This window comes from Lichenifustis flavocetrariae (assembly GCF_026130545.1).
Classification (GTDB): Bacteria; Pseudomonadota; Alphaproteobacteria; order Rhizobiales; family Beijerinckiaceae; genus Lichenihabitans; species Lichenihabitans flavocetrariae.
Window position 1 is genome coordinate 170,473 of the sequence record NZ_JAMOIM010000008.1, and the last position, 98,004, is coordinate 268,476.

A 98,004-nucleotide genomic window follows, 5' to 3' on the forward strand; every position below is an offset into this window, starting at 1 on the left:
TGGCGTGGGCGTCGGCGTAGGTAGGCTTGAGCGCCAGGGCTTCATCATAGGCGGCCAACGCTTCAGGGAGACGCTTCAGGTGCTTGAGGACGTTGCCCCGCATGTTGTGGGCCTCGGCATAGCCGGGGGAAGCCGCAAGGGCCGCATCACATGCTGCCAGAGCCTCGTCAAACCTCGCCACATCGATCAGCACGTCGGCGCGGTTGATGTGACCGTCGACATAGTCGGGTTGAAGCGTCAGCGCCGCGTCGTAGCTGGCCAGGGCCCGATCCAGATGGCCCAGGTCTCTCAACGCATTGCCGCGATTGTTGAGGGCGCTGACATAAGTCGGGCTGATCGCCAGGGCCTGGTCGTAGCTGGCCAGAGCCGCACCGGTGCGGCGCATCGCCTTGAGAACATTCCCCCGATTGTTGTGGGCCGCGGCCAGTCCAGGCTGGCAGGCGATCGCGGCATCGAAGGCGCCGAGAGCTTCCTCGAACCGCTTCAGCCCGGTCAGCAGATTGCCGCGATTGTTATGCGCTTCGGCGAAGATCGCGTTGCGCAGGATCGCTCGACCAAAGGCCTCCAGGGCCTCATCGACGCGGCCCAAGATCGCGAGGGTGTTGCCATGGTCGTTGTGCAACTCGGCCCAGTCGGGCCGCGCCGCAAGAGCTTGCTCGAAGGCATGCAGTGCGGCGTGAGATTGTCCGAGCTTTGAGCGTACAAGCCCTGAAACCCGCAAAGCCGCCGCATCGCCGGGCCGGAGCTCCAGGCAGGCATCAAGCTGGGTGAGCGCTGCCTCATATCGTCCTTGCTCCATCAACACCGCGCCCAGGAGATAGCGGCTGTCGAAATGGACCGGGTCTTCAAGGAGAACCTGGCCATACAGAGCCTCGGCATCTGAAAGGCGACGGGCTTGATGACTGGCGACGGCACGTTGGAAAGTCCTGGAGGACGCGCCCTTCAGCTTCGGCCTCATGGCATTGCGACCGCTTGAGAGTGCGCCGAGGCGATGTCCGATCTCCGCCTCACGGGATCGCAACTCGGGCATCCGGAGGGAGCGGAAATGCCCGGTTCCATTCCGCACGTTTTTCCCGGTAGAGGGCTTCGTAGTCGGCCTGACTCATCCCTTGAGCCGTCTCGATGTCCATGTTCAGCGCGATCTGATGATACACGTCGAGGTTGGTCAGGTCCGGAGGCGGCAATGTGCCGGCTTCATACATCGCCCACATGTCCTGGAAGGCCCGCTCCAGATGCGACACGAGACGCGGCGTGTCGAACAGCAGGCAGGTGTCACGCCCATCACGCAACCGCTCCTTGAGGCTTGCCAGTAGATCGCGATCCTGACCGAGTTCGACCGCACGGGCCACATAGGTCTCCGTGCTCTCACAGACGAGATCGGGCATCCCCGCCGCGGTGACCAGACTTGCGCAGACCCGGGACGCAAAACCGCGTCCCGGATGGGTCAGCACCGGGACCCCCATCCACAAGGCATCCGCCGCCGTCGTATGGGCGCCATAAGGGCTGTTGTCGAGAAACAGATCCGCGAGCTGGTAGCGGGCCACGTGCTGCGGGTTGGTCGTCTTTTGCGCGAAGACCAGGCGGTCAGGCGCAATGCCGCGTGCGTTCGCCCAATCGCGCAGGCGACCTTGTGTCTCCGGCGTGCCACCGAGCAGCCAGAGCACGCTGTGAGGCACTTGTTCGAGGATCTTCATCCACAGTGTGAATGTCGCTTCCGTCAATTTCTGCAGACCGTTCAGGCAGCAATAGACGATCGCATCGTCGGGCAAGTGCTCGTTCTGCCGTGACGGCGACTGGCTCGCCACGACCCGCTTGCGGTCGTTGGGCTGGTAACACGGCAGACGTAGGACGGTTTCCGAGAAGTAGCGTTCATGGCCGTCCGGGACCGTCTGGGAATCGGCCAGGATGAAGTGGTGATAAGGGCTTCCCATGGTGGCAGGAAACCCGAACCAATTCACAGCGATCGGCGCCGGCCGCAAGGCGAATACCCGCGTTCGCGCGTCCTTGGTGTAGCCGTTGAGGTCGATCAGAATGTCGATGCCGTCGTCGCGGATTTTCTGCGCCGCCGCTTCGTCAGACAGCCCGCTGATGTCCGTCCAGTGATCGACCGCCGCCTTGGTCCGCGCCTTGGTCGGGTCGTCGCGTGAAATACCGCAATAATAGGCATGGATGACGAAGCGGTTCCGATCGTGCAGTTCGAGCGTCTCGACGATCGAGAAGCCGACAGCATGTTCGCGCATGTCGGAGGATACGTAGCCGACTCGCAACCGTGTTTTCGACCCGGGCACCGGAGGGGGCGGAGGTTCCATCGGGGTGACCCGGCCCACCAGAGCCTTGTTGTAGTGGCAGGCGTTGGCGAGCTGGAACAGCGGATCGTCGACCAGCGTCGCGAGCGACAGGGGCGAGATCCCGGCCAGGAGATCGCGCCGCGTGATCCGGTCGAAGGGTGTCAGCACCGGCCAGCGGCATTGCCGCATACGGAGCGCGATCCAGTGCTGGATCACCTTGTCGTCGCGCGCGAGTTCGAGGCGCCGTCTGAGCGCATCCTCGGCCGGGCCATCCTGGTCAAGCCCTTCAAGGACCCGGCCCGTGTTTTCGAGTGCCATGATCTTATGAGTCAGGCTCTCGGCATTGACGGCCACAAGATCTTCCGCGACGGCGAGCCAGTGCCTGATGGCCGGCCCGTTCTGGCCGGTTTTTTCGAGTGCGAGCCCAAGACTCAGCTGGGCTTGGTGAAAATCCGGCTTGAGCCGGGCCGATTCCCGGAACGCGATGATGGCGCCGGCCGTGTCCGGCGCCTCGTTCAGCGATGTCCCATAGTTGAAATAAGCGGCGTAGAGGAGCGGATCGTCCTCGTGGCAGGCGATCCACATCTTGTAGAGGTCGATGACCGCCGATGGTTGCCCGGATCGCTTCGTGATCTCGGCCAAACCGAACAATTCACCGATCGAGAGGTTTTGGAAGGCTCCAACGTCCATCTACGAGTCCGATTTCGCAGCGGCCGCGCGACCTCCACGTCTACGACAGGTCCCCTGCATTCTACGAGGCGGCCTCGCTCAATGCGGCCAGTTGTGCGGCAGTCATGACGGCGGTTTGTGTGGTTGTGAGGGCGGCGATCTGGACCCCGTTCAAGGCCTCGATTTCGGTCACTGTCAGGTTGGAGATCGTGGTCGTGCTGAGCGTCGACACCTGGGTCGTGGTCAGGCCGCTGAGCTGTACGGCACTCAGCTGTGCGAGCGTCGTCGCGCCGAGATTGCTGAGCTGCAGCGTCGACAGGCCGCTGATCTGCGTCGGCGTCAAGGCGCTGAAAAGCGTCGAGGTCAGGCCGGAGAGTTCCGTCGTCGTCAGGTTGACCATCTGCGTGGTCGTCAGCGATGCGATCTGGCTCGCCGACAAAGCGTTGAGCTGACTGGTCGACAAGGCGCGAAGCTGATCGCGCGCCAGCCCTGTCAGCTGGCTGGCGGTGAGCCCGGCCACCTGCGTGGTGCTCAGGGCCGCCACGTCGGCCGACGAGAAGGCCTGCAGCTGGACCGCCGTGAGCCCCGCGAACTGGGTCGACGTGAGTGCCGCGAGCGCCGTCGGGGCCAGGCCCGCGATGGCCGCGCTGGAGATCCCGCCGATCTGGGTCGCGGAGAGCACCGCGAATTGCGTCGTGGTCAAGGAAGCGATCTCGGTGGCCGACAGGCCGCTCATCTCGGTCGCCGACAGAAGACCGATCTGTGTCGTGTTCAGGCTCGCGAACTGGGTCGCGGTCAGTGCCGAGATGGCGGAGGCCGAGAGGCTGCTGAACTGCGTCGAAGAGAGGGCGGCGATCTGTGTCGTGGTAAGCTCGGAGACGGCCGTAGTCGAGAGGGCGGACATCTGCGTCGCGGTCAGCGCACTCACCTGGGTCGACGACAAGGAGGCGAGCTGGCTCTGGCTCAGGCCCGCGACACCCGTGGTGGAGAGCGCCGCGATCTGGGTCGCGCTAAGCGCCGCGAGATCGTCCTCGGAGAGCGTCGCGATCTCGGCCGAGGTGAAGCCGCTCATCTCGGTGGCCGTCAGAAGCCCGAGTTGTGTCGTGGTCAGCGCTGCGAACTGGGTCGACGTGAGCGCGCCGATTTCCGTCGAATTGAAGCCTTGCAACTGCGTGGTGGTGAGCGCCCCGATCTCGGCGAGCGTCAGGCCCGCGATGGCGGTCGTCGGCAACCAGGAGAGCTGGGTGGAGCTCAAGGCGCCGAGCTGATTTGGCGACAGGGCGCCGAGCTGGGTCGATGTGAGCCCGCTGAGACCTGTGGTCACGAGTGCCCCAATCTGCGTCGCGTTCAGGGTCGCGAGTTGCGTCGGCGTCAGTGCCCCGACCTGCGTTGCCGTCAAGCCGCCCATCTCGGTGGTCGACAGAAGCGCGATCTGGCTTGTCGTAAGACCGGCGAATTGCGTGGACGACAGGGCCGCAATGCCGGTCGCCGAGAGACTGGCGAACTGTGTCGTCGTCAGCGCGGCGAGTTCGGCGTTGCTGAGACCACTGAGCGCAGTGGTCGATAGCCCCGCGATCTGTGTCGACGTAATGGCCCCGAGTTGCGTCGTCGACAGCAGCCCGATCTCGGTGGAGGTCAAGCCGCCGACCGCCGTCGTGCTGAGGGCTCGCAGAGCCGTCGTCGTCAGGGCCGCGACTTGCGCGGCGCTGAGGTCCGACACTTGCGTGGCGGTCAGACCCTGGGCCTGCGTGGTCGTGAGGGCGGCGATCTCCGAGGCCGTAAAGGCGTCCATCTGCACCGTTGAGAGCGCACCGATCTGCGTGGAACTCAAGGCGCCAAGCTGATCCGGCGTGAGGGCGGCGATCTGGCTGGTTGTGATGCCGCTGACGCCAGCCGTGGACAAGGCTGCAAGCTGCGTCGTTGTGAGGGCGTTGAATTGGCTGGCGGTCAGCGCGGAAGCCTGGGTTTGCGTCAGCCCCGCGATGCCGCGAGTCGTGAAGGCGCCAAGCTGTGTCGTGGTCAGCGCCGCGACGACCTGACTGCTGAGCGCGCCAACCTGAGTCGACGTGAGGCCACGGATTTGCAGGATCGTCAGGCCGGTCGCTTCGCTCGTCGTCAGGGCCGCGATGGCTGTGGTGGAGAGGCCCGAGATCTGCGTTGAGGAGAACGCACCGAACTGGCCCGCGCTCAAGCCGACGATCTGCTGGTCGTTGAGCGCCGACATCTGCGTCGCCGTAAGGGCCTGAACCTGTGTGATCGTCAGGGCCGCGAGTTCCGTGGTCGTCAAGCCGCTCACGGCCGAGGTGGAGAGCGCCGCCACCTGGGTGTCGGCAAGCGCGCCGATTTGCGTCAGTGTAAGTGCTGCCGCCTGCGCATTCGTGAGGCCGCCGAGTTCGGCCGAATTCATGGCCGCGACTTGCGTGGCCGTGAAGGCCGAGATTGCGGTCGTGCCGATCGCGCCCAACAAGGTGGGCGTCAGGCCGCGCACCTGGGTTGTGCTGAGCGCGGCGAGTTCGGTCGTCGTCAGCCCCGTGATGGCGCCGGGATCGATCGCCGCGATCTGCGTCGACGACAGGGCGGCGAGTTGGCCGATCGTCAAGGCGCCAAGTTGGGTGTCGGCGAGCGCATCCATCTGTGTGGTGCCGAGCGCCGCGATCTGGGTACTGGTCAAAGCTGCGATATCAGAGATCGACAGCCCGCCAAGGCCGGTCGTCGACAAGCCGGCGATTTGGCTTGCGGCGAGCGCGGCCAGCTGGCCTGTGCTCAAGGCGGCGACCTGGGTATCGACCAGCGCGGCCACCTGCGTGCTGCCTAGGGCCCCGAGCTGTGTTGCGCTCAAACCCGCGAGTTCGCTCGACGTGAACCCGGAGACAGCCGCCGCCGACAAGGACGAGATCTGGGTCGTCGCCAGGGTCGAGAGCTGAGCGGTAGTCAGCGCCGCGACCTGGGTCTGGTTGAGACCGCCCATCGCGGTCCGGGTCAGAGCCTGAATTTGTGCCGTACTGAGGGCGGCGATCTGCGTGTTGGCGAGTGTGCCAATCTCGGTGACGGTCAGGTTTGCGATTTGCGTGGAGGTCAGCGCCGCAATGGTGGTGGTCGTGAGGCCGCTGACGCCGGTCGTCGACAGGGCAGCCGCCTGCGCGGCCGTCAATGCGCCCACTTGCGTGGCTGTCATGGCCGAGATCTGCGTGTCCGTGAGGGCACCGATCTGCGTCGTTGTCAGGGCGCCGATCTGCGTCAGCGTCAGCGCCGCGATATCGGTGCTGGTTAGGCCGCCGATGCCGGCGGTCGAAATGCGCGCGACCTGCGTGGACGTCAGGTTGCCGAGCTGCGTCGTCGAGAGCTGGGAAATGAGGGTCTGGGTCAGCCCCGAGATCGCGGAGGTGCTGAGGGCGGCGATCTGCGCCGCGCTCAGGGCGGCAAGCTGAGTCCCGGCAAATGCGCTCGCCTCAACCGCGGTCAGGGCCGAGACTTGCGTGGTCGTCAGGCCCGAAATTTGGGTCGCCGTCAGTCCGCTGAGGCCGGTGGCCGAAAGGGCGGCGATCTGCTGCGTCGAGAGCTGCCCCAATTGCGTCGCCGAGAGGCTGCCGATCTGTGTATCCGTCAAGGCTGTGATCTGGCTTGGCGTCAACGCCGCGAGTTGCGTCGTGTTCAGGGCCTGCATGGCGGACGTGCTGAGCCCGGGAAGGCTATTGGTGGAAAGGGCTGTGGCCTGTCCGGTCGTGAGGGCTGCGATCTGGCTCGTCGTCAACTGGCCGAGTTCGGTGGGGGTGAGGGCCGTCGCCGCCGTGGTGGTGAGGGCCGCGACCTGGGTCGTCGAAAGAGCGGCCAATTGCGTCCCGCTGAGAGCCGCCGCTTCGGTCGCGGTCAGAGCGCCGACCTGGGTCGTGCTGAGGCTCGTGACCTGGGTCGCCGTGAGACCGCTGATTCCGGTCGTCGAGAGCGAGGCGACCTGGCCCGGCGAAAGATTGGCGATCTGGCTCGTCGACAAAGCGGCGACCTGCGTGTCCACAAGGGCGTTGGCCTGCGCGCTCCCGAGGACGGCCACCTGGGTCGTCGCCATTGCGGCGATCTGGCTCGTCGTCAATCCGCCAAGACCCGTCGACGAGAGGGCCGCGATCTGGGTGATCAGGAGCGCGGCGATCTGGGAGGTGCCGAGAGCCGCCACTTGGGTGCCGAGCAGCGCTTTGATCTGGGTCGCTCGCAGCGCCGTCAGCTGGCTCGTCGTCAGGTTCATCAGATCGGATGAAGAAAGGCCTTGCAGGCCGGCGACCGAGAGCGCCCCGACCTGTGTCGTGGTGAGGGCCGCCATTTGAGCCGAGGTCAGGGCCGTGACCTGCGTCTGGTTCAGTCCACCGACCGCCGTCTGGCTGAGCGACGGGATCTGCGTGGTGGTGAGCGACTGGATCTGGGTGCCCGCAAAACCGCCGAGCTCAATGGCGGTCAGTTGGGCCACCTGTGTCGTGGTGAGGGCCGCGATCGTGCTGGTCGCGAAGCCACCCACGCCGGTGGCCGACAGTGCCGCGAATTGGGCCGCCGACAGCACGCCGATCTGTGTCGCCGTCAGGGCCGCCACCTGGGTCGCCCCCAGGGCGCCGACCTGCGCGGGTGTGAGGGCGTTCAGCTGGGTCGAGGTCAGAGCGCCGATCTGTGTGGCGGTCAAGCCGGTCACGCCGCTGCTCGACAGCCTCGCGATCTGCGTCGTGGCGAGATTGCCGAGCTGGGTGATCGTCAGATCAGCGACCAGGCTCGCCGTCAGTCCCGAAATCCCGGAAGTTGTCAGCGCGCCGATCTGAGCCGGGCTCATGGCCTCGATCTGCGTATCGGCAAGCTGACCGACTTCCGTGGCCGTCAGGGCCGCGACCTGTGTGGTCGTCAAAGCGCCGATCTGCGTCACGGCCAAGCCGCTGAGGCCGGTCGAGGTGAGAGCCGCGATCTGCTGCGCCGAGAGTTGGCCGAGTTGGGCCGGCGACAGACTGGCGATCTGGGTGTCCGCCAGGGCTTTCACCTGCGTGGCGGTGAGGGCGGAGATCTGCTGGGTGCTGAGGGCCGCGACCGCGCCTGTGCTGAGGGCCGCGACGGCGGTGGTTGACAAAGCCGCGACCTGGCGCGTCGTCAACGCGCCGAGCTGTGTGGTGCTGAGAGCCGACACCGCCGTCGTGGCGAACCCGCCCACCGCCCGGGTGCCGAGTGAAGCCACCTGCGTGGTGCTCAAGCTCGCGATCTGGGTTTGGCCCAGCGCTTGACCCTCAGTCGTCGTCAGCGCCGCAAGTTGGGTCGTGCTGAGGGCGCCCATCAAGGTTTCGGTCAGGCCGCTGAGGCCGGTCGTCGACAAGGCCGCGATCTGCGTCGTCGACAGCACGCCGAGTTGCGTCGTCGACAGCGCGCCGACCTGGGTGTCATCGAGACTATTGACCTGGGTGCTGGTCAGCGCACCGAGTTGCGTGCCGCCAAGTGCCGCGATAGCGCTGGAATCCAGGCCGTTGATGCCGGTCGTCGACAGGGCTGAAACCTGGCTTTGATAAAGCGACGTCAGCTGGCTGGTGCTCAGGGACGCCACCTGGGTGTCGACCAATGCCGTGATCTGGACCGTTCGCAGGGCGGCGAGTTGCGTTGCCGCGAGGGCGGCAAGTTCGGTCGAGGTCAGGCCCGCGATCGCCGTTGTGGTGAGGGCCGCGATCTGGGTGGCCGCGAGAGCCGCCACTTGGGTGGTGGTCAACGTGGCGATCTGACTTTGGCTCAATCCGGCGAGTGCCGAGCGGGTCAATGCCGCGATTTGCGTCGGCGTCAGAGCGTTGATCTGTGTCAGCGCGAAGGCGGTAAGTCCGGTCGAGGTCAGCGCGCCGACCTGTGAGGTCGTCAGTGCCGAAACCGTGTCGGTGGTCAGGCCAGCGATCCCGGAGGTCGACAGTGACGAAACCTGAACGGTGGTCAGTGCTGCGGTCTGCGTGGCCGTCAGGGCGCCAATCTGGGTCGCCGTGAGGGCGGCAACCTGTGTGCTGCTCAGGGCGCCGAGTTGCGTCAGCGCCAACGCCGAAAGCTGGGTATCGGACAGACCGCTCAGTCCCGTCGCGGTCAATTTGGCGATCTGGGCTGTCCCTAGGCTCGCAAGCTGAGCGGTGCTGAGATCGGACACGAGCGACGTCGTGAGGCCTGAGATTCCGGACGTGCTGAGGGCGCCGATCTGCGTCGCGCTCATCGCCTGGATCTGTGTATCCGCGAGTTGGCTCGCCTCGGTCATGGTCAGAGCCGAGACCTGGGTCGTCGTCAGAGCCGCCACCTGGGTCACGGCAAGTCCGCTGAGGCCGGTCGACGACAGGGCGGCGATCTGCTGAATGGAGAGCTGCGCGAGCTGTGTTTGCGAAAGGTTGGCGATCTGCGTGTCGACCAGCGTCCGCATCTGCGTGGTCGTCAGAGCGCCGATCTGCTGCGTGCTCAAGGCCGCAAGGGCGGACGGCGTGAGCGCCGTGATGCCGGTCACCGACAGTCCGGTGATCTGCTGGGTCGTGAGCGCGCCGATCTGCGTCGCGCTGAGTGAGGTCAGGGCTGTCGTGGCCAGGCCGCTGGCCGCCGTCGTGCTGATCGCGGCCACTTGCGTCGTGCTGAGGGCCGCGAGTTGCGTTTGGGTCAGTGCGCCGATGCTTGCCGAGGTCAGGGCGCCCAATTGTGTCGTGTTGAGCGCTGCCAGTAATGAAACCGTAAGGCCCGTGACGCCGGTGGTGGACAGCCCCGCGATCTGGGTGACGTTCAGGCTACTCAGTTGCGTGATGCTGAACGCGCCGATCTGGGTATCCACCAGACCGCTGACGGCGCTTCGCGTCAGTCCGCTGAGTTGGACATTGGTCAGCGCGGCGATCTGGTCGCTGGTGAGCGCCGACGATTCCGTGCTGGTCAACCCCGACATCTGGGTGACGCTGAGCTGCCCGATCTGATCGAGGGTCAAACCGCCGATCTGCGTTGTCGTCATCGCGCCGATTTCGGCCGAGGTCAGCGATGCGAATTGCGTCAACGACAGATTGCCGAGCGAGGTCGCGCTCAGGTTTGCGACCTGGGTCGCCGAAAGAGACTGGACCGCCAGGGCCTGGATCGTGGCCTGGCTCATATCCGTCAACTGCGTGGCCGTGAACCCGCGGATCTGCGCGCCCGTCAAACCGGTCAATTGGGCGGTCGTCAGCTCGGCGAGGGCGGTATCGCTCATCCCTGAGATCTGAGTGGCGGTGAGGCCGGCCAGTTGGGTCGTCGTGAAGGACTGGACCTGAGTGGCCGCCAGTCCGTTCAACACCGTGGTGCTCATGGCGGCGATTTGCGAGGCCGTGAGTGCCGAGAGCTGGCTTGCCGCGAAGGCGCCGATGCTGTCCGTGCCCAGGCCGGCGATCTGGCTGGTGGCGAGCCGGGATGCCGTCAGAGCCTGGAGCGACGTCGTCGACATATCGGCCAGCTGAACCGTCGAGAAACCGGCCATCTGGGCCGCCGTCAGCGCCGCGAGTTGCGTCGTCGTCAGTTCGGCGATCGTCGTGTCGCTGAGCCCGGCGAGCTGCAGGGCTTGCAGGCCCGCCACTTGCGTGGTCGTCATGGCCTGGATCGCGGCGGCCGAGAGGTTGCTGAGAGACGTGGTTGAGAGGGCGCCGACCTGCGTTGACGTCAGGGCCGCCAACTGGGCATCGGAGAGGTTCGCCAGGGCCGTGGCGCTCAGATTGGCGACCTGTGTTGTCGATAGGAATGAAGCCGGCAAAGCGTTGAGCGAGGACGGAGCCATGTCACTCAGCTGGGTTGACGTCAGCCCCTGTACTTGAGGCGCTGTCAGCCCGGACAGGAGTGTCGTCGTCAAAAGACCTAGCGTCGTATCGGTCATGTTGCCGAGTTGGCGCGGCGCCAGTCCGGCCGCCTGCGTGGTGGTCAGAGCCTGGATCTCGGTCGGCGTCAGATTGTTCAAGACGTCGCTGCTCAAAGCGCCGATCTGCGCCGCGGACAGCGACGTGACCTGGTCACTCGTGAGATTGGCGACCGCCGTCGTGCTGAGGGAAGCGACCTGGATTGTGCTCAGCGATCCGACCGTGAGAGCCTGGATCATCTCGGCTGGCAAGTCGGTCAACTGGGTCGCGGTCAATCCTCGGATCTGGCCGGTCGTGAAGGCCGCGATCTGGGCCGGCGTGAAGGCGGCCAGTGTGGCGTCGGTCAGGCCAGAGATCTGGGTTGAGGTGAGCGCCCCGGTCTGCGTGCTGGTCAGCGCTTGCACTTCGTCCGTTTGCAGCGCGTTGAGGGAAGGAATCGAGAGGGCCTGGACTTGTGCGGCCGACAAGCCGGCGATCTGCGTCGCCGAAAGGTTGGCGAAGGCCGTCGACGACAATTGCCCGATCTGCGTTGCCGAGAATGTTGCGACCGGAATCGCCTGCATGGCGGCGGTCGACAACCCCGAGAGCTGGTTCGGCGTCAGCCCACGCACTTGCTGGGTCGTCAGCGCGGCCATCTGGGTCGTCGTCAGTTCGGCAAGGCTCGTGCTGGTGAGACCTGTGATTTGGCTCGCTGTGATCCCGGCTTCCTGCGTGGCGGTGAGCGCCTGCATTTCATCCTGCGACAGCGCATTGAGACCGGAAACCGACAAGGCCCCGACCTGGGTCGCGGCCAGCGAGGCGACCTGCGTGGAGGAGAGGTTCTGGACCTCTGTCGCGTTGAGACCCGACATTTGCGATGCGGTCAGATTGGCGGGATCGAGCGCCAGGATCTGGTTCAGGAGCAGGCTGTTGAGTTGTGCGGTCGACAGGGTACCGACCTGCGTGGCGTTCAACTGGCCGAATTGCGTGGCCGTCAAATTCGACAGGGTCGTCGTGGACAGGCCGGCGATCTGGGGTCTGATCAACGCACTGAGTTGCTGGACACTGAGGGATTGAACTTCTCCCGGATCGAGCGAATTCAGTTCCTGCGCCGACAACGCCGACATCTGGCTCGACGTGAAGGCCGAGAGATCGCTGGCGGCGAGCGCGTTGAAGGACGCCAGTGAGAGCCCGGAGAGAGCCGAGGGCGAGATGCCGCTCACCTGGTTTGCCGAAAGTGCTTCGAGATTGGTGGTGCTGAATTCGATCAGTTCGACCGAGGTCAGCGCCGCGACTTCCGTGGTTTCGAAGCTTTCGACGTCGCTGGTCGTGAATTGCTGGATGGTGGTCGCACTCAGCCGCGCGATCTGCGCTGCCGTCATCGACGAAAGGATCGATGTCATGGCCCGCTCGCTTCCACCGTCTCAGACATTGTCGCCTCCGGTCACAACGTTACGAAACGTAAGTCGCCAGATGGCATCCCGTTTTCCTTTAGCGTCCCGGCATTGCGCGAAGCTGTCCTGCGCCTCGCGATGAGCCCAAAAGACGAAGCACGACCGAAGCGGTGCAGAACCGAATCGCGCGGCCACTATCGCGACGCTCTCGCCGTCCAACAATACCCGGATTCTTCGAGCCGCAATCTTGTGCCGTTTGTCGCGGACACAACACGCTGCGGCCAATGCGATGGCCCCGGGGGAGTTCCTGCCATCAACGATTGCAGCGCCGGACCGAGAGATTGAGCGCGCCTGTAACGGCGACCCAGGCCAAGTGCGGCGGGAACAGGGTCGCGGCCAAGCTGACGATGCGATATCAGATCGGCATGGGCCTCGATCTCAAAAGTCGCGATTTCCTGTGGGACGTCGAAGAAGCGTGTTCAAACGCTTTCCCGGCGGCCCGCGAAATCATCCTCGAAGGATGGCTTCTGCGTGCCGCGGGCGGGCGCACGCGGCGGACCAATTCCGTCAATCCGCTGCGTTTCGGGCCGCGCGATCCGACCGGCATCGTGCCCGAAGCCGAGGCGATCTACGCGTCACTCGACCGTCCGGCTTTGTTTCGCGTTCCGTCGCTCGTACCAGACATGGACATCGCTCTGCGGCGGCTCGGCTACGAGGCACAGGGTGAGGTCTGCACGCTCTTCGCCGACCTTACGGGGTTCGTTCCCGGCGAAGGCGCCGACTTCGCCCTCGCGTCGACACCTCACACGGGATGGTACGAGGCTTGGGCGGAGCTCGGCGAGAATCCATCACCGGCGATCGTTGCGGATTATCGGCGGTCGGTCGACACGCTGCTCTTGCCGAAGGCTTTCGCGTGCCGCCACGTCGACGGCACCCCCGTCGCGGTGGCCTATGCTGCCTTGTTTCGCGGGCTCGTAGTTCTGGAATCGGTGCTGACCCATCCGCTGCACCGGCAGCAAGGGCATGGGGGCGCGATCGTCCGGCGCCTCATGGCCTGGGCCAAGGAGAAGGGGGCCCAAGGCGTCTGTCTCCAAGTCACGGCCGACAATGGTCCGGCCCGTCAGCTCTACGCCCGGGCGGGCTTTACGACGGAACTCTACCGCTACCATTACCTGAGAGCGGGGACCACCTCTCACCAGTCGTAGCCGCCACTATTCGGGGGTGGAGTACCTACAAAATCGCAGTTGGATCATCAAGCTGCTCTTTCGCAGCTGCGAGATCGGGCTTATATTATGGGCGACCTCTAAAGGGAGGTTGGCCGACGTTTGACGCGGCCCGCCGGGACAGCCCACGGTCCGAAAGGGACCATGACGAGGCGCCGGCCGACGGACGTTCTCTCCCATGTTTGATCCTGATACTATGAGCGCCGCAGCGATGACGCATGCGTTGGCGCTAGGGCTTGTCTTCCTTTTGGCCCTCCTTGTGCTGAGGGTCGCGTTCGCGGCCTTCGTCTACATTCCAAACACTCACTTCGGGGTGATAGAACGAAAATGGTGCGCCCAACGCTCACCCGAGCCGTTTGGCCCTATGGCTCTGCGCGGCAACGCCGGCTTCCTGCCGGACGTCATCCGCGGCGGCTGGCATGTTCTCGTGCCGTTTCAATACCGGGTCTACAAGCAGCCGCTGATCAACGTCGATCAGATCGGCTACCTCGTGGCGCGTGTCGGCCGCACGCTCGAACCCGGTCAAGCCCTGGGTGAATGGCCGGCCGAGGTGCAGGTCGACGATGCCCGCGGCTTCCTGGAACAGGGAGGTCAGGCCGGACCGCAGCGCCGCATCCTCCGCTCGGGCACCTATGCGATCAACACGGCTCTGTTCGCGGTGATCGGGGACGACACGATCCACCATCTGGTCGAGGCCAAGAAGGATGACGCACAATTCCAAGCCCTGTTGCAAGAGCGCGGCGGCTTCACGCCGATCGTCATCAAGGACGACAAGATCGGTATCGTGACGGTCCAAGACGGGCCGGCCCTGCAGCACGGCGAGATCATCGCGCCGACTGTCGGCACCGATGCCAACAACCCGGCCCATTTTCACAATTCGTTTCAGGACATCGGCCGCTTTTTGGCGGCTGGTGGGCGGCGCGGGCGGCAGGAGCAGGTGCTGGTTGAAGGCACCTATTTCCTCAATCGCCTGTTCGCGACCGTCGAAGTCACGGGCAAGCGTCGCATCGAGATCGGCACCGTTGGCGTGATCAACTCCTTTGTCGGACGCGAAACCGAGGAGGCCATCACGGCCGAAAATGGACGCGGCCGCACAGTCGAGGTCGGCCAGCGCGGTATCTGGCGACGGCCGCTCGAACCCGGCAAATATGCCGTCAACCCTTATGCGGCCGAGGTGATCGACGTGCCGACCACGAACTTTCAGCTGCGCTGGATCGCGGGGGTCGTCAGCGCCGCGGCCCTGCCGAACGGCAAGAGCTATGACAACGACCTCAAGGAGATCCCGGTGATCACGCGTGATGCCTTCGAGATCCTGGTGCCGTTGTCGATCGTGGCTCATATCGCGCCCGTCAACGCGCCGCATGTGATCCAGCGCTTCAGCCAGATCGAGCGGCTGGTGAACCAAACACTCGATCCATTCGTGTCCTCCTATTTCAAGGATACGGCTCAGCGGAACACGTTGCTCGACTTCATCGAGAAGCGTGTCGAGATCGGCAAGGAGGCCCTGAAGGCCATGAAGGAGCGACTGGCCGAGCATCGGATCGAGATCGAGGAGGTGATGATCGGCACCCCGAAACCCACGCCCGGCGACACCCGCATGGAAGCGATGCTCGAACAGCTCCGAGCGCGACAACTCGCCAAGGAGGAACAGAAGACCTTCGTCGACCAGCAGGAGGCCGCGACGAAGCGCAAGGCTCTCAATGAGCAGCTGGCCTTGGCGGATCAGCAGGCCGGCATCACCAAGTCGGAACTGTCCATCCGCATTGCCGAGAACGAGGGGGCGGCCGAAACGGCCCGCAAACGTAAGGCGGCCGACGGCATCCGGATCATGGCCGAAGCGGAAGGCTCGGCCGAAACCGCGCGCAAAAGCCGTGCGGCCGAGGGCATCCGGGTGATGGCGGAAGCCGAGGCCTTCGCGGCCAAGGCCAAGGCCGAGTCGATTGGCGGCACCGACAACCTGATCCGTCAAGCTGTGATCAGTGCGCTGGTCGAGATTGCACGGGAGACGAAGATGCCGCTCGTGCCTTCAGTGGTGGTCGGCGGCGAGACTGCGAATGGCATCGGCGGTCTTCCCGGACTGTTGCTTGCGATGGCGGGCAGAGACCTGCTGCCGTCGACCGACTCATTGGCGGAGAGCCGAAGCCGCTGAATGGCATTTTGGCCGGTCCCGCCAAAGGACCGGCCAAAAGCAGTTTCGTTCCGAGGCGGCGAAGCCAAGCCCGAAACCGGTGTGCGACGGTTTTGGACGCCGATGTTTTCGGGTCAAGCTTCGCTGGGTTGTTTCGCGGGGCAAGAACGCCACTTCTCCCACGTTTCTATGTTGAGGCAACAACGCCTGCGTCGATTGGCGGTCTCCTGAGCCGCGTCTCGACTTCGAATGTAAGGAACTTGCCGATGCCGATCCGTGTCGTCGTTTGGAATGAATTCATCCACGAGCGTGAGAACGAGGCCGTCAAGTCGATCTACCCTGACGGCATTCATGCCGCCATCGCAGCGGCCTTGGGCGGCGGCGACCTGCAGGTTTCGACCGCGACCCTCGATGAACCCGAGCACGGTTTGCCTCAGGGACGGCTCGATGACACCGACGTTCTTCTCTGGTGGGGCCACAAGGCCCATGGGCAAGTGTCCGATGAGGTGGTCGAACGTGTCGCCCAACGTGTCTATGAGGGCATGGGCCTGATCGTCCTCCACTCCGGCCATTTCTCCAAGATCTTCAAGCGGCTCATGGGCACGCCCTGTTCGTTGCGGTGGCGCGAGGCGGGTGAGCGCGAGAGGATGTGGGTGATCAACCCGAGCCACCCCATCACCCAGGGGCTCGGCGCGCAGATCGAGATTCCGAATTCGGAAATGTACGGCGAGCCCTTCCTGGTTCCCGAGCCTCTGGAGACTATCTTCGTCTCCTGGTACCAGGGCGGTGAAATTTTCCGCTCGGGCCTCACCTACAAGCGGGGCGCCGGGAACATCTTCTATTTCGGCGCGGGCCACGAAACCTACCCGATCTACCACAATCCGGAGGTCCAGACGGTGCTGCGCAACGCCGTACGCTGGGCCTATAATCCAGTGCCACGCTGGGCCGATGTCGAGAAGGCGCCGAATCGGCCGATCGATCAGGCCCTGGAGAAAATCGAGGCGCGGGGTCTTTCGCTCCATACGGCTGGCCAGGAGGGATTCCGGTGAGCCAAGCGCAACGCATCCTGATCCTTGGGACGGGCCACATCGCGCACAAGCATGCCGAGCAATTCGGCTCCAATCCCGGATGTACACTCGTCGCGGCCGTTGATGCGAATGGGGAACGAGCCCGCGCCTATGCGTCCAGCTATGGCATTCCGCACGTCTTCGAGGATCTCGAGGCGGCGATCCGCTGGAATGGCTTCGATGCCGCCGTCAATGCGACGCCCGATGCGGTCCACAAGCCGACCAGCCTCCGGTTGATCGCGGCCGGGAAATCCGTGTTCTGCGAAAAGCCGCTCGCGCTCACCGAGGTGGATGCCTTCGAGATGACCGAGGCGGCCGAAGCGGCCGGCATCATCGCCATGGTCAATCTCACTTACCGCAATGCCCATGCCATCCAGCGGGCGCGGCAGATGATCGATGCGGGTGAGATCGGCATCGTACGCCACATCGAAGCGAGTTATTTGCAGAGCTGGCTCACCGCCAGCCATTGGGGCGATTGGCGGACCGAGGAGCGTTGGTTGTGGCGCCTGTCCACTGCTCATGGCTCCAACGGCGTGCTCGGCGACATCGGCATTCATCTCGTCGACTTCGTGACGTTCGGGACGGGTCTTGACGTCGCGACGTTGCAGGCGCGTCTGAAAACCTTCGACAAGGCGGAGGGCGGACGCATCGGCGCCTACCGGCTCGACGCCAACGATTCCGTCGCCGTGACGGCCGAAATGAGCAATGGCGCGCTGGCTTCCATCCACATGACGCGCTTCGCCACCGGCAAGCTCAACGACCTCAACCTCGCCATCTACGGCACGGGAGGCGCGCTGAAAGTCTGGGCCAACCACCTCGAATCGCGTCTCGACGCCTGCCTGGGCGCGGACATGGAAACGCAAAGTTGGCGGACTCTCCCTTGCCCGGAGACGCCGCGCAACGAGGCGCGTTTCGTGACGGCGCTACAAGCTGGTCGGAATGGTGACCCTACCTTTCGGCGCGCGGCCGAGATGCAACGTCTGCTCGACCTTTGCCTGGTATCCGGCAAGACCGGTCACCTGATCGCGGTCCGGGACACGATCCAGGGCTAGGGTGACCAAAAAGCGGCTGCCGACGTCATTCGCTCCTCCCGCGCAGCTGACACGCCCGCCGTGGCGGGCGGCGATCTGCCGGACGAGCGAGAGACCGAGACCCCAGCCGCCGCCCTGTTCGCTACGCCCCAGCGGGCGATAGAACGGCTCGAAGACCCGCTCCCGTTCCTCGGGCGGAATACCGACGCCCTGATCCGAGACGACGATCTGGGCTTCCGCACCAAGATCGGAGACGGCTACATGGACTGGAGCCTTGCCGTGACGGAGGGCATTTTCCAGGAGATTGCGCAGGAGGCGTCGCAGCAGGGCGGCATTGCCGGCGATCTCGACCGCATCGCCGCCCACACTCGCCCCCACCCGCGTCGCCTCTTCCGCCGCCAAGCCGAGTAGGTCGACGCGCTCCGTGAGCCCCACGAATGAACTGGGATGGTCGAGCCGGCTGGAAAGCAGGATTTCGTCCACGAGGACGTCGACTTCCGCCAGGTTGCGCACGATCTCGGCGTGGGTCGCAGGAATTGGATCCTGCAGCCAGAGTTCCATTCCGATTCGGAGGCGGGCGAGCGGCGAGCGAAGCTCGTGGCTGGCATTGGCCAGCAAGGCCTTCTGCGATGTCAGAAGCAGATCGAGCCGCTCGGCCGCGCTGTTGAATGTGCGCGCCACGAGGGCGACCTCGTCGCTCCCGCTTTCGTCCACGCGCGCCGCGGTCTCCCCCGCCCCCCACCGCGCCATACCGGATCGGAGCGCTTCGAGGCGGCGCGTGAGGCGGGCCGTCACCGGAAAGGCCGCGAGGCCGACACCCCCGGCGACCACAATCACGACGGTCAGGATCCGCAATCCGGGGTCCTGCAGGGGCGGCCGTAAGCGGGCCACGACAGCCCGCCCGTCCGGCAGGTCGATCCGCATCACGCGGTGAAACTCGTGCTGGGCGGCGCCGTCTCGCAGAAACACCGGGCGTCCTTCCGCAACGATCAGGTGGCCATCCCTGGCATAAACCGAAACATCCGCTCCGATCTCGTTGCTCAGGTGCCGGACCGCCTGTGCGATCGTTCCGCTCGGGGTGTCCTGGTCCGGGATCAGTTCGTTGGTGACACGAATCCGGAACGCCCCCAGGCGTTCCTGGGTCGTCTGGCCGAGCATCCACCAGATGGCTCCCATCGAGACAGCCACGACAACGAGGCTGGCCAGCAGTGTGAGATAAACCTTCCAGAAGAGGCTGCGATGCAGCGCGATCATGGATCGCCGTCCTGTTTCTTGGCGAATACATAGCCGCTGCCGCGAACCGTGATGACGCGGCGTGGGCGCTTTGGATCGTCCTCGATCGCCGAGCGGATGCGCGAGATATGTACGTCGATCGAGCGGTCGAACGCCTCCAGCTCCTCACCCTTGACGAGATCGAGGATGCGCTCGCGGTTGAGTACCCGCCCGGCATTCTGCGCCAGGGCGACAAGAAGATCGAATTGGTAGCTCGTGAGCAGTCGGTCCTCGCCGTCGATCCTGACCCCGCGTGATCCTCGATCGATCTGCAGGCGGCCAAACGACAGGACCGTATCGGCCACGGCCTGGGTGCCGCGATTGCGCCGCAGGATGGCACGCAACCGGGCGAGAAGTTCGCGCGGGTTGAACGGTTTGGGCAGATAATCGTCGGCCCCGATCTCCAATCCGACGATCCTGTCCGTGTCGTCGCCCCGAGCGGTCAGCATCAGGATCGGGATATCCGAGCGCATCCGGATCTGGCGGCACACTTCGAAGCCGTCGAGATCGGGCAGCATGATGTCCAGGATGATCGCTTGGAAGTCCGTGCGGCCGATGACGTCCAGGGCGCCGCGGCCGGTGAGGCTGCGGTCGACCCTGTATCCGGCAGCCGAGAGATATTCCGACACCATGCCGGCCAGACGCGCATCATCATCGACCAGAAGCAGATGCTCAGTCATCGGCGCGGGTGTCCGAAATGACGATCAGCCCGGGTTGCGGTCGGCGCCGTGATCCGGATCGGCATGATCCTGATCCTCCGGGCCATGACGATGCATGCCGCCTTCCATATTGCCCCCATCGTCCCGTCCCTCCCGGTGCCACGGGCCCATGCCGCGAGCCATCATGGCTTCGGCGCGATCCGCGAGCGCCGCGCGCTGATCGGGCGTGAGCTGATCGGCCGAGTCGAGTACCATGCCGACGATGGTTTTGCTCTTCGCATCGAATTTGGCCACTTGTTCGGCACGAAGCTTTTCGACGGCGGCGCGATCGATGGTCGGCGCCCGCAGGAGGTCGAGCACCTGCTTGCGCATGGCCATGCGGTCTGGGCCGTCCTCGGTCATGCTGCCGAAGCCGGTTGCGATGATGTCGTGAACCTTGTCTTCCTGGACCGTCGTGGCTCCGACAGAGTCCAGGGCACCGTGCACCATGCGCTGGATGTGCTCGAGACGGTGGCCTGCCCCCCAGACGACATGTCCGGTCACGGTCGCCGCATAGGCAAAGCCACCGGCTCCCAGCCCCAATCCGCTGACGAGCGCGCCCGCGAGCAGAACCGGGCGCTGCCATCTGGGTCGGCGCGCCGACGCGACATCGCGGGAGCCTGATGCTTCAGGTCCACTTGGTTGATGTTCGAGTGCCTCACTCATGTTACTCTCCTGGCATTGGCATCGTCTCGGTGCCTGACGCCAAGTTAAAGGTCCGCGGTTTCCGCCTTCCGGCCGCAATGTAAAGTTCCATGAAGCGATTGTGGTGCGCGACGGCCGTGAGCCGAAGGCTCTTCAACGCCTGTCGCATCGGTTGCAACCTTCAGGCCGTGCGGCCCGGTCGAGCCGCGACCCAGATCATGTGGCGCGCGCCCTTCTTGCCGTGCGCGCGGACAGTGTGTTCTGCCACTATAAACCCTGCTCTGGCGAGCAATTGACTAAAGGCGCGATCGGGGAAAGCCGACCACACCGCGAGGGCTCCGCCGGGCGCAAGCGCTGTCCAGGCGGCGCGCAGTCCGGCCAGGCTGTAGAGCGCTTCGTTACCGTCTCGAGTCAGACCTTGAGGTCCATTGTCAACGTCGAGCAGGATCGCGTCATAGATGCCGCGCGCGGCCCGGATCGGCTGGGCGACATCGGCCTGATGGACCCGGACACGGGGGTCCGCAAGCGCGTCACCCGACAGATGAGCCAAGGGGCCTCGGACCCATCCCACGACGGCCGTGACGAGCTCGGCCACCTCCACCGAAGCGGCGGGGCCAAGCAGGTCCAGAGCGGCGCGAAGCGTGAAGCCCATGCCCAGACCGCCGATGAGGAGACGAAAGCTGGTTCCGCGCGTCAGCGCATCCGCGCATCCCAATCGCGCCAGCGCTTCCTCCGAACCACGCATGCGGCTCCCCATCAGCAATTCGCGTCCGAGATTGATGGCGAATTCGGTGCCCCGCTGCATCAATCGGAGTTCCTCCGTGCTGCCGGGGATCGGGGCCGCTTCGATCAAGGTCCAATACTGCACGCGCGCTCCTGGTGTCCGCTGCCGGCAAAGCCCATGACATCCTGAGGGGCCGACGTCCAACTCAGGGCAGGGCAGCCCGCAAGGCGCGAATCGCGTCGAAGCTCGTCGCGAAACATCGATCACCGGCAAAGCCCCAGCGGACGATGTCCGGCGGCGGCAAGGCGACGACCTTGCCGGAGGCATGCACCTCCGCGACGCCGGTGCGGTGGACGAGAGCCGTCAGGTTCTCCGGACGTATGCCGCCGCCGGCCATGATGGCGATGCGCCCCCGCGCTTGAATGACCAGCGCCGCAAGGCCATCGCTGCCCGATGGGGCATCGGATGCGCCGCCTGAGGTGAGGATCCGCTCGAAGCCGAGTGCGACGGCAAGCTCCAGCGCTACGCTCTTGCTCGGCGTGAGATCGAATGCGCGGTGCAGCGTCCGTCCGAGCGTGCCGGCCTCGGCGCACAAATCGGCGAGGGTCTGCTCATCGAGCGAATGGTTGGGCCGCGAGGCACCGATCACCACGCCGGCGAGGCCAGCCCGACGAACGGCCGTGATGTCGGCACGCATCGCGGCAAGATCTTGCGTGCCGTAGACGAAGTCGCCCTGTCGCGGGCGGATCATGGCGTAGACCGGCACGGGCGAGTCGCTTGCCAGCGCAATCAGGCCGGGGGACGGCGTCAATCCGCCGACATCGAGGCTCGAACACAGTTCGATGCGGTCGGCCCCGGCCGCGATGGCGATCGCCAGACCGTCCGGCGTGTCGACGCAGATTTCCAAACGCGTTCGAGACGAAGGGGGGACGGGAATCATGTGACTTCATGCAAGCCGGCGCGGAAAACCAGCATCGAGACATCCATTGCGGCATCCTTGACATGACATTCAAGGGGAAGGACCACAAGCGAACAAAGATCCGTGTGCATGGTTGCGTCAGTCAGGGCGACCGCCCTCCAGCGCACCCGACCTGCGAGCGACATGAGCGGACCCGAATCCATTCCCGCGCGGCCGGTTGGTTCGGCCTCTCTCCAGCCCCGGTTGGGCTTCTGCGCCGATGTCGGCGGTTCCTTCATCAAATTCGCTTCCGTGCAACCGGACGGAACCTGTGTCGAGATGGAGAAATGCCCGACCCCGTCGAAGGATTGGGCGGAGTTCTGCGCCGTTTTGCAGACGCTCTGCGCGGGGCGTGACCCACGCCTCGCCCTCTCGCTGTCGATCGCCGGTGTGGTCGATCCCGACGCCGGTCTCGCCTTGAGCGCCAATATCCCGTGTATCAGCGGCCATCGGCTGGGCGCGGAACTCACTGCCGCGCTCGGACGCCCCGTGCTGGTCGCCAATGACGCGGATTGCTTCGTCTTGGCCGAGGCCCTGCGCGGGGCGGGGGCGGGCCGACGCATCGTGTTCGGGATCATTCTCGGGACAGGTGTCGGTGGCGGGCTGGTCGTCGAAGGTCGAATCATCGAGGGGGAGGGCGGCATTACAGGGGAGTGGGGGCACGGCCCGATCCTCGGCTCGCTCCGGGTTGGCGCGGCTGAACTCCCGTCCATGCCGTGCGGATGCGGCCAAAGCGGTTGTCTCGATACGCTGGGAAGCGCGCGGGGCTTGGAAAGGATCGACACATTCCTGCACGGCGGATCCCGCGACAGTCTTCGCATCATCGAAGCCTGGGAGCGTGCAGAAGCCGCGGCCAGCCAGACGGTGAGCACGTGGCTCGGCGTCGTGGCCGGCCCCCTCGCCATGGTGCTCAACCTGACGGGCGCCTCGATCGTGCCGGTCGGCGGCGGCTTGTCGAACAGCCGTGCGCTGGTCGACGCGCTTGACGCTGCCGTTCGGGCTTGCGTTCTGCGGCGCTCCGAGACGGCGATCGTGGTTCCGTCGGAGCTTGGCGCCGATGCCGGCCTGCTCGGCGCGGCCTTGCGGCTTGTGGATCGTGCTTCGACGCTTTGAACGTCGTTCAGGTCGTCGGGCGGTTCAGATCTTTGTCGTCACGGCGCAGTTCGTCATGCACCCACGTCAGGATCGTCTCGATGGCCAACGGCCTGCTTGTGTCGACGTCGAAGACCGGCGCCCGGCCTGTCGGGGTGGCGCAGCCGTTCAGCACGATCAGTTCGGGGATGTAGGCTTCTCCCGGGTGTCCAGGACTGCGATCTCCCAGGCGCGAGCGGTAGCGCTCGGCCACCACCGAGTCCGGCGCATGGCACCAGATCTCGATGACGCGGCCGATGCCGGCCGCCGCGAGATGGCGATCGAGAACTTCGAGCGGCTGAAAGCCGAACCAGGCATCGATCACGACCGTTGTCTTGTCGGGCCAATCCCCGATGGCGTTGAAGATGATCGCATAGCTGGCGCGTCCGAGCTTGCGATTGTGCTCCCGATCTCCCGTTCCGAAATGCTCGAACAGAGGATCCTTGACGGTATCGAGCGTCATCAGCGGGCATCCCAGTCGATCCGCGATGCCGTGCGCCACGGTGCTCTTGCCGGACGCCGGTACGCCATTGACCAGAATGGCCGTCTTCACCGCCGCGCCTCGGGGAGCGTTCGAGCCACGAGGCCGGTCGGCTCGGGTTCGATCATATGCTCGATCAGTGCCGAGACCGCGCCGCCGATGACGCCGGCATCGTCGCCGAGCTGTGCAGCCGCGATCGGACACTGATACCAGGGCGACAAAGCCGGGGCTCGCGCCAGGGCGCGAAGCGCGGCGCTTCCCAAGCCGCCGCCCAGCAAAACGAGTTCGGGATCGACCGCGGCCACCATGCTGTCGATCGCGGCCCTGAGTGGAAACACCCAGGCGTCGAGAAGTTGCCCGACCAGGACATCGCCAGCCGCATCACGCTCGAACAACGTGTCGGCCCGCGTCCCTTTCGGCAAGCCGGCTTCCGCGATCAGGCGGCCGAGCGCCGTGCCCGAACTCGTCGTTTCGACACAGCCGCGGCGCCCGCAAGCGCAGGGGAGCCCATCGTGCCGGACCGTGATATGGCCAAGTTGCCCGGCGGTCTCGCGCCCCCGCACGATCTTGCCATCGAGAACCACGGCACCGCCGATGCCCGTGCCGATCGTGAACATGACCACGTCGTCGGCACCCTGCGCCGCCCCGGTCGCCATCTCGGCCACGAGGGCCATGTTGCAATCATTGTCGATCACGACCGGCTTCTCGATTGCCTGTTCGATCTGTTCGGCCAGGCGCGCCCCCGCAAGATCGAGATAGCCACCCGACAGAACGGTGCGGGTCCGTGCGTCGACGCGACCCGGCACACCGATGCCGATGCCGGCGACGGTCGCATCGTCGAGCTGCCGACACAAGGCAACGATGCGGCTCAAAACCAGGGCAGGATCCCGTGCGATCGGCTCGGCGTGCCAGTCGAGGATCTCGCCAGAGCTCGAGACCCGCCCGGCCCGGAGATTGGTGCCGCCGATGTCGATGCCGATCGCCGTTGCGGTGGTGCGCATGGCGGCCTCCTTGATGTAATGCCGGCCGTCAGGCTGCGGCGCGGCCCTGGGAGGAACGGCAGCGCTCCACCACGGATTGAATCTGGCGCAGGCGCGGCACGGCGATCTTGGTCAGACGCTCCCGTGTTACCGCGCGGTCGAGCGAGATGCAGTCCTTCCAGAGCGCGCGGCCCGCAATGACTCCGGAGGCGCCGTTTTGCATCGCGATCTCGACCTGGCCCACGAAGGTCTCATGGTCGACGCCGGCCGACAGAACGGCCCATGGCACCTCACCGCACATGGCGGAAATTCGGGCGCAGGTTTCTGCGTTGCCGGGGTAGGGCAGCTTAAGGACCTTGGAGCCGAGATCGAGGCAGATCTTCGTACCGTCTTCGATGAGCTTCGGGAAGGCTGCGAGATAGTCGGCCTTGCTTTCTCCCGGCAGCTCGTAGGTGAGGAATTCGACCACGAGCAGAAGGTCCTCGCGGCCGAAATCCTCGATGCAACGGCGCAGGATCTCGATGTTGGCGGAATTCGCGTCCGGACGGTCCGAGCGGAGGTAGACCATGATCTTGCCGCCGGTGCCGCCCAATGCCCGCACGCGCCGTGCATCGATGCCCGGCACGAGCTTGGACAATCGATAACCCTCCGGCGTCGTGTCGAAGCCAGAGGCATCGAGCCCGATCAGCAGAGCCGTATCGCGGGCCAGCACGCCCGTATCCACCACGCCCGGCACCGCGCAGACCGGATCGAGGAGGATGCAGGATGCTTGGCTGGCCAGGAAGCGCGTCAGGTCGGCCTTGGTTTCGCCGAGCATCGCTTCGGTAATCTTGCTTTCGTCGGCCGGGCTGGCCGCCATGATCTTGCGCATGCCGCCGCGCTGGTCGGCCGCGATCACCATCATGGCCCCGTCGCGGCCGCAGATCTGCTGATAGCCGCGGAATTCGGCTGTGGTCATCTTGGTCATGAGATCATCCAGAGTTCGCCCGGCCCGAGGTCCGGGTCAAGGAGGGGTCAGCCGCCGATCATCAGCTTCACGACCTCGTCGTGATTGGTGTCCTGGATCCGGCGTTCACCCGCGAGGCTGCCACGCAGAAGGACGATGATGCGGTCCGAGACGGCAAAAATGTCTTGCAGATTGTGTGAGATGAAAATGACGCCGCGCCCTTGGTCCTTGAGCATTTTGATCAGGGAGATCACCTTGCGCTGCTCGGGCACGCCAAGCGCGGCGGTCGGCTCGTCCATCAGGATCACGCGCGCGTTCCAGTAGATGGCGCGCCCGATCGCGACGGCCTGACGCTGCCCGCCCGAGAACCGCCCGACCGGCGCGTCGAGCCGGTCGACGTGAAAGTCGAGCGTCGCCATCGTCTCCTTGGCGGCGACCGCCATGGCCCGTCTGTCAAGCACCGGCAGGAACCCAAAGGCACGCCGCATCGGCTCGCGGCCGAGGAAGATGTTGGCGCCGATCGACAGATTGTCGGCCAGGGCGAGGTCTTGATAGATCGTCTCGATCCCCTCGCGCCGTGCAGCCTCCGGGGTTGCAAACGAGACCGGCTTTCCGTCGAGCCGGATCTCGCCGCCATCGGCGGCATAGACGCCGGAGATCATCTTGGTGAGGGTCGATTTGCCGGCGCCATTGTCGCCCGCGAGCGCCACCACTTCACCGGGATGGAGCTGCAGGGAGACGCCCTTGAGTGCCTCGACGCCACCGAACCGCTTGGACACGCTACGCACGTCCAAGATGGGCTGGCTGGATGCTGACACGGCGCTCATCAGCGGTCTCCTCCGAATTTACGCTGTGTCTGGTCCACCAGGACCGAGATGATGATGACGATGCCGACCGCCACGAATTGCCAGAAGGGTTCGACGTCGATGAAGACGAGACCGTACTGGATCACCGCGATGACCAGCGAGCCCGCGACAGTGCCCAGGATGGTGCCCGAGCCGCCGAAGAGGCTGGCGCCGCCGATCACCACGGCGGCGATCGAGTCGAGCAGGAGCGGCTCACCTGCCTGCGCCGCACCCGCCGTGAAACGGGCCGTATACAGAACCCCACCGAGCCCGGCGCAGAGCGCCGACAGGAGATAGAGTTTGCGGGTGTGACGCCCGACGCCGATGCCGGCCCGGACCGCCGCCTGCTCGCTCGCACCCAGCGCATAGGTGTGCTGGCCGAAGCGCGTCTGACCGAGCAGGTAGTGCATGACGAGAACGAACAAGGCCGCGATGATCACGATCACCGGGAAGCCGAGAAAGCGCCCATTGCCGAGGGCCGCGAACCAACTGTTCGAAACCGGCACCGTGGTGCCGCTCGCCAGGATGAAGGCCGCCCCGCGTGCCACGCCGAACATGCCGAGCGTGCCGATGAAGGGAGGCACCTTCAGTTTAGAGATCAGCCAGCCGTTGACGGCGCCCGGCACAAGGGAAACCCCAAGCCCGGCCGCGATGCCGGCCAGCATGGCCGGAAACGGCGGCAACACGGCGCCCGCCTTGTTGGTGACGAGCGCCGCGATAACGGCGGACAGCCCCATGATGAAGCCAACCGAGAGGTCGATGCCGCCCGCGATGATCACGAAAGTCTCGCCCAAGGCCAGCAGCAGAGGTGCCACGGCGAAGATAGTGATGGACTGGGCGTTGTAGCTCGACAGAACGAAGGTTGTGCCGTAGCTGAGGCGCGACCAGATCTCGAAGACAATCAGCAGGAGCGCCAGGAATAGCCAGGCCCGCATAGCCGCGACCCAAAGGATCCAGCGTTTCGCGGGTGTCCCGGGCTTGCGTGGGACGAGAACTTTTGAAGACATTTGGGCGACCATGCGCCACTCCGCTGAGAACGGGAGGGGTTCCATTGTATTGCAATGGAACGATACTGAGGATTTACTTCATGCTCACAGCGCGGACTGGTCGCGCCGTGTCGTCAGGGCTCCGTCGGCCTTAAGAGGGTGGGGTCCTTCACTGAACTCCTGTCCTCAGAACCTCGGGCGGTTTGCCACATAATTCGTCATAGCCCCGGCCTGAGCCTTCTTCCCCTCCCCCAAGAGGGAGAGGGGAAACCCGGTGTTTGGCCAGATCAGCGAACGCGGTCGTGGCTTGCGGGGCGAAGGAGAACCGGCTTCGATTTACTAGAAACGAACCGGCCCGTACTGCGAAAAGGCAGTCTACGCTCGCCAAGGTAACTTATTAATCTTTGTAGATGAACTTCGCCACGTCGGGCTGGTCGATATTCTCCTTGTCCATGACCGTGAATCCGGTCCCGATGGTGGTCGGAATGGATTGGCCGGTCAGGTGTGCATAGGCAGAGATCACGCCGTAATAGCCAATCTCGGCCGGATGCTGTGCGATAGCGCCGTCGATCAGGCCCGATTTGATGTTGCCCACGATGGTGGTCGGTGCATCGAAGGCGATGACCTTGACTTTGCCGGCCTGCCCGGCCTGCTGCACGCCATTGGCAGCGCCGAGTGCCGAGAACAGATTGGCGCCGAACACGCCCGCGAGATCCGAGTTGCGCGCATAAACGGATTGCAATTGCGAGGCCGCCTTGTTGGCGTCGTCGTCGTTAAACTGCGTCTGCAGCACCGTGATGCCGGGATGGGCCTTCATCTCTTCCTTGAAGCCTTCCTCGCGCTGATCCGTCGTCGAGACGCCAGGCTTCACGTTCGACACATAGACCTTGCCCTTGTCGCCAATGGCCTTGGCCAAGGCCCGGGCAGCCATCTTGCCGCCCATCACATTGTCCGAGGCGATGTAGGCCAACGGGAAGTCCGCGTCGCCGCTGCCTGTCTGGTAATTGCCGGTGCCGATGAACGTGTCGACGGTGATGACCGGGATGCCGGCATCGGCCGCCTTCTTGAGCGGCTGCACAAGCTGGGTCTTATCGGTCGGTGCGATCAAGATCGCGTCGGGGTGGCGGGCAATCACGGCATCCAGAACCGGCGCCTGCTGCACCGGGTTGAACTCAGGTGCGCCCTGAAACACGAGATCCGCGCCGACCGCCTTGGCGGCAGCCTCGGCTCCCTTGCGCATCGTGATGTAGAACGCATCCGTAGTCAGCCCCGGAACCAAGGCGATGGTAAACTTTTTCTTGTCTTGTGCTTGCGCGCTGCCGAGAACCGCAGATGCGCTAAAGACTACGGCAGCCAGCGCCGTCATGGTTTTCTTCAATGTACCCTCCCAATACTGGTTCGACCTGTGATCGCCCAACCGCTCAATTCGAGCTTGTTATTGCAGGTCCAAGCTAGATTGGCAGATCGCTCGCGTCAATCCAAAAGTTGACGCGCGCAAAGTTTTGCCGCATGCCTGACGCCGACGAGAGAACTGAGGATGTACGAATTGGTCGAGAGACAGGCCATCGTTTCGCTGGGGCCGCGGGTGAGCGGTGCGCCTTGTCCGTGAACGACCAAGCGGTTCGGAACATGGTCGAGTTCTCGCAACTCAGCGGGATTTCGCGGCCGACCTTGTCCAAATATTTCAACGATCCCACGAGCGTCCGACCCTCGACCCGTGCGCAGATCGAAAAGGCTCTGCAGCGCTACGACTATCGTCCCAACCTCTTTGCGGTAAATCTCAATAAGCGCCGGCCCAAGATCATCGGCATGATCGTGCCCGATCTCACTGATCCGTTTTTCTCTCAGATGGTTCAGCACATCGAGGGGCGCTGCAAAGCGCTGGGCCTGTTCCTTCTCGTGCTCAGTTCACGCGGCGACGCCAAACTCGAAGCGAGGGCGATCGAGACCCTCCTGTCGCTCAAGATTGCGGGGGCCGTGATGGCGCCCCTCGGACAGGCTTCGAAAGTCTCCCTGATCCATAGCCTGCAGGCCCGTATCCCGATCGTGTTTCTGGATTCGCGGCTCGACGAAACGACGCCATTCGTCGGCACCAACAATTATCAGAGCGTGCCGCTGATCACCGAATATCTGTGCCGGACGGGCGAGCGGCCGACCTTCTTCGAAATGCCGGCCGTGAACCATAATGCCTCCGAACGCCGAGATGCCTATCTGAAGACGATGGAGCGCCTCGGCCTTCAACCGGAATTCATCACGGTGCCGCCCCGCCGCGACTGGCGCTTCGAAGATGTCGGCTATACCGAAGCCTTGCGGGTCATCGACAGCAAGGGTGGGCTGCCCAGCCGGACGCTGCTCTGCGCGAATGACCGGATCGCGATGGGCGTGGTGGCCGCAGCCTTCCAGCGCGGTCTCAAGGTCGGCCGTGAGCCCGATTGCCATCTCCGTATCGCGGGACATGACGATCAGCCTTCGAGCCGCTACCTCTGCCCGCCTCTGACCACCGTCGCCCAGGAGTTCGACCGCCTCGGGCAGGTGTCGCTCGATCTTCTGATGACGCGGATCGATGCTGGCGAGAACCGCTCGACCCTTCCTGAGCAGATCCGCCTCGACGCGCGGCTGGTGATGCGCGCTTCGGCCTGATCGCGCCGGACTGTCCCGGGCAGTGACTTCTGCTATGGGAGTGGGATGACGTTCAGTGAGACTTCCCCGTCCCTCGGCCAAGATTCGGAGCCCGGTTCGAGTGCCCTTCCGGCGGCCCGGCAGAACCGGCTGCTGGAGCTTCTGCGGCAGCGCGGGCAGGCCACGGTCGCTGAACTTGTCGCCTTGCTCGATGTCTCGCGCGATACGATCCGGCGCGACCTCGACCTGATGGAACGGCGCGGGCTCTTGGTGCGGACCCATGGGGGGGCGATCGATAAAACCCGTATGGTCCGGGTCGACACGAGCCTGCGCAGCCGCATGGATGAGCATGCCGACGCCAAGCAGCGCATCGGACGTGCCGCGGCGGGCCTCGTCCGCGATAGCGAAACCCTGATTCTGAATGGCGGATCGACCACATGCGCCTTCGCGGCAGCCCTGACGGAGCGCCGCAACCTGACGGTGGTGACCAACAATCTCCGCGTCCCTCCCGTGACGCCGGAAGGCGCGGTGCGTGCCGTCTATGTCATGGGAGGGACCTACTGGGCCGTCTCCCAGGTCACCATCGGGCCGATCGGTCTGCCCGGCATTGCCGGATTCGGCGCCGACACGGCTGTGATCGGTGTCACGGGGATCACGGCCGCCGGCATCACGATGGGGCGGCTCGAGGAAGCGACTGAAACGGCCGGAATGATCGAGGTGGCCAAGCGAAGCATCGTTCTTGTCGACCGCAGCAAATTTGGCGTCACGGCCTTCGCGCAGATCGCGCCCCTGGACAGGATCGAGCATCTCGTCACCGACGCCGAGCCGCCCCCCGATGTGGCGGCGGCGCTGGAAGCCGCCGGCGTGCAGGTGCTGGTCTGCCGTTAGGCCGACATTCTGTGCCGTTCGGTCGATGCTCGCTTCAGGCCGCGCGTTCCTCTCCGGGAAACAACGACAGGAGGCCGGCTTCTGAGGCGGCGCAGACGCCGCGCTCGGTGATCAGACCTGTCACAAGCCGGGCCGGCGTCACGTCGAAGCCGTAGTTGAGGGCAGGGCTGTTCTTCGGGGTGACACGGATCGTGGCGATGTCCCCTTCCGCGGTCTCGCCTGACATGTGGGTGACTTCCGTCGCCTCGCGTTCTTCGATCGGGATCTCCTTGACACCGTCGCGCATGCGCCAATCGATCGTCGAGGCCGGCAGGGCGACATAGAACGGTACGCCATTGTCGTGCGCCGCGAGCGCCTTGAGATAGGTGCCGACCTTGTTGCAAACGTCGCCGGTCCGCGTCGTGCGATCGGTGCCGACGATGCACAGATCCACCATCCCATGCTGCATGAGATGGCCGCCGACATTGTCGACCACGACCGTATGCGGCACGCCCTCGCTGCCGAGCTCGTAGGCCGTCAGGCTGGCGCCTTGGTTGCGGGGCCGGGTCTCGTCCACCCAGACATGCACAGGCACGCCGGCGCGGTGGGCCTTGTAGACGGGGGCAAGCGCGGTGCCCCAATCGACTGTTGCGAGCCAACCGGCGTTACAATGGGTCAGCACGTTCACGGGCTGGCTGCGGCCCGTCCGGCGCCAGGCCGCAGCGATCAGTTCGGCGCCATGCTGGCCGAGCGCGGAGCAGACTGCGACATCCTCGTCGGCGATTGCGGCCGCCTCGGCATAGGCGGCGTTGCGACGCCGATCCGGAGCGATCGGGCCGAGATGACCACGCATGCGTTCGAGCGCCCAACGCAGGTTGACGGCCGTCGGGCGCGCCACCAGGAGCTGGTCGAAGGCACTCTGCAAATGGGCATCAGAGGGATCTTGGTTCATCGCAAGCGCGAGACCGTAGGCGCCCGCGGCGCCGATCAGCGGCGCCCCTCGGACGGTCATGTCGCGGATCGCGAGAGCCGCGTCCGTCGCGGAGTGCAGGGTCTTTATCGCGAACCTGTGCGGCAGGACCGTCTGATCGATGACGTTGACCACGCGCGAGTCCCCATCACACCAAATGGTCCGGAATGCCGAGTCGCCGATCTTCATGTAAGCCTGTTCGGAAATGTGCGGCTCACATGCCGCGGTTTGCGCTGCAACCTAGCGAAAGCCTGTCGGGACGGAAAGCACCTGCCAGCTCAGGCCGCCAACGGCGTCCGCAACTTAAGCGCGATATCCCGCGCCTTTGGAATAAAAACCACCGGAATGGCCTCGTTCAAACCGCGGACCTCCCGCTGTTCCGTGTGGAAGTCCGTGACATCGAGGCCAGCACAGGCGGCGACTTCCGCCGACAAGGCGATCTGCACACCGGCAGCCTTGGCCATGGCTTCGAGCCGGCTCGCGACGTTCATGGCGAGTCCGATCACCGACAGGGATTGCGATTCGCGATAGCCGACCCGGCCCATCACGTGCGGTCCGGCGTGCAATCCCATGGCGATGCCGATGGGTGACTGCAGCTCATCGGCGATTTCTGCATTCAGGCTGGCGACCGCTTCGTCAATGCGCGAGGCCGCGAGCAGCGCAGCCCGGCATGCCGCGTCGAGACCGGATTCGCCCGAGAAAAGGGCGATCATGCCGTCGCCGGCATAATTGGAGATCCATCCGCCCATGTCATAGACGGGCTGCCCCACTGTGGCGAAGAACCGGTTGAGGATGAATACGACATCAAAGGGAAGCTTGCGCTCCGTAAGCGCCGTGAACCCGCGCATGTCGACAAACAGGACCGCAAGATCCTGCTCCACGCCGGAGGAGTCATCATGGGTAAGCTGTTGCGTGAGGGGATGTACGGGGTTCGGCGCGGCGCCGACGCGGAGAAGCGGCATGACGGTGACGTCGACCAGTGGCCGCGCCTGACAAGCCAGCCGAATGCCGGGGCCGGCCTTGATGGCTCGCAAAGTCGCCAACTCGGCCGGACCGGGTGGGCTCAATCCGCTCTGTGCCGTCATCACCAGCACGCGGCAGGTGGAGCAGCGCCCCCGTCCACCGCACACTGACATGTGGGGAATGCCGTTCGCACGGCTGATCTCAAGCAGTGTCGGTCCGGCCTGGGTCTTGACCTGAGGGCCTGCCACATAGCGGACCAGCAGGTTTCGAGCCCGGCGCTGGAGCAGAAGGCGCAAAGCGATGCCGGCAAGGATGACCAAGATCAGCGCGAGTGTCGCGATCTGCGCGCGGTCACGCAATGTGGTGATGCGCGTCTGCGTCGCCGGATCGGGCCATTTGGTGTCGGCCTTGAAGGCCGCAAAGGATTTTGGCTCCGCAATGGCGGAACTGATGGCTCGCCCCTGGACCGAAATCCCCGTGAAAGCCGCGAAAGGCAGGAGAACCGCGAGCGCGAGAAGAACGGGCGTCGTGCGCTGATAAAAGGATGAGAGCCGAAGCCAGAAATGGACGCCGATGCATCCGTGAATCCAGACGACCAACATGAGAACCGTCTGAATGTCGATGGCCGATGGCCAGATGCGCAGGAGTTCGTACGGATAGGTTGTGTTGATGCCGAAGAGAACCGCCGAGACACGCGTGTTGACGATGTGCGGGACGAGAAGCACCGGGATCATGAGGCCGAGAGCGATTTGACCGGCCTCCCAGGCCGGCATCCTCAGCGTTCGGCGTCGCGATAATTTCATGATGGACAGGATCATGTGAGCGAGGAAAGCCGCGAGCAGAACGAGTGTACCGGGCACTGAACGGATCACCGCGACGCGCCAGCCATCGAACGCGATCATGGCGTCGAGGCTGACAAGACCAAGCGCGTGGTTGAGAAAATGAGTGGCGGCAAACACGAACAGGATCAGGCCGGACGCGAGCCGGATCCGTTGCGTCGTGGAGCCGCGCCAAAGCACCTTCATCTGCGACCCCGCTTCATTCATCGTGGTGATGGTCTACATCCTTGCCGACGGCCGGGCGAGGATCGGTTCTGCGTTGGGCGAATCGAGCGATCCGCGCCTAAAGAGCTCAAAAACAAGGCAGGCAAACCGACAATTCCGCACAACGTCTCGGCTTGACAAGAACCATTCCAAACTGAAAACTTGACCGTACGGTCAGATTTCGGCCGTGAGGACCGGAGGGGTGCGATGGCTTATGCCTCGGACGGGATCGCCAGCCACCGGCTGCCGCCCGACGACTATGTCAGGAATTTTGCCGACCTGACGCCCCCTCTTTCCCGACACGAAGCAACCGTTGCGGCCGACCGCTGCTACTTCTGCTACGATGCGCCTTGCGCCCAGGCGTGCCCGACCCACATCGACATTCCGCTGTTCATCCGGCAGATCACCACCGCGAACCCGCATGGCGCGGCCGAGACCATTCTCGGCGCCAATATCATGGGCGGCATGTGCGCCCGCGTCTGTCCGGTGGAGCAACTCTGCGAAGAGGCCTGCGTGCGTGAGCATGCCGAAGGCAAGCCGGTGCAGATCGGGCTCCTCCAGCGCTACGCGACCGACACGCTGATGGCCGAGCGTGAGGGGCAGCCCTTCGTCCGGCAACCTGACACCGGAAAAAGGATCGCTGTCGTTGGAGCAGGCCCGGCGGGTCTCTCCTGCGCGCACCGGCTCGCGATGCTCGGCCACGGTGTGACCGTGTTCGACGCCAAGCCGAAGGCGGGCGGCCTCAATGAATACGGCATCGCCACCTACAAGACCACGAACGACTTTGCCCAGCGCGAGGTCGACTTCATCCTGTCGATCGGGGGCATCTCGGTCGAAACCGGCAAGGCGCTCGGACGCGACGTCACTCTCACCCAATTGCAGGCCGATTACGATGCCGTTTTCCTCGGCATGGGCCTCGCGGGCTTCAACAGCCTGAGCGGGATGCCGGAATTCGCGCAGGTCACCGATGCGGTGCCGTTCATCGAGGAGCTGCGGCAGGCGTCCGACAAGGCCACCGTTCCCGTTGGCCGTAAGGTGGTGGTGATCGGGGGCGGCATGACGGCCATCGATGCCGCCGTGCAGGCCAAGAAGCTTGGAGCCGAAGAGGTCACCATCGCGTACCGGCGTGGACCGGAGCACATGAAGGCGAGCCAGTTCGAGCAGGATTTAGCCAAGACGAGTGGGGTCACGATCCGGCATTGGGCCGTCCCCAAAAGTTTTGATGGCACCGATGGCCGGTTGACGACGGTCCTGTTCGATCATGCCCCACCCGGCCTGAACGGCCCGCCCGAGACCGTCGCGATCCAGGCCGACATGGTCTTGGCTGCGATCGGTCAGAGCCTGTTCGACGAACCGCTCGGGCGAACGGTGGCGCTCTCTGGGGGCCGTATCGTGGTCGACGCGGAGCGGCGCACCTCGCATACGGGCGTTTGGGCGGGCGGCGACTGCGTGTTCGGCGGCCAGGACCTCACGGTCGCGGCAGTCGAGGACGGCAAACAGGCGGCTCTGTCGATCGATCGGTTCCTGCGCGGCGCGCAGGCTCTTCCTCAAGCGGCGGAGTGACGCCCATGGCCGACCTGTCGACCAATTTCCTTGGCATCAAATCCCCGAACCCGTTCTGGCTCGCCTCGGCGCCGCCGACCGACCGCTACGTCAATGTGACCCGCGCCTTCAAGGCCGGATGGGGCGGCGTCGTCTGGAAGACGCTCGGCGAGGACCCGCCAGTCGTCAATGTGTCGGGCCCCCGCTATGGCGCGATCCATGGAGCAGATCGACGTTTGATCGGGCTGAACAATATCGAATTGATCACCGACCGGCCGCTCGCGATCAACCTGCAGGAGATCAAGCAGGTGAAGCGGGAGTTCCCCGACCGGGCCATGGTGGTCTCGATCATGGTGCCCTGCGAGGAAAAGAGCTGGGCGCACATCCTGCCGATGATCGAGGAGACGGGCGCCGACGGCATCGAGCTGAACTTCGGCTGTCCGCATGGGATGTCCGAGCGAGGGATGGGATCGGCCGTGGGTCAGGTCCCCGAATATATCGAGATGGTGGCGCGCTGGTGCAAGCACTACACCCGCATGCCCGTGATCGTGAAGCTGACCCCGAACATCACCGACATCCGCCGACCGGCCCGTGCCGCCAAGGCGGGCGGCGCCGATGCGGTGTCGCTGATCAATACCATCAATTCCGTGATGGGTGTCGACCTCGACCGCATGTGCCCGAGCCCGCATGTCGACGGCAAGGGCACGCACGGCGGCTATTGCGGCCCGGCCGTGAAGCCGATCGCGCTCAGCATGGTCAGCGAAATCGCGCGCGACGCCGAGACACAGGGACTACCGATCTCGGCCATCGGTGGGATCACAACTTGGCGCGACGCGGCCGAGTTCATCGCCATGGGCGCAGGCACCGTCCAGGTCTGCACCGCTGCGATGACCTACGGCTTCAAGATCGTCGAGGAGATGATCACCGGGCTCAAGAGTTGGATGGATGCCAAGGGCTACGCCTCTCTTGATGAGTTTCGGGGCAGGGCGGTCGGCAACACCACCGACTGGCAATACCTGAACCTGAACTATGTCGTGAAGGCCCGCATCGATCAGGATCTCTGCATCAAATGTGGGCGATGCCATATCGTCTGCGAGGATACCTCGCATCAGGCGATCTGGCCCATCGTCGACGGGGTGCGCAAATTCGTGGTGAACGACGCGGAATGCGTCGGCTGCAATCTCTGCGCGGATGTTTGCCCGGTCGAAGGCTGCATCACCATGGAGCACCAGACCGAGGGCACCGACCCGCGCACCGGCCTGCGGTATGACCGGCCCTACGCCAACTGGACCACCCATCCCAACAATCCGGCCTCGACGGTGAAGATCGCGGCGGAGTAAGGCCCGTTCCCCGTGCGAAATCGTGATGGCCGCGCCTGTCGCGGTCACGCGCGCCTCGGAGATCAACCGAACGGGCGTCGCCCAGGCTGCGTGGATGCCCGGCTCAAGGCCGGGCATCACAACTGGAGAGGGCGGGATGTCAGTGCTCTTTCGGCAGAACTTCGATCTTCAGCGTTTGGGTTGCCGCGTCGCTGATTTCGACGGTGGCCGGGCCAACCTTCAGATCAAAGCGCACACTTTTGTGGATGGCTTTGCACGTATGGCTGCCCGTGAACCCGACCTGTTTCACGATCTTGCCATCCTGAACGACATCGACCCAGGCATCATCCGATAACGTGACCTGGTAGGTGTCGGCCGAAGCGATGGGCGGCAGCGCGAACGTGCCCGCATAGGCGGGATCGTGCTTCGGATGATGGGTGGGAGCCACCGGAAAAGCGACGCCATCCTGCTTGCCGAGTTGCAGGTTCGCGGCTTCCATGAGACCAGGCAGCGGTGTCCCGTTGACGACGGTCGGGAGCCCTTCCGCCGCGAAAGCCGTGGTTTCCCGTGTCAGCGGCCACTTAAAATCAGAGCAATCGGTCTGCTGCGCGGCGGCCGGCAAGGTCGTGATCAGAGCAAGCGCGACAGCGACGCCGGCTCGGAGAGAAGTCAATTGCATCAGTCCACCGCAACCATGACGTCCGACGCCTTGATGACCGCATAGGCATCCTGGCCCGGTTTCAACCCGAGGTCGTCGACGGCCTCATTGGTGATCGAGGCCGTCACGATCGTCCCACCGACATCGATGCGAACGTGCGACGTTGTCTGCCCCTTGGTGACCTCAACGACCTTTCCCTTGAGCTGATTGCGGGCACTGAGACGCATGTATTTTCCTCACTCACGATGGGCTTGTCGCTCGACTTCCGTCGCGCGCGCCCGGCAAGCTTAACAGGCGCTTCGGATGATGGGAATGTCTCACCCCTTCGGGCCAGGACGCAGCACGCCGGCAGTGATGAGCTCGACCACCTGACGTTTCGCTGTGTTGAAATCTTCGTCACTCAAGGGATCGCCACCGTTCAACGTCGTGATCTGGTGCGCGAAATCGGCGTAATGCTGCGTCGTCGCCCAGATCATATACAACAGCGTCTTCGGCTCGATCGGCTTCAGTGCCCCGGCCGCGATCCACTTTTGCACGATGCTGCCGCGGGACTCGACCCATTGCCGGAGCGTGGTGTCCAGGAAGTCCTGGATCTCCGGCGCACCGCGCAGAATCTCGCTGGCGAAGATGCGGGAGCCCTGGGGCCGCTGCCGCGCGAGATCCATCTTGGCCGCGATGTAGCGACCGAGGGCTTCGGCCGGATCACTGCTGCTCTCGAATGTACCGGCCGCCGACAGCCACGCATTGAGCACGCCGGCGAGCACACGCCGGTAAAGCTCGGCTTTGGTCGCGAAATAATAATGCAGGTTCGCCTTCGGCAGTCCTGCGCGGGCCGCGATCTCGGCCATGGTGGCGCCATCGAAACCGCGTTCGGCAAACACCGCCTCGGCAGCGAGAAGAATGCTGTCTTCATGTGCGGCCCGGATCGATGAAGACACTCGCACCTTGCCCATAATTTCTGCGGTCGACCCTTGGCCATGATGCGGAAAACAGCCGAGCGACAGTTTGACCAAGCGGTCAGAAAGACGCTAGTTTTTGCTGCCATCGCATCATCGCGACGAGCCCACAAGAGGCCTTGATGTCCGACCTCTCCAACATCCGTATCGACGGCGCTCGGCTATGGGACAGCCTGATGGAGATGGCCAAGATCGGCGGCACCGAGAGGGGTGGCTGCCGGCGCCTCACGCTCACGGACGTGGATAAACAGGGACGCGAGCTCTTCGCTCGGTGGTGCGAGGAGGCGGGCCTGGCGCTGGCGGTCGACGACATGGGCAACATGTTCGCGCGGCGGCCCGGCGAAGACGACAGCGTCGCCCCCGTGATGATGGGGAGCCATCTCGATACCCAGCCGACCGGCGGCAAATTCGACGGCGTTCTCGGCGTGCTGGGGGCCCTCGAAGTGGTCCGGTCCCTGAACGACCTCAAGATCAAAACCAAGCGCCCGATCGAGATCGCCAATTGGACGAATGAAGAAGGATCCCGTTACGCGCCCGCGATGGTCTCTTCGGGCGTCTTTGCAGGGGCCTATACCAAAGACTTCGCCTATAATCTCACCGATGCCGAAGGGCTGAAGTTTGGCGACGAACTCGAGCGCATCGGCTTCAAGGGAAGCGAGCCTGTGGGCCAGCGTCCGATCCACGCTTTTTTCGAGCTGCATATCGAACAAGGCCCCATTCTGGAGGACGAAGCGATCGATGTCGGCATCGTCACGCACGGGCAGGGGCAGCGCTGGTTCGAAGTGACGCTGACGGGCTTCGAGAGCCATGCGGGCTCCACACCGATGCCGCGTCGCAAGGATGCGCTGCTCGGCGCCGCGCGGGTGGTCGAGCTCGTGAACGGTCTCGGTCTCGCGCATCCGCCGCTCGCCATGGCGACGTGCGGCATGCTCAATCCGTACCCGAACAGCCGCAACGTCATCCCCGGTCAAGTCTTCCTGACCTGCGAGTTTCGCCACCCCGATGCCTCTGTCCTCGATGCGATGGACCATGCACTGCGGGAAGGCATCGCCCGGATCGCCAAGGAGATCGGCCTCGAAGTCGACCTCAAGAAGGTGTTCGACTACCCGCCCGTGCCCTTCGACGCGAGCTGCATCGCCGCGGTGCGGCGGGGCGCGGAAAAGTTCTGCTACAGTCATCGCGACATCGTGTCGGGTGCCGGGCACGATGCCTGTTACATTTCCCGCGTGGCACCCACCTCGATGATCTTCACGCCTTGCGTCGACGGTGTCAGCCACAACGAATTGGAAGACATCAAGCCCGAATGGGCAACGGCAGGCACGCAGGTGCTGATGCATGCCGTGCTGGAGAAAGCCGAGATCGTCGGCTGAACGGCAACCTGCGGAACAACGGAGTTATCCATGTCGCTGGTCATCAAGGGAGGCACGGTCGTGACGGCCGACAGGACGTTCGCGGCCGATGTGCTGATCGAGGGCGAGACCATCGCGGCCGTGGGCTCGGGTCTCAGCGGCGACACGGTGGTGGATGCCGCCGGCTGTTTCGTCATGCCGGGCGGCATCGACCCGCACACCCATCTCGAAATGCCTTTCATGGGCACGACCACGGTCGATGATTACGAGACCGGTACCAAGGCGGCGCTATCTGGCGGCACCACAATGGTGGTGGATTTCTGCATCCCCAACCACGGCCAGTCCTTGATGGATGCGATGGCGGACTGGGACCGGCGCGGCGAGGGTGCGGCGGCCGACTACTCTTTCCACATGGCGATTTCCGAGTGGAACGAGCGCGTCAACGAAGAGATGACCAAGGTGGTGGCGCGTGGCGTGACGACCTTCAAATATTTCATGGCCTACAAGGGCGCCCTCATGGTCGATGACGCGCAGATGTTCGCGTCGTTCCAACGCTGTGCCGAACTCGGCGCCATGCCGCTCGTCCATGCCGAGAATGGCGATGTCGTTGCGGCGCTGCAGCAGCATTACATGGCGATCGGCATCACCGGCCCCGAGGCGCACGCCTATTCGCGGCCGCCGGATGTGGAGGGTGAGGCGGCGAACCGTGCCATCATGCTGGCCGATCAGGCCGGCGTGCCGCTCTACATCGTCCACACCTCCTGCATCCCTGCTCACGAGGCGATCAAGCGGGCGCGGGCGCTTGGCAAACGCGTCTATGGTGAGCCCCTGATCCAGCATCTGACCCTCGACGAGAGCGAGTATTTCCACCCTGATTGGGACCATGCCGCCCGCCGGGTGATGTCGCCACCCTTCCGGGCCAAGCATCATCAGGACGACCTCTGGGCTGGCCTGCAATCGGGCTCCTTGCAGGTCGTTGCGACCGACCATTGCGCCTTCATGACGGACCAGAAGCGCTTCGGGCGCGAGGATTTCACCAAGATTCCCAACGGGACCGGCGGGTTGGAAGACCGCATGCCGGTGCTCTGGACAAAGGGCGTGAACACCGGTCGCCTGACCATGCAGGAATTCGTGGCGGTCTCCTCGACCAACATTGCCAAAATCCTGAACCTCTATCCGCGAAAGGGCGCCATTGCGGTCGGCGCCGATGCCGACATCGTGGTCTGGGACCCGAAGGCGACCAAGACCATCTCGGCCAAAACACAGAAATCGGCCATCGACTACAACGTCTTTGAGGGAATCTCCTGCGAAGGGCTGCCGCGTGTGACGCTGTCGCGGGGTGAGATCGCCTACAAGGAGGGCGAGGTGCTGGCCAAGCGGGGCAGGGGCAAATTCATCGCCCGCGAGCCCTTCCCGGCGGTCGCCAAGGCGATCAAGCGGTGGAAACAGGAAACGGCGCCCAAGAAGATCGCGCGGTAGCACGGCAGGGGATACGGTGACCGACGAAACAGGTTTGATGCTCCGCTGAGGCCGGGTTATCGTTCGGCGCCCTTAAGTCGAACACCTCTGTGGAAAGCCGCATCGCCTTGTCAGTCCTCGAAGCCCTGATCCTCGGCTATCTTCTCGGCTCCATCCCGTTCGGCCTGATCTTGACCCGCCTCGCGGGCACACGCGACATCCGTTCCATCGGATCCGGGAATATCGGGGCCACCAACGTTCTCCGCACGGGCCGCAAGGATCTGGCGGCCGCGACGCTGCTGCTCGATGGATTGAAGGGCACAGCCGCAGTCCTCCTCGCAGGTTACCTTTGGGGCATCGACGGTGCTGTGGCGGCGGCTTGCGGCGCCTTTGTGGGGCACGTGTTCCCGGTGTGGCTCGGGTTTCGGGGAGGCAAGGGCGTCGCGACTTATCTCGGCTGCCTGTTGGGCATCTATTGGCCGGCCGGGCTGATCTTCGCCGTGGCGTGGCTCGTGATTGCCTTTTCGACGCGCTATTCATCGCTGTCGGCGCTGGTCGCGAGCCTTGTCAGCCCCGCCGCGCTGCTGCTTGCCGGGCAAACGGAAGCCGCTGCCGTGTTCATCGTGTTGACGGTCGCGCTCTGGCTCACGCACCGCGCCAATATCGGGCGCCTGCTCGGCCGCACGGAGGGCAAGATCGGCCAGGCTTCGTGACGCCCGTTTTCGGGCCGCTCGACGAACCGGAGCGCATCGCTTGGCTGCGGTTGAGCCGGTCCGACGGGATCGGCCCGCTGACCTTCATGGGACTGCTGCAACGGTTTGGGACCGCGACGGAGGCGCTCGCGGCCCTGCCAAATCTCAGCCGGCAGGCGGGGCGGGCCGTGCGGGTAGCCGATCGTGACGTCGTAATGCGGGAGATCGAGCAGGCGACGAAGCGAGGACTTCGCTTTGTGGCCTGGGGCGAACCGGACTATCCATCGGCCTTGCGGGCGATCGAGGCCGCCCCACCTGTTCTCTGTGTTCGCGGCGACCTTGCGGTTCTGAAACGCCCGATGGTCGCGGTGGTCGGCTCGCGCAACGCATCGGCGGCCGGGCTGCTATTCACTGAGAGACTGGCGCACGGCATCGGCACCGCGGGCTATGTCGTCGTGTCCGGCCTTGCGCGCGGGGTTGACGGCAAAGCGCATCGGGCGGCTCTGATGACCGGCACGGTCGCGGTGCTGGCCGGCGGGCATGCGCGAATATACCCGCCCGAGCATGAGGGATTGGCGCGGGAGATATCGGAGGCTGGGGCAGTTCTCAGCGAAATGCCGTTGGCCTGGGAACCGCGCGGTCGCGATTTCCCCCGCCGCAACCGGATCGTCTCCGGGCTCAGTCTTGGGACAGTGGTCGTGGAGGCGGCTCGCCGGTCTGGTTCGCTCATCACGGCCCGGCTCGCCAACGAGCAGGGCCGGGAAGTGTTCGCGGTTCCGGGTTCGCCGCTCGATCCGCGCGCGGAGGGCACCAACGATCTGATCCGGCAGGGCGCTACATTGTGCACCCGGCCCGAGGATGTGGTCGAAGCGCTCAGCCCGGGCGCCGCTGCGCCGCTGATGCAACACACACCACATCGGCTGCGGGATGACCCTGGCTTCGACTTTCGCGCATTGATCGAGGACACCGATGACGAGGCGGATGGCGCCGGCGATACGGAGTCGACTCCGCCAGGGAATTTCCGAGCGGCGCACCTGGATGCCGAAGCACGTGTGATGCAATTGCTCGGCCCGGCACCGACCACCATCGATGATCTTGTCAGACTGTCCGGTCTCAGTGCCGCCGAAATCCGCACCGTCTTGATGGATCTGGAACTCACGGGCGTGCTGGATCGGCGAAACGATGCCTTTGTGTCCAAGGCTCGCGGCTGATCCGCTCGATCCCATGCGGTCCATTGCTTGACCGTGCCGTTTCAGGCAGAACAGCCGCGCCCAAGCCGCCGCCAGAGCGGTCGAATCGACGGATCACTCATGCCTTCCCTTTTGCGCGTCGGACTTGCAGGACTTGGCACAGTCGGGGCCTCCGTGCTCAACCGGATCCGTCTGCAACAGGCGGCTCTTGAAGAGACCACGCACCGGCGCATCGTGGTAACCGGGGTGTCGGCACGCAGCAAAGCTAAGGCAGCGTCTCTCGATCTCGGCGAGGCGACATGGTTTGACGATCCAATCGAGCTCGCTCGCTCCGGCGACATCGATCTTTTCGTCGAACTTATGGGAGGGTCAGGCGACCCCGCGCTCACAGCCGTGCGCCACGCGTTGAGCAGCGGCAAAGCCGTCGTGACAGCCAACAAAGCCCTTCTGGCAGCTCATGGGATGGAACTCGCGACCCTCGCTGAGGAACGCCGCGTGCCGCTCGGCTTCGAGGCGTCTGTGGCGGGAGGCATCCCGGTGGTGAAGACGCTGCGCGAAGGGCTCGCCGGCAACGTCATCGACCGCGTCTACGGTATCCTGAACGGGACCTGCAACTACATCCTGTCCCGCATGGAACTGGAAGGTCTCGGGTTCGAACAATGTCTCGCCGAGGCCCAACGGCTCGGTTACGCCGAGGCTGACCCAACCTTCGATATCGACGGGTTCGACACCGCACACAAGCTGGCGATCCTATCGACGCTCGCCTTCGGGACAGCCATCGCGGCTGATGCCATTCACGTCGAAGGCATTCGCACCATCAGTCTGGCGGATATCCGGGCGGCGGACGAACTGGGCTTTAGGATCAAGCTTCTCGGTGTGGCGCAGCGGGTTGCAGGTGGCATCGAAAGCCGCGTGCATCCGACCATGGTGCCGAAATCGTCCGCCATCGCTCAGGTCATGGGCGTGACCAATGCCGTGACGGTCGATGCCGACGCGGTGCGGGAACTCACACTCATCGGCCCCGGCGCGGGTGGAGAAGCGACGGCTTCGGCGGTCGTGGCCGATATCGCGGATATTGCCCGCGGCGTGCGCTCGGCCCCATTCGGCCGGCCCGTCGCGGCGCTTGTCCCTACGGCGCCTGTGCCGCTGCAGCGGCATGAGGGCGGCTACTACATCCGGCTCAATGTCGAAGATCGTCCTGGCGCAGTCGCGGCCATCGCGGCCCGCATGGCCGAACGCGGCATCTCGTTCGAAAGCATCGTGCAGCGCCAGCCCTTCGGCAAGGCGGCGGATATCACTCCGGTGCGCGCGGTTCCCGTGGTGTTGATTACCTATGCGACCACCGAGGAGGTGATCCGGCAGGCGATCGAGGCCATCATGCAAGACGGCTGGGTCACCGGCCGACCGCAATCGATCCGCATCGAGCGAGAATAACAACCGCGAGCCGTGAGGAAAGCATGACCGATCTCGTCATCCAACAACAGGATATCATCGAGCGTATTCTCACGCTCGAACTCGTGCGCGTCACCGAACGGGCGGCTGTGTCCTCGGCGCGCTGGCGGGGGCGCGGCGATGAGAAAGCCGCCGACCAAGCGGCTGTCGACGCAATGCGGCGGGAGCTCAATCGCTTGCCGATCGACGGCACGATCGTGATCGGCGAAGGCGAGCGCGATGAGGCTCCCATGCTGTTCATCGGCGAGCGGGTTGGCACCCGGACTGGTCCCAAGGTCGATATCGCGGTCGATCCGCTGGAAGGAACGACGCTCTGCGCCAAGGATATGCCCGGCTCGATCGCCGTGATGGCGATGGCCCAGGCGGGGTCGCTCCTGAATGCGCCCGATGTCTATATGGAAAAGGTCGCGATCGGGCCGGGCTATCCGAAAGGCATCGTCGATCTCGACATGTCACCCGAGGAGAACATCCGGGCACTGGCCAAGGCCAAGGGGGTACGCCCCAACGACATCACGGTCTGCGTTTTGGACCGGCCGCGGCATGAAGCTCTGATTGAGTCCTGCCGCCGGGCCGGGGCCTCCCTTCGCCTATTGACCGATGGCGACGTCGCGGGTGTGATCCTGACGGCTCAACCCGATGAGACGGGTATCGACCTGTACCTCGGCACAGGCGGTGCGCCTGAAGGCGTGCTGGCGGCAGGTGCCCTGCGCTGTGTGGGCGGCCAGATGCAGGGACGGCTGATTCTCGATACGCCGGAAAAGGTCGAGCGCGCCAAGAAGATGGGCATCTCGGATCCCAAGAAGACCTATGACATGAAAGAACTCGCGTCTGGCGATGTGGTCGTGGCCGCCACGGGCGTCACCGATGGCGGGCTGCTCTCGGGCGTTAGATTCAAGCAGCACACGATCGAGACCGAGACGCTCATCTACCGCTCGGTGACCGGGACGGTCCGGCGCATCCGGGCCGAGCACCGCGAACTTGGAAAGTTCCGGCTCGATTGAGGAATGGTCTTCGTCTGATGCGGAACGATGGTCGTGAAGCGCCGGCTCGTGACACCCGGGTTGCTGATCTGTGAGCCTTTCAGATCTCGGGAGTTCCGCGCTCGCGCTGGTTCGTGAGCATCATGCCTGGGCCGGGCCGATCTGCTTTGTCCTCGCATTCCTCGAGTCTCTGGCGTTCGTTTCGCTGATCGTGCCCTCGGCCGTGCTGCTCATCGGCATCGGCGGTCTCGTGCCTTTGTCGAACATCTCCTTCGTGGAGATCTGGGGTGGAACGGCGCTGGGCGCGATCCTGGGTGATTGGCTGTCCTATTGGATCGGTCATCGCTTCGAGCATAGGATCAGCGGCCTGTGGCCCTTCACGCGCTATCCGGAGATGCTGGAAAAGACGCACCGGTTTTTTGAGCGCTGGGGCGTCCTGGGTGTTTTCGGCGGCCGTTTTCTTGGGCCACTTCGCGCCACGATCCCGCTCGTGGCCGGGATGGGCGGCATGCCGATGTTAAGGTTTCAAATCGCCAATGTGACGTCAGCTCTGCTCTGGGCGGCCGGATTGCTGTTTCCGGGCGCATTCGGCGTGGCCTGGCTCAAAGGCGAATGACCTGAAGCTGACCGGCCGGCAGTCGGTCGGTTGATCCTGAGCTTCAGGTGGCACCAACTGTCGCGAGAACCACTTATGGCGGCCACGTCGAACCGCCGACAACTCACGCGTTTGCCGAACCTTCTTCCACATTGAAGGTGACGCCCTGCGCGAGCGGCAAGGTGCGCCCATAGTTGATCGCATTCGTTTGCCGCCGCATATAGGCTTTCCAAGCGTCGGAGCCGCTTTCGCGACCCCCGCCCGTCTCCTTCTCGCCACCGAAGGCACCGCCGATTTCGGCTCCCGATGGTCCCATATTGACGTTGGCGATGCCGCAGTCCGAACCCTGGGCCGAGAGGAAGAGTTCGATCTCGCGCAGATCATTGCCGAAAATGGAGGACGACAGACCCTGGGGCACGCCGTTCTGCAATGCGATCGCTTCCTCGATCTGCCGATACTTTAGAATGTAGAGGATAGGCGCGAAGGTCTCCTCGACGACAGGGCCCACCTGCTGCGGCATCTCCACGACGGCAGGGCGCGCGTAGAACGATCGCTCGCCGTTGACGTCGACCCGCTCGCCACCGTGGACGGTGCCGCCCGCTGCGCGAGCCTTGCTGAGGGCCGCCTGCATAGCCGCGAGGGCGTCGCCGTCGACCAGGGGGCCGACCAGTGAGTCACCCGCGACAGGACTGCCCACCGAGATCGTCCGCGCCACCCGGGCGAGCTTCGGCACAAGGGTTTCATAGACGCTTTCATGCACGATCAGTCGCCGCAAGGTCGTGCATCGCTGGCCGGCCGTGCCCATCGCCGCGAAGGCGACCGCCCGCAAGGTCAGGTCGAGGTCTGCCGACGGGGTGACGATCGAGGCGTTGTTGCCGCCGAGTTCGAGGATGCTGCGCCCGAAACGCCGGGCGACGCGCTCGCCCACGACGCGTCCCATGCGGGTCGATCCGGTGGCCGACACGACGGCGACGCGCCTGTCATCGACTAGCTGCTCGCCGATCTCACGCCCGCCGACCAGTACCGTCGTCAATCCCTCTGGGACTCCCCCGAACTTTCGCGCCGCACGGGCGACCAGCGCCTGGACCGCAAGTGCCGTCAACGGCGTCTTCTCGGACGGTTTCCAGACCACGCTGTTGCCGCAGACGAGCGCCAGGGCGGCGTTCCAGGACCAGACCGCGACGGGAAAGTTAAAGGCGGAGATCACGCCCACCACACCCATCGGGTGCCACTGCTCGGTCATCTTGTGATCGGGCCGCTCCGAGGGGATGACGAGCCCGTAGAGCTGCCGCGACAGGCCAACCGCGAAGTCGCAGATGTCGATCATCTCCTGCACTTCGCCGAGGCCTTCAGAAACGATCTTGCCGACTTCGAGCGTGACAAGCCGCCCGAGTTCGGACTTGTGCGCCCGTAGCTCCTCGCCGATGAGGCGCACGAACTCGCCACGCTGCGGGGCCGGTAGCCTTCGCCATGCCAGGAAGGCGTCGTGCGCCTGGCCGATCGCGTGCTCCGCAGCCTTTGAAGACGTCTCTGCGATCTCGGCAAGGGTCGAGCCATCGATCGGCGATCGCACGAGCCGGCTTCCGCCTTGCAGGGTCGCGGGATCGACCTCGAAGGCCGAGAGAAGGGACCGGACGTCGTCGGCGAGACTGGAGCTTGGCACAGGGACACCGTGATGTTGAGGATGGAAAGCCGGATCTAGAAGAGGGCCGCCTTGAGATGGGCGGCCTGAGCGCCGACCTCATACACCGTTTCTTTGATGAAACGGAACGGCTCGGCTCTTGGATCTGTCACCGGCAGGGGGAGATCGGCTTCGGTGATCTGGCCAAGAACCAAGCGGGCCAACTCCCGTCCGAAGACGGTGCCGGGTGCGATGCCGCGTCCATTGTAGCCGCTGAACCCGACGACGCCGGGCGCGAATCTGTGGAAGCGTGGCAGGTTGTTTGCCGTCATCCCGATGTGGCCGTACCACTCGGACTCGAACCGGATCTCGCCAAGCTGGGGAAAAAGCCGACGGAGCATGCGCCGCGCCCAAAACTTGTGAACCGACAACCCCGTCCCGCGCAGTGCTCCCACGCTGCCGAAGACAAGCCGCCCGGCGGCGTCGAACCGGAACGAGCTTAACACCTCCTCCGTGTCCCAGGCACCCTGCTGCTCCGGCAGAATCGAACGCCGCACATTGTCGGTCAGCGGTTCGGTTGCGAAATTAAAATAGGGCAGATGCACAAGCTCCGCCCGCACCGCCGGCCAGGGCGTCCGCGTATACGCGTTTGTGGCGACGACGATCCAGGGTGCCGAGACTGCACCCCGTGGGGTTTTTGCCATCCAGCCCTGACCGTCCCGAACCACGCTCTCGACCGGCGAACCGCTGTAGAGACGGGCGCCCGCCGCCATCGCGGCCCGCGCGAGACCTCTCACGTAGGCAAGGGGCTGGATCGTGCCGGCGCGGCGATCCAGAAGTGCGCCCGCATAAGCGGACGTTCCGATCAACGACGCGGCCGCCCTTGCGTCGAGGAGTTCCACCGGCGCACCGCGCCGCTGCCACTGGGTGGCGCGCTCCTCGATCTCCTTCAAACCTTTTGTTCCAACGGCGCAATGCAGCGTGCCGACAGGCATGATTTCGCAGTCGATCGCATGCCGGGCGACGAGCTCGAACACGAGCTTCGGGGCGTTGCCGAGCAGGTCGAGCAAGCGGTCGCCGTAAATCGGGCCGAGTTCGCCCGGAAGGTCATCCGGCATGACCCACATGCCGGCATTGACCAGACCGACATTGCGGCCCGATCCTCCGAAACCGATCTCCTCGCCTTCGAGGACGGCGACACGCGACCCCGCCTCGGCAAGATGAAGCGCCGCCGACAGGCCCGTGAATCCGGCCCCGACGACGAGCACGTCGACCTTGATGTGCTCGGCCAACGCAGGCGTGAGCGGCGCCGGGGCCGCCGTCCGCTCCCACAATCCATGGCTCCGCGGGTCGTTCTTCATGCAGCCAATCTTTCGGAGGGACACATCTCTTGGGCGCCCAAGCCCCTTCGGAACCTAGGGCGGTGTCCGAGATTTTGGGCCATCCGACAGAGAGTATCAAACAAAAGCTGAGCTTCCGACGTGCGCACCAGGAATCCCGAATGCGCTTCCGGCCGGGACAGGTAAGCGGCTGGGCAGCCCTACTCGGCCCAAAGCTTGCGGGCCGCGGTGACGATCGCCGAAGGCCGGTAGGGCTTCATGATCATCATGCCGCCAGGGACCTCGCGTGATGCCTGTGAGAAGAACCCCGTCACATAGATCACCGGCAAGTCGGGTCGAAGCCGCCGCGCCTCCTCGGCGATACTCCAGCCATCGATCGACCCGGGCAATCGGATATCGGTCACGAGGAGATCGATATGCTCGGACTGATCGCGCACCAAGCTCAGGGCCTCCTCGCCGTTCAGGGCTCGCAGCACGTGATAACCGAGGTCTTCGAGCTCATCGCCGAGAATGTCGAGCAAAAGGGGCTCATCGTCGACCACGAGGATCATTCGATCGCGTGATGAGGACGTGACTAGATCATCCGGTGCGATCATCGTGCGGTCAATGCTCCTTGAGACCGAGGGTGGCCCGGCATGTCCTGAACCTCGTACGACACCGGCTGCGGCCTTTCGGGTCCCAAACTCGGCAAAAAGAGTTGAACCCGGGTTCCCAACCCGGCCTTGCTGAAAATATCCGCATGGCCCCCGGACTGCTTGACGAAGCCGAACACCTGACTAAGTCCCAACCCCGTTCCTTGTCCCAACGGCTTGGTCGTGAAGAACGGTTCGAAAGCGCGGCGCGCGACCTCCTCGGGCATTCCTACACCCGTATCGATCACTTCAATCATAACATAGTCTTGATCGGCTCTGAGGCCTCCGATGTGGATTGCGTCGCTGCGGTCGATGTTGCTGGTTGTGATTTGCAGTCTGCTCGATTGATTTTCTTCCATCGCGTCCCGGGCGTTCACCGCAAGGTTGAGGACGGCATTTTCCAGCTGATTGGGATCCACGGTGACGGCCCAGAGGTCCAAGGAGAAGTTCGTCTCGACCACGATGCGGCCTCCGACGGCGCCGCGAAGCAGCTCGGTCAGGGCGCCGAGAAGCGCGTTGACTTCGACCCTCACGGGACGAAGCGGTTGATTGCGAGCGAAAGCGAGAAGCTTGTGCGTCAAGGCAGCAGCGCGATCTGCTCCCGCCATCGCATCCTTGACCGGCCGGAGGAGGGGGCTTTGATCCGGCAAAAGCCGTTCGATCCGCTCAAGATTTGCGACCACCACATTGAGCAGATTATTGAAATCATGAGCGATCCCGCCCGTTAATTGGCCGATGGCCTCCATTTTCTGGGCTTGGCGCAACATCTCCTCTGTCTTCGCCCGTTCATTCGTGACCTGTTCGAGCGCCTGGAGAGCGCGGTCGCGCTCGGCGATGCGTAGGGTCAGGCTTTCATTGGCAAGGCGAAGAAGCTGCGGGGAAGGGAGGTTAAGAATACGGGGAACCAGCGGCCAGAGGATGATCGCGGTCGCCACGGAGGCTATTGCCGTGATGACCTTCACCATGGCTTCCACGCCATAGATAGGCCACCACAGCGTCACGATGGAAATGAAATGGGTCGCGCCGCATGCGAGGATGAAGGTGACGAAACACCAAAACACCCAGCCGAACGCGATATCACTTCGTCTCGACACGACAGCGCCGAGCGCGATCGAAATCGAGCAATAGGCGAGACCGATCGCGGCATCTGCGAGCGCATTGCTCCAAAGGAGTTCAGGCCGCCAAATCAGGCAGATTCCATGCGGAGACAGACTGCCCGAATCCAGAAGCTTGAAGAGAAAATCGAGCATCGCAGATTATCCCGCCGGGTCCCGATGGCATGCGAAGCCATAAGGCAATTATGCGACCTCGGCGGCCAGCCACAAGTCACGACCGCTCAATATGAAGCGCAAATCTTGGGTATCCCCGCCGAAGTGGCGATCATCCACGTTCTTGTAAGTACCAAAGGGCATAACTTCACGATATGGCTGGCAACGGCGAAGTTTCGAATGACGTTCCCTCGCGCCGCGCCTGACGGGCATGACGATCCGCCCGGCGATGCGCCACTCTCGACTGGCGGCCGGCCTCGTCGTTCTCCAGGCACAGGAACATAACGAAAGATCAGAAAGTTATCGGGCGCGAAAGTCGATCTTTCTGCATTGGCCAGGCACCTCGGCAATGTGAGCGAAGTCTGCAAGACGCTCGGCTACAGCCGCGATGCTGTTACCGGTTCAAGGAGTTGTATCGGTCGAGCGGATCTTGCGGTGCGGGAAGTCGCCCATTCCCGCACCGAGATTGTAAAAGCGCGACCAACACTGACCGCCCTAAGTGGAAGCCGCGGTCGACGGAACTCAGTTTTGCCGACGGGCGATTGCCTCCAACAGTCGAGCAACGGCTTCCGCACCCGGATCAGTGATTCCCTCAAGGGCGTCGGCACGAACGTAGGCGGACCGGCCTGAGCCAGCTTTGAGCATGTGCGCCGTCCTATCGGCACCGACACGTGCTTCGATTGCGGCTTGCTCGACCGAGCCTGTGCGGGCGAGGGCCTGCAAGGCCGGCTGGAGGGCATCGATCATCGTGCGATCTCCCAGCTGGGCGCCGCCGTAGACCTTGAGCTTGTCGAGGCCCGCGAGGAAGGCTTTTGGATAGTCGGGGCGATCGGCATAGGCCGTGGAAGCCGCGGCGAAGAAGGTCGCCAGCAGTACGCCGCTGGAGCCCCCGGCGTTGCGCAGGAGCACGTCACTGATGACGCGGAGCAAGGCGGCTCCGTCGGCGAAGGGCAGCCTGTCGATCTGGCCAGCGATGGCCCGGGCCGCTCCCGCGAAGGTCGAGCCCGTGTCACCGTCGCCCACCTTTGCGTCGAGGGCATCGATCTCTGGGGCAATCGTCTCGAACAGGGTTACAGCGCAGGACACGACGGCACGGGCACCGGCATGATTCGAAGGCGCGGCCTGAGCCGAAGCGACGAGCGCGATTGGTTGCCGCAGCGTAGGGCGCGCGAAGCGCTTCGGCGGCAGCCATGCCGCCGGCTTGACCGGAGCCTGAAGACCGCGAAGCCGGTCTGCGTCGAGGGCGATCACGGACAACGACACGCCCCGCATGTCCAGCGCCGTCATCATGGGGGCCGGCCCCATGATGTAGTCGACTTTGTTCATCAGGCTCGTTCCGGCCAAGGCTTTGGTGACGAGCGCCATCTCGAGCGGCGGCACACCGCCGAGCGTGTTGAGCATCAGGGCATAACGCGCCTCGGAGGCTTCAAGCGCAGCCTCCAGCGTATCGGCCAACACGGCGATCAACGTGTCGGCCGACGCCATCGGCACCACGCGCGCTCCAGGCTCGCCGTGAATGCCGAGGCCGAGTTCGACCTGATCGGCGGCAAGACGTTCCTGCGGCTCGACGCCGGGCATGCTGCAGGTCGACAGCGACAGGCCGAGCGAATGGATGTGGGCGGCGGCATCCTCGGCCACGGCCTTCACCTCGGCCAGGGAGCGACCGGCCGAAGCCGCGGCGCCCGCGAGTTTGTGCACGAACAAGGTTCCAGCGATGCCGCGGGGCTGGCGGGCACCGGGCAGCGCGACGTCGTCGCCGACGATCACCAACTCCACCTTCAGACCCATGGCCCGCGCCCGCTCGGCCGCGAGCCCGAAGTTGAGCCGATCCCCTGTGTAGTTCTTGACGATCAGCAGACAGCCGGGGTCGCCTGTCACTGCAAGGATGCCGGCCAGCACCGCATCGACGCTCGGAGACGCGAACACTTCGCCGCATACTGCGGCCGTAAGCATGCCGCCTCCGACAAAACCGGCATGGGCCGGTTCGTGGCCGGAGCCGCCACCCGAGACGAGCGCGACCTGCGTCCTGTCCCAATCCGATCGCAGCACGACCTTGATGTCGGGAAAATCGTCGAGACGGCAGAGGTCGACTGCCCCGGATGACATCAGGAAGCCGTCGATAGCGTCGACCACGACCGTGTCACGGCTGTTCAGGAAGCTCTTCATCACGTGCCCCGCTGCGTCCTCGTCACCCGACCGGGATGGTAGACCGAGTGTTGACGCGCCCAGTTTGATCCCAGCGTGTCGACGTTCCTCTTACCAGCAAGTGAAACCCGCGTCCGCTACAACCGTGGTGCCGGTCATCGGGCTGGAGGCGTCGTAGGCGAGGAAATGTACCACTGAAGCGATCTCGTCGGGCTTGCCGCGATGCATCGGCCTATCGCGCAACCACACGTCCTTCATCCCGTCGTTGTCGTGACGGTGCATGGACATCGCGGTCTCGGTATAGGTCGGCGCGACGGCGTTGGCCTGCACGCCCCGATCGGCCATTCGGCGCCAAGCGACGAAGTCATCCGATGCACAGCCGCGTTGGCGGCGCTATAACAGGCCTGTTTTGCGGCCGGTTCGAGATGACGCCCGACATCGATCCGACATTGACGATCGAGCCCTTGCCGGCTTTCAGCATGTGGCGTGCGAAGGCTCGGTTGCACCAGAACACGCCATTGTAGTTCACGTCGTTGACATTGAGCCAATGCTCGTCCGTCACGTCCTCGGCTGCGGTGCCCGAGCGGGTGATCCCGGCGTTGCCCTGTAGCTCCGCTTGATCAGGGCGGCATGGGCCTCCACCCGATGCGAGTGGCGGTCCCGGCCCACGGTCTGGCGGCAATCTCGCCTTCCTCCCGAAAGCGGGCGTACAGCGAATGGCCTCGCCGCTCCGATGCCCAAACGTTCCGCCGCTTGCCGGCAAGACGCGTCCGCATTGATGGCAGCGATGACCTGCTCGCCCAGATCCAATGATAGGGCTCCGGCCATGCTGCTCCTCCTTGATCCGCCTTACGGAATCACTGTGAAAGCCTCGGCGCTACGCCGGCCGACTCTGAGCGAGGGACCACGGCTCTAAATCGGCACTTCAAGAAAGTTGTGGTCGAAGGGAACGCGCTTTTGGGCTGTCTCGGTATCGATGAGCAGACGATCGCTCTCCTGGATGACATTGCGGACCCTCGACGGTTTAGCCGTTGAGCCAAGCGCGCCGATCACGGTGCGGATCTCGATCCCGCCATCGAGCTCGACGCAGGTCTGTACGCCTTGCGCTGAGAGAGCATTGGTTCCGATCGATGCCCGATGTCCGTCGGCAAAGCTGGAGCATGCCTCTTCGATGCCGAGCACGCCCGTGTGGCGCTCGCTCCAGGGTGGGTAGAAACGTCCTCCGTTGGAGTACCACAGGAGGGTGATCGGCAAGGTTCGCGGAGATTTCAGGATTAGCGCCATGTCGCGCTGTTCAGGTCGAACTGCGGCCGCCCAACCGAGCGGGTTGGCAGGGTTCTCGATCAACGCCACGAGGTCGTCGTGCTTCTGCGCGACAGGATAGTTGTGCAGGTCCACGGTGGTTCCGTCGCCGCAAGGAAAGGCGTTCAGCGGTCCTTGTGCCGGATACCGGAAGACCGAACGCCCCTGAGCCGGATCGCCTTCCAAGGGCGTACGGCTGGTTTCGGCAAACTTCTTTTCAGAAAAGGAGACGAGTCCGTCGCTTGGAAAATGCACCATTGCATGTTGACCGAGGGACAGCGCGCCGGTGCCGCCGTCGAAACGGTGAGCCTGATAGAGGAACGGGTGACCGTCCCGTACCGTCAACGTCTTCGTGAGCGTGGCGCCCAATACGGTTTGGTCGAGCCTGAAGGTCGCGCGGTGGCCATCCGGCAGCCGCTGATCATCGATCACCGACCACCGGCTGTTAGCGGGCCAGCCATGATAAGGAGCCGGATCGACATCGTTGGGCCCGAAAGGTGCGCAGAAGAAGTCCATCGACATCCGCCGGAGATGAGGCGGCATTTCGACTTCCGGCATGGCCGTCTCGGCCCAGGGCACGCGATGGAAGGGTGCGATCTGACGGCCTTCGTCAGTCACGATAAAGGCAGCGAGCTGGCCAATCTCCAGATCGAGACCGGCCCTCACACCTTCGGCGGCCAGAACATGGATCCTTGCGTTCATTTTTAAGACACCGCGCTGAAGGACGTGAACGTCACGAAGTTGTTATGGCCCGAGGTCATTCGCTCACGACGAATTCTGCTGGTAGGCTTCGCTCCATCACAAAGCGTCCGTTCGGAAGGTCGTTCGTCTCGACTTTCGCTGTCACAACCTCTGGCGGCAGTCCATAGCCGCGCCACCGTTCGGTCAATCGCTGGCGCAGAACGTCTTCGGGGACCACCACTGCGACGGTCACGTCGTAGAGGGGGTGAAGGGCCGTCCATGGCGCGCTGCCAAGCAGGAGGTAGTTCCCTTCAACGATCAAATATCGAACCGACTGAGGGATCAGGCGGGCGCCAGCCCGGGAGATCTCCAAGCCCCGGTCGAAAACCGGAACTGCGATCTCGTCCTCTTCATTGCGCTTCAGCCGGCCAAGCGTGTGCAGCAGGCCACCGACATCGAATGTCTCAGGCGCACCCTTGCGGGCCCGCAGACCGCGGGCGATGAGGACGCCATCATCGAAGTGATACCCGTCCATAGGCAATACTGCGGCGCTACCGGAGTTGGCGGTATTGAGAAAAGCCTCCAGCCGTTCGGCAAAAGTCGATTTTCCAGAGCCCGGCGCGCCCGCGATGGCGATGACGGTCCGGTTCGCTTTCCGCGATGTCACCGCATTTGCGAGAGCTTCAAGATGAGAGCGACTGGCTTCGGTCATGATTGAACCTGGGAGAATCGAGAATGCGCTTCGGGTCTGATTTGCACCCACCCTCTGCTTATTGAAAAACAGCAAGGTCGTTTCAAAGCTCGGCGGCTTTCCTGCCTGCCAGGACTGCGGGCACGAGAACAAGGGGACGATCCTCTTGGGGCTCGGGCTTCAACGCGTCGAAGGCCCGCTCCATCATCGTTTCCACATCCTGGCGCAACATGGTCACATCAAAGGGAAGGCAGGCTGCGAAGGGGTCCCAATCGAAGCAGCAGGCCACGAACTCTTCCAACTCGGCCGCCGGCAACCGCGAGGCGAATTCGATCGCACCTTCAAATGCCGCGATCGAGTTGATGAAGAGACCCGATGGGAGCCTTCCGTGTCGGTCATAGTACGAGGCCAGCGCATCACGCGCGTTCCCCGGCGGATAGCCACTCAGCGCTAGAGACTGAGGCCCAGGCTCGATGTCCTTCGTCCGCAAGGCGTCAACGAAACCGGCAACGCGGGTGTCGGTCGCGTATTCGCCTGCGACACCGCCGAGATAGAGAAAAGCCTCGAGTGACCCGCCGCGCCGCAAGACTTTCTCCATCATGATGTTCGTCAAATGCCGGGCGCCTGCGCGATTGTCAGACACCACGGAAGGTGCGCCTGGTCCCGGCAAGTCGATATTGACGCACGGAACCGTCGCCGAAGCGCACAAACGGTCCAGCGGCTCGGGATTGGGGACGCCTGTGATGAAGAGAAACTCGACGCGTTGGGCGAGAAGCGTGCGCGTGACAGTCGCCTCGACTGCTTCTTCCCGCTGTGTGCTGACGACGATCGGGCACAACCCTCGCTGTCGAGCCTCGGACTCGAAAGCCTCGGCTAGATCGGCAAAGAAGCGGTTCCGGTAGTGAGGAAGGATCATGCCGGCGAGGCCAGAGCGGGACAATCTGAGCCCGCGCGCTGTCAGGTTGACATTGTACCCCAGCGTCTTGGCCGCTTCCGTGATGCGGTGGGCGGTATCCTCTTTGATGCGGTAGCGAGCCCAGGTGCCGTTGAGCACAAGGCTGACCGTGGACGCCGAGGCTTCGGCTGCTGTCGCTATGTCGTAGATCGTCGCTTTTCGTCTGGCGGCTCGCGCCATTCCAACCCCCAGTGAGCCTTGCTCGCTTGTCGCTCGATACGCTGGAATGAGCTAGGCCAAAAACTTCATGCGCCTTACATATAGCGAGTTGACGCGTTTGCTAAATAGATTTAGCTGTAAAAAAAGACCAGGAAATGGCGAGTTGGCGACACAGGGTCGTCTTCGATCGCGCCACACGGCGCAAGGGAGGTTTCAGTGATCAACGTCTATCGCAGGGCGCTGTGCGCCAGTGTGTTCGCTCTCGCTCTCACCGGTGTTGCCCAAGCCTCGCCTGACAAGCCGGTCATCGGCGTCGTCGTGAAGATCGGTGGAATTCCGTGGTTCAATGCCATGGAAGCCGGCATCAAAAAGAAGGGTGCTGAACTCGGCGTGAAGGCTTTCATGGTCGGCCCGACAAGCGCCGATCCGGCACTTCAGGTTCGTGCCATCGAGGATCTCATCGCCCAGAAGGTCGATGTCATCGGTGTCGTCCCCAATGACGCCGAAGTCCTCGAACCCGTGCTCGAGCGTGCTCGCGCGGCCGGCATCAAGGTCATCACCCACGAGTCGCCCAAGCAGAAGAATGCCGACTACGACTTCGAGCTCGCATCCGCGCAAGGTTTCGGTGAAGCCTATGGCAAGCGCCTTGTCGACGCGCTGGGCGGCAAAGGCGAATATGCGGTGTTCGTCGGCTCGCTGACCGTTCCTCTGCACAACGCCTGGGCTGATGCCGCTAACGCGTATATCAAGGCCAATGCGCCCGGCATGACGCTTGTCGGTGACCGCTACGGCGTTGCCGAGAATGTCGACCAGTCCCGAAGCACGGCGCTCGATCTGATGCGCGCTCATCCCAACCTGAAGGGCTTCCTCGCCTTCGGGAGCCAGGGCCCAATCGGCGCGGCCCGCGCCGTCGCTGAAAAGCACATGGATGGCAAGATCCTCGTCATGGGGCCGTTCTCGCCCGGTCAGGGCAAGAAGCTTGTCCATGATGGCGTGCTCACCGGCGGGTTCATGTGGAATCCGGAAGTTGCCGGCGAGGTGTTCGTGACGCTCGGGACCATGGTGGCCAAGGGCGAAGCCATCAAGGACGGAACGGACATTCCCGGCCTCGGCGTGGTGCATCCCGAGGGGCACAACCTGATCGTCAACGAACTCGTGAACCTCAACAAAGACACCGTCGACGATCTCGCAAAGATGGGTCTCTAAACCCGCTTCTTCTACTTGGAAGCAAAGCGTAGGCGCCCGGCCGTTCGGCTGGGCGCTCCTCTCCTCGCGTTCCGGCGGACAGCATGATCGCGCTTGCTCAGCCTTCAACCGGTCAGGAGTCTCCTGCCGGAACAGCGCTCCTGCATCTTGAGCACATCACCAAGCAGTTCGGCGGAGTGAAAGCCCTCGATGACGTTCGCTTCGAAATTCGTCGGGGTGAAGTGCTGTGCCTGGCTGGAGAGAATGGCTGCGGCAAGAGCACCCTCATCAAGATCATCAGCGGCGTGCATCAGCCCGAGAAGGGCGCGACCATGCTCTTCGAAGGGCGCTCGATCGAAGGCTTGAACCCGTCCACAGCGCGCCAGCTCGGCATTCAGGTAATCTGGCAGGACCTCGCGCTTTTTCCCGAGATGTCCGTCGCCGAGAACATCTCCTTCGAAAGCAATCTCGGGACTCGGCCGCGCCTCGTCAACTACGCTGCCATGAAGGTGCAAGCCGAACGCATTCTCGAACGGCTGGGCGTTCGGCTCGATCTTGACGCACTGCTCCGCACGCTGCCCATCGCCCAGCGGCAAGTCGTAGCGATCGCGCGCGCGCTCATCGGGGAGGCGACGCTCGTCTTCATGGATGAGCCGACCGCATCCCTCAGCCAGGCCGAGACCGACGCTCTGCTGGTCATCGTGCGTCGCCTGTCGGCCGAAGGCATCGCCGTGGTGTTCGTCAGCCACAGGCTGGCCGAGGTGCTCGACGTCTGCAGCCGCGTGACGGTGATCCGGGACGGCCGCTACGTCGGCACCTTCCCGACTCAAGGGATGACCCAGACCCGGCTCACAGAGCTCATGACCGGCAAGACATTCGACTACGCGGTGCAGCAGCGCGATCTGGCGGGCGCACCGGTTATTTTGTCGGTGAAGAACCTGTCTCGCGCACCAAACTACGCCGACATCTCCTTCACCATTCGCCGCGGCGAGATCGTCGGTCTGACCGGTCGCCTCGGCTCCGGACGCACGGAACTTGCGCTGAGCCTCTTCGGCATGTCGCGTCCAACAGGCGGTGAGATCACGCTCGAAGGTCGGTCTGCCCACTTCAAGAGCAACCGGGAAGCGATCCGGGCCGGCGTCGCCTATGTGTCGGAAGATCGATTGCAGCTCGGCCTCGTTCAGCCTCAGTCGATCGCCGACAATACGGTCATGGCCGTGCTGGACGATCTGATCGGACCTGACCGGCTGATCTCGATGACCCGTCGCAATACGTTGGTCGACGATTGGATCCGTGACCTTGCGGTGAAGATCGGTCATCCGGAAAACGCGGTTTCCACGCTGTCGGGCGGCAATCAGCAGCGCGTCGTGCTGGCCAAATGGCTGGCGACAAATCCAAAGCTTCTCATCCTCGACTCGCCCACCGTGGGTGTCGATGTGGGCGCGCGCGCCGGCATCTTCGCGATCGTGCACCGGCTGGCCGAGGCGGGCATGGCCATCCTCCTCATCTCGGACGAGATCCCGGAGGTGTATTTCAACGCCGACCGCATCCTTCACATGCGTGACGGCCGTATTGTCGGCAGCTACGTCCCAGGCGAAACCGAAATCGACGCGATCGAGGAGGCCGTCCATGCATAGACTTGGCATCGGAAACACCGAACGCTGGCTCATCCTGGTCATCCTCGCCATGAGCGCGGCGCTGGGCGTCCTGACCTCAACGTTCCTGACCCTGCCGAACCTCTTCGACCTGCTGAACGCCAGCGCCGTCGACATTATTTTCGGCGTCGGTCTTCTGGTCGTTCTGATTGCCGGCGGCATCGACATCTCATTCACCGTCGCGGCCTCCGTGGTGCAGTATTTGACCGCCCTCACGCTCGGTTTGTTCGGCGGCGGCGATTGGGCTCTTGGATTGATCCTCGCCGGCATTTTTGGCACCCTGCTCGGTTGCCTGAATGCCTTCTTCATCTACCAGTTCCGCATCGTCTCCATCGTCGTCACGATCGCGACCTACAATCTCTTCTTCGGACTGCTGATGTTCTTCTCCGGCGGCGTGTCGATCTATGATCTTCCCGACTGGTTGACCACACGGGTGGTGATCTTCGGCACCGAAACCGCCGCTGGACATGCCGAACTGACGGTGATCGTGCTGGTGATGGCGGTCTGTGTCGTGGCGACCTGGCTGCTCCTTCGGCGCACCAGCACCGGCCGTCAGCTCTATGCCATGGGCGACAATCCCGAGGGCGCCCGCCGTGTCGGCATCAATATCGGCGCTATGCACTACTTGGCCTTTGGTTGGCTTGGCTTGATGGCGGGCATCGCAGGGCTGATGCAAGCGCATTATGCGCAAGAGATCGTGCCCAACGCGCTCTATGGCCGCGAACTCAATGTTCTTGCCGCTGTCGTGCTGGGCGGGGCAAGGCTGGGGGGCGGGCGCGGCACGATCCTCGGCGTGTTCCTCGGGATCATTCTCGTCGCCATGACCCAGAACGGCCTGAACCTCCTGGGCGTCTCGCCTTATGCCTTCAAGATGATCATCGGCGCCATCATTCTGGTCGCCATCACGCTGTCGAGCGAGGGCGTGGGCCGCCTTATGGGATCCTGGCGTCGGCCAGCCGAACGGAGGACCGCATGATGTCGACCCGGCTCGTGCGCCGCACCGATCGCGGCGGCCTCTTATCCCTCGTCGACAAGGACGTGCTCGGTCTCCTGGCGCTGCTTCTCGTGGTGATCGTCGTCTTCGGGGCGACGGCACCCGGCTTTCTCAGCGCCACCACCTTCACCTCCGTGGCTTTCCAGCTTCCCGAGCTTGGCCTGCTCAGCCTGGCGATGCTGATGCCGATCATTTCTGGAGGCTTCAACCTCGCCATTACGTTCACGGCGAACCTGTCTGGCCTCGCCATGGCCTATGTGCTTCAGAGTCACGGCGGCGTCGATGCCGGCGTCGGCTTCTTTGTCCTCGGCGTGCTGGCCGCTCTCGCGACAGGTGCTTTGGTCGGATGGCTGATGGGAACCATCATTGCCTACACGGGCGCGCATCCGATCCTGGTGTCGCTGTCGACCATGATCTTCGTCCGCGGCCTCGGCGAGTTTCTGACCCGCGGCGGCGATATTTCCGGCGTGCCGGGCTACGTTCAAGCGATCGGTCAAGGCACCGTGTTTGGCATCCCTCTGCCTCTTCTGGTCTTTGCGGCTGCGGTCCTGCTCTGGACAATCGTCCTCTCGCGGACCCGGCTGGGGTTCGCAACCCGAATGATCGGGTCCAACATCGAGGCGACGCGGTACTCGGGCGTTCCGACACGCCGGTCGCTCACCCTGATCTACACACTTTCAGGTGTCATGTGCGCCATCGCAGGGATCGTCATGCTGGCGCGCTTCAACTCCGTGCGGGTCGGCCATGGGGAGTCTTACCTGCTCATCACCGTCTTGGCCTGCTTTTTGGGCCGCGTTGATCCGTTTGGCGGGTTCGGGCGCGTCCTGCCTGTCGCCATAGCACTAGTCATTCTTCAGGTGATCGCGTCGGGTCTCAATCTTCTCGGCGCCAACCAGCATCTCTCGACTGCGCTTTGGGGCGGCTTTCTCCTTCTCATCATGGTCACCCGGTCGATCTGGGCGAGCCAGGTCCTGCAAATGACCTTCGGCAAGCGGTAGAACGCTCGCCGTCCTCGCCAACCCGAAGGGCTCTAACGACTCCTCAGAGTGGTTTCGGCCCCGTGCTCTCAGCGCGAACCGAGAGCAAGTGAAACCAGGAGAAAGAGATGAACAAGCTGGGCGTCCACACACTAGTGGGAGAAGGCTTGGCGCCCCGAGGAATGCGCGCGCGATCGTCATTACGGCGAAGGTCGGTTTCGACCTGATTGAGATCCCCGCGCTCGACCCGAGTTCCATCGACCGGGGCCTATACCGCCAATGAGCCGCAGAAACCGGATCGGCGCATCCTCTTCCATGGGCTTTGCGGATGATGCAGACATCTCGGCCAACGACCGCGACAAGGAAAAACGCGGTGAAGCCAAGCTGCTGGAGGCCGTGGGCGTCATCCGCGACATCGGCGCGACGCATACGTGCGGCCTCCGTGAATTAGCGTTCAGAAATACGCCGTGCCCACAACGTTAAAGCGTCAGCAAGTTTGACCGTTCTGCATCTCGAACACCGTTCGTGCCGTCGAGGCCTCAGGTCGGCATCGCGGCCGAAAGTTTCTCGGCCAGGAAGTCGACGAAAACCCGGATGCGCGCTGGCAGGTTGAGGCCGCCGACAAACACGGCGTGGATCTCTTCGACGTCGCCCGGATTGAACTCTTCGAGCAGGGAAACCAGCCGGCCGGCCGCGAGGTCGTCGGCCACGCTGAAAGCACCGACGCGGGTGATACCGACGCCCGCCAGCGCGAGCTGGCCGAGCGTTTCGCCGTTGTTGGCTTCGATGCTGCCGCGAACACCGAGCACGAGGCCCCGCCCCTCGAACTGGAAAGGCCAGATCGGCTCGCTGCGCCGAAAGTTGAAGTTCAGGCAATTGTGCTGCTCGAGGTCGCGCGGAACCATCGGCGTCCCATGCCGTGCCAGGTAGCCCGGCGCCGCCACGATCATACGGCGGCTGGTGCCGAGCTTACGGGCGACAAGCCCGCTATCGGCCAACTGCCCGAACCGGATACCGACATCGGCCTGCCCGCCCGCGATGTCGACCACCTCGTCGGTCAGGTTGAAATCGATGAGGATATGCGGGTAGCGGCGCGCGAAGTCGCCGAGCAGCGGCACGACGCAGAGCCTCCCGTGCGACAGGGACGCGCTGACGCGAAGGCGGCCGCGCGGCGCGCCTTGATCGGCGATCGTCTGCTCCGTATCGTCGAGGTCGTTCAGGATGCGTCGGGCCGCGGCCAGATAGGCCTGCCCCTCCGCGGTCAGGGTCAGGAGGCGCGTCGTGCGGATGAGGAGCCGGACGCCGAGGCGCGCCTCGATCCGGTCAACCGTCCGGCTCACCGCCGATGGTGTCAGATCGAGGGCGCGGGCAGCCCCTGAGAAACTGCCGGCCTCGATGACCGCGCGGAAAACCTCCAGGGCGCGTGCCCGGTCGCTGTCCACTTGCGCTTTTGCCTGCAACGCAAAGATCCTTCGCCCAGCGCCACCTTAGCTGACGTGTCGGCGCTGTCTATGTTCGCTTGGTCAAGATCAGGTCAGGAGGGTGCATTGGACTACCGTCGATTGGGATCATCCGGGCTGCGGGTGTCGGCGCTGAGCTTCGGTGCCGGCACCTTTGGTGGAGCGGGACCCTTGTTCAGCGCATGGGGCCGCAGCGATGCCGTCGAGGCGCGACGTCTCATCGACATCTGCCTCGAGGCCGGCGTCAACCTGTTCGATACGGCCGACGTTTATTCCGCCGGCGCCTCCGAGCGAATTCTGGGCGAGGCGCTTCGCGGCCGTCGCGACACCGTACTGATCTCCACAAAGACCGGCTTGCCGACCGGCGATGGTCCGGCCGACTGGGGTGTGTCCCGTGTGCGGCTGATCGGCTCCGTCGAAGCCGCGCTGCGCCGTCTCGGCACGGACACGATCGACCTGTTGCAGTTACACGCCTTCGATGCATCCACGCCGGTCGAGGAGCTCATGAAGACGCTCGACGGGCTCGTGGCGTCCGGCAAGGTCCGCCATGTCGGCGTCTCGAATTACCCCGGCTGGCAGCTCATGAAGGCGCTCGGCGTGGCCGACCGGCATGGCTGGCCGCGTTTCGTCGCCCATCAGGTTTATTACTCGCTGATCGGCCGCGCCTACGAGGACGACCTCATGCCGCTCGGCGTCGACCAGGGTGTAGGAGCCTTGGTCTGGAGCCCGCTCGGCTGGGGGCGCCTCACCGGAAGGATCCGCCGGGGCGCTCCCATCCCGTCCGGAAGCCGGCTCCATGAGACCGCCGCCTTCGCGCCGCCCGTCGATGACGAACACTTGTTCGGCGTGGTGGACGCGCTTGAGCACGTCGCCGAGGAGGTCGGCCGAACCGTGCCGCAGGTCGCGCTCAACTGGCTTCTTGGGCGCCCGACCGTGTCATCCGTGATCGTCGGCGCCCGAAACGAGGCGCAGCTCCGCGACAACCTCGGCGCCGTCGGCTGGTCCCTGACGCCGACGCAGGCTGCTGCGCTCGATCGGGCCAGCGCCGTGCTGCCGCCTTACCCGCACACGCCCTACCGGCAGCAGGAAGGCTTCGCGCGGCTCAATCCGCCGCTCGTCTGACACTGGAAGCGAACGATGATCTTCAATGCCCCCCTTCTTGCCCTCGCGATCGGTGCGTTCGGCATCGGCGTGACGGAGTTCGCGCCGATGGGTTTCCTGCCCGTGATCGCGAGTGATCTCGGCGTCTCGATCCCCACGGCCGGACTGCTGATCAGCGCCTACGCGCTCGGCGTCATGATCGGCGCGCCGCTCATGACGCTGACGACGGGTCGGTTGCGCCGCCGCACCCTGCTGATCGGACTGACGGCGATCTTTACCCTCGGCAATCTGCTCGCCGCGGTCTCGACGAGTTATACGATGCTGCTCGTGGCCCGTGTGGTGACGTCCCTCAACCACGGCGCCTTCTTCGGCGTCGGCGCGGTCGTGGCCGCGACCCTCGTTGCGCCCGATCGCCGGGCCGGCGCGGTCGCGGTGATGTTCACGGGCCTGACGGTCGCGAACGTCGTCGGCGTCCCGCTCGCGGCCTGGGCGAGCGACGCGCTCGGGTGGCGGGCCGCGTTCTGGGGCATAGCCGGGCACGGCCTCGTCACCATGGCGGCCTTGCGGTTCACCTTGCCGGATGCGCCGCCACCGCCGAAGGGCAACATGATGGCCGAGCTTCGCGTCCTCGGGCGCGGGCCCGTCCTTGCAGCGCTCAGCCTGACGGTGATCGGCTCGGGCGCCATGTTTACCGTTTTCACCTATGTGGCTCCCATCCTGCGGGTCGAGACCGGCGCGTCGATCGGTTTCGTCTCGGCCATGCTCGTGACCTACGGCCTCGGCTTGACGGTCGGCAACTGGGTTGGCGGACGGTTCGCGGACCGCTCCGTTGACGGGACGCTGGCCATCACGCTCGCGTCCTTGTCGGCCGTGCTGCTCGGCTTGGCGATGCTGATGCCCTACGCTGGACCGACGGCGATGCTGGTGTTTCTCTGGGGCGTGGCGAGCTTCGCGATCGTGCCGCCGCTCCAACTGCGCGTGATGACGGCCGCCGCGGATGCTCCGAACCTCGCCTCGGCGGTCAACATCGGCGCCTTCAACCTGGGCAACGCCATGGGCGCGGCACTCGGTGGCACGGTCATCGCGAGGGGCTACGGCTATCCGGCGGTCGCGATCGCTGGAGCCGCGACCGCGGCCCTCGGGTTCGTGGCGGTCCTCGCCATACGCCGCCTTGGCCAAGCGCCGCACCGGACGCGCGGCCCGGAAGCGGCGGCGTGGGTTGCACCGAATGCCGAAATGCGTTGAACCGCTGACTGGCGTGAGGAGGACAACGATCACTGGGTCATCGTGATCAAAGGCAGCGGCTTATAGGCAATGGACAGCAGCTGCTCCATCGGACCGAAGGAGCCACTGGATTTGCAGTATGTCCCAGTCGGCGCCAATCGCGCGCCCACCCTGAGCGGAGAATTGCGAGGCCATTTCAGGACGTTATGCTGTATTTTGGTGAAAGTCCCGCTTGGTTGCTGATTCACACTATCCGGTGGCGAACCCGAGCGGGGCACTTCAGCCTTGCCCGAATAACGCGAGAAAGTTCGGTTGGCCGTTGGACGCGGCCAGGCCGCCGTCGACCGGGAGGATCACGCCGTTGACGAAGCTGGCGTCATCGCTGGCCAGGAACGCGATCACGGCCGCAACCTCGTCCGGCGTGGCCGGGCGGCCCATCGGCAGGCGTCCGCGGAAAGTCGACATGGCGGCCTCACTCTTCTCCAACTCAGCCGTCGCGTCCGTGCTGGTCAGGCTGGGGGCGACGGCGTTCACCCGGACGCCACGGGCGGCGTATTCCAGGGCAAGCGATCGCGTCAGGTTCGAAACCGCGCCTTTGGCCGCGTTGTACCCGCTTCCACCCCAGTCGCCGCCGAGGCCCGAGGCGGACGACAGGTTGACGATCGAGCCCCTGGTTTTCAGAAGGTGTGGTAGCGCCTCGCGGGCCCCGAAGTAAACGCCGTCCAGGTCGGTCGCCAGCTGACGCCGCCAGTCGGCGGTGGTCAGTTCGGCGAACGGGCCGAAGATTGCGAACCCGGCATTGTTGACCAGCACGTCGAGTCGGCCGAAGCGGGAGACAGTGTCGTCCACGAGCCGCTTGATGTATCCCTCGTCCGACACGTCCCCGGCGTGGATGAGTGATTTGGCCGCGTCGATGCCCGCGATCGTGTCGCGCAGTTTTTGCTCGCGGCGGCCGTTCAGCACGACCGTTGCACCCTCGCGCAGGAACCGCCTCGCGGTGGCCGCCCCGATCCCCGTCCCCGCCCCGGTAACGATGACGACTTTGTCTTCAAAACGCTTCATCATTCACTCCATGTGTTGCCTGGAATTGCCGTCGGGGATGACAGAGCACCGCCGTCCGCAAAACCAAAGTCAGAAGATCCAGTCGACCAGCAATTCGCCGCCGGAGACTTCGAGCACCGTCCCTTTGACGTACGGGTTGGTCATGAGGAAGACGGCCGCGTGCCCGACGTCGGCGGCCGTCCCGAGCTCCCTCGCCGGGAAGTTCGCGCGGACCCTGGCACGGATTTCCTCCACTTTTGCCGCGGGCAGGACGTCCCAGAAGTCGGTATCAATGAATCCGGGCCGGATCTTGTTGACGCGGACCGGCGCCAGCTCCAGGGCGAGCGACTGCGACAGGGATTCGACGGCCGCGAACGTCGGCGTGACCGCGGCCAAGCCGAGTTTCGCCCGAGCCCCAGTGCCGCCTGTGAGGAAGGTCATCGAGCCGCCGGCCTTCAGGTGCGGGGCGGCATGGCGGGCACAGGCCCAGGTGCCCAGGAACTTGCCCTCCAGGTAGCTGCGGACGCCGCTCATGTCGGGGTCCATGAACGATCTCCAGGACCCCAGCTCCGGTCCGGCGGTGACGACGAGGTGGTCAAAGGGGCCGACGGCCTCGAACGCGGCCTGCACGGCCGCCTCGTCCCGGATGTCCAGAACGACGTGGTCAAACGCGGCAAGGTCCGGCCGCTCCTCGGCCGAGACATTGCGGCGGCTGGCGACAGTGACGGCCGCCCCATGGCGTGGGCGGCCTGGGCGACACCGAGTCCGATCGCCTTTTTGCCGCCGCCGCCGACGACACGCTTGCCGGTGAGGTCGAACGACAATGCCGGTGGACGTGCTTGCTCGGTTGCGGGATTGCTCATGACTGTTGTCCTGTCATTTTAACAATCAGAGTCGGCGCGCGAGCGCTTCGACGGGAATGACGGTGAGGCCTGGGCGCGGTGGTCCTCCTCGGCCGCGCGGGCCGGGGCTTCGACCGGCGTGCGTTTTCCGGCGACGGGGCGGATGATGCCCTGGCTGTTCCGCGCGCCGGGCGGCACGCGCCGCCTCCAATCTGACTTCGCACTGATCGTGGACGGTTTGGATGCCGCGCGCACAGCGACGACGCTCGGGATCGGGATCGGGCAGGCCGGCCAGGAGGGCACGGCGGCACTCTTCGCCTCCGGCGGCTCATGACGGTGCTCGACGCCTACGCGCCGCCTCCATGGGCCGTGTGGATGCTGCGCGCTCCGGGGCCTGCGGGACCGGCGCTCGCCGCGGTCATGGAGGCATTCGCGGCGGCGGTTCGTCCAAACGGGAAATGACGCGACAGAGGCGATAGGTCGATCGTGGGCGAAGTGCCAGATGGCGGCGGCGGCAAGCCGACGCTCGTTGGGGCTGTTGTTCTTTGTCTCACAAGGAACCCTGATTCTATGTACGGCGAGTGGTTCCGCGCAAAGCGATATGGCCGCTTTCAACGACCCGGCTGTTCGCGGCGTCTCGGGCGCCGCGACCTTGCTTACTGGTCGGTTTGCTCCGAGGGCGGTTTGCTCTGAGGGCGGTGTGCTCGGGTTATAACGACCACGGTTCTCTTGCGCCGACGTCGGAAGCCCGGTTCAAAGGACTCCCTTGAGTCACATCCGCCCGACCCCTTTCATGTTGCCGACCTCGAACGTGTTCTGCGCGCCGCAGTAGCCGGGGCAGTCGCTCTCGAATTCCCCATGCGCCTCTTTCTCGGTCTTTGCCCTTCTCGAGCGCGGCAAGCTGCCTTCCGTCACTTGCGGAATAGAATCAACCCATCGCATGGCCAGACAGCGCATTGATTATTCTCGAAAATCACTTCTAAATAGAGTAGATCTAAAAGTCACGCTTGGGGGTTAGTTCGAAACGCGTTCTCATTACATTTATTCCAAAACCAATATCTTGTACAATTTGCAACTCTATTCGGACGTGTAGCGCAAAGACTGTATTCGGCGTTGAATGTCATTCGGCGGGCTGGGATACCGCAATTGAGAGGGGCGCTGATCGCGGTCTTCCGGTGGCATGAGTAGGGTCTGGGATGAGTGGGTGCGGCAGGGCATTACGTTTGTGGTCGAGCACCGTCGGAGCACCGCGGAAACAGTATGCATTGGGCGGGGTCTCGGTTCTTGCTCTCGTTGCGATGCTCGGTGCCCATCCCGCATCGGCCCAGACGGCTGGAGCGCCTTCGTCGGGAGGCGCCGTCGAACTCGACACCATCGACATCAAGGGCAAGGGACAGACCGCGACCGGGCCCATCGACGGCTATATCGCGACTGAAAGCGCGGCCGGCAGCAAGACGTCGACGCCGCTGATCAAGACGCCGCAGGCCATCTCGGTGATCGGCGCCAAGGAGATCCGCGACCAGCAGGCGCAGTCAACTGACGAGGCGACGCGTTACTCGCCCGGCATTCACTCGCAGACGTTCGGGTCGGATTCCCGCAACGACTGGTTCCTGATCCGCGGCTTCTCGGAGCAGGAGACTGGTTATTACCTCGACGGGTTGCAGATGTTCTCGACGTCCTTCGCGACGTGGAAGCTGGAGCCGTGGAACCTCGAACGCATCGAGGTCGTGCGCGGTCCAGCCTCGGTGCTCTACGGGGGCGGTAACCCTGGCGGACTCATCAACGCGATCAGCAAGATGCCGACGTTCACGACCTTCGGCCAGGTCGAAGCGGGCGTGAATGAGTTCGGCAATGTCTATGGCGCGGCCGACGTCGGCGGCGTCGCCGGGGCGAAGAACGAGTGGTCGTACCGTTTCACCAGCCTCGGCCGCATTGGCGGCACCCAGACCGATTTCACCGACAATGACAGGATCTTCGTCGCGCCGAGCCTCAGCTACAAGCCGGACGACGCGACACTCCTCACGATCCTCGGCCAATATCAGCACGATTGGACCAACGGCCAGAACTTCCTGCCCTACGAGGGCACTGTCACGAAGGCCCCGTTCGGGCGGATCCCGACCAGCCTCTTCACCAGCGAACCCAGCCTCGACAAGTTCGAACGCGACCAGACGATGATCGGCTACCGCTTCGAGACCGCAATCAACCCCGACGTCATCATCCGGCAGAACACGCGGTACGGCCACCTCGACGTCAATTCCCAGACCCTCTACGGGGTCGGCTACGCGGCGCCACCGACCGCCACGACGGCGGACCTGTCGCGCTTCAACTTCGTCACGACGCCCAGCGTCGATCAGTTGATGACCGACAACCAGGCCGAATTCCACTTCGACACCTGGGCGCTCCACAACGTCGCGTTGTTCGGCCTCGACTACAAGCACTACAACCTGCGGGACTCGCAGGGCTTTGCCCTTGGCCCGACGCTGAGCCTGCTGAACCCCGTCTATACGAACCAGACACCGACGCGTTCGCGCTACAATTCGAACACCACGGTGCTTGATCAGGTCGGCACCTATGCGCAGGATCAGATCAGCTTCGACCGGTTCACCATGGTGCTCTCCGGTCGGCATGATTTCGTCGACCTGAATACCCGGGACCGCGTGACGGGGACCAGCATCGACACCAGTCCGGGTGCGTGGTCCGGCAAGGTCGGGGGCATCTACAATTTCGATAGCGGCTTCTCGCCCTATGTCAGTTACTCGACATCGTTCAACCCGATCATCGGCACCAACTTCTCGACCGGTTTGCCCCTCGTGCCCGAGACCGGCGAGCAGGTCGAGGTTGGACTGAAGTATCAGTCACCGGTTTTGCCGATCACGGCCGGCCTCGCCCTGTTCGATCTGACCCGGCAGAATGTGTTGACCACCGATCCGACCTTTGTGCTCGGCTCCATCCAAAGCGGCGAGCAGCGCTCGCGCGGCCTCGAGGCCGAGGTCAGGGCGCAATTGTCGGATGGATTGAGTGCGATCGGCACCTTCACGGCCTATGAACTGGAGATCACCAAGGATCTCGATCCGACGCTGATCGGCAAGGTGCCGACCAATACTCCGCAGCGGTTCGGCTCGCTATGGCTCGACTACACGATCCCGGTCGGAAATTTCCAGGGGGTCGGCTTCGGTGCGGGCGTGCGCTACAATGGCCAGTCCTTCGCCGATCCGGCCAACACCCTGCGGGTTCCGGAGTTCGTGGTAGGCGATGCCGCGATCCACTACGAGCGCGACCACTGGCGCGCCGCGGTGAACGTCAGTAATTTCACGGACGAAGTCTACGTCGGCTCCTGCTCCTCGGCGACAGCCTGCTTCTACGGCGATCGTCGCAAGCTCAGCGCTTCGTTGGCTTACCGCTGGTGAGCATGGCCGGACGCGATGAGCCCGGCGGCGTCACGACTGCCAGGCTCGAATTGTTGCACGCCGAAGGTGTGGCCGTAAGCGTCGACGGGCGCCTGATCCTGGCGCCGACGACGCTCGCCTTCACGCGCGGACAGGTCGTCGGCATCATCGGGCACAACGGCTCAGGCAAGACGACACTGCTCCGGTGCCTCGCGCGGCAGTACACGCCGACGGCGGGACGCATCAGTCTCGGCGGTCGACCCCTCGCGGCCTGGGGTGCGCGGGCCTTTGCCCGCCAGCTCGCCTATCTCCCGCAGCAGACGCCGGCCTCGACGGGTCTCACCGGTCGCGAGCTCGTCGCTCTTGGACGCTATCCCTGGCACGGCCCGCTCGGCCGGATCGGGCCGCAGGGACGGCTTGCGATCGAGGACGCGATGCGGCTGGCCGATACCGAAGCCTTCGCGGATCGGCTGGTCGATCATCTCTCCGGAGGAGAGCGGCAGCGGGTGTGGATCGCCATGCTGATCGCGCAGGAGACGGGGTTCATTCTGCTCGACGAGCCGATCGCGGCGCTCGACCTCGCTCATCAGATCGCGGTCCTGGGCGTACTCCGCAGCCTGTCGCGCCACCGCAACGCAGGCATCGTGCTCGTGCTCCACGACATCAACATGGCGGCTCGCTTCTGCGACACGATTTTGGCGTTGCGCGGCGGGGCCGTGATCGCCTGGGGCGATCCTGCCGCCATTATGACAGCCGAGGTGCTCGAGACCGTCTATGGCATTCCCATGCGGGTGCTGACCGATGACGCGTCCGGCCATAAGATCGGCGTTCCGGTCTGATGCCGCGCTGGACTCGCCGGGACCTGCTCGCCGCTGCGGCCGCGTCGGCGCTCTCGCGCCCGGTTCTGGCGAAGGAGGCTCCGCCGGCCCGCGTCGCAGCGCTCGATTGGACGCTCGCCTCGACCCTGATGGCCTTGGGTGTCACGCCCGTGGGGGTCGCCGAACAGAGGCTCTACGCGGACTGGGTCGGCCCTCCCGCACTTCCGTCCGGCGTCATCGAGCTCGGTCTTCGTACGGGACCGAGCTTCGAAACGCTCGCGGCCCTCAAACCCGACCTCATCGGCATCAACCCGCTCAACGAAAGCATCCGCTCCCGCCTGGAGATGATCGCCCCGACCTTCAGCAATTCGATCTTCTCGCCCGAACGTGCGCCGCTCGACCGCTGCAAGGTCATGACTCGTTCGCTCGCCGATCGCATCGGGGCCCAAAGCAAGGCGGACGCATTGATCGAACGGACCGACGCGATCCTCGCCGCGGTACGGCAGCGATTGGCCGGTGCCGCGCCTCGGCCGCTGCTGCCCCTGAACATCCTCGATGCACGACACTTCAACCTTTACGGCCGCGGCAGCCTCTACGCCGACGTGCTGCGCGCCGTGGGGCTCGTCAGCGCGTTCGACGGTCCGACGAGTTCGTGGGGCAACGCGGCCGTGGGAATCGAGGCTCTCGCCGATCTGCCGCGCTGCGACCTGCTCGTGATCGCGCCCGTGCCGCACGCCGCATTGCGGATGTTTGAGGGCCCGAGCCTATGGTCCAAGCTGCTGGCCGCCAAAGGCACCCGGCGGATCATGCTGCCTGCGGCCTGGGCCTTTGGCGACCTGGCGGCTGCATCCCGCTTCGCCGTCGATCTCGCGGACGCTTTCACGGCTGAACAGGCGCGGCCGCTATGAGAGTGTCGAAGTCGTTCGCAAGAGGCGGAGAGAGCCAGGCCTGCGCGCTGGCCGCCGTTCTGGCTTTGGTCGGCATTGCGATCACGCTCGGCCGCTGGGTCGGCCAGGTTCCAGGCTCGTCATGGATCGAGGCTGCCTTCCACCCCGCGTCCGGAAATGTCGCGCAACTCGTGTTTCACTTCAGCAGCCTGCCGCGGTCGAGCGTGGCTGCGATGTCGGGGGCAGCCTTGGCAGTCTCCGGAGCGATCTTCCAGCACGTGCTGCGCAATCCGCTCGCCTCGCCGGTGACGCTCGGTGTGTCGTCCGGCGCGCAGCTCGCCTTGGTGGCAGCCACGGTCCTCGCACCGACGACGCTCGGCGCCACTCCTGAAATCACGGCCTTGGCCGGCGGTGTCGCTAGCATGGCGCTCGTCTTTGCCATCGCGTCCGCGCAGGGCCTTTCATCCCCGGCCCTGATCCTGTCTGGCCTCTCGGTCGGCCTGCTCTGCGGCGCGCTCGGCCATGTGCTGAAGCTTTTCAATCAGGAATCTCTCGCCGCCGTCTTTTTGTGGGGCGCCGGGTCGTTCGCGCAGGACGACTGGTCGGTGGCGGCCGCGCTGGTACCCCGGCTCGCTATCCTCACACTTGTCGCCGCATTCCTGATGCGCCCCTTGCGGCTGTTGGGCCTCGCTGACGAAAGCGCGCGCGGCCTCGGCGTTTCGCTCACCCTCTACCGGACGGCAGCGCTTGGCGTGGCGGTCTGCATGGCCGCGAGCGTGACGGCGGCAGTCGGCATGATCGGTTTCGTCGAGATCGCGGCGCCGCTCGCCGCACGACTCGCTGGAGCACGGCGGCTTGGGCCAAGACTTGCCATCGCGGCCGTCATAGGCGCCGCCATCCTGCTGATCGTCGATGCTCTCGTCCAAGCCCTCAACGAGTGGTTCGGAGCCTCCCTGCCGACGGGCGCTGCGACGACCTTTCTCGGCGCGCCTCTGCTGCTGGGGTTGCTCCCTCGCATGCGGGCCGGTGTCGCCGGTGAGACCTCAGGTTGGGCAGAAGCCGGCCGCCGGCTTCAAAGGCCGGGTCGTCTCCTGATGCGGCTTACTCTCCTCACGCTTGTGGCCCTCGTGCTCGCAACCATGATCGGTCGCACCGGGCTAGGCTGGTCGATCATCGGGCCGTATAGCTGGTCGGCCCTCGCTCCATGGCGCGGGCCCCGGACCCTGGAAGCTTTTGCGGGCGGCGCCATGCTGGGCACCGCCGGCACACTGCTGCAGCGCGCGACAGGAAATCCGATGGCCGGCCCGGAGATCCTGGGCCTCGGCGCCGCCGTGATGGTGGGTCTTGCGGGCGCGCTCCTCATCGACCCGGCCGCATCGCAGGTCACGCTCTTCACCGCCGGCGCAACCGGCGCCTTGATCCTGCTCATCGTGCTGATGGGCAGCGGCCTGCGGACGCGCTTTGCCCCCGATCAGCTGTTGCTGACAGGCATCGCCCTGAGCGCGGCGCTCGACGCCGTGATCTTTGCCTTCCTGGCCCTCAACGACCCCCGCGCCGGCGTGCTGCTCGGCTGGATGTCCGGCTCCACGGCCGGCGCCGACGCGAGGTCGACCTCGATCATGGTCGTGCTGGCGGCGATCCTGGTGCCCATCGGACTGCTGTTCGCACGCAGTCTCGACATTCTGCCGCTGGGCGATCCGCTGGCCCGCGAGCTTGGGGTGTCGCTTACGCCGACCCGGTTTGGCATCATGCTTGTCTCAGCCGCGCTCACGGCCGGCGCCGTCTTGAGCGTGGGACCAATGACCTTCGTGGGCCTTATCGGTCCCCACGTGACAGGCCGCCTCGGAGCCCATCGCAGTCTCCTGCAGGTCCCCGGTGCCGCACTGGTTGGCGGCCTCGTGATGGCGCTGGCCGATTGGCTCGGCCGGATCGTCCTGGCGCCGTTCGAAATCCCGGCGGGTCTCGTCGCGGCGCTGATCGGCATTCCCTACCTCGTCGTCCAGCTTCTCCGGCGTGTGCCGGCGCGATCGGCCTGAACTTTGAGTAAGCGTATGAACAAACTCCCCACAGCCGCGCAGGCTCTCATCCTCTGCGGCCTTCTCCTCGCCATCCCGCTTCAGGGGGTGCCAGCCGTGGCTCAGACCACGCCTGAGCCTGCGGCTTCCGCTGTGCCGGCCCAGGCCACACCGACACTGCCCAGCTTAAGTCCACCTCCGACGGCCGTCTCGATCGAACCCGAGACGGTCACCAAGGCACCGGATCCCACACCGGAACACGCTGCGGCAAACCTGATGCTGCCGCATGACCTGTCGCCTTGGGCGATGTTCATCAATGCCGACATCGTGGTGAAAGCCGTCATGGTGGGCTTGGCCTTCGCGTCGTTGGTCACCTGGACGATCTGGCTCGCCAAGACCCTGCAGCTCATCGGCGCCCGGCACCGCGCAACCCGGGCTGTGCGGGCGCTGCTGCAGGCGAATAGTCTCGTCGATCTCGATGGAGCGCGAAGTAACGGTCCTTTGCGCGGCGGCCCGGTCGCGGCCCTCGTCCATGCGGCCGAGCACGAGAAGGAGCGCTCGGCGAGCCTGGCACCGGACGGGATCAAGGAGCGCGTCGCCATCGCGCTTCATCGCATTGAGGCGCGGGCGGCCCGCACCATGACAAAGGGCACGGGCCTCATCGCTACGATCGGCTCGACCGCTCCGTTCGTCGGATTGTTCGGCACCGTCTGGGGCATCATGAATGCCTTTGTGGGCATCAGTCAGGCTCACACCACCAACCTGGCCGTGGTGGCGCCGGGCATCGCCGAAGCGCTGCTCGCCACCGCGATCGGTCTCGTGGCCGCGATCCCGGCGGTCATCATCTACAACGCCTTCGCGCGCTCGATCGCCGGCTACAAGGCGCTGCTCGCCGACGCCTCGTCCGAGGTTCTGCGCCACCTGTCACGCGACCTCGACCGTCGCCTGCATCCGGCGGAGTGATGCGCCATGGCGGTCAAACTTAGCGATGAGAGCGACGATATCGGCGAGATCGCCGATATCAACGTCACACCCTTCATCGACGTCACCCTGGTGCTGCTCATCATCTTCATGGTGGCGGCGCCGCTCTCCACGGTCGATGTCGCGGTCGACCTGCCGACCTCGAATGCCCAGGTGCAGCCGCGCCCGGACAAACCGGTCTTTCTGACCGTGCGGCGGGACCGCAGCCTCGCCATCGGCGACGACGCGGTACCGCGCGAGGCGCTGCAGACACGCCTCGATGCGGAAACCGGCCGCGACCGCGAGCACCGCATTTTCCTGCGCGCCGACCAGGGCATCTCCTATGGCGACCTGATGGGTGTGATGAACATCCTCCGCGGCGCCGGCTATCTGAAGATCGCCCTCGTCGGTCTGGAGGATACGGGTGTCCCGCCGTCGGTAGCGCCCCCGACGTCCGCCACGCCATGACGCTTCATCCGCTCGAGAATGCGGGCGGGGCCAGATCCGTCTTGCGTTGGACGGCGGCGAGTCTCGTCGTCGTGGCGACGCATGCCGGGTTGGGATGGTGGGTCCTCACCCATCCGATCTCGAGGGCCGAGCCCCCCGAGGCCGCGCAGGGCATCACGATCGCCCTCGAGCCAATCGCGACGCCGGAGAACGCGCCGGAACCAAACGAAAGCGTGGCGTCCGGCGCGGCACCGACGCCCCAGAGCGCGGCCGCGCCTGACGCGCAGTCCGATCCCAGCCCGGAGACTGCTCCTCCGCCGCCTGAACTGACGCCGCCGCCGATCCCGTCTCAACCGGAGCCACCGCCTGCTCCCGCGCCGCCACCGTCCGAGCCAGCGCCCGTGGAAGAACCGAAGTCTGTACCGGTTCCAACGCCCGAACAAACTACGGTGCCGCCGCCTCCCGTGGACGGCAAAAGCGATGCGGTGCTCGCCCCGCCACCATCGGCCCCGCCAAGGACGAAGCCCATCCGGCCAAAACTTCAGCCGCAGAGAACCGATCCGAAGCAGCTCGCCCGCGAGGCGGCCGAGCGCAAAGCCGTGGCCGAACGCAAGGCGCAGGAGCGCGCAGCCCGAGCCGAAGCACGGGCTGAGGCGCGCGCCGCCCAGGCTCGCGAGGCCGGCGGACCGGCCAATCAGGACGCGGCGCCGAGCAGCGCGTCGTCGGGTGCCGCGGTGGCGACATGGCGGGGCGCCGTGAAGGCGCATCTCGATGGCTACAGGCCGGAATCGCCGAATGGCGCCAGCGGTACGGCCCGCATCGCCTTCAGCGTCGATCGGAGCGGCCGAGTGCTCTCGGCTACTGTGGCCGGAAGCTCCGGCGACGGCACGCTCGATCAGGCCGCAATGGCCCTGGTCCGGCGAGCGAGCCCCGTTCCCGCTCCGCCTCCCGAACTCGGGGGCCGGATCAGCCTCGTGGCGCCGGTTCGATTCCACTGATGGATAGGGAGCATGCGACTGCGCTCTTCGATGACAAGGTGGCTGGCGCAGACTGGCTCGACGACTTGTTTGTCGGCCCATTGTCCCACTGGCGTGGCAAGCTGGTCTGGGATGGCCCAGCCGGCGCGACGGCCGCTGCGGAGCTCGGCGAACATCATCGATTCTCAGCCGTGATCGACCGCTTTCAAGCCGCTCAGGGCGGGCCGGACCGAATTGCCGCGACATCGTTCTGGAGCCAGATCTATTTCAGCACACTCATCGTTCCCGCGGTCGTCGCGAGCCTCGGACTGGCGCGCAACCTGCGCCTCGGCTGGAGTGACATGCATGTCACTCTGTGCCCGCGAAGCGGCGTCCCACTGCACTTCGGCATGACGCCGGACCGTGCCCCAACCCTCGATACGCCACTGTTGCACCCGCTGTTCGAGGGGCATCTCACGCCGTTCATCGCCATGGTACGGCGCGAGAGCGGCCTGTCGTCCAGGCTGTTGTGGGAGAATGCCGGTTGGATTCTGGTCTGGATCCTTGGCGAGATGGCACCCTGCTTGCCTTCCGGGCGTGCGGGCCATCCTCGCCGATCGCTCATGGCCTGCTCGGCCCTGCGATGTCCTCGAAGGAATGAAGCGCGCCACGCGCGAAGGCTTGCCCGTGACCCGTCGCGTCTGCTGCCTCCGCTACCGCGTCCCGGGCTTCGCCTACTGTGAAGGCAGTTGTCCGCTGATCGGGCGCCCCGAGGCTGGAGACCGCGGCGGCATCTTTTCGCCGCCTCAGTCTTCGTGCATGGCTCGCTTTCCTATCGCGGGTCCGACGCTACGTCGCCCGAAGCCAAGACGATGATGACCAGCACCGCCACCCTCCTGCACCGCTTTTTCGACTATTATCGACCGCACAAACGTCTCTTCGTTCTCGATTTTTCCTGCGCCATCCTGTCGGGCCTGCTTGAACTCGGCTTTCCGATTGCGGTGTCGCGCTTCATCGACACGCTCCTGCCGACCCAGAACTGGCCGGTGATCCTGCTCGCCGCCGGGGCCTTGCTGCTAATCTATGCGGTCAACACCGGGCTCATGGCGATCGTGACCTACTGGGGTCACATGCTCGGCATCAATATCGAGACCGAGATGCGGCGAAAGAGCTTCGATCATCTGCAAAAACTATCGTTCCGTTTCTTCGACAACCAGAAGACCGGCCACCTTGTCGGCCGCGTCACCAAGGACCTTGAGGAGATCGGCGAGATCGCCCATCACGGCCCGGAGGATCTTCTGATCGCTGTCATGACCTTCGCGGGTGCTTTCGCGCTGATGATGGCCGTGAATGCGAAACTGGCGCTCATCACTGCGCTCGTGGTCCCCGTCACGGCCTGGATCACCACCCGCTACGGCGGCCGCATGACACGCAACTGGCATGCGCTCTTCAGCCGGATTGGAGACTTCAACGCCCGTATCGAGGAGAACGTCGGCGGCATCAGGGTGGTGCAGGCTTTTGCCAACGAGGATCATGAGCGGCGTCTCTTCGCGCTGAACAATGACGGCTACCGGAGGACGAAGCTCGACGCCTATCGCGTGATGGCGGCCTCGACTTCCCTCAGTTACTTCGGCATGCGGGTCACGCAACTGGTCGTGATGGTGGCCGGCACATGGTTCGTGCTGCAGGGACAATTGAGCAACGGCGGCTTCGTCGGCTTTCTGCTGCTCGTCGGCGTCTTTTTCCGGCCGGTCGACAAGATCAACGCCGTGATCGAGACCTACCCGAAGGGCATCGCGGGCTTCCGACGCTACCAGGCGCTGCTCGATACAGAGCCCGATATCGTCGACCTTCCGGGCGCGCGCGACGCACCGGCCTTGGAAGGCGAGATCTGCTATGAATCGGTCGGGTTCGGCTACACACCGGACCGGCCGATCCTGCGCAACGTGGACCTGCGGATCCGGTCCGGCGAGACGGTCGCGTTCGTGGGCCCCTCCGGCGCCGGCAAAACGACGCTCTGCTCGCTGCTGCCGCGCTTCTACGACGTCGAGACGGGACGGATCACGATCGACGGCATCGACATCCGCGCCATGACGATGGCGTCGCTACGGAATCAAATCGGCATCGTCCAGCAGGATGTGTTTCTGTTTGCCGGCACCATCCGCGACAACATCGCCTATGGGCGTCTCGGCGCCGACGAGAGCGCGATTGTCGAGGCGGCACGTCGCGCGCGCCTCGACGCCATGATCGCGGCTCTGCCGGACGGTCTCGACACGATCGTCGGCGAACGCGGTGTGAAACTCTCGGGCGGGCAGAAGCAGCGCCTTGCGATCGCACGCATCTTCCTCAAAAATCCACCGATCCTCATCCTCGACGAAGCCACCTCGGCGCTGGATATCGAGACCGAAAAGGCCATCCAGGCCTCCCTGGCCGAACTGGCCCGCGGCCGCACGACACTCATCATCGCCCATCGCCTCGTCACGATCCAACACGCCGACCGCACCATCGTCGTCAATGGCGGAGAGATCGCCGAGCAAGGCGCACATCCTGCAGGTGAGCGCTTGGTCGAGCACTGACCTGGCTGCGCGGCAAGGCGCAATCGGGCGCCAGTGCGCTCGTCTCCGTCGTTTGTCGGCTCGATAGCGGCGCTCCGAAACAGATGTTCAGCGGCCAATCGCTTTGGCAGGTGGTGCCGATGGTCAAGGCAGGGACCGGATAGAAGGGAAGGCGGCAGTTTTCTTGCGCCAAGTAAACTTCGTCACCCCCGTCAAACCGCAAAAAGCGGTGGACACGAGTCACTATCCGGGTATATGCTCGTATCTATGACCACTTGCTTTTGTACCAACCTTCGCCTCGCGACACGGCGGCTCACTGCCGTCTACGACGCGGCTCTCGCGCCGGTGGGCATCAACATCGGGCAGTATTTCCTGCTGCGGAAGATCCGCGACAGGAGATCGGTGAGCCTGACGGAGTTGGGGCAACTGGCAGAACTTGAGCGCTCGACCGTCGGGCGCAACGCGCGTGTGCTGGAGCGCATGGGCCTGGTCGTTACGGCACGTGGAGAGTCGGATCAGCGCGAGGCGCTCGTGTCGCTGACGCCGGCCGGACACACGCTTTTGAAGGACGCTCAGCCCCTCTGGGAGGGTGCCCAAGGAGCCACCGCGTCCCGACTCGGTATGGCGAACCTGTCGACGCTGCAGACCGTGCTGGAAGCAATCTGAAACCATACCTGAAGCGGGTATATACACGTATTGGAGCAGAGGCATGAGATACAGGGTACTCGGGAAGACAGGCGTACGCGTCGCTCAAATCGCCTTAGGGGTGGCGAACTTCGGCAAGCGATGGGGCCATGGCGCCGACGAAGCCGAGAGCGCCGCGATTTTCAACGCCTACGCGGAAGCAGGCGGCAACTTTATCGATACGGCCGACGTGTATCAGTTCGGCCAGTCCGAGGAGATCGTGGGCGGCCTGATCGAGGGCCGGCGCGAGGACTTCTTCCTCGCCACCAAGTTCACCAACGGCGCCAGCCCCGGGCCCAATCGGCTCGTCACAGGCAACAGCCGCAAGGCCATGGTCGCCTCGGCCGAGGCCAGCCTGAAGCGGCTCAAGACCGATCGGATCGATCTTTACTGGGTGCACCATCCTGACGCCTTGACCCCGTCCGAAGAGATCGTCCGGGGCCTCGACGACCTCGCCCGCGCCGGGAAGATCCTCTACGCGGGCCTCTCCAATTTTCCCGCCTGGCGGGTGGCCCGCGCGGCGACGCTCGCCGAGCTTTCCCGCGCCGTCCCGATCGCCGCGGCGCAATTCGAATACAGCCTCGTCCATCGCGCGCCGGAAGCGGACGTGCTGGAACTGTGCCGGGCGCTCGACATCGCCCCCATCACCTGGTCGCCGCTCGGCGGCGGCATGCTGACCGGCAAGTACCGCAAGGGCGAGACCGGCCGAGCCGAGGCTCTCGGTGGCAAGGTGTTCCAGCCGGAGAACTCGGACGTGCGCAGCGCGGCGCTCGATGCGGTGCTCGCCATCGCCGAGGAGCTCCGCGTCACGCCCGATCGGGTGGCGATTGCCTGGGTGGCCCGGCGCGGCGGGTGGCCGATCATCGGCCCCCGGACCCTGGCGCAGCTCACCAGCAACCTTGGCGCGGCCGACGTAACGCTGTCGCCCGCGCAGCTCTCCCGGCTCGACGCCGCAAGCGAAGCGCGGCGCGATGCGGTCACGGCGCCAGCCGTCTCGCTCGACGACGCCGCGACGGATAAACTTCTGATTCCAGTTGCCTGACCCACACCCGAGAGGCTGACATGAAAACTGAGGGATCCATCGTACTCATCACCGGCGCCAACGGCGGGATTGGGCGCGCGTTCGTGCACGAACTTCTCAAACGCGACGCTGCCAAGATCTAGCTCGGGGGGGCGGGACCCGGCGGCTCTGGAGCCGCTGAGTCCCGGTTCCGATCGGCTGCTTCCGCTGGCGCTCGACGTCACGAAACCCGAGCAGATCGCTGTTCGATGCCTTCAACGACGAGGACAACCGCAGGTGTCGCCACCCCCCGATGTCGAGATCGTCGGCATGGCGTTCCAGTGTATGCGCAAGACCGCCGACAAGATCCTCAAGGATTTGAAACTGCTTCGCTAATCTACACCCCGTCGCATGCGGCGCGCGGCTGCCAACCATCCAGCCTTCGGTCGCAGTCCGTGTCACCCCAACTAATTCCGCGTGAAAGGACTTGCAGGAGAGACTTGGCAGCAGTAACTATCATTATGATAGTAACGGAGTGGCGACGTGCAACGCAAGAGCTTCGGCACAATGGAATGTGCCATCGCGCGCAGCCTCGAACGGGTCGGCGAATGGTGGAGCATCCTGATCCTGCGCGACGCCTTCTACGGCGTCACGCGGTTTGACGAATTCCAACAGAGCCTGGGCGTCGCGCCCACCATGCTGACCAAGCGCCTCGGCGTGCTGGTGGAGGCCGGCCTGCTGGAGCGGCGGCGTTACCAGGAGCGTCCGCCGCGTTACGAATACCTGCTGACCGATCGCGGCCGCGACTTCCGGCCGGTGCTTCTCGCCCTGCTCGAATGGGGCAACCGGCATTTCGCGCCGGATGGAACGAGCGTCGAGATCCGAGACGCGCGTTCCGGCCATCTCGTCGAGACGGCCTTTGTGGATCCCTCGACGGGCGCGACGGTGCCGCTTGAAGACATCCGCGTCAGCCCCGGTCCCGCCGCGAGCGAACGCGTCAGAAAACGCATCGAGCGCCATCCCGCACGGTTCACCGAGGAAGAACGCCCATGAGCGCCGCGACGTTCGAGACCACGTCCACGGCCGGTTCGCTACCCGGCCAGGTGGCCGCCAAGAGCCGCCGCCCTTCCGTCAAGCGCCTGCTGCTCGGGGGCGGCGCTCTGGCCTTGCTCGTGGCCGGGGGCCTCTATGGCCACCAGTGGTGGACGATAGGCCGCTTCTTTGCGAGCACCGATGACGCCTATGTGGGCGCCGACGTGACAGCGCTCGCCTCCCAGGTCGCCGGCTTCGTCGCCGACGTGCCGGTGGTGGACAACCAGGCCGTGCGGGCCGGTGACGTCCTGGTGCGGATCGACGACCGGCCGTACCGGGCCGCACTCGCCCGAGCCGACGCGAGCGTGGACGCCCAGGAGGCGGCGCTCGCCAACCTCGATGCCGCTCGGCGGCTGCAGGAGTCGGTTTCGGACGGTGCGAGGGCCGATCTCGATGCCGCCAAGGCCGAGACTGCGCGGACGCGCTTCGACTTCGACCGCTACAAGTCGCTTTCCACCGACCAATACGCCTCGGCGCAACGCTTCGAGCAGGCGGATGCGGACCACAAGAAGGCTGTCGCGGCGGTGGCCAAAGCGCAAGCCGCCCTGGAGGCGGCGTCGCGCCAGCTCGACGTGATCGACACGCAGAAGAAGCAGACCGATGCGGCGCTCGGGGTCGCCCGTGCCGATCGGGAGATCGCCCGGTTGAACCTCGGCTATACCGAGCTGCGCGCGCCCGTCGACGGCGTTGTCGGCAACCGCAGCGCCCGCGTCGGCGGCTATGCCACCGTCGGCGCCGCGCTCGTCTCGCTGGTGCCGGCGCGTGGCCTCTGGGTCGACGCCAACTTCAAGGAGAGCCAGCTCGCCGCGATGCATCCGGGCGAGGTGGTCACGATCGAGGCCGACGTGCTGCCCGGCGAGCGCTTCACCGGCCATGTGGCGAGCCTGGCGCCCGCCACAGGGGCGCAGTTCAGCGTGCTCCCGGCCGAGAACGCTACGGGCAACTTCACCAAGATCGTGCAGCGGGTGCCGGTGCGCATCCTGCTCGACGGTGATGCCAGCCGGCTCGGCCGTCTGCGACCCGGCCTGTCGGTGACGGCGTCCGTGGACGAGCGCACGGCCCCGCAGACCCGGACGGTCGCGGCCACGAGTCCGATGGAGGCGGTCGAATGAGCTCCTCCGACGTTGCGGCCGGCCGGATCGCGCCGCACCGAACCGTCGTGCCACCGGCCGAACTGTCGGACGCCCAGAAGATCTTCGCCTTCGCGTCGATGGGCGTCGGCTTCTTCATCGCGCTGCTCGACATTCAGATCGTCTCCGCCTCGCTGGCCGATATCGGCGGCGGCCTGTCGGCGAGCCCCGACGAGGTTGCCTGGGTGCAGACGAGCTATCTGATCGCCGAGATCATCGTCATCCCGCTGTCGGGCTTCCTGTCGCGCGTCATGTCCACGCGCTGGCTGTTCTGCGTCTCGGCCGTGGGCTTCACGGCCACCAGTCTGATGTGCGGCTGGGCCTGGGACATCAAGAGCATGATCGTGTTCCGGGCGCTGCAGGGGTTCCTGGGCGGCTCGATGATCCCGACCGTCTTCACTACGGCCTTCGCGTTCTTCCCCGGCAAGAAGATCATCGCCGCCGCGGCGACCCTTGGGGCCCTGTCGTCGCTGGCCCCGACCCTCGGGCCGACCGTCGGCGGCTGGATCACCGACAACTACTCCTGGCACTGGCTGTTCTTCGTCAACCTCGTGCCGGGCGTCTTCGTGGCCGTCGTTGTGCCCCTGATGGTCCGTATCGACGTGCCGAACCCGTCGCTGCTCAAGGGCGCCGATTACCTCGGCATGGCGCTGATGGCGGTCTTCCTCGGCTGCCTGGAGTACGCCCTGGAGGAAGGCCCGCGCTGGAACTGGTTCGAGGACGACACGGTCCGGACCACCGCCTGGATCTCGGCCGTCGCGGGCGTCGGGTTCGTGTGGCGGAGCCTCACCTTCGCGCAGCCGGTCGTGGACCTGACGGCTCTAAAGAGCCGCAACTTTGCGCTTGGTTGCTTCTTCTCCTTCGTGACCGGCATCGGCATCTTCGCCACCATCTACCTGACGCCGCTGTTCCTGGGCCGCGTGCGCGGCTTCAGCGCGTTACAAATCGGCGAAGCCGTGTTCTCGACGGGCGTGTTCCAGGTGATGGCGATCCCGGTCTACACCTTCGCGTCGCGCCGGTTCGACCTGCGCTGGCTGCTGATGTTCGGTCTCGGCATGATGGGTCTCAGTATGCTGAGCTTCACGCCCATTACCCATGACTGGGGCTGGCGCGAACTGCTGCTGCCGCAGGCCTTTCGAGGCTTCGCCCAGCAATTCGCGGTCGCGCCCACCGTGACGCTGACGCTAGGTGGCCTGGGGCCCGAAAAGCTGAAGCTGGCCTCCGGCCTGTTCAACCTGATGCGCAACCTTGGCGGCGCCATCGGCATCGCGGCCTGCGGCACGGTGCTGAACGACCGGGCCAACCTCCATTTCCTCCGGCTGGCCGAGCACCTGACGCCCGGCAATGCCGCCATGCAGAGCCTGGTGGCCGGGGTGGCGACGCATGATGCGGCGGCCTTCGGCGGCGATGCGGCGCACGGCCAAGCGGCAGCGCTCAGGCAGCTCTGGTCGCTGACCTGGCGCGAGGCCCAGACCATGACCTACGCCGATGCCTTCCTGCTCATCGCCTTCTGCTTTGGCTTCGCGACCGCCGCCGTGCCGCTGATGCGCAAGGTGGCCCCGCCCAAGGCGCCCTCCAGCGACGCGCATTGAAACCCCATTTCGCCAACAGGAGTGCCCGCGATGACCGACACGATGGCCCGCCAGATCGTTCTCGCCTCTCGGCCCGAGGGGGCCGTGCGTCCCGAGAACTTCCGCCTCGAAGAGGTCGCGACGCCTGTCTGTCCGCCGGGCGGCCTGCTGCTTCGGACCTTGTTCCTGTCGCTCGACCCCTACATGCGCGGCCGCATGGACGACCGGAAGTCCTATGCCACTCCGGTCGCCATCGGGGGCGTGATGGAGGGGGAGAGCGTCGCGGAGGTGATCGGCTCGGAGCATCCCGACCACGCGGTGGGCGACCTCGTGCTCGCCCGGACGGGGTGGCGTACCCACGCGCCCTCGGACGGGACGGGCCTGCGAAAACTCGATCCGGCACTGGCGCCGCTCTCGACCCGGCTCGGCGTTCTCGGCATGCCGGGTTTTACCGCTTATGCCGGGTTGAAAGTGATCGGCCGGCCCAAGCCCGGCGAGACCGTCGTGGTCGCCGCTGCGAGCGGACCGGTCGGCTCGCTGGTCGGGCAGCTTGCCAGGCTGGCGGGCGTGCGGGCGGTCGGCATTGCCGGCGGCCCCGATAAGTGCCGTTACGTGATCGAAGAACTCGGCTTCGATGCCGCGGTCGACCATCGGGATCCCGACATGCGGACGCGTCTGGCCGAGGCTTGCCCGGATGGCATCGACATCTACTTCGAGAATGTCGGTGGCGCGGTTTGGCAGACCGTGCTGCCGTTGTTCAACCGCTTCGCTCGGGTGCCGGTCTGTGGGCTCATCGCTCAATATGACGGCGCCTGGCACGGCACCCCGGACGATCTCCAGGCGACCATGCGCGCCGTGCTGACCCGGAGCCTCACCCTGCGTGGCTTCATCAACTACGAGTTCGACGCCGAGCATTTCCCCTCGTTCCTCGACACGGTCGCCCCGGGCGTCGCGGACGGCAGCATCCGCTACCGCGAGGATGTCACCGAGGGTCTGGAGAACGCCCCGTCGGCCTTCGTCGGCATGCTGACGGGCCGGAACTTCGGCAAGGTCCTCGTCCGTGTGGCCCCCGATGCCGTTGGCGCGGCCAAATCTTGAGGAACACAGTCATAACCAACCGCGAGATCGTCCTCTGCCATCCCGTTCGCATCGCCATCGACGGGTTCAGCGTGGCCCTCTCGCGAACGCCTGGCACGGATTGGTGCCGCGGCGGTGCGGGAGTCGCTCAAGCGGGCCAGACTCGACCCCACGCGCCTAGACAGCGTCGTGAAGGTGAATGTCGTGCAGGGCGGCAACCGCATGAACCCGGCACGACAGGCGGCCGTCGGCGGCGGCGACCCTCGCACGCACTCTCGATAGCGGCGGCTGTTCAAACTAAATGCAAAACGATGAATGCCGCCTGGGCCAATCCGCTTTAACGAGACGCCATTCTTGATGGGGTCGACCGGCTAGCTTGTTGACAAACGTTGGTGTGCGAGCCACGCGCTGTCAGCGTGGATCGCCCATCGTCAGCGTGACCGGCGGGTGCGCCTGGGCTTGCGAAGCGTGCTCGTGTCGGCGTCACCTGTCTCCCGTGATATCTCCGTGGCAGCAATTGCCCTGACTGCCGAAGAACTGCCAAGCTACGTCGCAAACTTGCCCTTGCCGTGTCGCCCGTCTAGGGTCGTCCTGCACGGCGTGTTCAGGAGTGGTTTGAAGGCTGCGAGCGGCGGCGCGGATGGCGAGAAAGACGTAGTCTTGCTCATCCACGATGGCGTGCAAGCTCTCGACGTGGCAGAGCCTCTTGATGTCTTTGCCGAGGCGAACGGCTTCCTGCCGGACGACCAGGGTATGACCTCGGCGGCAGCACCTCACCGATTTCATCCACGCCTACAACTTTGGGCGGCGATTGAAGACCTAAAAGGCCGCACCCCTACGAAGCCATCTGCAAACATTGGACTTAGGACCGGAACGGTTGAGGCTCAATCCAATCCACCAAATGCCGGGACTGAGCAGAGACGACACCCGCCGGCCGTGATGTCTGGCCAAGTCGCTTCGCGCCGACTTCACCGTCACACTCACGCAGTGCGGCATCGGATCGAAAAACAACGGCTTGAACAACCTGTTGCACCGTGCCTTCTATAGCGCACGCGGAAGCGCTTCGGTCGCAGCTGCGCCAGTCAAAAAACAGGTCCAAACAGACCAAGAGGGGGAGATGAGGATGCGTCGAGTTATCTATGCGCTGCTTGCCACAACGGCTGTTGCCTTGGCCTCCGGGCCGGCGCGGGCCGACACAAAAGACATGCGGATCGCTTTTTCGAACAACTATGCCGGGAATTCCTGGCGTCAGGCGATGCTCAAGAGCTACGGCGCCGTTGCCGACAAGGCTGTGCAGGACAAGATCATCGGCGCGGCGGATGTCTTCACCACATCCGACAAGGAAGTGCCGACACAGGCTGCGCAACTGCAGAACCTGATTCTGCAGGGCTACAATGCGATCGTTATCAACGCCGCCTCGCCTGAAGCGCTGAATGGCGCGGTCAAGCAGGCCTGCGACGCCGGCATCGTCGTCGTCTCGTTCGACGGCATCGTCACCGAGCCCTGCGCGTACCGCATTCGGGTCGACTATCGGGCCTTGGCTGCCAAGGCCATGGACTATCTTGCGACAAAGCTGCCGAAGGGCGGCAACCTCCTCGAGATCCGCGGCGTCGCCGGCACGTCGATCGACGATGATTTTCACAATGGCACGCTCGATGGCTTGAAGAAGTACCCGCAGTTCAAGGTCGTGAATTCAGTTGAGGGTGATTGGGACGAGACCACGGCCCAGAAGGCCGTCTCCACCGTGCTCCCCTCGCTGCCGGAGATCGTCGGCGTCGTCGATCAGGGGGGCGACGGTTATGGCGCGGCACAGGCCTTCCAGAACGGCGGACGCAAGCAGCCGATCATCATCATGGGCAACCGGCAGGACGAACTGGCCTGGTGGGTGCAACAGAAGAAGGCCAACGGCTACGAAACCTGGTCGGCATCAAGCGCGCCCGGCGTGTCCACCATGGCATTCTGGGTGGCCCAGCAGGTTCTCGACGGCCGCAAGGACATCCCGCACGATCTCGTCGACCCCTATCTGGCCTTCACGCAGGACACGGTCGATGCGGCTCTGCCGAAGATCCCCGTCGGTGGCGTTGCCACCATCGAATACAGCCAGGACGACGCCAAGAAGATCATCGACGACAACATGAAGAAGTGAGGCGCCGCGCCGTCCCTGTCAGGACCGCCATGGGCGGGCCGGACAGGGACGGGTTTCGAGGCCTTCAATGCGTCCTGAGCGGGTGATGTCGCAGCATTCTGTGGTGATCGAACTGACCGGCACCGAAAAGTCCTTCGGTGCCGTTCGCGCGTTGGCCGGCGTCGATCTCGCCGTCGCCATGCACGAGTGCGTGGGGCTCATTGGCCATAACGGGGCAGGCAAGTCGACCCTGATGCATGTCCTGGCCGGCACACTGACGCCCGACAAGGCGACCGTCGCGGTCAAGGGCGAGACGCTGAAGCGCTACGGGCTCGTGGCGGCGCATCGGCTCGGTATCCGTTGCGTGTTCCAGGAGCTGTCCCTCTGTCCCAACCTCACGGTGGCCGAGAATGCACGGATCCTGCATCCGGCACTGCGCGGCTTCGGCTGGCGCAGGCGGGCGGGCGAGCTGATCATCTCCAAGCTCGACGAGATCTTCCCGGATCACCGCATCGCGGCCGACGCCATCGTTGGGGATCTGCCGATCGGGAAGCGGCAAATGATTGAGATCGCCCGCGCGTTCACCGTGACCACTGCTCCGGTCAACCTCGTCATTCTCGACGAGCCGACTTCCTCGCTTGATGGACACACCGCCAGCCAGCTTTTCGCCTTCCTGCGGCGCTCGGTCAAAGCGGGCATGAGCTGCATCCTGATCTCGCACATGCTCCGAGAGATCCTGTCGACCACCGACCGTGTCGTCGTGATGCGCGACGGCCGCGTCGTCACCGCTGGCCCGACGTCGAGCTTCGATCGCAACAAGCTGGTCGTGGCCATGGGCGGCGCCGAACACCACGGAACGCAGGCGGACACGCCGGCGCCGCTTGCTGCCGCGGCCGCAGCCTCGGAGGCGCCAATCACCGTGCGCATGAAGCCCAAGGGCCAACACGACGGACGCGAACTCCTGGCCCGCGCTGGCGAGATCGTCGGGTTGGCAGGGCTTGCCGGACACGGTCAGACCGATCTGCTGCTCGCCGTGTTCGACGCAGGCAGCGGCCGTGCGAAGAAGGGTGCGGTCGCCGACCGGATCGCACTTGTGGCCGGCGATCGGCAGACCGATGGGGTGTTTCCGCTCTGGTCGATCGCGGAGAACATCGGCGTGCGATCATTGGCGCGCTTCCGCAAGGGAGTGTTACTGTCAGTGGAGGCGGAGGACGCGCTGGCGGCGCGCTGGAAGGAGCGGATCAAGATCCGAACGCCGGACATGCGCAACCCGATCCTGTCTCTGTCGGGCGGCAACCAGCAGAAGGCGTTGTTCGCTCGCGCACTCGGGTCCGACGCGACCACCGTTCTCATGGACGATCCGATGCGCGGCGTCGACATCGGCACCAAGCTCGACGTCTACGATCTCATCCAGGAAGAGGCGCAAGGCGGTCGTACCTTCCTTTGGTACACCACCGAGATGGACGAACTGCGTCACTGCGACCGCGTCTACGTGTTCCGCAACGGCAGCATCGTGGCCGAACTGGCGCGCCATGAGGTCAGCGAAGAACGGGTGATCGCCGCCTCCTTCGCCGAGGCGGCATGAGCGTGAGCGTGGTGTCTTCGACCAAACCGGGCGGCGCAGGAGTCCTGCGTGTCCGCCGCACCCTGCGGGCAGTGCTGCCGGCCCTGTCGCTGATCCTGATCCTGCTCGCCATCTGGCACCTCAACGCCCGCGCGATCAGCTATTTCGGCCTCAATCTGATGCTGAACCTCGCCGTCCCCGTGGCGCTTGCCACCGTCGGTCAGATGTTCGTCATGGCGAGCAATGACCTCGATCTGTCGATCGGCACCTTTGTGGGTTTCATCGGCTGCATCACGGCGACCGTGCTGCACGACAGTCCCGTTCTCGGCATCGCCATTTTCGCGGGTTGCATTGTTGTGTACGCCCTGCTCGGCGCACTGATCTACCTGCGCAATTTGCCCTCGATCGTCGTGACGCTCGGCATGTTCTTCGTCTGGCAGGGCCTTGCCATTTTGGTCCTCCCCAAGCCTGGGGGCCATGCGCCCGATTGGCTGAAGGCACTGATGAGCCTGAAGACGCCCTACGTCCCGTTTCCGGTGATGGCCGCCGTGGTGATCGGGGTTGTGGCTTATGTGGGCCTGATGCGTACGTCCTATGGGGCCGTGCTGCGCGGTGCCGGTGGCAATGCGGTGGCGGTGGAGCGGGCCGGCTGGTCGATGCTGAAGGTCAAAATGATCCTGTTTGGCCTGGCGGGCTTCTGCGGCGTTCTGGCCGGCATGGCGCTGATCGGTCTCACCACCTCGGCCGACGCCAATCTGGGCAATGGCTACACACTCCTCTCGATCGCCGGCGCTATTCTGGGCGGTGGCGAATTCACCGGCGGCCGCGTTTCGCCAATCGGTTCCGTGATCGGCGCGCTGACGCTGACGCTCGCTGGCTCGCTTTTGAACTTCATGCACATCTCCCCCGACTGGCAGGTGGCCGCGCAAGGCGGCATTCTCATCGTCGTGCTTGCTGCTCGCGTGCTGATCAACCGCGCTGGAAGTGCCGCATGATCGCCTCCATGCGACGCGTCATCGCCCAGCCGTGGCTCTATTCCTTTGTGGGCGCCGCCTTAGTCTGGATCGCCGCCGTCACCTACACGGGTGGCTACGGAGCCGGCGGCATGTTGTCCGCGGGCATCGCGCTCGCCGCCTTTTCGGTGATCGTCGGAACGGCGCAGATGTTCGTCATCACGCTTGGGCCGGGCAATGTCGACCTGTCGCTGCCCGCCAACATGGGGCTTGCCAGCGCCGTTGCGATGAAGGTCATGGGCGGCTGCGATGCCCTGGTGCTGGTGGGCCTCGTGGCGGCGATCGCCTCGGGGACGACCATCGGGATCGCCAACTACCTGCTGATCCGGCTGCTGCGCATCCCGCCGATCATCGCGACGCTCTCGGCGAGCTTTGTCGTTCAATCCATCGGCATCAGCTACGGACGTGGCCTGCAGGTCAAGCCGCCGCCAGGCTTTGCCACGGCCACCACCGTGCAAATCGCCGGGGTGTCGGTCATGGCCGTCGTCGTGGTGGTCTTCTCCGTCGGGATCGGGCTTCTTCTGCATCGCACGACGTTCGGCCGCTCGGTCGCGGCGATCGGCCAGAACGCCCGCGCGGCCCGCCTTGCCAATATTCCGGTCGAACGCATAAGGGCACTGACCTATGCCCTGGGCGGCGCGTTAGGCGGACTTTGCGGCGCCTTGCTGGCAGGCTACTTCCAAGGTTCGTCCCTGGACATTGGGAACGAATACCTGCTGACCTCCATCGCGGTTGTCGTCATAGGCGGTACTTCCGTCGCGGGTGGCAGAGCCAATGTCACAGGCTTGTGGGGCGCTTCGCTTTTCCTCGTCATGTTGTTGACCATGCTGAACACTTACGGGGTGAGCGCCGGTGTCCGATTACTTGTGACCGGCCTTGTAATCATCGCCGTGATCGTCACAGCAGGAGGGCCGCGCATCGCGCGGTAAGTGCCGGTTTGGCAGCTGCCCCGATCCGATATCACCCACATGATCATGTGCATGCTCTCGGGGGTGAGTGAGAGGTAGTCCCAGAACGTGTCGTGAGCACTCTGGGCCTGCGGAAAGCCACGATCGGGCTCCTCCTTCACGGCATGGATGAGGTCGGGGAACTTAATCGCGTCCTGGATGAAGAACACCGGGAGGTTGTTGCCGCCGAGGTTTCAGCTGCCCTGCTTGGTGTAGAACTTGACCGCAAGGCCCGCATGTCGCCCGCCATGCCGGTCTGGCGCGTGGTCGATTTCTGCGCCGGGGCCGGCGGCAAGACGCTGGCCCTCGCGGCCGACATGCGCAACCGGGGGCACGTGATCGCCTGCGATGTCTCCGAGGGGCGGCTGAAGCGCGCCGCGGAGCGGTTCCGCCGCGCGGGGCTGCACAATATCGAGACGCGGCTCCTCGCCTCCGAGACGGACCGCTGGGTGAAGCGCCACAGGGGCCTCTACGACCGCGTGCTGGTCGATGCGCCCTGCAGCGGCACCGGCACCTGGCGGCGCAACCCGGACGCCCGCTGGCGCACCCTCGAGGCCGGGCTTGAAACGCTCCTGCCCCAGCAGGCCCGCATCCTCGCGAGCGCGGCGCGGCTCGTGAAGCCCGGCGGCCGGCTCGTCACCGCCACCTGCTCGCTGCTCCCCGACGAGAACGAGGCACAGGTCGAGGCTTTCCCGGCGGCCCATCCGGGCTTCCGGGTGGTGCCGGTGCGGGTGGTGGCGCCGGAGGTCACCGGCTCGGCCCATCCCGACCATCTGGCCCTGACGCCGGCGCGGCATGACACGGATGGGTTCTTCGCGGCGGTGATGGAGCGGGGGGCGTCTATAAAGATGTCCGAAGCCGGCAATGTCTGATCGCAAGAATGAATTTTTGCGCCGCAGCTACATTGCCCACCGTCACAAAGAAGAAGGCGTTATAGTAGAAAATCTAGAAAGCTCTTGCCCCTTATGTCAGATTTAGGTAATTCGATTGAACGAGGAAGGGCTCACAGATGGACCACTTTGAGCGGCTTAAATCGCTTCTGCGGAGCCATCGGAAACGTCAGGGGGTCCTATTTGTAGGTGCTGGCTTTTCTGCGGAGGCCAAAGGATTTAACCTGCAAGGTAAAATACAAAAGCTTCCATCTGCACGTGACCTCGCAAAGCATATGGCCGACGATCTGAATGAAGACTCCTCAGATCTCATGTCTCTTTCAAGCCTGTATGAAGACAAACATGGAGAGTACGGGCTTTACTCGCTTTTAAAGACATTCTTTGTAGCGAATGAAGTGACCAATGCGCAGCGTAGTGTAGTACGCTTTCCTTGGAAACAGATATATACAACAAACTATGACAACGTCGTTGACACGTGCCTTTCTGAAATAGGCACAAAGCACTCGATCCACACGACCTCTCAGAAAGTCTCAGATGTAGACAGCAGGGTTTTACCAATTATCCATATCAATGGATACATACAATCTGCGAGTTTCTCTAATTATAGGAAAGAGGTCAAGCTAACTGAGGTTCAATACTTCTCGGACGACTTCTCTCGATCGGCATGGGGCGAAAGATTTCGAACGGATATAATCACGTCACCCTTTATCGTATTTGTTGGGTAGTCCTTGTATGACCTGGATATAGCAAGGGTAATCAATTCGTTTGAAGGCATTACTGATAGAATTTTCTTTGTAGTTAACGAGTCTCCGTCTCGAACACTGCTTAAAAAGCTCGACGGATTTGGACGTGTACTATCAATTGGAGTTGATGGTTTTGCTGCGGCGGTTGCGGATATTCTTTTGCAGCCAGAGGTCGAGACAACTAGCGATCCTATCGCTTGGGAAAGGATAGATACGCCGACTGTCCCATCTGCCCCATTGCGTGATATCGATGTTATCAATTACCTAATGTCAGGAAGTGTAGACGAGAGCCTGTTAGCCACAGACATACTTCGCAACCAGCATGATTTGTCTATCAACCGCGAGATCTCGAACTACATAAGTGATGCCATCATCGACAAGCGATTTCGTAATGCGCTTGTATCTGCAAACGTCGGCAATGGAAAAACTGAAGCACTACTCGCGATAGGTTATAAGTTAGCCGCTAGGGGCCATACGGTTTATCGTGCCTCATCGCGCCCTTCCTTGTTGCTCAAAGAGGTCGCATTACTCAGGGATAAGCCTGGGCCAATCGCCCTGATGATTGATGATGTATTTTCATATATTGACGTTGTTAAAGGCATTCGGAGTATAAGCCGAGACGACATTTGCATTATTGCTAGTTCTCGGACAGCGCAAGTCGAGCTTCAAGAAGCCTTTATCCGAGCCACGTTCAACAATGAAATCGACATCTTTAATCTCGACAAGCTGTCCGCGGCAGAAACTCGTAATGTCATAGAGCTGTTTGATAATTATGCGCTCTGGGGACCTCGCCAACCGCAAAGCTTTGAGCAAAAGAAGATTTTCATTGATCGAGAATGCTCAGGTGAACTGCGGTTCCTCATACTTGAAGCGCTTAATTCTCCTAATATCCGATCTCGTGTTGAACAGATCATGAATGTGAACGGCAGCACAGCTGACCAAGAGCGTGTTCGTAAAGTGTTAATCCTCTCTCAACTGCTAAACCTTGCGCAAATCAGGAGCGATCTATCTCTTATCAGCGAAATTGTAGGATTCGATGCTCGCAAGGCAATTGCGGATCATGCAGGAAGTCTCAAAGATTTCGCGCTAATAAGAAATGGTCAAATTTCGATTAAATCGCCCATCTTTTCTGAGTATGTCATAAAACGGTTGCTAGACACATCGTTTGTTATAAGTACAATGATTGACGCAATGCGTCAGCTTGACGATATTCATGATAATTCATCTGAGTATCAGCTCGTGTATAGAAATTTTTCGCGTTATATTTTTGTTGAACAGGCTATCGCTGCAGATAAGAGGCTAAAATTTATGGTGCATTATTTTGAAAATATCAAAGAGCTTAGCCACTCTCGAACGCATCCACTATTTTGGCTTCAATATGCAATGTGTCGCATGTCGCTTGAACAATGGGGAGAAGCGAAGCGCTTATTTGACGTCTCGTACTCCTTCTCGAAATCGTTAGGGCACAAAGAGAACCGGCATCAGAATAATCAATGGGCCAGATTTCTGCTTGAGAGTCGAACGAAGTCCAACGAATTCACTGATTTTGCCAAGTCATTTAACGAAGCGCATTCAATCTGTGTCAAACAAATGATAGATGAACCCTCCAGCTATGCACCTTATCGTGTCGCGAAGGGCTATCTTCCATTCCTTGAGCGAAGGCTTCTTGAATTCAGCACTGGCGAGTTGCTCGGGATTATCAGATCTGCGTCCGAAATCATTAGGCAGTATAATACTAATGGTAAGAAAATCGGTCATGATGCAGTTGAGAGGTGTGTCGAATGCATGACAAATACTATTAAGATGGCTAAGAAAAGACTGGCTGAGCGTGGGGTTGCGATCTAACGGCGCAAGAAGACAGGCTTGCTGCCGCCGCGGCATATAAGATAGCGTATTCACGATGCATCCTGTCTGCGGTTTCGCAGACCTGCCGCGAGCGCCTTATTCATCCTGGTCTGCCACCCAGGGCCATCGGCCTTGTAGGCGGCCAGGACATCGGGCGGCACGCGCAGCGACACCGGCACGGACTTGGCTTCGGACTTCGGACGGCCCCCAAGGCGCTTGAAGGCGTTCGCGAGTTCGACCGGCAAGCCCTCGCCGTTCGGCCGCAGCTCCGCGATCTCGGCATCGGTCAACTCGGGCGTATCGGACACCTCGTCCCAATCCGCCTGCGAATAGTCGGGGTTCGGCACGTAGCCCGGCGCGTGCTTAGAGGTTGTCATAGGCGGCCCTTTCCTTGTCGCTGGCGTCGCGCACGCTCACCACGTCGCACCCCTCGGAGCCGAGCGGCGAGATGATGACCGTGACGACGGCGTCGTTGAACCACGTTCCCACCAGCAGCCGGCGCTCGCGGCCGGTCTGGCTCGGCTTGGTCCTGCGGCTCAGGTAGCGGTCGAAGCTGAACGCGGTCTCGAAGTCGGCCGGGTCATAGCCATGCTTGGCAATGTTGGCCGACCGCTTCGGCTGAGGCGCGAAGGACTTCACGCCTTCTGTATATACCGAAACCGGTCAGGCGTAAACCGTTCGCCTTGGCCGGAATCTAACCGTCATCGCGAGCGAAGCGCGGCGATCCAAGCTGCGTTGCGGATGTTCGGACCGCTGCATGGATTGCCACAGCGGCTTCGCCGCCTCGCAATGACGGCGGACGAGCCGCAGCTTGGTCCTGGAGCGGCGAAAGCAGTCTCCCGTCCGGCTCAGCCCCCCAAACGCCGCACCGGCACCCCCTTGGTCGAGAACCGCTGCCCCCCGCCCATGCGCTTTACGGGGCGCGACGTCCCCGGCGCCCCGCCCGTCACTGGCGGCTGGGTGAAGGGCACAAGCTGGTCGGGCCGTGGACCGATGAGGTCTGCCCGCCCCATCGCCCGCAGGGCCTCGCGCAGCAGCGGCCAGTTCTCGGGGTCGTGGTAGCGCAGAAAGGCTTTGTGGAGGCGGCGCTGACGGAGGCCCTTGATGGCTTCGACGGGTTCGCTGCCGCCGCGCCGCACGCCGCGCAGGGTGTTGAGGCCGGTGTGGTACATGGCCGTCGCGGTCGCCATCGGCGACGGCAGGAAGGTCTGCACCTGGTCGGCGCGGTATTTGTTCTTCTTGAGCCAGAGCGCGAGGTGCATCATGTCCTCGTCGGTCGTGCCCGGATGGGCAGCGATGAAATAGGGGATGAGGAAGTATTTCTTGCCGGCCTCCTTGGCGGCCGCCTCGAACATCTCCTTGAACTTGTCGTAGGTGCCGATGCCCGGCTTCATCATCTTGTCGAGCGGCCCGCGCTCGGTGTGCTCGGGCGCGATCTTCAGGTAGCCGCCGACATGGTGGGTGACGAGCTCCTTGACGTATTCGGGGCTCTTCACCGCGAGGTCGTAGCGCACGCCCGAGGCGACCATCACCTTCTTGACGCCCTTCACCTCGCGGACCTTGCGGTAGAGGCGGATGAGGTCGTCGTGCGAGGTGTTGAGGTTCGGGCAGATGCCGGGGAAGACGCAGGAGGGCAGCCGGCACGCGGCCTCGATCTTCGGGTCCTTGCAGGCCATGCGGTACATGTTGGCGGTGGGGCCGCCGACGTCCGAGATCACGCCCGTGAAGCCGGGCGTCTTGTCGCGGATGTGCTCGATCTCGCGCAGGATCGAGCCCTCCGAGCGGTTCTGGATGACGCGGCCCTCGTGCTCGGTGATGGAGCAGAAGGTGCAGCCGCCAAAACAGCCGCGCATGATCGTCACCGAGAACTTGATCATGTCCCAGGCGGGGATCTTGGCGTCGCCGTAAGAGGGGTGCGGCGCGCGGGCGTAGGGCAGGTCGTAGACCGCATCCATCTCGGCGCTGGTCAGCGGGATCGGCGGCGGGTTCAGCCACAGGTCGCGGTCGCCGTGGCGCTGCACGAGGGGCCGCGCGTTGCCGGGGTTGGCCTCGCGGTGCAGCACGCGCGAGGCGCGGGCATAGGCCTCCTTGTCGTCCACCACGGTCTCGTAGGCCGGCAGCCGGATCACGGTGTCGCCGGGGCGGCGGGCGGCGGCCTCGTCGGCGGAATCGAGGTCGTCGGCGGGCAGCTCGGTGTAGTGGTCGGGCACGCGGCGGAACAGGGCGACGCCCCGGATGGCATCGAGATCGCGTGGGCTCGCGCCGGCGGCCATGCGGTTCGCCACCTCGACGACGGCGCGCTCGGCATTGCCGTAGATGAGGAGATCGGCCTTGGCGTCGGCCAGGATCGAGCGGCGCACCTTGTCGGACCAGTAGTCGTAATGGGCGATGCGGCGCAGCGAGGCTTCGATGCCGCCGAGCACGACCGGCACGCCCTTGTAGGCCTCCTGGCAGCGCTGGGTGTACACGATGGTGCAGCGATCGGGCCGCTTGCCGCCCTCGCCGCCGGCCGTGTAGGCGTCGTCGCTGCGGAGGCGCCGGTCGGCCGTGTAGCGGTTGACCATCGAATCGAGGTTGCCGCCGGTGACGCCGAAGAAAAGGGTCGGCCGGCCCAGAGCCCTGAACGGCTCGGCCGACTGCCAGTCCGGCTGCGCGATGATGCCGACCCGGAACCCTTGCGATTCGAGCAGGCGGCCGATGATGGCCATGCCGAAGCTCGGATGGTCCACATAGGCGTCGCCCGTGACCAGCACGATGTCGCAAGCGTCCCAGCCGAGCGCCGCCATTTCGGCACGGCTCATCGGCAGGAACGGCGCGGCCTCGGCCTGGCTCTGCCGCAGGCAGGACAGGGGCGTCAAGGCTTGTTGGGCGGAAGCGATGGTTTCCATGGTGTTACGCATAGGCCGCCCTCGGGGCGAACTCAACCGACAGAACTCAGGCCCTGACGTGCGACCTGCTCAAGACACGCCCATTCGCCCAGATCAGCCGCCAGCAAGATCCTCTGGACTGAACCGCCCCGGGTTTGCCGGAGGCCCCAACTCCTGAAAGGACGGGGCTATGACAAGCAAGACAACGAACAAGTTTTCGCCTGAGGTC

80 protein-coding genes and 5 pseudogenes (1 of these 85 only partly in view) are annotated in these 98,004 nt (G+C 64.3%); 49 read left to right on the top strand and 36 right to left on the bottom strand.

What is annotated here, in order from left to right:
- The 3 genes from M8523_RS14075 to M8523_RS14085 all read right to left on the bottom strand — a co-directional run.
- Window positions 1-1,021: the beginning of a tetratricopeptide repeat protein gene (locus tag M8523_RS14075; protein WP_282585508.1), read on the bottom strand. 1,139 nt of this gene lie to the left of the window's left edge; the window shows 1,021 of its 2,160 coding nt (coding positions 1-1,021); the start codon lies at window positions 1,019-1,021; the stop codon falls past the left edge of the window.
- Complete coding sequence (locus tag M8523_RS14080) at window positions 1,008-2,978, bottom strand: O-linked N-acetylglucosamine transferase, SPINDLY family protein (protein WP_282585509.1); 1,971 nt, start codon at window positions 2,976-2,978, stop codon at window positions 1,008-1,010. Before M8523_RS14080 ends, M8523_RS14075 begins: the two co-directional genes overlap by 14 nt.
- A gap of 61 nt (window positions 2,979-3,039) precedes the next feature.
- The gene (locus M8523_RS14085; RefSeq protein ID WP_282585510.1) at window positions 3,040-12,171 is read right to left on the bottom strand and encodes a beta strand repeat-containing protein; all 9,132 of its coding nucleotides are present in this window, start codon (window positions 12,169-12,171) and stop codon (window positions 3,040-3,042) included.
- A gap of 332 nt (window positions 12,172-12,503) precedes the next feature.
- On the opposite strand from M8523_RS14085, the gene M8523_RS14090 reads away from it, so the two are divergent.
- The 4 genes from M8523_RS14090 to M8523_RS14105 all read left to right on the top strand — a co-directional run bounded on the left by M8523_RS14090 (window position 12,504) and on the right by M8523_RS14105 (window position 17,632).
- Window positions 12,504-13,367 (top strand): GNAT family N-acetyltransferase, encoded by an 864-nt coding sequence (locus tag M8523_RS14090; RefSeq protein ID WP_282585511.1) that lies wholly within the window; start codon window positions 12,504-12,506, stop codon window positions 13,365-13,367.
- Window positions 13,368-13,563: 196 nt separating this feature from the next.
- Window positions 13,564-15,534, top strand: a complete 1,971-nt coding sequence (locus M8523_RS14095) for an SPFH domain-containing protein (RefSeq protein ID WP_282585512.1) — start codon at window positions 13,564-13,566, stop codon at window positions 15,532-15,534.
- 245 nt (window positions 15,535-15,779) lie between these two features.
- Window positions 15,780-16,562, top strand: a complete 783-nt coding sequence (locus tag M8523_RS14100; RefSeq protein ID WP_282585513.1) for a ThuA domain-containing protein — start codon at window positions 15,780-15,782, stop codon at window positions 16,560-16,562.
- Entirely contained in the window at window positions 16,559-17,632 is a 1,074-nt protein-coding gene (locus M8523_RS14105; protein WP_282585514.1) for a Gfo/Idh/MocA family protein, read from the top strand. Before M8523_RS14100 ends, M8523_RS14105 begins: the two co-directional genes overlap by 4 nt.
- A gap of 51 nt (window positions 17,633-17,683) precedes the next feature.
- On the opposite strand, the pseudogene M8523_RS14110 reads toward M8523_RS14105, so the two are convergent.
- The 5 genes and pseudogenes from M8523_RS14110 to M8523_RS14130 form a co-directional block, all read right to left on the bottom strand.
- Window positions 17,684-18,865: pseudogene (locus M8523_RS14110) on the bottom strand (ATP-binding protein); the annotation flags it as partial.
- On the bottom strand, window positions 18,862-19,563 hold the full coding sequence (locus M8523_RS14115; protein ID WP_282585515.1) for a response regulator: 702 nt from the start codon (window positions 19,561-19,563) through the stop codon (window positions 18,862-18,864). The gene M8523_RS14115 and the pseudogene M8523_RS14110, both read right to left, overlap by 4 nt.
- Window positions 19,564-19,587: 24 nt before the next feature.
- Window positions 19,588-20,247: a Spy/CpxP family protein refolding chaperone gene (locus M8523_RS14120; protein WP_282585516.1), complete on the bottom strand. Its 660-nt coding sequence runs from the start codon at window positions 20,245-20,247 to the stop codon at window positions 19,588-19,590.
- Between the two features lie 160 nt (window positions 20,248-20,407).
- Complete coding sequence (locus M8523_RS14125) at window positions 20,408-21,094, bottom strand: polyamine aminopropyltransferase (protein ID WP_282585517.1); 687 nt, start codon at window positions 21,092-21,094, stop codon at window positions 20,408-20,410.
- A gap of 61 nt (window positions 21,095-21,155) precedes the next feature.
- On the bottom strand, window positions 21,156-21,890 hold the full coding sequence (locus M8523_RS14130; RefSeq protein ID WP_282585518.1) for a copper homeostasis protein CutC: 735 nt from the start codon (window positions 21,888-21,890) through the stop codon (window positions 21,156-21,158).
- 162 nt (window positions 21,891-22,052) lie between these two features.
- Here M8523_RS14130 and M8523_RS14135 point away from each other — a divergent pair, with 162 nt between their 5' ends.
- On the top strand, window positions 22,053-23,021 hold the full coding sequence (locus M8523_RS14135; RefSeq protein WP_282585519.1) for an ROK family protein: 969 nt from the start codon (window positions 22,053-22,055) through the stop codon (window positions 23,019-23,021).
- A gap of 7 nt (window positions 23,022-23,028) precedes the next feature.
- Here M8523_RS14135 and M8523_RS14140 read toward each other — a convergent pair whose 3' ends face one another.
- From M8523_RS14140 to M8523_RS14165, 6 genes are all read right to left on the bottom strand, one after another.
- On the bottom strand, window positions 23,029-23,592 hold the full coding sequence (locus M8523_RS14140) for a P-loop nucleotide/nucleoside kinase family protein (RefSeq protein ID WP_282585520.1): 564 nt from the start codon (window positions 23,590-23,592) through the stop codon (window positions 23,029-23,031).
- A complete protein-coding gene (locus tag M8523_RS14145; RefSeq protein WP_282585521.1) occupies window positions 23,589-24,521 on the bottom strand; it encodes an ROK family protein in 933 nt (310 codons plus the stop codon). The genes M8523_RS14140 and M8523_RS14145 overlap by 4 nt, the downstream gene beginning before the upstream one ends.
- A 28-nt stretch (window positions 24,522-24,549) precedes the next feature.
- On the bottom strand, window positions 24,550-25,467 hold the full coding sequence (locus M8523_RS14150) for a tagatose-bisphosphate aldolase (protein ID WP_282585522.1): 918 nt from the start codon (window positions 25,465-25,467) through the stop codon (window positions 24,550-24,552).
- A 47-nt stretch (window positions 25,468-25,514) separates the two neighbouring features.
- Window positions 25,515-26,273 carry an ATP-binding cassette domain-containing protein gene (locus M8523_RS14155; protein WP_282585523.1) on the bottom strand — a complete coding sequence of 253 codons (759 nt, stop codon included), beginning with the start codon at window positions 26,271-26,273 and terminating at the stop codon, window positions 25,515-25,517.
- Window positions 26,273-27,310: an ABC transporter permease subunit gene (locus M8523_RS14160; protein WP_282585524.1), complete on the bottom strand. Its 1,038-nt coding sequence runs from the start codon at window positions 27,308-27,310 to the stop codon at window positions 26,273-26,275. The genes M8523_RS14155 and M8523_RS14160 overlap by 1 nt, the downstream gene beginning before the upstream one ends.
- A 364-nt stretch (window positions 27,311-27,674) precedes the next feature.
- Window positions 27,675-28,655: an ABC transporter substrate-binding protein gene (locus M8523_RS14165; protein WP_282585525.1), complete on the bottom strand. Its 981-nt coding sequence runs from the start codon at window positions 28,653-28,655 to the stop codon at window positions 27,675-27,677.
- 251 nt (window positions 28,656-28,906) lie between these two features.
- On the opposite strand from M8523_RS14165, the gene M8523_RS14170 reads away from it, so the two are divergent.
- Complete coding sequence (locus M8523_RS14170) at window positions 28,907-29,917, top strand: LacI family DNA-binding transcriptional regulator (RefSeq protein ID WP_282585593.1); 1,011 nt, start codon at window positions 28,907-28,909, stop codon at window positions 29,915-29,917.
- A gap of 45 nt (window positions 29,918-29,962) precedes the next feature.
- Window positions 29,963-30,784, top strand: coding sequence for a DeoR/GlpR family DNA-binding transcription regulator (locus tag M8523_RS14175; protein WP_282585526.1), 822 nt, complete (start codon window positions 29,963-29,965; stop codon window positions 30,782-30,784).
- Between the two features lie 34 nt (window positions 30,785-30,818).
- Here M8523_RS14175 and mtnA read toward each other — a convergent pair whose 3' ends face one another.
- Both mtnA and M8523_RS14185 read right to left on the bottom strand, forming a co-directional pair.
- Window positions 30,819-31,922 (bottom strand): S-methyl-5-thioribose-1-phosphate isomerase, encoded by a 1,104-nt coding sequence (gene mtnA, locus M8523_RS14180; RefSeq protein WP_282585527.1) that lies wholly within the window; start codon window positions 31,920-31,922, stop codon window positions 30,819-30,821.
- A gap of 89 nt (window positions 31,923-32,011) precedes the next feature.
- Entirely contained in the window at window positions 32,012-33,742 is a 1,731-nt protein-coding gene (locus M8523_RS14185; RefSeq protein ID WP_282585528.1) for an adenylate/guanylate cyclase domain-containing protein, read from the bottom strand.
- A gap of 204 nt (window positions 33,743-33,946) precedes the next feature.
- Between M8523_RS14185 and M8523_RS14190 the strand changes: the two genes are divergently transcribed.
- Entirely contained in the window at window positions 33,947-35,302 is a 1,356-nt protein-coding gene (locus M8523_RS14190; RefSeq protein WP_282585529.1) for an NAD(P)-dependent oxidoreductase, read from the top strand.
- Between the two features lie 5 nt (window positions 35,303-35,307).
- The gene (gene preA / locus M8523_RS14195; protein WP_282585530.1) at window positions 35,308-36,621 is read left to right on the top strand and encodes an NAD-dependent dihydropyrimidine dehydrogenase subunit PreA; all 1,314 of its coding nucleotides are present in this window, start codon (window positions 35,308-35,310) and stop codon (window positions 36,619-36,621) included.
- A 139-nt stretch (window positions 36,622-36,760) separates the two neighbouring features.
- Here the strand turns inward: preA and M8523_RS14200 are convergent, their stop codons facing one another.
- From M8523_RS14200 to M8523_RS14210, 3 genes are all read right to left on the bottom strand, one after another.
- On the bottom strand, window positions 36,761-37,279 hold the full coding sequence (locus tag M8523_RS14200) for a hypothetical protein (RefSeq protein WP_282585531.1): 519 nt from the start codon (window positions 37,277-37,279) through the stop codon (window positions 36,761-36,763).
- Complete coding sequence (locus M8523_RS14205; protein ID WP_282585532.1) at window positions 37,279-37,485, bottom strand: TOBE domain-containing protein; 207 nt, start codon at window positions 37,483-37,485, stop codon at window positions 37,279-37,281. Before M8523_RS14205 ends, M8523_RS14200 begins: the two co-directional genes overlap by 1 nt.
- A 90-nt stretch (window positions 37,486-37,575) precedes the next feature.
- Window positions 37,576-38,196: a TetR/AcrR family transcriptional regulator gene (locus tag M8523_RS14210; protein WP_282585533.1), complete on the bottom strand. Its 621-nt coding sequence runs from the start codon at window positions 38,194-38,196 to the stop codon at window positions 37,576-37,578.
- Window positions 38,197-38,336: 140 nt separating this feature from the next.
- On the opposite strand from M8523_RS14210, the gene M8523_RS14215 reads away from it, so the two are divergent.
- The 7 genes from M8523_RS14215 to M8523_RS14245 all read left to right on the top strand — a co-directional run bounded on the left by M8523_RS14215 (window position 38,337) and on the right by M8523_RS14245 (window position 45,951).
- Window positions 38,337-39,584 carry a Zn-dependent hydrolase gene (locus tag M8523_RS14215; RefSeq protein ID WP_282585534.1) on the top strand — a complete coding sequence of 416 codons (1,248 nt, stop codon included), beginning with the start codon at window positions 38,337-38,339 and terminating at the stop codon, window positions 39,582-39,584.
- Window positions 39,585-39,614: 30 nt separating this feature from the next.
- Window positions 39,615-41,042 (top strand): dihydropyrimidinase, encoded by a 1,428-nt coding sequence (gene hydA / locus M8523_RS14220; RefSeq protein ID WP_282585535.1) that lies wholly within the window; start codon window positions 39,615-39,617, stop codon window positions 41,040-41,042.
- A gap of 89 nt (window positions 41,043-41,131) precedes the next feature.
- Window positions 41,132-41,734, top strand: a complete 603-nt coding sequence (plsY, locus tag M8523_RS14225) for a glycerol-3-phosphate 1-O-acyltransferase PlsY (RefSeq protein ID WP_282585536.1) — start codon at window positions 41,132-41,134, stop codon at window positions 41,732-41,734.
- Entirely contained in the window at window positions 41,731-42,924 is a 1,194-nt protein-coding gene (gene dprA / locus M8523_RS14230; RefSeq protein ID WP_282585537.1) for a DNA-processing protein DprA, read from the top strand. The genes plsY and dprA overlap by 4 nt, the downstream gene beginning before the upstream one ends.
- 99 nt (window positions 42,925-43,023) lie before the next feature.
- Window positions 43,024-44,337 (top strand): homoserine dehydrogenase, encoded by a 1,314-nt coding sequence (locus tag M8523_RS14235; protein WP_282585538.1) that lies wholly within the window; start codon window positions 43,024-43,026, stop codon window positions 44,335-44,337.
- Window positions 44,338-44,360: 23 nt separating this feature from the next.
- On the top strand, window positions 44,361-45,356 hold the full coding sequence (gene glpX, locus M8523_RS14240; protein ID WP_282585539.1) for a class II fructose-bisphosphatase: 996 nt from the start codon (window positions 44,361-44,363) through the stop codon (window positions 45,354-45,356).
- A gap of 70 nt (window positions 45,357-45,426) precedes the next feature.
- The gene (locus tag M8523_RS14245; RefSeq protein ID WP_282585540.1) at window positions 45,427-45,951 is read left to right on the top strand and encodes a DedA family protein; all 525 of its coding nucleotides are present in this window, start codon (window positions 45,427-45,429) and stop codon (window positions 45,949-45,951) included.
- Between the two features lie 103 nt (window positions 45,952-46,054).
- Here the strand turns inward: M8523_RS14245 and amaB are convergent, their stop codons facing one another.
- The 4 genes from amaB to M8523_RS14265 form a co-directional block, all read right to left on the bottom strand.
- Complete coding sequence (amaB, locus tag M8523_RS14250; protein ID WP_282585541.1) at window positions 46,055-47,593, bottom strand: L-piperidine-6-carboxylate dehydrogenase; 1,539 nt, start codon at window positions 47,591-47,593, stop codon at window positions 46,055-46,057.
- A gap of 35 nt (window positions 47,594-47,628) precedes the next feature.
- Window positions 47,629-48,912 (bottom strand): NAD(P)/FAD-dependent oxidoreductase, encoded by a 1,284-nt coding sequence (locus M8523_RS14255; RefSeq protein ID WP_282585542.1) that lies wholly within the window; start codon window positions 48,910-48,912, stop codon window positions 47,629-47,631.
- A 179-nt stretch (window positions 48,913-49,091) separates the two neighbouring features.
- Entirely contained in the window at window positions 49,092-49,487 is a 396-nt protein-coding gene (locus M8523_RS14260) for a response regulator (protein ID WP_282585543.1), read from the bottom strand.
- Window positions 49,484-50,641: an ATP-binding protein gene (locus M8523_RS14265; RefSeq protein WP_445298415.1), complete on the bottom strand. Its 1,158-nt coding sequence runs from the start codon at window positions 50,639-50,641 to the stop codon at window positions 49,484-49,486. The genes M8523_RS14260 and M8523_RS14265 overlap by 4 nt, the downstream gene beginning before the upstream one ends.
- Between M8523_RS14265 and M8523_RS14270 the strand changes: the two genes are divergently transcribed.
- Window positions 50,537-51,076, top strand: coding sequence for a hypothetical protein (locus tag M8523_RS14270; RefSeq protein WP_282585545.1), 540 nt, complete (start codon window positions 50,537-50,539; stop codon window positions 51,074-51,076). The two genes, M8523_RS14265 and M8523_RS14270, sit on opposite strands and share 105 nt — an antisense overlap.
- 237 nt (window positions 51,077-51,313) lie before the next feature.
- Here M8523_RS14270 and M8523_RS14280 read toward each other — a convergent pair whose 3' ends face one another.
- The 5 genes and pseudogenes from M8523_RS14280 to M8523_RS14300 form a co-directional block, all read right to left on the bottom strand.
- Window positions 51,314-52,957, bottom strand: coding sequence for a dihydroxyacetone kinase subunit DhaK (locus M8523_RS14280; RefSeq protein WP_282585546.1), 1,644 nt, complete (start codon window positions 52,955-52,957; stop codon window positions 51,314-51,316).
- Between the two features lie 90 nt (window positions 52,958-53,047).
- Window positions 53,048-53,546, bottom strand: a pseudogene (locus M8523_RS14285) (SDR family NAD(P)-dependent oxidoreductase); the annotation flags it as partial.
- A gap of 302 nt (window positions 53,547-53,848) precedes the next feature.
- Window positions 53,849-54,940, bottom strand: a complete 1,092-nt coding sequence (locus M8523_RS14290) for an aldose epimerase family protein (protein WP_282585547.1) — start codon at window positions 54,938-54,940, stop codon at window positions 53,849-53,851.
- Window positions 54,941-54,995: 55 nt separating this feature from the next.
- Window positions 54,996-55,631 carry a nucleoside/nucleotide kinase family protein gene (locus tag M8523_RS14295; RefSeq protein ID WP_282585548.1) on the bottom strand — a complete coding sequence of 212 codons (636 nt, stop codon included), beginning with the start codon at window positions 55,629-55,631 and terminating at the stop codon, window positions 54,996-54,998.
- An 82-nt stretch (window positions 55,632-55,713) separates the two neighbouring features.
- Window positions 55,714-56,745, bottom strand: a complete 1,032-nt coding sequence (locus tag M8523_RS14300; protein WP_282585549.1) for a LacI family DNA-binding transcriptional regulator — start codon at window positions 56,743-56,745, stop codon at window positions 55,714-55,716.
- A 195-nt stretch (window positions 56,746-56,940) separates the two neighbouring features.
- On the opposite strand from M8523_RS14300, the gene M8523_RS14305 reads away from it, so the two are divergent.
- The 5 genes from M8523_RS14305 to M8523_RS14325 all read left to right on the top strand — a co-directional run bounded on the left by M8523_RS14305 (window position 56,941) and on the right by M8523_RS14325 (window position 62,018).
- Window positions 56,941-57,930, top strand: coding sequence for a substrate-binding domain-containing protein (locus M8523_RS14305; RefSeq protein ID WP_428350546.1), 990 nt, complete (start codon window positions 56,941-56,943; stop codon window positions 57,928-57,930).
- A gap of 83 nt (window positions 57,931-58,013) precedes the next feature.
- Window positions 58,014-59,546 carry a sugar ABC transporter ATP-binding protein gene (locus M8523_RS14310; RefSeq protein ID WP_282585550.1) on the top strand — a complete coding sequence of 511 codons (1,533 nt, stop codon included), beginning with the start codon at window positions 58,014-58,016 and terminating at the stop codon, window positions 59,544-59,546.
- A complete protein-coding gene (locus tag M8523_RS14315) occupies window positions 59,539-60,540 on the top strand; it encodes an ABC transporter permease (protein ID WP_282585551.1) in 1,002 nt (333 codons plus the stop codon). The genes M8523_RS14310 and M8523_RS14315 overlap by 8 nt, the downstream gene beginning before the upstream one ends.
- On the top strand, window positions 60,540-61,556 hold the full coding sequence (locus M8523_RS14320) for an ABC transporter permease (RefSeq protein WP_282585595.1): 1,017 nt from the start codon (window positions 60,540-60,542) through the stop codon (window positions 61,554-61,556). The genes M8523_RS14315 and M8523_RS14320 overlap by 1 nt, the downstream gene beginning before the upstream one ends.
- Window positions 61,557-61,814: 258 nt before the next feature.
- On the top strand, window positions 61,815-62,018 hold the full coding sequence (locus tag M8523_RS14325; RefSeq protein WP_282585552.1) for a hypothetical protein: 204 nt from the start codon (window positions 61,815-61,817) through the stop codon (window positions 62,016-62,018).
- 56 nt (window positions 62,019-62,074) lie between these two features.
- Here the strand turns inward: M8523_RS14325 and M8523_RS14330 are convergent, their stop codons facing one another.
- On the bottom strand, window positions 62,075-62,995 hold the full coding sequence (locus tag M8523_RS14330) for a LysR family transcriptional regulator (protein WP_282585553.1): 921 nt from the start codon (window positions 62,993-62,995) through the stop codon (window positions 62,075-62,077).
- 87 nt (window positions 62,996-63,082) lie between these two features.
- Between M8523_RS14330 and M8523_RS14335 the strand changes: the two genes are divergently transcribed.
- Both M8523_RS14335 and M8523_RS14340 read left to right on the top strand, forming a co-directional pair.
- Window positions 63,083-64,117, top strand: a complete 1,035-nt coding sequence (locus tag M8523_RS14335; protein ID WP_282585554.1) for an aldo/keto reductase — start codon at window positions 63,083-63,085, stop codon at window positions 64,115-64,117.
- A gap of 15 nt (window positions 64,118-64,132) precedes the next feature.
- Window positions 64,133-65,341 carry an MFS transporter gene (locus M8523_RS14340; protein WP_282585555.1) on the top strand — a complete coding sequence of 403 codons (1,209 nt, stop codon included), beginning with the start codon at window positions 64,133-64,135 and terminating at the stop codon, window positions 65,339-65,341.
- Between the two features lie 258 nt (window positions 65,342-65,599).
- Here M8523_RS14340 and budC read toward each other — a convergent pair whose 3' ends face one another.
- Both budC and M8523_RS14350 read right to left on the bottom strand, forming a co-directional pair.
- Entirely contained in the window at window positions 65,600-66,382 is a 783-nt protein-coding gene (budC, locus tag M8523_RS14345; protein ID WP_282585556.1) for a meso-2,3-butanediol dehydrogenase, read from the bottom strand.
- Between the two features lie 69 nt (window positions 66,383-66,451).
- Window positions 66,452-67,186 (bottom strand): SDR family oxidoreductase, encoded by a 735-nt coding sequence (locus tag M8523_RS14350; RefSeq protein ID WP_282585596.1) that lies wholly within the window; start codon window positions 67,184-67,186, stop codon window positions 66,452-66,454.
- 156 nt (window positions 67,187-67,342) lie between these two features.
- On the opposite strand from M8523_RS14350, the gene M8523_RS14355 reads away from it, so the two are divergent.
- Window positions 67,343-67,537, top strand: a complete 195-nt coding sequence (locus M8523_RS14355) for a type 2 periplasmic-binding domain-containing protein (RefSeq protein ID WP_282585557.1) — start codon at window positions 67,343-67,345, stop codon at window positions 67,535-67,537.
- Between the two features lie 440 nt (window positions 67,538-67,977).
- Here M8523_RS14355 and M8523_RS14360 read toward each other — a convergent pair.
- Window positions 67,978-68,082: pseudogene (locus M8523_RS14360) on the bottom strand (IS481 family transposase); the annotation flags it as partial.
- Between the two features lie 386 nt (window positions 68,083-68,468).
- Here M8523_RS14360 and M8523_RS14365 point away from each other — a divergent pair.
- From M8523_RS14365 to M8523_RS14460, 21 genes and pseudogenes are all read left to right on the top strand, one after another.
- Window positions 68,469-70,610: a TonB-dependent siderophore receptor gene (locus M8523_RS14365; protein WP_282585558.1), complete on the top strand. Its 2,142-nt coding sequence runs from the start codon at window positions 68,469-68,471 to the stop codon at window positions 70,608-70,610.
- Between the two features lie 2 nt (window positions 70,611-70,612).
- Entirely contained in the window at window positions 70,613-71,428 is an 816-nt protein-coding gene (locus M8523_RS14370; RefSeq protein ID WP_282585559.1) for an ABC transporter ATP-binding protein, read from the top strand.
- Window positions 71,428-72,315 carry an iron-siderophore ABC transporter substrate-binding protein gene (locus tag M8523_RS14375; protein ID WP_282585560.1) on the top strand — a complete coding sequence of 296 codons (888 nt, stop codon included), beginning with the start codon at window positions 71,428-71,430 and terminating at the stop codon, window positions 72,313-72,315. The genes M8523_RS14370 and M8523_RS14375 overlap by 1 nt, the downstream gene beginning before the upstream one ends.
- Window positions 72,312-74,330: a Fe(3+)-hydroxamate ABC transporter permease FhuB gene (gene fhuB, locus M8523_RS14380; RefSeq protein ID WP_282585561.1), complete on the top strand. Its 2,019-nt coding sequence runs from the start codon at window positions 72,312-72,314 to the stop codon at window positions 74,328-74,330. The genes M8523_RS14375 and fhuB overlap by 4 nt, the downstream gene beginning before the upstream one ends.
- A 15-nt stretch (window positions 74,331-74,345) precedes the next feature.
- Window positions 74,346-75,272 (top strand): tonB-system energizer ExbB, encoded by a 927-nt coding sequence (gene exbB / locus M8523_RS14385; protein WP_282585562.1) that lies wholly within the window; start codon window positions 74,346-74,348, stop codon window positions 75,270-75,272.
- Window positions 75,273-75,278: 6 nt separating this feature from the next.
- Window positions 75,279-75,737 (top strand): TonB system transport protein ExbD, encoded by a 459-nt coding sequence (gene exbD, locus M8523_RS14390; protein ID WP_282585563.1) that lies wholly within the window; start codon window positions 75,279-75,281, stop codon window positions 75,735-75,737.
- On the top strand, window positions 75,734-76,714 hold the full coding sequence (gene tolA / locus M8523_RS14395; protein WP_282585564.1) for a cell envelope integrity protein TolA: 981 nt from the start codon (window positions 75,734-75,736) through the stop codon (window positions 76,712-76,714). Before exbD ends, tolA begins: the two co-directional genes overlap by 4 nt.
- Window positions 76,714-77,415, top strand: a complete 702-nt coding sequence (gene fhuF, locus M8523_RS14400; RefSeq protein WP_282585565.1) for a siderophore-iron reductase FhuF — start codon at window positions 76,714-76,716, stop codon at window positions 77,413-77,415. The genes tolA and fhuF overlap by 1 nt, the downstream gene beginning before the upstream one ends.
- Entirely contained in the window at window positions 77,330-77,548 is a 219-nt protein-coding gene (locus M8523_RS36745) for a (2Fe-2S)-binding protein (RefSeq protein WP_428350553.1), read from the top strand. Before fhuF ends, M8523_RS36745 begins: the two co-directional genes overlap by 86 nt.
- Window positions 77,545-79,248 carry an ABC transporter ATP-binding protein gene (locus M8523_RS14405; RefSeq protein WP_282585566.1) on the top strand — a complete coding sequence of 568 codons (1,704 nt, stop codon included), beginning with the start codon at window positions 77,545-77,547 and terminating at the stop codon, window positions 79,246-79,248. The genes M8523_RS36745 and M8523_RS14405 overlap by 4 nt, the downstream gene beginning before the upstream one ends.
- A 246-nt stretch (window positions 79,249-79,494) precedes the next feature.
- Window positions 79,495-79,893: a MarR family winged helix-turn-helix transcriptional regulator gene (locus tag M8523_RS14410; protein ID WP_282585567.1), complete on the top strand. Its 399-nt coding sequence runs from the start codon at window positions 79,495-79,497 to the stop codon at window positions 79,891-79,893.
- A 100-nt stretch (window positions 79,894-79,993) separates the two neighbouring features.
- On the top strand, window positions 79,994-80,953 hold the full coding sequence (locus M8523_RS14415) for an aldo/keto reductase (RefSeq protein WP_282585568.1): 960 nt from the start codon (window positions 79,994-79,996) through the stop codon (window positions 80,951-80,953).
- A 501-nt stretch (window positions 80,954-81,454) separates the two neighbouring features.
- Window positions 81,455-81,964 (top strand): winged helix-turn-helix transcriptional regulator, encoded by a 510-nt coding sequence (locus M8523_RS14420; RefSeq protein WP_282585569.1) that lies wholly within the window; start codon window positions 81,455-81,457, stop codon window positions 81,962-81,964.
- Window positions 81,961-83,115, top strand: a complete 1,155-nt coding sequence (locus M8523_RS14425; protein WP_282585570.1) for an HlyD family secretion protein — start codon at window positions 81,961-81,963, stop codon at window positions 83,113-83,115. The genes M8523_RS14420 and M8523_RS14425 overlap by 4 nt, the downstream gene beginning before the upstream one ends.
- Window positions 83,112-84,725: a DHA2 family efflux MFS transporter permease subunit gene (locus tag M8523_RS14430; protein WP_282585571.1), complete on the top strand. Its 1,614-nt coding sequence runs from the start codon at window positions 83,112-83,114 to the stop codon at window positions 84,723-84,725. The genes M8523_RS14425 and M8523_RS14430 overlap by 4 nt, the downstream gene beginning before the upstream one ends.
- Window positions 84,726-84,755: 30 nt before the next feature.
- Window positions 84,756-85,802: an NADPH-dependent curcumin/dihydrocurcumin reductase gene (curA, locus tag M8523_RS14435; RefSeq protein WP_282585572.1), complete on the top strand. Its 1,047-nt coding sequence runs from the start codon at window positions 84,756-84,758 to the stop codon at window positions 85,800-85,802.
- A gap of 742 nt (window positions 85,803-86,544) precedes the next feature.
- Window positions 86,545-86,696 (top strand): annotated as a pseudogene (locus M8523_RS14440) (IS481 family transposase); the annotation flags it as partial.
- A 202-nt stretch (window positions 86,697-86,898) separates the two neighbouring features.
- On the top strand, window positions 86,899-87,927 hold the full coding sequence (locus M8523_RS14445; protein WP_428350558.1) for an ABC transporter substrate-binding protein: 1,029 nt from the start codon (window positions 86,899-86,901) through the stop codon (window positions 87,925-87,927).
- Window positions 87,928-88,012: 85 nt separating this feature from the next.
- Window positions 88,013-89,491 (top strand): sugar ABC transporter ATP-binding protein, encoded by a 1,479-nt coding sequence (locus tag M8523_RS14450; RefSeq protein WP_282585574.1) that lies wholly within the window; start codon window positions 88,013-88,015, stop codon window positions 89,489-89,491.
- Between the two features lie 8 nt (window positions 89,492-89,499).
- Window positions 89,500-90,465, top strand: coding sequence for an ABC transporter permease (locus M8523_RS14455; RefSeq protein ID WP_282585575.1), 966 nt, complete (start codon window positions 89,500-89,502; stop codon window positions 90,463-90,465).
- On the top strand, window positions 90,465-91,412 hold the full coding sequence (locus M8523_RS14460) for an ABC transporter permease (RefSeq protein WP_282585597.1): 948 nt from the start codon (window positions 90,465-90,467) through the stop codon (window positions 91,410-91,412). Before M8523_RS14455 ends, M8523_RS14460 begins: the two co-directional genes overlap by 1 nt.
- Window positions 91,413-91,432: 20 nt before the next feature.
- On the opposite strand, the pseudogene M8523_RS14465 reads toward M8523_RS14460, so the two are convergent.
- Window positions 91,433-91,663: pseudogene (locus M8523_RS14465) on the bottom strand (catalase); the annotation flags it as partial.
- 84 nt (window positions 91,664-91,747) lie between these two features.
- On the opposite strand from M8523_RS14465, the gene M8523_RS14470 reads away from it, so the two are divergent.
- The 3 genes from M8523_RS14470 (at window position 91,748) to M8523_RS14475 (ending at window position 94,908) form a co-directional block, all read left to right on the top strand.
- Entirely contained in the window at window positions 91,748-92,302 is a 555-nt protein-coding gene (locus M8523_RS14470; protein WP_428350561.1) for an RsmB/NOP family class I SAM-dependent RNA methyltransferase, read from the top strand.
- 329 nt (window positions 92,303-92,631) lie between these two features.
- Window positions 92,632-93,045 carry an SIR2 family protein gene (locus M8523_RS36750; protein WP_428350572.1) on the top strand — a complete coding sequence of 138 codons (414 nt, stop codon included), beginning with the start codon at window positions 92,632-92,634 and terminating at the stop codon, window positions 93,043-93,045.
- Window positions 93,046-93,048: 3 nt separating this feature from the next.
- A complete protein-coding gene (locus tag M8523_RS14475) occupies window positions 93,049-94,908 on the top strand; it encodes a P-loop NTPase (RefSeq protein ID WP_282585577.1) in 1,860 nt (619 codons plus the stop codon).
- Between the two features lie 50 nt (window positions 94,909-94,958).
- Here the strand turns inward: M8523_RS14475 and M8523_RS14480 are convergent, their stop codons facing one another.
- The 3 genes from M8523_RS14480 to M8523_RS14490 all read right to left on the bottom strand — a co-directional run bounded on the left by M8523_RS14480 (window position 94,959) and on the right by M8523_RS14490 (window position 97,796).
- Window positions 94,959-95,285: a BrnA antitoxin family protein gene (locus tag M8523_RS14480; protein ID WP_282585578.1), complete on the bottom strand. Its 327-nt coding sequence runs from the start codon at window positions 95,283-95,285 to the stop codon at window positions 94,959-94,961.
- Entirely contained in the window at window positions 95,272-95,547 is a 276-nt protein-coding gene (locus tag M8523_RS14485) for a BrnT family toxin (protein ID WP_282585579.1), read from the bottom strand. The genes M8523_RS14480 and M8523_RS14485 overlap by 14 nt, the downstream gene beginning before the upstream one ends.
- Window positions 95,548-95,756: 209 nt before the next feature.
- Window positions 95,757-97,796, bottom strand: a complete 2,040-nt coding sequence (locus M8523_RS14490; protein ID WP_282585580.1) for a YgiQ family radical SAM protein — start codon at window positions 97,794-97,796, stop codon at window positions 95,757-95,759.
- Between the last annotated feature and the right edge of the window lie 208 nt (window positions 97,797-98,004).

Bases quoted from the DNA above. Each gene is read 5' to 3' on its own strand.
- M8523_RS14425 (WP_282585570.1), top strand. From the start codon at position 81,961: ATGAGCGCCGCGACGTTCGAGACCACGTCCACGGCCGGTTCGCTACCC.
- M8523_RS14300 (WP_282585549.1), bottom strand. From the start codon at position 56,745: ATGGCGCGAGCCGCCAGACGAAAAGCGACGATCTACGACATAGCGACA.
- M8523_RS14095 (WP_282585512.1), top strand. From the start codon at position 13,564: ATGTTTGATCCTGATACTATGAGCGCCGCAGCGATGACGCATGCGTTG.
- M8523_RS14080 (WP_282585509.1), bottom strand. From the start codon at position 2,978: ATGGACGTTGGAGCCTTCCAAAACCTCTCGATCGGTGAATTGTTCGGT.
- M8523_RS14370 (WP_282585559.1), top strand. From the start codon at position 70,613: ATGGCCGGACGCGATGAGCCCGGCGGCGTCACGACTGCCAGGCTCGAA.
- M8523_RS36750 (WP_428350572.1), top strand. From the start codon at position 92,632: ATGTCTCTTTCAAGCCTGTATGAAGACAAACATGGAGAGTACGGGCTT.
- M8523_RS14375 (WP_282585560.1), top strand. From the start codon at position 71,428: ATGCCGCGCTGGACTCGCCGGGACCTGCTCGCCGCTGCGGCCGCGTCG.
- M8523_RS14120 (WP_282585516.1), bottom strand. From the start codon at position 20,247: ATGAGTGAGGCACTCGAACATCAACCAAGTGGACCTGAAGCATCAGGC.
- M8523_RS14310 (WP_282585550.1), top strand. From the start codon at position 58,014: ATGATCGCGCTTGCTCAGCCTTCAACCGGTCAGGAGTCTCCTGCCGGA.
- M8523_RS14445 (WP_428350558.1), top strand. From the start codon at position 86,899: ATGAGGATGCGTCGAGTTATCTATGCGCTGCTTGCCACAACGGCTGTT.
- M8523_RS14325 (WP_282585552.1), top strand. From the start codon at position 61,815: ATGAGCCGCAGAAACCGGATCGGCGCATCCTCTTCCATGGGCTTTGCG.
- M8523_RS36745 (WP_428350553.1), top strand. From the start codon at position 77,330: ATGAAGCGCGCCACGCGCGAAGGCTTGCCCGTGACCCGTCGCGTCTGC.
- M8523_RS14235 (WP_282585538.1), top strand. From the start codon at position 43,024: ATGCCTTCCCTTTTGCGCGTCGGACTTGCAGGACTTGGCACAGTCGGG.
- M8523_RS14405 (WP_282585566.1), top strand. From the start codon at position 77,545: ATGATGACCAGCACCGCCACCCTCCTGCACCGCTTTTTCGACTATTAT.
- M8523_RS14480 (WP_282585578.1), bottom strand. From the start codon at position 95,285: ATGACAACCTCTAAGCACGCGCCGGGCTACGTGCCGAACCCCGACTAT.
- fhuF (WP_282585565.1), top strand. From the start codon at position 76,714: ATGGATAGGGAGCATGCGACTGCGCTCTTCGATGACAAGGTGGCTGGC.
- fhuB (WP_282585561.1), top strand. From the start codon at position 72,312: ATGAGAGTGTCGAAGTCGTTCGCAAGAGGCGGAGAGAGCCAGGCCTGC.
- exbB (WP_282585562.1), top strand. From the start codon at position 74,346: ATGAACAAACTCCCCACAGCCGCGCAGGCTCTCATCCTCTGCGGCCTT.
- M8523_RS14170 (WP_282585593.1), top strand. From the start codon at position 28,907: ATGGTCGAGTTCTCGCAACTCAGCGGGATTTCGCGGCCGACCTTGTCC.
- M8523_RS14450 (WP_282585574.1), top strand. From the start codon at position 88,013: ATGTCGCAGCATTCTGTGGTGATCGAACTGACCGGCACCGAAAAGTCC.
- M8523_RS14130 (WP_282585518.1), bottom strand. From the start codon at position 21,890: ATGATTCCCGTCCCCCCTTCGTCTCGAACGCGTTTGGAAATCTGCGTC.
- M8523_RS14200 (WP_282585531.1), bottom strand. From the start codon at position 37,279: ATGCAATTGACTTCTCTCCGAGCCGGCGTCGCTGTCGCGCTTGCTCTG.
- M8523_RS14155 (WP_282585523.1), bottom strand. From the start codon at position 26,273: ATGAGCGCCGTGTCAGCATCCAGCCAGCCCATCTTGGACGTGCGTAGC.
- M8523_RS14320 (WP_282585595.1), top strand. From the start codon at position 60,540: ATGTCGACCCGGCTCGTGCGCCGCACCGATCGCGGCGGCCTCTTATCC.
- budC (WP_282585556.1), bottom strand. From the start codon at position 66,382: ATGAAGCGTTTTGAAGACAAAGTCGTCATCGTTACCGGGGCGGGGACG.
- M8523_RS14270 (WP_282585545.1), top strand. From the start codon at position 50,537: ATGGGTCGCGCCGCATGCGAGGATGAAGGTGACGAAACACCAAAACAC.
- M8523_RS14085 (WP_282585510.1), bottom strand. From the start codon at position 12,171: ATGACATCGATCCTTTCGTCGATGACGGCAGCGCAGATCGCGCGGCTG.
- M8523_RS14160 (WP_282585524.1), bottom strand. From the start codon at position 27,310: ATGGTCGCCCAAATGTCTTCAAAAGTTCTCGTCCCACGCAAGCCCGGG.
- M8523_RS14175 (WP_282585526.1), top strand. From the start codon at position 29,963: ATGACGTTCAGTGAGACTTCCCCGTCCCTCGGCCAAGATTCGGAGCCC.
- hydA (WP_282585535.1), top strand. From the start codon at position 39,615: ATGTCGCTGGTCATCAAGGGAGGCACGGTCGTGACGGCCGACAGGACG.
- exbD (WP_282585563.1), top strand. From the start codon at position 75,279: ATGGCGGTCAAACTTAGCGATGAGAGCGACGATATCGGCGAGATCGCC.
- M8523_RS14295 (WP_282585548.1), bottom strand. From the start codon at position 55,631: ATGACCGAAGCCAGTCGCTCTCATCTTGAAGCTCTCGCAAATGCGGTG.
- M8523_RS14135 (WP_282585519.1), top strand. From the start codon at position 22,053: ATGAGCGGACCCGAATCCATTCCCGCGCGGCCGGTTGGTTCGGCCTCT.
- M8523_RS14430 (WP_282585571.1), top strand. From the start codon at position 83,112: ATGAGCTCCTCCGACGTTGCGGCCGGCCGGATCGCGCCGCACCGAACC.
- M8523_RS14490 (WP_282585580.1), bottom strand. From the start codon at position 97,796: ATGGAAACCATCGCTTCCGCCCAACAAGCCTTGACGCCCCTGTCCTGC.
- M8523_RS14255 (WP_282585542.1), bottom strand. From the start codon at position 48,912: ATGAAGAACGACCCGCGGAGCCATGGATTGTGGGAGCGGACGGCGGCC.
- mtnA (WP_282585527.1), bottom strand. From the start codon at position 31,922: ATGAAGATCGGCGACTCGGCATTCCGGACCATTTGGTGTGATGGGGAC.
- M8523_RS14205 (WP_282585532.1), bottom strand. From the start codon at position 37,485: ATGCGTCTCAGTGCCCGCAATCAGCTCAAGGGAAAGGTCGTTGAGGTC.
- M8523_RS14145 (WP_282585521.1), bottom strand. From the start codon at position 24,521: ATGCGCACCACCGCAACGGCGATCGGCATCGACATCGGCGGCACCAAT.
- M8523_RS14290 (WP_282585547.1), bottom strand. From the start codon at position 54,940: ATGAACGCAAGGATCCATGTTCTGGCCGCCGAAGGTGTGAGGGCCGGT.
- curA (WP_282585572.1), top strand. From the start codon at position 84,756: ATGACCGACACGATGGCCCGCCAGATCGTTCTCGCCTCTCGGCCCGAG.
- M8523_RS14185 (WP_282585528.1), bottom strand. From the start codon at position 33,742: ATGAATGAAGCGGGGTCGCAGATGAAGGTGCTTTGGCGCGGCTCCACG.
- M8523_RS14410 (WP_282585567.1), top strand. From the start codon at position 79,495: ATGACCACTTGCTTTTGTACCAACCTTCGCCTCGCGACACGGCGGCTC.
- M8523_RS14150 (WP_282585522.1), bottom strand. From the start codon at position 25,467: ATGACCAAGATGACCACAGCCGAATTCCGCGGCTATCAGCAGATCTGC.
- tolA (WP_282585564.1), top strand. From the start codon at position 75,734: ATGACGCTTCATCCGCTCGAGAATGCGGGCGGGGCCAGATCCGTCTTG.
- glpX (WP_282585539.1), top strand. From the start codon at position 44,361: ATGACCGATCTCGTCATCCAACAACAGGATATCATCGAGCGTATTCTC.
- M8523_RS14340 (WP_282585555.1), top strand. From the start codon at position 64,133: ATGATCTTCAATGCCCCCCTTCTTGCCCTCGCGATCGGTGCGTTCGGC.
- M8523_RS14100 (WP_282585513.1), top strand. From the start codon at position 15,780: ATGCCGATCCGTGTCGTCGTTTGGAATGAATTCATCCACGAGCGTGAG.
- M8523_RS14470 (WP_428350561.1), top strand. From the start codon at position 91,748: ATGCGCAACCGGGGGCACGTGATCGCCTGCGATGTCTCCGAGGGGCGG.
- M8523_RS14260 (WP_282585543.1), bottom strand. From the start codon at position 49,487: ATGATCGCACCGGATGATCTAGTCACGTCCTCATCACGCGATCGAATG.
- preA (WP_282585530.1), top strand. From the start codon at position 35,308: ATGGCCGACCTGTCGACCAATTTCCTTGGCATCAAATCCCCGAACCCG.
- M8523_RS14215 (WP_282585534.1), top strand. From the start codon at position 38,337: ATGTCCGACCTCTCCAACATCCGTATCGACGGCGCTCGGCTATGGGAC.
- M8523_RS14115 (WP_282585515.1), bottom strand. From the start codon at position 19,563: ATGACTGAGCATCTGCTTCTGGTCGATGATGATGCGCGTCTGGCCGGC.
- M8523_RS14315 (WP_282585551.1), top strand. From the start codon at position 59,539: ATGCATAGACTTGGCATCGGAAACACCGAACGCTGGCTCATCCTGGTC.
- M8523_RS14280 (WP_282585546.1), bottom strand. From the start codon at position 52,957: ATGAAGAGCTTCCTGAACAGCCGTGACACGGTCGTGGTCGACGCTATC.
- M8523_RS14190 (WP_282585529.1), top strand. From the start codon at position 33,947: ATGGCTTATGCCTCGGACGGGATCGCCAGCCACCGGCTGCCGCCCGAC.